Genomic DNA, 113,147 nt, shown 5'->3' with positions numbered 1-113,147 from the left:
TTCAGCTCGCTGTCCTCGCGGACCGCGAAGCCCTGCCCGTCGTTGATGTACGTCACGAAGTCGATCGTCTTGCGGCGTACGTCGGTGACGCCGAAGTTCCCCGTGCCCAGGTCGTATTTGCCGCTGCCGAGCGCCGGCAGGATCGCCTCGAAGGACGCCACCTCGCGCTTCAGCTTCAGCCCGAGCACCCGGGCCGCCGCGTCCGCGAAGTCGATGTCCGCGCCGGCCAGCGTGGAGCCGTCCTCCTCGTAGAAGGCCCCGGGCGGGGCGCCGACGGAAGAGGCGATCCGCAGTGTCCCCGCCTCACGGACCCCGGCCGGCAGCAGCTTCGCCGCGGCCTCGTCCTTCTGCACCTTCGAGACCACGTCCGTCGTCGGGGTCTTTCCCTTGGCGGCGCCCTTGTCGGATCCGCCGCCCGCCGCGTCGGTCGGCTCGGCGCAGGCGGTGAGCGTCAGTGCGGCCACGGTGATCAGAGCGAACAGGGCGGTATGTCGGGATCGGGACATGGCTGTGCTTCTCCGGGTTCGTCAGGGTAGGCCGACCGCCTCCGGGTCACGGCGGCGCGGGGCCACGGCGGCACGGAGGGGCGGCGGGAAAGTTCAGCGGTGCGAGGGGAGGGCGAAGCGGTGTGGTGAAGGTGAAGTCACGCGAGGAACGGGGCTCGAACGCCGAGAGGAGCGGCGTGAGCAGGAAGAACCGGACAGCAGAGGGTCAGCTCAACAGGAAGAGGACCACACGCGACCGAAGTCGATGTGGGAGCGGGTGACCAGCCACTGCTGCGGATGCATGGGCCAAGTGGAACAGGCATCCGAGTGCACGTCAACCAAGGTGAGATGTACGGCTCACAGTGTGGACAGGCTTGACAACGCCCGGTGTACGCCGCTTATCTCGAAGGCGGACCGGCGCTGAGGGGCCCGGTCCGTGTGGTTTTCGGTGTGAAGGTACGCCCCGTGTTCGATCTGAGCATCCACGGAGCCTCCGCATGCCCCCGCAGACCGTCTCGCTGCCCCCTTCTTCTCCATCCTCTTCCCCCACCTCTTCGTCGACGCTCGCCAAGGACGCTGCCGACGTCGTGCCGCGCATCGTCCCCGTACGCCGAACAGGCCGCTGGGCAGCGGCAGTTGTCGTCCTCGTGCTGCTTGCGCTGGCGCTGAACTCCGTCATCCGCAACGACGCCTTCCAGTGGGACGTCGTGCTCTCCTACTTCGCCACCGTCCCCGTCCTGCGCGGACTCTGGCTCACGCTCTGGCTCACCGCGGTGGTCATGGTGCTCGGCTTCGCGCTGGGCGCACTCCTCGCCGTCCTGCGGCTCTCCGGCAACCCCGTGCTCCAGGCGGTCAGTTGGGGTTACGTCTGGCTCTTCCGGTCCACGCCGATCCTGGTCCAGCTGCTGTTCTGGTTCAACATCGGCGCCCTGTATCCGCAGATCCTCGGCGTCTCCACGGTCAGCCTCCTCGGCCCGGTCACCATCGCCGTCATCGGGCTGACGCTGCACGAGGCCGCGTACGCCGCCGAAGTCGTGCGCGGCGGGATCCTCTCCGTCGAGCGTGGACAGGTGGAGGCCGCCCAGTCCCTGGGCCTCGGACCCTGGCGGCGGTTCCGGCGCATCGTGCTGCCGCAGGCGATGCGCTCCATCGTGCCGCCGGCCGGGAACATGCTGATCGGCACGCTCAAGGGCACCTCCATCGTCAGCATCATCGCCGTGCAGGACCTGCTGTACTCCGTCCAGCTCGTCTACCACCGCACCTACCAGGTCATCCCGCTGCTGCTCGTCGCCACCGTCTGGTACGCGCTCGTCACCACCCTGCTGAGCATCGGCCAGCGCTATGTGGAGCGGTACTACGCCCGTGGCTCGGCGGGTGCGCGATGAGCTCCGCCCCCAGCGTCGTAGTGATCGGCGGCGGCCCCCGCGGCACCGGCGTCATCGAGCGCATCGCCGCCAACGCCGGTGAGCTGTACGGGGATCAGCGCCTGGACATCCATCTGGTCGACCCCCACCCGGCGGGCGGCGGACGGATCTGGCGCCCCGACCAGTCGCCGCTGCTGTGGATGAACTCCATGGCCGAGGACGTCACCATGTTCACCGACGAGACGGTGGAACTGGCCGGACCCGTCGTGACCGGCCCGGCCCTGGACGCCTGGGCCGAGGACGTCCGCGCGGGCCGCGTCGTGCCGGACGCGGACCCCGCCGTGCTGGCCGAGATACAGGGCCTCGCCGGAGCGGACTTCCCCACCCGCCGCCTCCAGAGCGCCTATCTGCGCTGGACCTACGACCGCGCCCTGGCCGCCCTGCCGCCCGGCATCACCGTGCACGAGCACCGCACCACCGCCCTCGCCGTCACCGGCGCGCGCGGCGGCCGCCAGCGCGTCCGGCTCCAGGACCGCGCCGAACCTCTGCTCGCCGATCTCGTCGTGCTGACCGTGGGCCATCTGGACGCCGAGAAGGAGCCCGAGCAGGAGGAGCTCGGGGCCTTCGCCCGGCGGCACGATCTGGTGCACCTGCCGCCCGACTTCACCGCTGACAGCGACCTGGCGGCCCTGCGCCCCGGGGAGCCGGTCATCGTCCGGGGCTTCGGGCTCGCCTTCATCGATCTGATGGTGCTGCTCACCGAAGGGCGTGGCGGACGCCACGAGGACGGGGTCTACCTGCCGTCGGGCCGCGAACCCGTGCTGTACGTCGGATCGCGGCGCGGCGTCCCGTACCACGCGAAGATCGGCTACGGCTGGACCGGCGAACGCCCGCCGCTGCCGAAGTACGTGGACCAGGCGTGGACCGAGGAGCTGCTGGGCCGGCCCGGGCCGCTCGACTTCCGGCGCGATGTCTGGCCGGCGGTCGCGAAGGAGCTGGGCCACGCCCACTACCACCGGCTGTTCACCGCCCACCCCGAGCGCACCGCCCTGGCCCACGAGGTCTTCGCCGAGAAGTACGCCGCCGCCGACCCGGGCAGCGCCGAGCTGGCCGGGATCGTCGCCGAGGCCGTGCCCGACCCCGCCGACCGGCTCGACCTCGACGCCCTCGACCGGCCCCTCGACGGGGTCCGCCTCGACTCGCCCGAGGCCCTCCAGGAAGCCTTGCGCGACTACATCACCGCCGACCTGACCCGCCGTCATGACCCGGCGCACAGCGAGGATCTCGCGGTCTTCCTCGGGCTGCTCTCCGCCTACGCCCAGCTCGTCCGGCTCGGCGACATCGGCGGCTGGTGGCACGGGTTCTTCAGCTATCTGGCCTCCGGCCCGCCCGGACCCCGCCTCCAGCAGCTCCTGGCCCTCTCCCGGGTCGGCGTCGTCCGCTTCCTCGGCGCGGACCTCACCGTGGAGACCGACGAGGAGCACGGCGTCTTCCGGGCCACCAGCGCCACCGTCCCCGGCGCGTACACCGAGGCCCGCGCCTTGGTCGAGGCCCGCCTCCCCGACCCCTCGCTCCGGCACACCGCGAGCCCGCTGCTGCGCGCCCTGCGCGACGACGGGGCCGCCGTCACCGACACCGGCCTGCTCTCCGTGGACCCGGCCGACAGCCGGGTGCTGGACCGCGAGGGCCGCCCGCACCCGCGCCGCTTCGCGCTGGGCCCGTTCACCACCGCCCGCAGCAGCGGCGCTTTTACCCGGCCCCGGACCGGCGGGCCCGCCTTCCGGCAGAACGACGCGGTCGCGCGCGCCGCGCTCACCTTCCTGCGCGACCTCTCCTGTCGGGGCCGGCTCGCCTCCTGACCTGCCGCCCGCCTCTTTCCCGTACCACCGCCGCCTGAGCGCCCAAGGACTCCACTCATGTCGCTGACCAGCGATCCACCCATCGACCCATCCACCGAACCCGATCCGCCCGCCGATCCGCCCGCCGAACCGACCGCGGTGAAGGCGGCCGGGCCCGGCGCGGACCCCGAAGCGCTGACCGTCGTGCCCGTACGCCACCCCTGGCGGTGGGTCGCCATCGTCGCGACGGCCGTCCTGCTGGCGCAGTTCCTCAACGGGCTGATCACCAACCCCGGTTGGGAATGGGACGTCTTCGCGCAGTTCTTCACCGCGCCGACCATCCTCAAGGCCGTCTGGATCACGCTCCAACTGACCGTCTACGGAACGGCGATCGGCTTCGCGCTCGGTGTCGTCCTGGCCTTCATGCGGCTGTCGGCGAGCGTGTTCCTGAGGACGGTCGCGTACGGCTACATCTGGGCGTTCCGCTCGATCCCGCTCATCGTGCAGCTGCTGTTCTGGTTCAACCTCGCCTACCTCTACAAGGAGTTGCAGTTCGGCATCCCGTTCGGGCCGGGCTTCTTCTCCTTCGACACGATGAACCTCGTCGGGGCGACGAGCGCGGCCGTCCTCGGCCTCGCCCTGCACCAGGCGGCGTACGCGGCGGAGATCGTGCGCGGTGGCGTACTGGCCGTCGGCAGCGGCCAGTTGGAGGCGGCGGCCGCCCTCGGCATCCCCAAGTTCCGGCAGCTGCGGCGGATCGTCCTGCCGCAGGCGATGCGCTCCATCCTGCCCAACGCCGCCAACGAGATCATCTCGCTGTTCAAGGGCACCTCGATCGTCTCCGTCATGGCGATCGGCGAACTCTTCTACCAGGTGCAGGTGATCTACGGCCGCAACGGCCGGGTGGTGCCCCTGCTGATGGTCGCCACCGTCTGGTACATCCTGCTGACCACCGCGCTCTCCGTCCTCCAGTACTACGTCGAACGTCACTACGCCAAGGGGGCCGTGCGATGAGCGCACCCAGCGATGCCATGGTCGAGATCCGCTCCGTGCACAAGAAGTTCGGCTCCCTGGAGGTGCTGCGCGGCATCGACCTGTCGGTCCGGCCCGGCGAGGTGACCGTCATCCTCGGCCCCTCCGGCTCGGGCAAGTCCACCCTGCTGCGCACCATCAACCACCTGGAGAAGGTCGACCAGGGCTGGATCAGCGTGGACGGCACCCTGGTCGGCTACCGCCGGGACGGCGACAAGCTCTACGAGCTGCGCGAACGCGAGGTGCTGCGCCAGCGCACCAAGATCGGCTTCGTCTTCCAGAACTTCAACCTCTTCCCGCACCTCACCGTCGTGGAGAACATCATCGAGGCGCCGGTCTCGGCGCTGCGCCGCCCCCGCAAGGAGGCCGTCGCGGCGGCCGAGAAGCTGCTCGAACGGGTCGGCCTCTCCGACAAAGCGGCCGCCTACCCCGGACAGCTCTCCGGCGGCCAGCAGCAGCGCGTCGCCATCGCCCGCGCCCTGGCCCTCGAACCGCGCCTGCTGCTCTTCGACGAGCCGACCTCCGCGCTCGACCCCGAACTCGTCGGCGAGGTCCTCGACGTCATCAAGGACCTGGCCCACGGCGGCACCACGATGATCGTCGTCACCCACGAGATCGGCTTCGCCCGCGAGGTCGCCGACACCGTCGTCTTCATGGACGAGGGCCGCATCGTCGAGCAGGGCCCGCCCGCCGACGTACTCGACAACCCCACCCAGGAACGCACCCGCGCGTTCCTCTCCAAGGTCCTCTGACCCGCCCGCATCTTCCCGACCCTCGCAAGGAGTACGTACGTGTCCGTCCGCCGCAGCATCACCCTCGCCCTCGCCACGCTCACCGCCACCGGTCTGCTCACCGCCTGCGGCTCCGACCCCTCCAGCGACCTGGCCGCCCCCAAGGGCCACAAGGACACCGGGGTCAACATCGGACCCGACCAGGACCGCATCAGAGGCAAGAAAGTCGCGGCCGCCGCCGACCTCGTACCGGAGGCGATCCGCAAGCGCGGCACGCTGAAGATCGGGGCCAGCGCGGACGCCTCGCCGCCGCTCGGCTTCTACGCCACCGACGACAAGACCCGGATCGGCTCCGAGATCGACATCGCCACGCTCGTCGCCGACACCCTGGGCCTGAAGCCGCAGTTCGAGGAGGTCTCCTGGGAGAACCTCTTCGTCGGCCTGGACAGCGCCAAGTTCGACGCCGTCCTGTCCAACGTCACCGTGACCGAGGAGCGCAAGGAGAAGTACGACTTCGCCACCTACCGGCTCGACAACATCGCCTTCGAGGCCAAGAAGGGCTCCGGCTGGAAGGTGAAGGAGCCGGCCGACGTGGCGGGCAAGACGATCTCGGTCTCCTCCGGCACCAACCAGGAGAAGATCCTCGTCGAGTGGAGCGAGGAGAACGTCAAGGCCGGGCGCGAGCCGGTGGAGATCAAGTACTTCCAGAAGGACACCGACTACTACCTGGCCCTCCAGTCCGGCCGCATCGACGCCCACCTCGGCCCGAGCCCCACCGCCGCCTACCACGTCGCCACGGCGGGCCAGTCCGAAATCGTCGGCCAGCTCTCCGGCGCCGGCGGCGACCTCCAGGGCAAGATCGCCGCCACCACGAAGAAGGACAGCGGCCTGGTCGAGGCGTACGCCGCCGCGATCAACCACATCGTGCAGGACGGCTCGTACGGCAAGGTCCTGGAGCGCTGGGGGCTCAGCGGCGAGGCCGTGGAGAAGTCGGAGATCAACCCGCCCGGCCTGCCCAAGACCAAGAGCTGACCCCGGGGCCGCCGGGCCCGCCTCCCGGCCGCGCGTCCCGTCCGGCGCGCGGCCGGGAAGCGGACCGGAGGCCCCCGACCGACCGTCGACCCGAGAGGTCCCCGTTATGTCCGCCCGTACATCCCTCCACCTGGCCGCCGAGATCGGCGGCCCGCCGCACTACGACGCCGGGCACTACCTCCGGCTGGCCAAGCTCGCCGAGGACGGCGCGCTCGACTACGTCACCCTCGGCGACTCGTTCGCCCGCCCCGGGCTCGACGCGCTCGCCGTCCTCGCCCGCGTCGCGCCCGCCACCGACCGCATCGGCCTCGTCCCGACCGTCACCACCACCCACACCGAGCCCTTCCACGTCTCCTCGGCCGTCGCCACCCTGGACTGGGTGAGCCGGGGCCGCGCCGGCTGGAGCGCGGACGTCTCCACCACCGAGGCGGAGGCCCGGCTCTTCGGCAGACGCTCCGCCGCGCCGCCCGCCGCGCTGTGGCAGGAGGCCGGGGAAGTGGCCGACGTCTCCGGGCGGCTCTGGGACAGCTGGGAGGACGACGCCGAGATCCGCGACACCGCCACGGGCCGCTTCATCGACCGGGACAAGCTGCACTACGTCGACTTCGAGGGCTCCACCTTCACGGTCAAGGGCCCGGCCATCGTGCCGCGCCCGCCGCAGGGCCGCCCGGTCACCGTCATCGACGCCACCACAGGACCGGCCCGCGAAGCGGCCGCCCGGCACGCCGACGTCGTCCACATCCGGGCCACCACCCCCGAGCAGGCGGCCGCCGTCCGCGACGAGGTGCGCGCCAAGGCCGCCGCCCACGGGCGCGACCCCGAGGCGCTGCGGGTCCTGGTCGCGCTCACCGTCGACCTGGGCGACGTGGAGACCGCGCCGGAGCCCGGACTGGAGAGCGGACCGCAGCTGGCCGGGCGCGGCACCTACTTCCGGGGCGGCCCGGTCGATCTCGCCGACCTCATCGCCCAGTGGCACCGCTCCGGCGCGGCCGACGGCTTCCACCTCACGCCCATCACCCCCGAGCGCGACCTCGAAAGGATCGTCAACGGCACCGTGGCCCTCCTCCAGCACCGCAGCCTCTTCCGTACCTTCCACCCCGGCGGCACCCTGCGCGAACACCTGGGGCTCGTGCGCCCCGTCAGCCGGTACGCCGCCGCCAGGACCGCCGCGAAGGAGGCCTGACCGTGCCCCGTCCGATGCACCTCGCCGCCCATTTCCCCGGCGTCAACAACACCACCGTGTGGGCCGACCCGCGCTCCCGCAGCCAGATCGACTTCTCCTCCTTCGAGCACCTGGCCAGGACGGCGGAGCGCGGGAAGTTCGACTTCTTCTTCCTCGCCGAGGGGCTGCGGTTGCGCGAGCACAACGGCCGCGTCCACGACCTCGACGTGGTCGGCCGGCCCGAATCGCTGACCGTGCTGAACGCGCTGGCCGCCGTCACCGAACGGCTCGGCCTGGCCGCCACGGTCAACGCCACCTTCAACGAGCCCTACGAACTGGCCCGCCGGCTCGCCACCCTCGACCACCTCAGCGCCGGGCGCGCCGCCTGGAACGTGGTGACCTCTTCCGACGCCTTCACCGGGGAGAACTTCCGCCGGGGCGGCTATCTGGACCGGGGCGACCGCTACACCCGGGCCGCCGAGTTCGTCGCCACCGCCCGGGAGCTGTGGGACTCCTGGACGCCCGACGGCACATCGAGGCCCTTCACGCACGAGGGGCCGCAGTTCACGATCTCCGGTGAGTTCACCGTGCCGCGCTCGCCGCAGGGCCACCCGGTGGTCATCCAGGCCGGGGACTCCGACGAGGGCCGGGAGTTCGCCGCCTCGGCCGCCGACATCATCTTCACCCGGCACGGCACCCTGGACGCGGGCCGCACCTTCTACGCCGACGTCAAGGCGCGGCTCGCGGCGTACGGCAGGCAGCCCGAGGACCTCAAGATCATGCCCGGCGTCACCGTGGTGACCGGCGACACCGACGCCGAGGCCCAGGAGAACGCCGCCGAGATCCGCCGGCAGCAGGTCTCGCCGCAGAACGCGATCCTCACCGCCGAACAGATCTGGGGCACCGACCTCTCCGCGTACGACCCCGACGGGCCGCTCCCCGACATCGACCCCGTCCCCGACTCCGAGATCACCCAGGGCCGGGTCCGGCACGGCGACCCATTCGCCGTCGTCGCCCGCTGGCGCGCGCTCGCCGAGGCCAAGGGGCTGTCGCTGCGGCAGACCGTCATCGAGACGACCACCCGGCAGTCGTTCATCGGCTCGCCCGCCACGGTCGCCGCGGAGCTGACCGCGTTCGTCGACGAACGGGCCGCCGACGGCTTCATCCTCGTACCCCATCTCACTCCGGGCGGCCTGGACGACTTCGTCGACCGGGTCGTGCCGCTCCTCCAGGAGAGCGGAGCTTTTCGCTCCGAATACACCGGCTCCACGCTGCGGTCGCACCTCGGCCTGCCGGAGCCGGTATGGAAAGGTTGACCGCATGAGCACGGACGCGACGCAGCAGGAGCAGGGCGGCGGGCCGGACGCCGCGCAGGACTGGCAGCGGTGGCACGAAGGGCGCGTCGTCGCCGTCGCCGCCCCGTACGGCCCTCTCGCCCTGACCGGAACCCACTGGCTCTCCGACTACCCGGAAGGGCGAATTCCGGCCGTCCCGGGGCACTGGCGCGAGGACGGCGACGAGGTGGTCCTCACGGCTGCCGCCGAGGACGGCATCGCCGTCGACGGCAAGCCGCTGACCGGCGAGGTCCGGCTCGGCGCGGACCGCGGGCCGATCGACGACTCGCGGGTGGCGCAGGGCGGGCGGCGGCTGGTGGTGCTCCGCCGCGAAGGGCTCTGGGCGGTACGGGACTTCGACCCGGGATCGGCCGCCCGGCACGCCTTCTCGACCATCGAGGCCACTCCGTACGACCCCCGCTGGGCGCTGCCCGGGACCTTCCGTCCGTACGGCGCGGACCGGACCGTACGGGTGGCCAACGCGGACGGGGTCGAGCGCGGCCTCGGGCTCGGCGGCGAGATCGCCTTCACGGTGGACGGCGAGGAGCGCACGCTCCAGGTCGCGGTCGAACCGGACGGGTCGCTGTGGGCCGTCTTCGCCGACGCGACCAGCGGGAACAGTAGCTACCGCTTCCGCTTCCTGCGGCCCGGGGCGCCCGCCGCGGACGGCAGCGTGAACGTCGACTTCAACCGCGCGCTGCTGCCGCCGTGCGCCTTCGCCGATCACTTCATCTGCCCCTTCCCGCCCCCGGGCAACACGCTCGCCGTGGCGGTCCCGGCGGGGGAGCGGAACCGGATCGACGCCTGACCCGCGAGAAGCCCCTCCGGCCCCGGCAGCCCCACGGCTCCCGGGGCCGGATGCGTATGGGGTCCAGGTGGCCGAAAGGCATTCTTGCGCCTCCTGTCCGGCCCCCTCGATACTCCGGTCAGCGATTGTCAGGGGCACGGCAACTCCGGAATCCGGACAGGCCCCCGACTGCGCCTCACGGGCCCGCCACCCCACAGGAGGGCCCCCGATTCCCCTCGGAGGAACCCGAAGTGAGGATCAAGCGCACCAACAACCGCTCCAACGCGGCGAGACGCGTCCGTACCACGGCCGTACTCGCGGGGCTCGCCGCCGTCGCGGCGATGGCCATCCCCACCGCGAACGCCGAAACCCCCCGTACGTTCAGCGCCAACCAGCTGACCGCGGCGAGCGACGCCGTGCTCGGCGCCGATATCGCGGGCACCGCCTGGAACATCGACCCGCAGTCCAAGCGCCTCGTCGTCACCGTCGACAGCACGGTCTCGCAGGCGGAGATCAACCAGATCAAGAAGTCGGCGGGCGCCAACGCCGACGCCCTGCGCATCGAGCGCACCCCGGGCAAGTTCACCAAGCTCATCTCCGGTGGCGACGCGATCTACTCCAGCACCGGACGCTGCTCCCTCGGCTTCAACGTCCGCAGCGGCAGCACCTACTACTTCCTCACCGCCGGTCACTGCACCCAGGGCGCCACCACCTGGTGGGCCAACTCGGCCCGCACCACCGTGCTCGGCACGACCGCCGGATCGAGCTTCCCGAACAACGACTACGGCATCGTGCGCTACACCAACACCACCATCCCCAAGGACGGTACGGTCGGCGGCCAGGACATCACCAGCGCCGCCAACGCCACCGTCGGCATGGCCGTCACCCGCCGCGGCTCCACCACCGGCACCCACAGCGGATCGGTCACCGCGCTGAACGCCACCGTCAACTACGGGGGCGGCGACGTCGTCTACGGCATGATCCGCACCAACGTGTGCGCCGAGCCCGGCGACTCCGGCGGCCCGCTCTACTCCGGCACCCGGGCGATCGGTCTCACCTCCGGCGGCAGCGGCAACTGCTCCTCCGGCGGAACGACCTTCTTCCAGCCGGTCACCGAGGCGCTGAGCGCGTACGGCGTCAGCGTGTACTGACCGGCCCCGCCCCGGCAGCGTACGGAGCTGTCCGTACATACGTGCCCCCGTCCGGAATTCCGGACGGGGGCTCCCGCTCGCCGGGGGGCTCTTGAGAGGATGTCGCCACGACGGGTCGTCGTGACGGGGCGACGGGGGCGGACCCGCCCCCGAGGGTGCGCTCCGCTGGCATCAGGGGGTAGCAGGTCCGTGAACCGCATCGGAGTCACCGGTCACCGCTCCATCCCCGCCGAGGCCGAGGCGCATGTGCTCGCGGGGCTGCGGGCCGCGCTGTGCGGCCTCGACGGCGCGACGCAGGCGCTCTCCAGCCTGGCGGTCGGCGCCGACCAGCTCTTCGCCGACCTCGCCCTCACCTGCGGCGCCGAACTGACCGCCGTGATCCCCAGCGGCGACTACGAGGCCTGTTTCGAGAACGCCGCCGACCTCGCCCGCTACCGGATGCTCAAGGCCCGCGCGGTGCGGGAGGTCCGGCTCGACTTCCCGCACTCCACCGACGAGGCCTACTACGCCGCGGGCGCCTACATCGCCGACCACTGCGACCGGCTGCTCGCCGTCTGGGACGGCCTCCCGTCCCGCGGCCTCGGCGGCACGGGCGACATCGTGACGTACGCCCGCACCCTGGGCCGCCCGGTCACCGTGATCTGGCGCGACGGAGTCCTGCGCGGCTGACCCCGGCCGGACCGAAACGGCGGCCCCGGCTCACACGCGGTGCCGGACCAGCCAGTCCGTGTGCTCGGGCGACACGATCCGCTCGGTCTCGAACACCGCCGCCGGCCAGTGCCGTTCGGTGAGAGTGGTCTCCATCGCGGCCTGCATCGACTCCAGGTCCTTCTCCACCAGCGAGTGCGCCGAGATCAACGGATGGTGCCGGCGCATCTCGTTCCAGGCCAGACAGGCCGCCGCCGCCGCGGACAGCGCCCCCGTCAGCCCGAACGACCGGCCCACCCCGAAGGTCTGCAACACGCTCAGCGCCAACGCCGGCAGCGTCAACGCGACGATGGCGCCCGACCACAGCAACGCCCCGCGCCGGGAGGCCTGCTGACGCCGGCGGTACCAGCGCCGCTGTTCGATGAGCCGGTCCCGTACGTAGGTCTCCTTGCGGACCGTGTAGGCCTTGTTCCGTAACGCGCGCATGGACTCCGTGATGAGACCGCCGGAATCCGGCAGTTCCTCGCGCGGATCGGCCCAGCCCACCTTCCGCAGCTCCTGGAGGCCGTCCTCCAGCCGATTGGCGAACAGCGCCTCCGGGTGCCCGGACGCACTGTCGAACGGCGCGCCGTGGACCGCGTAACGCCAGCAGTTGGACTTGATGAACTCCGCTGCGGAGCGGTTCAGTTGCCAATGTGACTTTGCTTTGCGCTGGGAGGCGAGGAAGGTCGCGAAGAGCACGCCCAGATACGCCAGCACCGCGGCCCCGTACAGGGCCTGGGACGCCGGACCGTCCTCGGCGTGCCAGGGCAGCGCGGCGGGCACCGTGCCGGCCACGAGCAGCGCCAGCTGCACCCGGGTGGTGTTCACGGCCTCGCGCTGGCGGGCCACGGCGACCGCGTCCGTGTGGTGGAACAGGGCCGGCAGGTCCTCGTTCCTGAAGACCATGGATCTCAGCGGCTCGGGCAACGCCGTCATGGTCGCCTCCGTCTGCAGTTGTCGTATGACCCGGCCGGTCGGTCGCGCCTGCCCCGCCCGGGGCCACGAGAGTAGGGGGGAGGGCCGGACGCGGCAAGACCGTCCGGGCTCCTCGGACGGCTGGTGCGGCAGGGTTCGGCCACTTCCGCGCAGGTGTTCTTCCGCGCCCGGCTGCACTGTGGCAAGGTTGCCCAACTGGACTGAAAAGCAGGTGAGTTGCCGCCATCTTCACGAGGCGCGATCACCTCCGGGCGGGGGAGGGGCCATCGAGGGGGACGGGGACGGAGGGGTGGATGACGCCATACCGCTCCGGGACAGCCAGCGCCGGGTGCGCCGCAGCCCGCTGCTCTTCACCGCTCCGCTGGTGCTGCTCGCGGTCCTGATCCTGGTCCTGCTGTGGGAGGCCGTCCGGGCCAACGTCTCGCCCGGTGCCCGGGACGACTGGCCCTGGCGGCTGCAACTGGTGGACATGGAGGCGCTCGGGAGCCTGCTGGCCGTGGCGGCCGGCGCCGTACTGGCCAGGGCGCAGTACGCCCGCACGGTCCGGCCCTACCTCGGCTGGCGCGGCTCCTGGCGCAAGGGTCTGCTCGCCGAGGGGAAACCCGCGTGGCGCGTCGGGATACTGAACGGCGGTCAGCACATCGCCGTGATCGAGGGCTGGGAGTGCCGCGTGGTGCTCCGCGACGGGTCCGACGCGGCGACGGCGCCCTGGGTCGCCGTCCCGGACGTCGTGGCCACCCTGACGGCGGACGGTCTTTCGGTGGGGCAGGACTACCAGCTCATCGCCTTCGGGAAGGGCTTTCCGCTGGTCGGCACCGGGAACTACGAGACCGTGCCGGTGGGGGTGTTCTCGCAGCGGTTCGTCGAGCGGGTCGACGCGCTCCAGATCCGGGTGCGGGTCACGGACGTCGTGGGCGACAGCCATGAACGCGTCCTGGACTGCATGCGCGGCTCCCGGGCGGAGCACAACGTGCCCGGCGCGGAACCGGTGAACGAGTGAACTGCCGTCCCCACCGAGGCGTCCCGGCGCATCCGGCCGGGGTCGGGCCGGGCCCGCCGGGATGCGCCCGTCCGGCAACTGTGCGGGCCGCTTCCCCGGCCGTGGAAAGCCCCTCACCTGCAAGGGCCGGCAAAAGAGCGGCCGGCTCTACGGCCAGCCGAATCCGCCGCCCGTCCTCCGCTCACCCGGGCGGTCGTGCGGAAGAGATGTTTCGACGCGAAAAACCCGATGTGAAGGCTGGTCCGCCGGCATGTGCAGGGGCCTCAGCGGTAGTAAAGTGCGCGTGCCGGGCCGTGTGATGACGCGGAATCCGTGCAGCGTTTCAATGTCCGGAAACAGACCCCTTCAGGATCCCCCTAGGACGGCCGTGAAGACCTACGGAACCACCCCCGCCTTCGCCTCTGCGAAGACCCGCGCAACCCTCGCGGCGACCGACGTCCGCAGCGCCGAGGCCGCCAGGAAGCTCGACCGTGCAATCGGTGCGACAACGGCCCGGTCCACCCGGATTTCCACTTTCAGTTCGGCTCTCTGAGCCGGCGTCAGAAGTGGATAGAATGGCGGAATGACAGGACCCCTGGTCCCCTTCCGTGAATTCGTGCTCAAAGTGCACAGCAGGTGTGATCTTGCGTGCGACCATTGTTATGTCTACGAACATGCAGATCAGAGCTGGCAGACCCGCCCCAAGACCATCTCTGACGAGGCAATTTCCTGGACTGCCCGGCGCCTGGCCGAGCATGCGACGACTCATGCGCTTCCCTCCGTCACAGTGATCCTGCACGGCGGGGAACCGCTTCTGGCAGGGCCCGCGCGATTGCGACGGGTCTGCGAGGAGCTCGGCTCGGCCCTGAACGGCATCGCTGAGCTGGACCTCAGGATCCACACCAACGGCGTCCAGCTCAGCCCCCGTTACCTCGACCTCTTCGACGAATTCCACGTCCGGGTCGGGATCTCGCTCGACGGCGACCGCGCGGCCAACGACCGCCACCGCCGGTTCGCCAACGGACGCAGCAGCCACCCGCTGGTGATGCGAGCGGTCGAACTGCTCCGCGAGGAGCGCTACCGCCACCTGGACCTCGGCCTGCTGTGCACGGTCGACATCCACAACGACCCGGTGGCCGTGCACGACGCCCTCGCCGAGCTCGAACCCCCGCTCGTCGACTTCCTCCTGCCGCACGCCACCTGGGACGACCCGCCGCCACGGCCGGACGGCTCGCCCACCGCGTACGCCGCATGGCTCCTGGCGGTCTTCGACCGCTGGACGGAGCAGGGCCGCCCCATGCCCGTCCGGATGTTCGCCTCGGTGCTCTCGAGCCTGAACGGCGGCCCCAGTCTCACCGAGTCGCTCGGCCTCGCCCCCACCGACCTCGTCGTCATCGAGACCGACGGGAAGCTGGAACAGGTCGACTCGCTCAAGAGCGCCTACGAGGGCGCCGCCGCCACCGGGTTCGACGTCTTCAGTAATACGTTCGACGAGGTCGCGGCCCACCCCGGCGTCCGGGCGCGCCAGCTAGGCCTGGCCGGAATCAGCGAGACCTGCCGCCGCTGCCCGGTCGTACGGTCGTGCGGCGGCGGGCTCTACACCCACCGCTACCGCTCCGAGCAGGGCTCCGACGGCGGCTTCGACAACCCCTCGGTCTACTGCCAAGACCTGGCCGCCCTGATCCGCGGCATCGAGGACCGGACCGCCGCCGCCACCGAGTCGCCCGTCGTCCGGGCGCCGGACGCGCTGCTCGCCGCCCACCTGGACCTGACCCGTACCCTGCTCGCGGCGCTCCACGACACCCTCGACGGACAGGGCGGCGAGCTCTGGGACGAGGCGTGGCGGCTCGCGGCGAGCCTGGAGGCCGACGCCCCGGGCGCCGAGGCGCTCGACACGGTGCTCGCCCACCCCTACACCCGCACCTGGCTGGTCGGCGCGCTGGAGGACGTCCACGCCGGCCGCGGCCTGACGGAGCCCGCCGCCGAACGGCTCGGCGCCTGTGTGGCCGCCGCCGCCGTCCGTGCCGGGCTCGACCTGCCCGTGCCGGTGGCGTACCGGGACGGAAGCCTGCATCTGCCCACCCTCGGCACCGCGGTCGTCGGCGGGCCTGGGGAGCGGGGCGTGGTGGTGGTGCGCGCCACGGGCGACGGATTCCTCGTCCGCGGGCCGGACATCGCGCCCGGCACTCCCTGCGCTCCCGCCGCTCCCGGCCCGGAGCTGCGTATCGCGCGCGAGGAACCGGAGGGCCCGCACTGGCGCCCCGTCCGCGTCCTGCGGCAGGCGCCGGCTCCGGCCCTCCTGCTCGACGACCTCGACCCCTTCCGCGACGGCTTCGCCATCGCCCCGGCCGACCGGCTCACCGCGGAGCGGGCCGACGCCTGGGCGCACCGGATCGCCGACGCCTGGGCGCTGCTGGCCGACGCCGTTCCGGAGCAGGCGGCCGAGGCGGCCCGGACGCTCACCACGGTGACCCCGCTGGTCGCCGGTGCGGCCGAGCCGGGGCGGCACGGGCACGGCGCGCTCGGCGTCGGGGCGACGGCCGACGGTAAGGAGCTGGCACTCGGCCTGCTGAGCGGATTCCGCCGGGCGAAACTGCGGGCGCTCGGTGAAGTGACGGATCTTTACGCCTTGGACGGTACCTGGGAACATCGGACGCCTTGGGGGAGCGAACACGTGACGTTCTCCCGACTGCTGGCGGAGACATTCGAACGGGCGGGGCTCGGGTTGTACGATCCGCGCTTCCTCACGGGTGTTCCGGAAGCCCTCGACATGATCGAGAACGCGGCGGAGGTGACGGTCGACGGAAAACAGCTGATCGCCGCTGTCCGCAAGGAGATCAGCGGAACACGGAGTGCGGCCGGGAAGAATCGCGGCAGGATCGTCCCGCCGTCCGGTCATCCCGTCGAACGTCCTGTCGTCTGACCGGAAAGTGACGTTCGAATGACCGAACGGCAGGGGGGTGGAAAGCGGTCCGCTCCGGAATGATGAGTTCGCTTGCACTTCCTTCCTCCTTCTGGGATGCGAGTGCTCACACAGGACGGGGGTCGTGTGCACGCATCGACGCAACAGCGAGCGGTGGGCCATCGGCCGTATTTCTTTCTGAGTTACGCCCACACACCGGGGTACGGCGGCGGCACGGACCCCGATATGTGGGTCGAACGGCTATTCCAGGATCTCTGCGGCCATGTGATGGCCATGACCGACTTACCCGCGGGCGCGCCCGCGGGATTCATGGACCGGGAGATACGTTCCGGCGAGGGCTGGTCGGAACGGCTCGGTGACGTCCTCGCCACCTGCCGGGTCTTCGTCCCGCTCTTCTCGCCGCGCTACTTCGCCAGCGAGATGTGCGGCAAGGAGTGGTACGCCTTCGAACAGCGGGCCATCCACCACCGGGCCCGCTCCAACCAGCCGGCCGAGGCCATCGTCCCGGCCCTCTGGGTGCCGGTGCCGCCGAGCCAACTGCCGGGCTCAGCCGAGCGGTTGCAGTTCAACCACCGCGACTTCGGGGAACGGTACGTCAGCGACGGCCTCTACGGTCTGATCAAGCTCAGACTCTTCGCCGAGGAGTACGAACGGGCCGTCTACGAACTGGCCAAACGCATCGTCAGCGTCGCCGACTCGGTCCGTATCGACACCGGCAGACCGGTCGACTACCGCCTCGCGCCCAGCGCCTTCGGCTCGCCCAGCAGCGGGGTCGGCGCACCCCGGCCGATGCAGATCACCATCGCGGCGCCCACCCGCCACGATCTGCCCGAGGGCCGCAACAGCGACCACTACGGCGACCACCCCCAGGACTGGAACCCCTACTACCCGGCCGCCGCTCGCCCGCTGGCCTATGTGGCCGAGGAACTGGTCCGCTCGCTCAACTACCAGGCGGTCATCACCTCGTTCGACGAGGACCGGCACGACGGCAAGGCTCCGCCCAGCACCCCCGAGATCCTGCTCGTCGACCGCTGGGCCCTTCGGGACGAGGACCACCGCCGCAGGCTCGCCGCCTTCGACGCCGAGAACCGGCCCTGGGTGACCATGGTCGTGCCGTGGAGCCGTGACGACCACCAGAGCAGAGCGGCGGAGACCGAGCTCGTCGAGAAGCTCGAAGCGACCATGCCGATCAAGATGGGCCAGGGCCGGGCCCTGTGCCGCGCGGCGGCGAAAGGAGTGCCCACGATGGAGGCGTTCGGCCAACTCCTGCCCCAGGTCGTCGAGGTGGCCGCCCAGCAGTATCTGAAGCACGCGAAGGCCTACCCGCCCGGATCCGGCGGCGGATCCGGCGAGCGGACCCGGCTCACCGGCCCCATGGGCAGTACGAGCTACATACCCGACCCGCACGACCCTGCGACGGAAGCGGAGGACCTATGAGTGCCGGTCGTGACGGGCGCATCGTCACCTTCTACTCGTACAAGGGCGGTACCGGGCGCACCATGGCGCTCGCCAACACCGCCTGGATCCTCGCGGCCAACGGCAAGCGGGTGCTGGCCGTCGACTGGGACCTGGAGGCCCCCGGGCTGCACCGGTTCTTCCACCCCTTCCTCGACCCGGCCACGCTCGGCGCCACCACCGGCGTGATCGACCTGATCACCGAGTACGCCTGGGCCGCGACCAGCCCCGCCCAGCGCGCCGAGGACTGGCACCGCGACTACGCCCGCATCCAGCCGCACGCCGTGTCGCTGACCCCGGAGTCGCTGGGCTGGGAGTTCCCGCAGGGCGGCACGCTCGACTTCGTCTCCGCCGGACGGCAGAACCGCGAGTACTCCGCGACGGTCTCCACCTTCGACTGGGACAACTTCTACGACCGGTTCGGCGGCGGCCACTTCTTCGACGCGCTGCGCGACGACATGAAGGCCAACTACGACTACGTCCTCATCGACAGCCGCACCGGCCTCAGCGACATCGCCGACATCTGCACCGTCCACCTCCCGGACGTGCTCGTCGACTGCTTCACCCTCAGCGACCAGTCCATCGACGGCGCCGCCTCCGTCGCCCGCCAGATCGCCGAGCGCAACACCGGCCGCCCCATCGCCCTCTACCCCGTCCCGATGCGCATCGACGAGGGCGAGAAGGAGAAGGCGGACGCCGGACGGGCGCTGGCCCGGCTCAAGTTCGACCGGCTGCCCCGCGATCTCTCCGGCGACGAACTCACCGCCTACTGGGGCGCGGTGGAGATCCCCTACCGGCCCTACTACGCCTACGAGGAGACGCTCGCCACCTTCGGCGACGAGGCCGGGCTCACCAACTCGCTGCTCTCCGCCTTCGAACGGCTCACCGCGGTCATCACCGACCGGGAGATCACCTCGATGCCCCCGATCGGCGAGGAGATCCGGCTGCGGATCCGCGACGCCTTCACCCGGCGCAGGCCCGCCCTGCCCGCCGACCTCTACCTCAGCTATGTGGCGGAGAACCGGATGTGGGCCGACTGGCTCGAATCGATCCTCACCCGGGCCGGATTCCGGGTCGTGCCGCGCGACGTCTCCGCCGAACGCCCCCCGGAGGAGGCGGCCGACGCCACCGCGGAGAGCGCCGCCCGCACCGTGGTGCTGCTCTCCAGCGCCTACCTGAAGTCCCAGCGCGCGGTCGAGCTGTGGGAACGTACCGCCGCCGAGGCCGTCGGCAGCGGCCGCCGCCGACTGGTCCCCCTGCGGGTCGGGGACGTACGCCTGACCTCTCCGTACATCGACCGCAACCCGGTCGACCTCTTCCGGCTGGACGAGGTGCACGCCACCACCGCCGTGATGCGGGCCCTGGACCGCCCGGTGCAGGTGGCCGACGGGGTCTCGCCCGGGCCCCGCTTCCCCGGCACCGTGCCGAGGATCTGGAACGCGCCGCCCCGCAACCCCGGCTTCACCGGCCGCTCGCTGGTCCTGGAGCGGATGCGCGACCAGCTCGGCGGCGGCCTGGCCGTCGTCCTGCCGCAGCCGCAGACCCTGTACGGACTCGGCGGCGTCGGCAAGACCCAGGTGGCCCTGGAGTACGTGCACCGCTTCATGGCCGACTACGACCTGGTCTGGTGGATATCGTCCGAGCAGCCCGACGACGTGGTCGCCTCGCTCGCCGAACTCGCCGTCCGGCTCGGCGCCCAGGGCGGCGACGACATGGCGGCCGCCTCCCAGGAGGCCGTCGACCTGCTGCGGCGCGGTGTGCCGTCGGACCGCTGGCTGCTGGTCTTCGACAACGCGGACGACCCCGAGCAGCTGCGCCGCTACTTCCCGCAGGGCGGCTCCGGCCACATCCTGGTGACCTCCCGCAACCAGAGCTGGTCCCAGCACGGGGACGCGCTGCCCGTGGACGTCTTCCTGCGCGAGGAGTCGATCGAGCACCTCCAGCGCCGGGCCCCCGGGCTGAGCGACGAGGACGCCGACCAGGTGGCGACCGCGGTGGGCGATCTGCCGCTCGCCGTGGAGCAGGCCGCCGCCTGGATCGCGGAGACCGCCACCCCCATCGACACCTACCTCGAACAGCTCTCCCAGCAGGCGCCCCAGGTCCTCGCGCTCAACCAGCCGGCCGGCTACCCGGAACCGGTCGCCGCGACCTGGAACATCTCCATCGCCCGGCTCAAGGAGCGCTCGCCCGCCGCCGTACGGCTGCTCCAGCTCTGCGCCTTCTTCGCCCCGGAGCCGATCTCCGCGAACCTCCTCTACAGCAAGGAGATGATCGACGCGCTGAAGCCGTACGACTCCTCGCTCCAGGAGAAGCTGGTGCTGGGCCGGGTCATCCGGGAGATCGGCCGGTTCGCCCTCGCCAAGGTCGACCAGGTCTCCAACTCCATCCAGGTGCACCGCCTCGTCCAGGCCGTGATCAAGGCGCAGCTCAGCGAGGAGGAGCAGCGCGAGGCCCGGCACGTCGTCCACCGCATCCTCGCCGGCGCCCGGCCCGACGACGACGAGCCGATAGACAACCCGGAGACCTGGCCGCGCTTCGCCACGATCTGGCCGCACCTCGGCCCCTCCGACGCCCGCAACTGCAAGGAGCCGGAGACCCGCAGGCTCCTGATCGACCGGGTCCGCTACCTCTGGAAGCGCGGCGACGTCAGGACCGCCGGGGCGCTGGGCAACGAGCTGCGGGAGATCTGGCGGGAGAAGCTGGGCGAGCGCGATCTGCAGTACCTCTACCTCTGCTTCCACCTCTCCAACATCCTGCGCACGCGCGGGCGTTACGTGGAGGCGAAGGAGCTGGACGAGTTCACCCTGGAACGGCAGCGGGCGGTGCTGGGGCCCGAGCACCCGCACACGTACATGACCACCAGCAGCCTGGCCATCGACCTCGGTCTGCTCGGGGACTACGCGCGGGCGATCGAGATGGCGACCGAGGCCCACGAGGGGTTCGGGCAGATCTTCCACGACTCCCACCCGCGGACCCTGGCCGCCGCCAACAACCTGGCCCTGAACCTGCGCAGCGTCGGCCAGTACGCCCGCGCCCGGGAGATCGACCAGGACGTCTACGACCTGCGCTCCCAGGTGCTCGGAGCGGAACACCCCTACAGTCTGTCCTCCGCCATGAACCTCGCCCGCGACCTGCGGGAAGTCGGCCGGTACGAGGACTCGGTGGGGCTGCTCAACACGACGTACAACAGCTTCAAGGAGACGATGGGCCGCAGCTTCCCCGCCACGCTGAGCGCCGCGAAGAGCCTCGCGGTGTCGTTGCGCAGGGCGGGCCGGCTGGAGGACGCGCGCCGTCTCACGGTGGCGACCCGCGCCCGCTACCGGGCGAAGTACACCAGCGCCAACCCCGATTCGCTGGCCTGCGACCTCAACCTCGCCGCGGATCTGTTCGCGGCGGGTGAGAACGCCGAGGCGAGGGACACGGCGCAGGAGGTCGTCGACCAGTACATGAAGGTGCCGGGGGAGAAGCACCCGTACACGCTGGCGGCGCAGAACAACCTCGGCGTCTATCTGACGGGGGCCGGGGAGCCGGAAGCGGCGGAGCGGGTGCTGAAGCTCGTCGTCGCCGCCATGCGGGAGACCTTCGGCCGCGAGCACCCCAATACCCTGTTCTGTGTGATGAACCTGGCCAGCGCGACGGCGGACCGGGGCGAGCTGGACATCGTGCTGGAGACCGAGCAGCGGCTGTCCGGGCAGCTGCGCGAGGCGCTCGGGGCGCACCATCCGGAGACCCTGGCCATGACCTCGAACATGGCGGTCACGCTCGACGCCATGGGTCGGGAGGACCAGGCGGTGCAGTTGCGGGCGGACATCGTCCCCGAGCTGTCGCGGCAGCTCGGCGACGACCATCCGCTGGTCCGTATCGCCCGGACCGAGGAGCGGTTCCGGCGGGAACTGGAGCCGATGTCGGTGTGACCGGCGGTGCCGGGAGGGCTCACCCTCCCGGCACCGCCGTCGGCGGCGTCCGGTCCGGGCGCTCCCGCTCGTCCAGCAGCCAGTCCAGGACCCGGGGCAGCATGGGGAACGCGTCGAAGTGGGCCGCCGCCGGTTCGAGTACGGCGGTGGCGCCCGGGATCTGGCCGGCCAGCCAGCGGGAGTGGCCGACCGGGGCGAAGACGTCCTGCACCCCGTGCCAGAGCAGCACCTCGCCGGTGATCCGGGAGGGCTCGAACCCCCAGGGGCTGCAGAACGCGATGGCGTCGTCGATCCAGCCGTACGCCGAATGGCGCAGCCCCTCGCTGTAGTTGCGCAGCAGCATGGACCGGATCCCCGCGTCGTTGACCACCATCCGGTCGGAGTCGGTCAGTTCCCGGCGCAGATCGTCCAGGAGCCGGACCGGGTTCCGCCGGATCTGCGCGGAGCGGACGATGAAGGACTCCGCCAGGCTGTCCGGGTCGTCCGCCGCCGTGGAGTACGCGAGCACATTGGACGCGGTCATCCCGTCGAACCAGTCGAGACCGGCCGCGTCCGGGGGCGCCAGACTGACCAGCGCCGCGGTCCGGGTGATCCGCTCCGGCATCAGCGCCGCGCAGGCCAGCGCGTGCGGAGCGCCGCCGGAGCGGCCCACCACGGCGAACCGCTCCAGGCCCAAGGAGTCGGCGATGGCCCGGACGTCCTCGACGACGTCCTTGATCCGGCGGCCCTCGTGCCGGTCGCTGTCGCCGTATCCGGGGCGGTCGTAGGTGATCAGCTGCGTATGGCGTTGGTACAGCACCATGCCCCGGGGCGCGGGCCCGAGCCTGCTGCCCGGGGTGCCGTGCAGGAGGAAGACCGGTCTTCCCCGCGGGTCCCCCATCCGCTCCACCATCAGATGCCGCCCGTCCGCCGCGAGCACCCGATTGCGCACCCGTGCCTCCTCCGCTCGGCCGTCCGGCGGGCACGTGCCGCCTTTTCGATGATGACCCATCAGAGGCGTTACGGGGACCGTTCGACGGCAGGAACTGTGAAGGTACGGGGAGGCTCCCGGCGGACGATTTCCGTCGGCATCCGGACGGGTGGGCACAACATCCGGACCGGCGGGGGCGAAAACCGGACAGGCCTAGTCCTCACCCAGGGGCGGCCGGCGGTTGCACCGGGTGTTCGCGAATGGAACCGACGTGGCATGACCCGGGGTAGGTGAACGCCCCGCGTGCGAAGCGTCTGTGTCGTGTGCACGTCCGGAAGTCGGCCTTGTGTGCGTATCGAGGCCTCGGAATAGTGGGCGCCCCATCCTCCGTGTACGAGCACCCCACTTGCTCCGTGCACGGCCCCACAGGAGGTCGAAGTTGAAGCATCGACGCATATCCAGGAAGCGCGCGACGCTGGCCGGCTCGGCCGTCGTCGCTCTGGTCGCAGCGGGATTCACGTTCCAGACTGCGAACGCCAGTGACGATGTGCCGGAGTTCACGGCGAAGACCCTCAGCGTGGACGCGGCCGGAAAGCTGGCCGGCGCCCTGGACCGTGACCTGGGCGCGGCAGCGGCAGGTTCGTACTACGACAGCACGGCGAAGGCTCTCGTCGTGAACGTCGTCGACGAGGCCGGCGCCGAGCAGGTCCGCCAGGCGGGCGGCAAGGCCAGAATCGTGGAGAACTCCCTCGCCGAGCTGAAGTCGGCCCGGCAGACCCTCACCGACAAGGCGACCATCCCGGGCACCTCCTGGGCGGTCGACCCGGTGAGCAACAAGGTGGTCGTCACCGCCGACCGCACGGTCGACGGCGCTGCCTGGAAGAAGCTCTCGGCCGTGGTCGAGGGTCTCGGCGGCAAGGCCGAACTGAACAAGGCGGCGGGCGAGTTCAAGCCGCTGATCGCGGGCGGCGACGCGATCTGGGGCTCCGGCTCCCGCTGCTCGCTCGGCTTCAACGTGGTCAAGGACGGCGAGCCGTACTTCCTGACCGCGGGCCACTGCACCGAGTCGGTCACCAGCTGGTCGGACACCCAGGGCGGCTCGGAGATCGGGGCGAACGAGGGCTCCAGCTTCCCGGAGAACGACTACGGCCTGGTCAAGTACACCTCGGACATCGCGCACCCGAGCGAGGTCAACCTCTACGACGGCTCCACCCAGGCGATCACCCAGGCGGGCGACGCGACGGTCGGCCAGCAGGTCACCCGTAGCGGCTCCACCACCCAGGTGCACGACGGTGAGGTCACCGCGCTGGACGCCACGGTCAACTACGGCAACGGCGACATCGTCAACGGCCTCATCCAGACGACGGTCTGCGCCGAGCCGGGCGACAGCGGCGGCGCCCTCTTCGCGGGCGACACCGCGCTCGGTCTGACCTCGGGCGGCAGCGGCGACTGCTCCTCGGGCGGCACGACCTTCTTCCAGCCGGTTCCGGAGGCGCTGGCCGCCTACGGCGCCGAGATCGGCTGACGCACCACCCGCTCCACCGCACGACGGCGCAAGGAAGGGCCCCCGGTTCGCCGGGGGCCCTTCCCGTGTCTCAGGCGGCCCGGGGCAGATTGCGGGAGTCCGCCTCGGCCGGGGCGACGCCGAAGATGCTCACGGCCTGGTAGTAGGTCCAGGCCGTGCTGTTGCACGACGTCTTCGTCGCGCCCGAGTAGCCGGCGCACACCCGCTTGAGGTCCTCGTAGAAGGCGGAGTCGATACGGGCCTTGTTGGCGGGGAAGATGCCGGCGGCCTTGTGGTTCCGGTAGCCGAAGTCGTGGCGGGCGCAGGAGTTCTGGAACGGGAAGCCGAAGGGGTTGTCGGGGGAGCTGCTGCAGTAGTCCGTCGACCAGTCGAAGCCGTACGCGGACCAGGCGCCCTGGTTGTTGCGGGCGGCGTTCCACGCGTTGTAGCTGGAGGCGCTCGTCTGGGTCCAGGAGCTGAGCACCTGGGGCTTGTCGGCGGGGGCGGCCGAGGCGGAACCGGCGGTGATCAGGGTGAGCGGGAGCGACAGCGCGACCGCGGCGAGCGGGACCGTGAATCGACGACGCATGAGCAACCTCCGTGGGGGTGAAAGGAAGGGGTCCTGACCGTGCTCCTCGTCGGGTGGTACGAGGCCGCTCCAGCATGTCGTCATGTACCTGTCATGCCTAGTCATCGCACGGACCGGACATCAAGAATTGGGCGGTACGTCAGATGGGGCCGCCGTCACGGCGGCCCCACAGGCGGATCTTCACGGAGGAAAGGGGCGAAGGCGAAGGGGTGGCGGAGAGGGCCCGCCCGACGTCAGACCGGGGTCGACCCGCCGGTGCCCGGCGCCGGGGCGGCGGGCGCGACCGTGGCGTCCACCGGATCCGCGTCCGTCCGCTTCCGCAGCGACAGGAACAGGGTCAGCGCCGTACCGACGACCGCCCAGGCCGAGAGCACCAGCAGCGGACCGGTGATCGCGTTGCCCCGGAAGTAGGCGATCGAACGGGCCGCCCAGGTGCCCGCCCCCGGAGGAAGGGCCGGGCCGATCGCCCGCCAGAAGTCCGGGAGCATCGGGAGAGGGAAGGCGCCGCCCGCGCTCGGGTTGCCCGCGATGACGATGATCAGGACGGCCAGACCGATGCCGACGATCCCGGTCAGGGCCTGCAGGGCGAGCGTGGTCATGCCGACCGCGAAGACGACCAGGGCGCCCAGACCGGCCAGCCCCCAGAAACTGCCGGGCAGCGCGCCGAGGACTGGCCCGACGACGAGCGCGCCGCCGATGCCGCCGACGACGGAGTACAGCGCCATCGTTCCGGTCCGGATCACCGCGCGCTGCCGGTTGGCGGGTTTGGCGCCGGCGCTGATCGCCAGGATCGAGGCGCAGAGATAGCCGCCGACGCACCAGCCGACGACCAGGTAGAAGGACGACAGCCCGTTGAAGTCCTCGCCGGACGCCGGGGCGACGTCCACGGTCCGCACCGCCCGCCCCTGGGAGTCCTCGACCCCGGTGAGGATCCGCTCCAGGGCGGTGACCAGGGCGGTCCCGCCGCCGGAGGCGACCAGCAGGGTGTCGGTGCGGCCCTCCGCCGCGACGATCAGGGCGCCGTCGATGTCACGGTTCATGATCTGCCGGCGCGCCTCGGCCGCGCTGCTCACCGCACGGGGGTCCAGCGGTCCGCCGGGCAGCCCGTCCAGCTGGTCGACGAGCTGCCGGGACATCTGCTGCGGGGCCACCACCCCGAAGGCGACATCCGTCGCCTTCGGCTTGTGCAGCGCTCCGACGTAGGAGGCGATGAACAGCAGTTGCAGCGCGACCACACCAATGACGAGCAGGGCGGCCCGTGGGGTGACGGCGTTCTTCACCTCGTCGACGAAAGTCATGCCCCCACCGTCCGGGCGGGGCGGGGTTCGCGCAGGCGGGGCGGGGCCGAACGGCGTAGGGAGTAGGCGTTCACTTTCATTTCGTAAGGGCATACCCAGCAGTAAGCTATGGGGGTGAATGCGAACGTGAAACCCGAGGTCGAGGACGGCAGGGCGGTCGCGATGAGCGACGCCTTCACGGCGGACTGTCCGGCGCGCACGGTGCTGAACCACGTCAGCAGCCGCTGGGGGGTGCTGATTCTGGCCGCGTTGCAGGAGGGGCCGATGCGCTTCTACGTGCTGCGGAACAGGATCGGCGGCATCAGCGAGAAGATGCTGTCCCAGAACCTGCGGGTCTTCGTGCGGGACGGCCTGATCGCCCGTGAGGTCGAAGCCACGGTGCCGCCCCAGGTGACCTACTCGCTCACCCCCATCGGGCGGGAACTGGCGGCGACGCTGGGCGGCCTGGTCGAGTGGATCACGCATCGGATCGGAGACATCGTCGCTGCGCGTGAGCGTCACGACGAGGAGAACTGAACCCACCTGGGGACTGTCGAACGGGTCCGGCGCTAACCATTGGGTAAGCCCTTACCTTTCGAAAGCTCACAACCTACGGTAAGCCTTTCGGGCCGTGCGGCCCGGAAGGGAGATACCGGTGGAAACGGAGAACACCCCACGCGCCGGGGTACGCGAGTGGATCGGGCTGGCGGCGCTGGCGCTGCCCGCGATGCTCGTGATCATGGACATGAGCGTGCTCCATCTGGCGCTGCCGACCCTGAGCCGGGACCTGGAGCCTTCCGGGGCGGAACTGCTCTGGATCACCGATGTCTACGGTTTCGTCATCGCCGGGGCGATGATCACCATGGGGACGCTCGGCGACCGCATCGGCCGTCGCCGCATGCTGATGATCGGGGCCGTGGCCTTCGGCCTCGCCTCGGTGCTCGCCGCCTACGCGCCCACCGCGGAGGCGCTGATCGTGGCCCGTGCCCTCCTCGGCCTTGCCGGTGCGGTACTGGGCCCCTCGACGCTGTCGCTGATCAGCGCCATGTTCCACGACGCCAAGCAGCGCTCGTTCGCGATCACGGTGTGGATGACGAGCTTCATGCTGGGCGGCGCGGTCGGCCCCTTGGTCGGCGGTGTGCTGCTGGAGGCGTTCTGGTGGGGCTCGGTCTTCCTCGTGGCTGTGCCGGTCATGGTGTTCCTGCTGGTGGCGGGCCCGCTGGTGCTTCCGGAGGTCCGTAACCCGGACGCCGGCCGACTCGACCTGACCAGTGCCGCGATGTCGTTGGTCGCCATCCTGCTGGTCGTGTTCGGAGTGAAGGAGTTCGCCAAGGAGGGCGTCGCCTGGCTGCCGCCGCTGTCCCTGATGCTCGGTCTTGTGATCGGCGCCCTCTTCGTCGCGCGGCAGCGCCGGCTCACCGACCCGCTGCTCGACATGAAGCTCTTCGCGAACCGCGGCTTCAGCGTCTCCCTCGGAACGCTGACCTTGACCGTGGTGTTCATGCTGGGCAGTCAGTTCCTCATCGCCCAGTACATCCAGATGGTGGTGGGCATGGAGCCGCTGGAGTCGGCGGTGTGGAGCCTGCCGATGGTCATCAGCGGAACCCTCGCGATGTTCATCGCCCAGGGCGTGGCGGCCCAGGTGGGCAAAGCGTACGTTTTCGGAGCCGGTCTCACGATCGCCGCCATCGGCTTCGCCGTGCTCTCCCAGGTGGACAGCGGCTCCGGGATCGGAACCGTCGTCACGGCCGCGTCACTGCTGTTCGCCGGCCTGATGCCGGTCTCGTCCCTCGGGATCGGGATGATCGTCGACGCCGCGCCGCTCGAACAGGCGGGCTCGGCGGCCGCGGTGGGGGAGACGACCCAGGAACTGGGCGGCGCCCTCGGCATCGCGGTCCTCGGCAGTGTGCTGAACGTCGCCTACCACAGCGGGATGACGGGGTCGGTGCCGGACGGCGTACCCGCCTCCGTCCGGGAGACGGTCACCGACAACCTGCCCGCTGCCCTTGATGCCGCCGGCCGACTTCCGGCGGAGACAGGGGCCCAACTCGTCTCCGTGGCAAGGGACTCCTTCGCCCAGGGCCTCGCCTGGATCGCGATGGGAGCCGTCCCGGTCATGCTCGCACTGGCCGTCACGGCAACGGTGCTGCTCCGGAACGTGGGGCGCGCCGGCGAAGTCGCGGATCAGGAAGGGGCGGCGGGCGGAACGGGAGAGGTCGGCAAGTCGACGTCCACGGCGGGGTCGGCGGCTTCCTGACCCGACTGCCCATCACCGGCCGGCCGCGCGTCACCCGTCGAGAGGGGGAGACGGGTGGCCGGCCGTGTCGGTGGCCGGGAACGAGTGCTCCCCGCCCCGCCATTTTTTACCGACGCGTAACTTCCCTCTCCACCTTACTCGTGCGTAATTTGGCATGAGCACATAAAGCTTGTGGTCCGGGCCACAGGGCGCACCGCCATCGCACCTCCCTTGAGCCGCAAGGAGATCCCACGATGCTGCCCTGGATCCGTGCTGCGCGCGTTCCCCGCGCGCGCAGCCTGCTCGCCGCCCTGCTCCTCGCCCTCACCGTTCTCGTCGCCCCCACGGCGACCGCGAGCGCGGCCCCCGCCGCCGAAGCGGCCACCTCGCGTGGCTGGAACGACTACTCCTGCAAGCCCTCCGCCGCCCATCCCCGCCCGGTCGTCCTGGTCCACGGAACCTTCGGGAACTCGATCGACAACTGGCTGGTCCTCGCCCCCTACCTGGTCAACCGGGGCTACTGCGTCTTCTCCCTCGACTACGGCCAGCTGCCCGGTGTGCCGTTCTTCCACGGCCTCGGCCCCATCGACAAGTCAGCCGAACAGCTCGACGTGTTCGTCGACAAGGTGCTCGACGCCACCGGGGCCCCGAAGGCCGACCTCGTCGGCCACTCCCAGGGCGGCATGATGCCGAACTACTACCTGAAGTTCCTCGGCGGCGCCGACAAGGTCAACGCCCTCGTCGGCATCGCCCCGGACAACCACGGCACCACGCTGCTCGGCCTCACCAAACTGCTGCCGTTCTTCCCGGGCGTCGAGAAGTTCATCAACGACAAGACCCCCGGACTGGCCGACCAGGTCGCCGGATCGCCCTTCATCACCAAGCTCACGGCGGGCGGCGACACCGTTCCCGGCGTCCGCTACACCGTCATCGCGACCAAGTTCGACCAGGTCGTGACGCCGTACCGGACGCAGTACCTGGACGGGCCGAACGTACGCAATGTCCTCCTCCAGGACCTGTGCCCGCTCGACCTGTCCGAGCACGTGGCGATCGGGACCATCGACCGCATCGCCTTCCACGAAGTGGCCAACGCCCTCGACCCGGCCCGCGCCACGCCGACCACCTGCGCCTCGGTCATCGGCTGACCCACCGCGCGCCAATGGGCCGGGGCCCGTCATGACCTGCCGCGCCCGACGTCCCGGAAGGACGCGGCAGGGGTACGAAGAGGGGTGCTGCGGCGGTCAGCGGCTGTGGCGCCCCGTCGAGGCGGCGGCCCGCCGGCGCTGCGAGGCGAACAGCACGGCCGCACCGGCGGCGAGCACTCCGGCGCCCCCGATCGCCAGGTAGGTGCTGCTGCCGGAGCCGCCCGTCTCGGCCAGCACCTCGTCCTTGCTCGCGGTGTTCACCTCGGGTGCGTTGCCCTCGGCCTGGTCCGCGCCCTTGTCCTGCGGGGCGGCCGGAGCGGCGGCGTTGACCTTCGCCCCGGTGTTCGCGTCGTCGTCGCCGTGGCCGTTGTGCTCGACCGACGACTTCTCGGAACCCTCGGCGATCGCGTCCTCGGACGGGGCGGAGGGGGCCGGAGCCGGAGCCTCGGCACCGGCGTCACCACCGGAACCCTGCTCACCCTCTTCCTTCTCCGCCGAACCCCCGCCCGCCGAACCGCCGCCGAACGTCACGTCGGAGCAGGCGTAGAAGGCCTCGGGGGAGTCGGAGCGCTGCCAGATCGTGTAGACCAGCTGCCGCCCGGAGCGCTCGGGGATCGTGCCGTCGAAGACGTACGAACCGTTCTCCAGCACCGGGTCGGTGACCTCGGCGAAGGGCTTCGCCTCCAGGTCCGACCAGGCCAGCGGCTTCGTGGCGTCATAGCCGGGCTTCGTCATGTACAGCTCGAACGACCCCTTGTGCGGGGCCGTGGCGCGGAACCGGAAGGTGTGCTTGCCCGCCGACAGCGCGGTGGCCGGCCAGTCGGCGCGCGGGAGGTCGAGCCCCTTGAACTTGTCGTTGGCCGCGCTGCACAGCTTGCCGTCCGGGATCAGCTCACGGTGCTTGCCCGCAGCGTTGGCGATGTTCACCCCGTTCCAGTCGTACAGCGCCTGCGTTCCGCCCGCCGCGACCGCCGCCTGGCACGCCGCCGACTTCGGACTCTCCGGCCCCTCCGCGAAGCACGCGGACACCCGGCTCACCGGATCGGTCAGCGAACCGTGCGCGACGGCCGGAGTGGCGGTCAGCCCGGCCAGCGCGAGCGGTGCGAAACCGAGGGCGAGGATCCCGGCGGCCTTGCGACGAGCGGTCATGGATGGACTCCTTCTGAACGGCACTGCTGCGGCACAGCTGTTGGGGGGTGGCGATCAGCAAGCTAGCCGCTCGGAAGCCCGAAAAGGCCTGCTGGGACGGGGTGATGGCGATCCTTATGGTCGCTTTAAGGAAGGGCTAAGAGGGCGCTCAGGAAGGAGGGGCGCGATACTCGACGGCGAAGGGCGCGGAAGCCCGACGGGGGAAGGCGGACGGCGATGGTCAACCGGTGGGGCGAGGACGAGGCGGTGCGGGACGAGAGTCTGCCGCTGGAGTACGCCGTGCTTCCCGCGCAGCGGCGGCTGTGGCGGTGGATCGCCGGGGGGTGGCTGGCGACCTATGTGCTCGCCGCCCTGTACATGGGGGCGGGCAGCGAGGCCGCTCTGCCGCTGTGGGGGGCGGCGCTCGTCTGTCTGCCGGTCGTGGCGGGGGCGGTGCAGTCGTGGCGCAGATCCGCCGGAGGGACCCGGATCGACGAGGACGGGGTCACCACCGGGGTCTGGCCCACCCGGCAGCTGTGCCGCTGGGAGGAGATACGGGCCGTCACCAGCGTGCGCACCGGCAGCGGCCCCAGCGCCCGTACCTTCATCCAGCTCATCCGCCGGGACAGCCGGGCCGTGACGCTCCAGGCCCCCGTCGACCTGGTGGAGGACCCCGATCACCGTTTCCGGCGGGCCCACGCGATCGTGCGCGACACCTGGGAGGAGCGGTGCGGCGGCGGTGCCGCCTGAGGGTGTGTGGTCCGGGGTCGGCGTGCGTGCGGGTGTGGGCGCCGTCCGAGGTCGGCTCGCCCGTATCCGCAGGCACCCCGTGAGGGCTCAGCCCGTCCAGCGGTAGCGGCGTTCCGGGCGGCCCGTGCCTCCGTAGCGCAGGGTCACCGCCGCCCGGCCCGTACCGGCGAAGTACTCCAGGTAGCGGCGCGCGCTCACCCGGGACAGGGCGCCCGCCTCGGCGCACTCCGAGGCCGACAGGCCCTCCGGGTGGTCGCGCAGGGTGCGTTCCACCAGCTCGGCCGTGGGGGCGGCCAGGCCCTTCGGCAGCTCGCGCGAGCCGGGCGGGCGGGTGCCGAAGATCTGGTCGACGTCCTCCTGGCGGGCCTCTCCCAGCTCGTCCAGGCGGGTGCGCAGCGAGGCGACGTGGCGCATCTGCTCCTGGAGGGCGGACCGGCTGAACGGTTTGATCAGGTAGTGCAGGGCGCCAGCTCGCAGCGCGGCCCGGATGACCCCGGCGTCCCTCGCCGCCGTGATGAACAGGGCGTCCGTGCTGGGGCGTGAGGCGTCCCGCTCCTCCGCCGTGCGCAGGGCCCGTAGGACGTCGATCCCGTCCATGTCCGGCAGGTAGATGTCGAGCAGCACCAGATCGGGGCGCAGCCGCTCGGCCGCGCGCAGGGCGTCCGCGCCGTTGTGCGCCACCCCGGCGACCGTGAATCCGTCCATTGCGGACACATAGCGGCTGTGCAGTTTCGCGACCATGAAGTCGTCGTCCACCACCAGCACAGTTGTCACGCCGCCACGCTAGGCCGCGACCTCAATGACCACAACGTCCGTTGATACCGGAAGAGAGACAGCTTCTTAACGCGCAGGCAACATGTGGGCCACTTCACAGCGAAAGGCGGAACCTGTGCGACTGCGCACTCTCCTCGCCCTGTTCGGGGCCGCGTTGCTGGTGGTGGTGGGGCCGCCCCTGCTCTCCACCGGTGACGGTTCGGACACCGGTACCCAGATTCCCGGGCTCCGCTTCATGGTCCCCAACACCCCCGGCGGCGGCTACGACATCACCGCGCGCACCATGGCCAAGAACGCCGAGGACGCCGGACTCACCCACAACATCGAGGTGTTCAACCTGCCGGGCGCCGGCGGCACGGTCGGCCTGACCCGGCTCGTCGGCGAACACGGCAACGGCAAGCTCGCGCTCTCCATGGGCCTCGGCGTCGTCGGGGCCGTCCACACCAACAAGTCCCCGAGCACCCTCGCCGACACCACCCCGATAGCCCGGCTCACCGAGGAGCCCGACATCGTGGTGGTTGCCAAGAACTCTCCGTACCGCACCATCGCCGACCTGCTCGCCGCCTGGAAGAAGGACCCGGCCCGCGTCCCGGTCGGCGGCGGATCCTCGCCCGGCGGCCCGGACCACCTCGCCCCGATGCTCATGGCGCAGGCCGCCGGCATCGCCCCGAGGACGGTCAACTACGTGCCGTTCGACGGCGGCGGCGAACTCCTCGCCTCCATCCTCGGCAACAAGGTCGGCTTCGGGGTCTCCGGCCTCGGCGAGTACCGCGACCAGATCGAGGCGGGCGAGCTGCGGCTGCTCGCCGTGACCGGCCCGAAGCGGGTGCCGGGCCTCGACGCCCCCACCCTGCGCGAAGCCGGACTCGACACAGAGTTCACCAACTGGCGCGGCATCGTCGCCCCGCCCGGTCTCTCGGACGCCGAACGCGACAAGCTCACCGGTCTTGTCCGCAAGCTCCACGCCTCGAAGGAGTGGAAGGAGTCGATGAAGAAGAACGGCTGGGACGACGCCTTCCTTGCCGGTGACCCCTTCGGCGACTTCCTCGACGAGCAGGACCGGCGCGTCGCCACCGTCCTCAAGGAGCTGGGACTGTGACCAACGAATCGACCGAACCCGCCGGGTCCGCCGGACCGGCCGAGCCCGCAGCAGCGAGCGGCGGCGGCGGTGCCCGCGCCTGGCTGCGCGAGCATTCCGAACTCGGCGTCTGCGTGCTGCTGTTCGCGCTCGGAGCGCTCGTGCTCACCGACGCCCTCACCATGAACGTCGATATCGCCCAGCGCGGTCCCATCGGCCCCCGCACCGTCCCCTTCGTCGTCGGCGCCGGGCTCCTGCTGGTCGGGGCCCTGCTCGCCGTCGACGTGCTGCGCGGCGGACGCGGCGAGGCCGAGGGCGGCGAGGACGTCGACCTCGACGAACCGGCCGACTGGCGCACCGTCCTCCTGCTCGCCGGCGTCTTCCTCGCCACCGCCGTCCTCATCGGCCCGCTCGGCTTCCCGATCGCCGGGGCGCTGCTCTTCTGGGGCTCCGCCTACGCCCTCGGCAGCCGGCACCACGACCGTGACCCGCTCATCGCGGCCGGGCTCTCCCTCTTCACCTACTTCGTCTTCGACAACCTGCTCGGTGTCCCCCTTCCGGGCGGCCCGCTGATGGGGGTGCTCTGACCGATGGATTCCCTCAACTCCCTCATCGACGGCTTCGGTACCGCGCTCACCCCGATGAACCTGCTGTGGGCCGCGATCGGCGTCCTGCTCGGCACGGCCATCGGCGTGCTGCCCGGCATCGGACCCGCGATGGCCGTGGCGCTGCTGCTCCCGGTGACGTACGGACTCGACCCGACCGGCGCGTTCATCATGTTCGCGGGCATCTACTACGGCGCGATGTTCGGCGGCTCCACCACCTCGATCCTCCTCAACACCCCCGGTGAGAGCGCCGCCGTGGTCGCCGCGATCGAGGGCAACCCGATGGCGAAGGGCGGACGCGGCGCCCAAGCGCTCGCCGCCGCCGCGATCGGCCACTTCGCCGGCGGCATGATCGGCACCATCCTGCTGGTCGTCCTTGCCCCGACCGTCGCGTCGCTCGCCATCGGCATCGGCGCCCCCGACTACTTCGCCATCATGGTGCTGGCCTTCATCGCCGTCACCTCCGTCCTCGGCGCCTCCCGCATCCGCGGCATCGCCTCGCTCCTCATCGGCCTCACCATCGGACTGGTCGGCCTCGACCAGATGACCGGCCAGCAGCGCCTGACCTTCGGCTCGCTCCAACTGGCCGACGGCGTCGACGTGGTGATCGTCGCGGTCGGGCTCTTCGCGATCGGCGAGGCCCTCTGGGTCGCCGCCCATCTGCGCCGCTCCACCGGCAAGCCCATCCCGGTCGGCCGGCCCTGGCTCGGCCGCGCCGACCTGAAGCGCACCTGGAAGCCCTGGCTGCGCGGCCCCGTCATCGGCTTCCCCTTCGGGGCGATCCCGGCGGGCGGCGCGGAGATCCCCACCTTCCTCAGTTACGTCACCGAGAAGCGGCTCTCCAAGCACCGCGACCAGTTCGGCAAGGGGGCCATCGAAGGCGTCGCCGGACCCGAGGCCGCCGCCTCCGCCTCCGCCGCCGGGACGCTCGTCTCGATGCTCACCCTCGGGCTGCCCACCACCGCCGTCGCCGCCGTGATGCTGGCCGCCTTCCAGCAGTACGGAATCCAGCCAGGGCCCCTGCTGTTCGAACGCGAACCCGAGCTGGTCTGGGGCCTCATCGCCTCGCTCTTCGTCGGCATGGTGCTGCTGCTCGCCCTCAACCTGCCGCTCGCCCCCGTCTGGGCGAAGCTCCTGCGGATCCCGCGCCCCTATCTGTACGCGGGCATCCTCTTCTTCGCCGCCGTCGGCGCGTACGCGGTCGGCGGCGAGTCCCTCGACCTGGTGATCCTCCTGGTCATCGGACTGATCGGGTTCGGCATGCGGCGTTACGGGCTGCCTGTGCTGCCCGCCGTCATCGGCGTCATCCTCGGCCCGGCCGCCGAACAGCAGCTGCGCCGCGCGCTCCAGATCAGCGACGGCAGCGTGACCGGCCTCGTCAACACCCCGTTCTCGATCACGGTCTACGCGATCGTGGTGCTGATCGTGGCCTGGCCGCTGATCGGGCGGCTGGTCCCGCGGCTGCGCGGTGGCCGGAAAACGGCAGAGGAGTCCCGCACTGTCAGTGGCGGCTGAGAGCATCGAAGCCATGACCACGATCGACTGGGACGCGGCGGCCGGATCCTTCGACGAGGAGCCCGACCACGGGCTCCTCGACCCCGCGGTGCGCGACGCCTGGGCCGGGCGGCTGGAGAGCTGGCTGCCCGCCACCCGCGGCGATGTGCTCGACCTGGGGTGCGGCACCGGCAGCCTCTCCCTGCTCGCCGCGGGCCAGGGCCACCGCGTCACCGCGGTCGACCGCTCGCCCCGCATGGCCGAGCGGGCCCGGGCCAAGCTCGCCGGGACCGGCGCGGAGGTCCTCGTCGGGGACGCCGCCCGGCCCCCGGTCGGCGAGCGGGCGTTCGACGTCATCGTGGCCCGGCACGTCGTCTGGCTGCTGCCCGATCCGGCCGCGGCCCTGGAGCACTGGTTCGGCCTGCTGAAGCCGGGCGGGCGGCTCGTGCTGATCGAAGGCGTGTGGGGCGGCGCCGGTCTCTCCGCCACCGCGCTCACCGCCCTGCTCTCGACCCACACCGAGCGCATCCACCACGAGGACCTGGCCCCCGACAGCCGGCTGTGGGGCAAGAAGGTCGACGACGAACGCTATGCGCTGGTCGCCCGCGCGATGCCGGCGTACCGGCACACCGAGGTCGTCGACGTCCACCTGATCCTGCGGCGCGGTCCGGACGTCCTGCTGGCCCGCCGCTCCAACACCGGGTATGCGGACGGGCTGCTCCACATGCCCTCCGGCCACGCGGAGGACGGCGAAGACGTCCGCGAGGCGATGATCAGGGAGGCCGCCGAGGAGGTCGGCCTCGATCTGGACCCCGACGAGCTGCGGGTGGCCCTCGTGATGCAGCACCGGGGCCCCGGCGGCGGGGCGCGCATGGGCTGGTTCTTCGTCGCGGAGTACGACCCGGAGCGCCCGCCGCGCAACGCGGAGCCGGAGAAGTGCTCCGAGCTGGACTGGTTCCCGCTGACCGCGCTGCCGGACGACATGGTCGCGTACTGCCGCGCTGGCCTGGACGGTTACCGCTCGGGCGAGCACTTCGTGATCCACTGGCATCGGGACGGCGAGCCGATCGCGTATGTCCCGGGCGGCGTCGGACGGGCCGTCCCGCTGCCCGCCGCCGAGGAGACCACCGGCCGGGTCCACCACATCGAGCTGTGGGTCGCGGACCTCGCGGCGGCGGAGCGCAGTTGGGGCTGGCTGCTGGGCCGGCTCGGCCATGTCCCGTACCAGCACTGGGCCCACGGCCGCAGCTGGCGGCGCGGCGATGCGTATGTCGTGCTCGAACAGTCGCCGGACCTGGTCGCGGGCGGCCACGACCGCCGCCGCCCCGGGCTCAACCACCTGGCGTTCCACATCGCGGACCGGGCCACCCTCGACGCGCTGACGGCCGAGGCCCCGGCGTACGGCTGGCGGCTGCTGTTCCCCGACCGCCATCCGTACGCGGGCGGCGACGGCCACCACGCCGCCTATCTGGAGGACCCGGCGGGGTACGAGGTGGAGCTGGTCGCCGGCTCCGTGCCCCGGCCCTGATCCGCCCGGCCGTTCGCACGGGGCCGCTGTGCATCCGGTGTGCCGTGCGTGATGGACTGGCGTACGTTCACCGAGGTCACGGGGGAGAGATGACAGCCGAGGAGACCGGGCCGCCGACGCCCGCCGCAACAGAGCCCGCAACGGACGCCGCACCGGAGCAGGGCCGGCGGGACGCCCGTCGGATGGACTCCTGGTCGATCGCGTGGATGTTCCTGGCCCTGGTGGTCTGGGGATGGTTCGCGTTCCTGATGCTCGCCGACTACGGCCCCGATTTCGGGTCCGGAGCGAAGTGCCGGGGCCCGTTGGTCGGCCCGTTGTCCGAAGACAACCTCTGCCGCAGCGAGCTGCGGCAGTGGCCCGCGCTGCTGGGCATCCTCGCGCTGGCGGTCATCACCACCGTCATCGCGGCGGCCACCATGGTGTACGCCAAGCTTCTCTCCCGGCTGGCCCGCCGTGACGGGCCCGGCGCGCGGCCGCAGGGCTGAGAGCCGCTCCCCGGGCGCTCGGGCGTCGCCGGACCGGCATCACACGCAACCACCGCTCGCCGGCGCGTTCTCCGGCGCCATCGCCACGGCGAGGACCACTACGAAGCGGACCGGCCGGCGCGTGCCGCCGCGCCGGTCAGGCGAGAAGAGCCGCCAGTCCCTCGGCCCGGGCCAGGGCCTCCAGTTCGTCCAGGGCCGAGGCCGCCGCCCCGGCCGCCGCCGGATCGCGCTCGGCCAGACCGCTCTCCTCGAACTCGTCCTCGTCCAGCCGCAGCACCGACGAGCCGTCCGCCGACACCCACAGGTCCAGGTCGAGGTCCTCGACCGCCAGCACTCCGTCCGCGAGCACGGAGGGGCGGGTGATGTCGCAGTACCAGCCCTTGAGCACGCCGTCGCCGGTGCGGACCTCCTTCACCGCGAACCACCGGTCCCGCCAGTAGTGCTCGGTGAACACGTCGCCCGGCTCGAACCGGACGAAGCCGAAGTCCCGCGCCCCGGGCGCGGCCCACGGCGCGCGGACGGTGACGCGGACGCCGTCGTCGCGGACCAGCTCCGCCGGATACCTGATCTTGGTGCGGCCCGCCTTGGACAGGGCGACGACCAGGCCCTTCGTACGGTCCGCGCGGGGCTCGGGGGCTCCGGGCTCAGGGGAGGGTGCGGACATGGCGGACCTCCGTCGCGCAGATCTCGTAGCCGAACCATGCGTTGACGGCCAGCATCGGGCCGTTGCCGGTGTCGTTGGAGGTGTAGGCGTCCGTGTAGCCGGCCGCCCGCGCCCGGTGCAGCGAGTCGTTCTTCGCCAGCTTGGCCAGGCCCCGCCCCCGGAAGTCCCGCAGGGTCCCGGTCATGGCGCTCAGATACGTACGCTCGCCGTCGGTGGTGGCCGCGCTGAACGCCGCCACCTTCCCGTCCACCAGCGCCACCGAGGTGAGTCCCTGGTCGAACGCCGGGTGCCGCCAGGTGTTCGCCAGCCAGTCCTCGTAGTCGTCCAGCTCGGAGGCGATGTCGCTCGGCTCGTCGGCCGTCACCTCGGCGTCCGCCTCGAACAGCGGCCGGGGATCGTCCGCGAAGTCGGACCCGGGCCGCAGCTCGACGCCTGCCGGAAGCTCCTGACGCGGCGGCAGGGATCCGCCCGCGAGGTCGAGACGCTGGAAGTGCGCGGAGCGGCTGGGCCGGTAGCCCCGTCCACGGGCGAACTCCAGGCTCTCCGGATTGTCCAGGACCCACGCGTACAGGACCGTGGCCCCGACGTCGGCCAGGTGCTCCTCCGCCGTGCGCAGCAGCAGCGAGCCCGCCCCGCGGTTGGTGCGGCCGGGGACCGTGTGCGGGGTGAAGTAGCCCTGCCCCGGTTCAGCACTCTCGTGGGCGATGCCCGCCTGTGCCGTGGCGATGATCTCGCCGTCCTCCTCGGCGACCAGCAGCCGGTAGTGCCGGTCGGGGTGGGCGTGGGCGAGGTCGTGGACGACCTGTTCGGGGGTGGCCACCATCCAGGGGACCGAGGCCCGGCGGGCATGGGTCCAGGCCTCCGCGTCGGACGGCCGGAAATCGCGCACGATCACAGTCATGCGGTGGACCGTATGCGCAGCCGCGCCCCGAACGCCTCCCCTTTTTCCGCCGGTGGGGGAGAATCGACCCGTGACTGACAAGATCGTCCTCGACCCGGACTCCGGCATCGCCCCGTACGAGCAGCTGCGAACCCAGCTCTCCGAACTGGCCCGTTCCGGCGCGCTGCCCGTCGGCCACCGGCTCCCGACCGTACGCGGCTTCGCCGAGGAGCTGGGCCTCGCCGCCAACACCGTGGCCAAGGCTTACCGGGCCCTGGAGGCGGACGGGGTGATCGAGACCCGGGGGCGCAACGGAACCTTCGTCGCGGCCGCCGGGGGAGCGGCCGAACAGCGGGCCGCGACCGCCGCACAGCTGTACGCGGAGACCGCCGAACGGCTCGGTCTCACCCGGCAGCAGGCTCTGTCGCTGGCCAAGGACGCGGTGCGCGCCGCGTACGGGGACTGACCCCTCGCCCGTAACGCCTGGGGTCAGAGGTACAGCCCCGCGTCGGCCCCCGCGTCCTGCTTCGGCACCGACGCGGGGCCGATGCCCCGGCGCAGCGCGTACAGCTCGGCCAGGGAGTTGCCCTCCCGGCCGACCCCTTCGTCCGTGCCCAGCCAGGCCACCGACTCCTGACGGGTCAACGGGCCGACCTCGATCCTGGCCAGGCAGCGGCCGGGCCGTACGACCGCCGGGTGCAGCCGCTCCAGGTCCTCGTTGGTGGTGACGCCCACCAGGACGTTGCGGCCCTGGCCCAGCAGACCGTCGGTCAGGTTCAGCAGCCTGGACAGCGCCTGGCCCGCCGTGTGCTTGGCCTCGCCGCGGATCAGCTCGTCGCAGTCCTCCAGGAGCAGCAGCCGCCACCGCCCCTTCGCCGTGCCGTCGTCCTCACCGATCGCGATGTCCATCAGATAGCCGACGTCGTTGAAGAGCCGCTCGGGGTCCAGCACACAGTCGACCTGGCACCAGTCGCGCCAGGAACGGGCCAGGGTGCGCAGCGCGGACGTCTTGCCGGTGCCGGGCGGGCCGTGCAGCAGGAGCAGCCGGCCCGCGATGTCGTCCGGCGTCACCTTCATCAGCCGGCCCATGGCATCGGCCACCGGCGCGGTGTAGTTGGGCCGGACCTCGTCCCAGCTGCCGGCGGTGATCCGGCGGGTGGTGCGGTACGGGCCGCGGCGCGGCGAGACGTACCAGAAGCCCATGGTCACGTTGTCGGGCTGGGGCTCCGGCTCGTCCTGCGCCCCGTCCGTGGCCCGGCCGAGGACCTGCTCCGCCAGCTCCGCGCTGGTCGCGGTGACGGTGACGTCCGCGCCCCGGTTCCACCGGGAGGCCAGCAGCGTCCAGCCCTCGCCCTCCGCGAGCGTCGCGCTGCGGTCGTCGTCCCGGGCGGCCCGCAGCACCGTGGCGTCCGGCGGCAGCAGCGTCGCACCGGCCTTGACCCGGTCGAGGGACGAACTGTGCGAGTACGGCTGCTCGCCCGTCGCGAAACGGCCGAGGAAGAGCGCGTCGACGACGTCGGACGGTGAATCGCTGTCGTCGACGGTGAGCCGGATCGGCAGAGCGGATTCGGGGGAGTCAGGCATGGCGCCCATGATCCGGCACGGCGTCACCCCGTGCACCCGGGTTTCGCAGGCTCGTGCGGTACGGGCGAGGCCGGGGAGCCGACGGGGCGACAAGGAGGTTTCGAGGAGCGTCCGTTGAACTTCCGGGGGCGGACGGAAGCACACCGCTCCCATTTTTGGCATGGACACTTCCGGTGTGCCGAGGGGGCTGCTACTACGGAGTAGGCAGATACCCCCTGCTCAAGGAGGTCCCATGAAAATGTCCAGACTCGTGGCGTTCTCGTCCTCTCTCCTGCTCGGCGCCGCCCTCGCCCTCACCGGTGCGGGGATCGCGAACGCCGACTCGTCCGCCGCGGCCGTCGACTACGTCGCCCTCGGCGACTCGTACTCCTCCGGCGTCGGAGCCGGCAGCTACGACGGCTCCAGCTGCAAGCGCAGCAGCCGCGCCTACCCCGCCCTCTGGGCGGCCGCCAACTCCCCCACCACCTTCGACTTCGCCGCCTGCTCCGGAGCCAGGACCGGAGACGTCACGGGCGGTCAGCTCGGCAGGCTGAACGCCTCGACCGACCTCGTCTCGATCTCCATCGGCGGCAACGACGCCGGCTTCGCCGACGTCATGACGACCTGTGTGCTCCAGTCCGAGGCCACCTGCCTCAGCCGGATCGCCACCGCCCGGGCCTACGTCGACTCCACCCTGCCCGGCAGGCTCGACTCCGTGTACACGGCCATCCGCTCCAAGGCCCCCTCCGCGCAGGTCGTCGTCCTCGGCTACCCCCGCTTCTACCAACTCGGCGGCGGCTGCATCGCCGGACTGAGCGAGAAGGAGCGCGCCGCCATCAACGGGGCGTCCGACCACCTCAACACGGCCACCGCGAAGCGGGCGGCGGACCACGGTTTCACCTTCGGCGACGTCAGGACGACCTTCACCGGACACGAGATCTGCTCCAGCAACTCCTGGCTGCACAGCGTGAACTGGCTCAACATCGGCGAGTCCTACCACCCGACCGCCGCAGGGCAGTCGGGCGGCTATCTCCCCGTGCTCAACTCCGCTCTCTGAGACTCGGCGCTCCGAAAATCCCCCGCCCGCCGCCCCCTCGCACGGTCCGTGCCGGAGGGCGGTCGGGCAAACCCTCCGAACCGTGCGAACCACCCGAACTGTCCGAAGTCGCCCTGGAGTCGCGCGAATTCGGTAACGGGGCGTCAACCTCCGTATGTGTGTGCGCAATCCTGTGGCCGGGATACACGGGTGTCACCGAGGGACGATAGGGTTAACCTGCCCGGACCGGGTGCCCTCGTACGGGTGGGGAGTGACATGGAACAGATAACGGTGCGAAGCAGGCCGCGTGTGCCTGCCATCACATGCGGGAGCGGTGCGACCAGTACGCGCCTCGACCGCCATCTCGCGGTGCTCGGCGGCCCTGTCGTCCCGCAGCGCGAGTCGGCGGAAGCGACGCTGCTGATGCGTGAGCTGACCTCGCGTGATGCCGCGCACACCCGCCGGAGCAGGAGCGCACGCGTGTCGCTCTTCGCGCCGCTGCGGCGACTGCGGCGCTCGCTCTTCGGCAGCCGCCGCTGACCCACGGCACGGCATCGCCCGTCTGGACCGGCCCGCCGCTCGGGGCGGCTCAGGCGATCACTCCGTCCCGGCGCAGCACCGATGCCTGCTCGTCCGTCATCCCCAGGGCTCGCAGCAGCGCATCGGTGTGCTCACCCAGCGCCGGCACGGCGCCCATCCGCGCTTCCGCGCTCCCCGGCAGCGTGATCGGCGGCAGCAGCGCCCGCAACGGCCCGACCGGTGACTCCACTTCCCGCCACCGGTCCCGCGCCGCGAGCTGCGGATGCGTCGCCACATCGGCCACCGTGTTCAGCCGCGCACAGGCGATGCCCGCCGCCTCAAGACCGGCCAGCGCCTCCCGCCCCGTCAGACCCGCCAGCGCCCGGCCCACCGCCGCATCGGTCCGCGCCCGGTTCGCGGTGCGTGCCGCGTTCGTCGCGAAGTCCGGATCATCGGCCAACTCGGGCCGCCCGAGCACCTGTTCCGCAAGCCGCCGCCACTCCCGGTCGTTCTGCACGGAGAGCAGCACCTGCTCGCCGTCGGCCGTGGGGTAGGCGTCGTACGGGGCGATCACCGAGTGCGCGAGACCGGTACGCGCCGGGGGAGTGGAACCGTGCATCCCCTGGTGCAACGGGTGGCCCATCCACTCGGCCAGCGCGTCCAGCATGGAGACCTCCACCGGGCCGCCCCGCCCGGTGGTCGCCCGTCGCAGCAGCGCCGCGAGCACTCCGGAGAACGCGTACATCGCCGCCGCGATGTCCGCCGCCGGAATGCCCGCCTTCACCGGCCGCTCCGCCGTCCCGGTCACCGAGACCAGCCCCGCCTCGCACTGCACGAGCATGTCGTAGGCCCGCTTGTGCGCGTACGGTCCCTCCGCCCCGTAACCGGAGATGTCGACCGCCACCAGCCGCGGGTGCGCCGCACAGAGCGAGGCGGCGTCGAGCCCGAGCCTGGCCGCCGCCCCCTGGGCCAGGTTCTGCACGAACACATCGGCTCCGGCGACGAGTTCACGGACCACCGCCAGACCGCGCGGGTCCTTCAGATCGACGGCGAGGGACTCCTTGCCCCGGTTGCACCAGACGAAGTGCGAGGCGAGGCCGCGCGCCGCCGTGTCGTAACCGCGCGCGAAGTCGCCGCCGTCCGGGCGCTCCACCTTGATGACCCTGGCTCCGAGGTCGGCGAGCTGACGGGTGGCGAAGGGCGCGGCGACCGCCTGCTCGACGGCCACCACCGTGATGCCGTCGAGGGGGAGTGGCAAGGAGTTCATGACCCCGTGCATACCCGCTGACCGGCGCTTTCGCCACTCCCTGTGGTCCGGACCGCCGCTACAGCAGCGCGAACTGCCCCTCCGGGCCCTCCTCCTGGTGCCCGAGGACCGAGGCGGGACGCCGTGCCGAGGGCGGGACCGGCAGCACCCCGGCCGCCCGCAGCTCGGCGGGACCGATCAGCGGCCCCGCCTCCAGTCTGGCCCGCAGCTCCTTGCGGGGCCCCGCCGTGCCGTCCAGCAGGGCGAGTACGGTGATGAGTTCGAGCAGCTCCGAGGTCCACTCCCGGGGCCAGCCGCGCGCACCGACCGCGTCGAGACCGTCCGGGGCCGCCCCATCCGGCCCCCGGCCCGCCGCCGCGGCGGCCCGGCGATCGAACCAGAGCTCCAGCACCCGCACCCCGCCCACCGTGAAGTCCCAGGCCTCCGAAGGCACCGGCGAGATCCGGCCGTCGCCGACCACCAGCGCCTCGTCCCCGGCGTCGTACGACAGCTCCGCGGGACGGGCCGGCAGCGCCGCCCGCACATAGGGCCTGCGCCCGCCCGGCAGCCGGGGCCGCTCCCCGCCCCGGGCCCCGCGCGACTGGAGGCGCAGCAGCTCCCGGCCGAGCGCCACCCCCGACGACCACACCTCCGCGTCGGCCGGCAACGGGACATGGAGACCGGTGGCGGAGGGCCGGGCGGCGGCCACGATCCAGGCCAGCACCGCTTCCGGGGTGAACGCGTCCGGTTCCGCCCCGCCGCCGAGCCGCTCGCGCAGCAGCTCCGGGAGCCCCGGCGCGAGGTTGGGCTCCGCGCCGCCTGGCCTGCGGTAGAGCGGCCTGATCCGGCCGGGCCGCCCGGCGGGGGAGTGCCCGTCGGGCAGCAGCGCGGTCACGGACAGGGCGGGCCCGGAATCCTCGGGGGCGGAACTGTGTTCGACCGCGAAGAGCTGCTGCCCGTCGGCGACCCGCCACAGCTCCGGACGGGCCGCGTCGATCAGCCGGTGGTCGGGCAGCAGCCACTGTTCGTCGTAGGGGCCGTGCAGGATCCGTACGGGGTCGGGGCAGGGGCCCGGGGTCCGGGCGAAGCGGCCCGTTCCGGCGGACCGGCCGGGCAGGGCGGCGACCGAGGTGTGCGGCGTACGGGAACGGGTGGGCGCGAACAGCCGCTCCTGCTCGGCGGCGTCGGCTGCGGCCAGCCGTTCCCAGCGGGCCCGGAGCGCCACGGGGTCGGGGCCGCTCACCCAGGCGCGGCCGGTCCGGAGCGGCCGTACGGACCACGGCATCAGCTCGTCCAGCGGCACGAGCCCGTCCAGCGCCGAGGGCGTGCCCGGTGCGCGCGGCGTACCCGGTGTGCTCGCCGTGTCCGGCGTCCCGGGCGCGTCCGGGACGCCGGGTGTCCCCAGTGTCCCCGGTGCGTCCGGTGCGTCCGGTGCGTCCGGTGTCTCCGGAGGCGTGGGCTCCGTGGTCCCGCCGTCTCCGGCCGTCGCCGCCGCCGTTCCGCGCGCTGCCACCGAGCCGTCCCCCTGTCCCATGTCCCCTGTCCGCCGTGACCCTTTCGCATCGTAACGGCGGGCGGCGGCCCCGTGGGGCGGGGTCAGTGGGCCTCCACCGTCACGGAGAAGGAGAACCGGTCGCCCCGGTAGCGGATCCGGGCCACGTCCACCACCTGCCCCTCCTCGTCGTACGTCACGCCCGTGTAGTGCAGGATCGGGCTGAGCAGCGGGACCTGGAGCAGCTCGGCGGTGACGGGGTCGGCGAGCCGGGCCTCCACCGTGTCGGTGATCCGGGAGATCCTCACCCCGACGACATCGCGCAGGACCTTGGTCATCGGCCAGCGTTCGAGGTCGGCCACGTCGATCCGGGCGGCGATGTCGGGGCGTACCGCGTTCTCCGCCCAGTTGGTGGGCTCGTCGCTCTCCCCGTCGCGGCGCAGCCGTCGGTAGCAGGTCACCTCGGAGCAGCCCGGGAAGAACTCGGCGAGATCACCGGGCACCGCCGTCGGCCCGTGGCCCAGAACGGTCGTCGCCTCCCCGGACTGCTGGGCCACGATCGCGTCGACCGAGCCCAGCAGTCGCACCGGGGAGACCCGCCGGGCGCGCGGCTCGATGAACGTGCCGCGCCGCCGGTGCCGGCTGATCAGCCCCTCCGTCTCCAGCTCCTTGAGCGCCTGGCGCATCGTGAGCACGCTGACGCCGTAGTGCGCGGCGAGCTGCTCCTCGGTGGGCAGCCGGGCGGAGGCGTCCTGCGGGCGGCCCAGTATGGAGGCCCGCAGGGACTGGGAGACCTGGTACCAGAGCGGAAGCTTCCGGTTCAGGACGAGCGAGTCGGGGGCGAAGGCGGGCGGCCGGAACGGCGGCTCCCCACCGTGGTCCGCCCCGGCCTGTCCGTGGCTCTCTGTCACGTCGTCCCCGTCCCGTACCCTCCGGCCTTCCGCCGTCTATGGCCGGAAGTTGCGGCTCAGACCCTGCCATACGTCGTCGTAGCCGCGCTGCAGATGGCCGGCGCCGGCCGCCTGCGCGGTCGCCGTGACCGGCCAGCGGGTCTCGAACATGAAGGCCAGACCGTCGTCGATCTTCTGCGGCTTCAGCTCCGCCGCGCTCGCCCGGTCGAAGGTCTCCCGGTCCGGTCCGTGCGCCGACATCATGTTGTGCAGCGAGCCGCCGCCGGGCACGAAACCGTCCGCCTTCGCGTCGTACGCCCCGTCGATCAGCCCCATGTACTCGCTCATCACATTGCGGTGGAAGTACGGCGGGCGGAAGGTGTCCTCGCCGACCAGCCAGCGCGGTGCGAAGACGACGAAGTCCACCCCGGCCAGCCCCGGGGTGTCGGACGGCGAGGTCAGCACCGTGAAGATCGACGGGTCGGGGTGGTCGTAGCTGATCGTGCCGATCACATTGAACCGGCGCAGGTCGTAGACGTACGGGGTGTGGTTGCCGTGCCAGGCCACCACATCGAGCGGCGAGTGGTCGTACGTCGCCGACCAGAGGTTCCCGCAGAACTTGTTGACCACCTCCACCGGGCCCTCGTGGTCCTCGTACGCGGCGACGGGGGCGAGGAAGTCCCGGGCGTTCGCCAGGCCGTTGGCGCCGATCGGGCCGAGGTCGGGCAGCGCGAACGGGCGGCCGTAGTTCTCGCAGACGTAACCGCGCGCGGTCTCCTCCAGCAGCTCCACCCGGAAGCGGACGCCGCGCGGGATCAGCGCGACATGGCCGGGTTCGGCGCGCAGCAGGCCCAGTTCGGTGCGCAGCAGCAGTCCGCCGCGCTCGGGGACGATCAGCAGCTCGCCGTCGGAGTCGCTGAACACGCGGTCCGTCATCGAGGCGTTGGCGCTGTAGAGGTGGATCGCCATCCCGGCGCGCTGGGTGGTGTCGCCGTTGCCGCCGAGCGTCCACAGGCCGCTCAGGAAGTCCGTGCCGGGCGCGGGGTCGGGCAGCGGGTTCCAGCGCAGCCGGTTCGGGTCCGGCACGGTCTCGGTGAAGGGCGCCGAGCGCAGGCCCCCGTTGTCGGTCCGGGTGAACGCCGGGTGGGCGGCCGAGGGGCGGATCCGGTAGAGCCAGGAGCGGCGGTTGTCCGCGCGCGGCTCGGTGAAGGCGGAGCCGCTCAGCTGCTCCGCGTACAGCCCGAGCGGTGCGCGCTGGGGGGAGTTGCGGCCGTGCGGCAGCGCCCCGGGCACCGCCTCCGAGCTGTGCTCGTTGCCGAAGCCGGAGGAATACGTCAGCCCCTCGGCCGTCTTCCTCGCCTGGTCGATCGCGCTCATCCCGCACTCCCGGTGCCCAAGAAAGCCCTCGGATCCGCCGGACGACGAATCCTATGCACCACCGTAGGAATAGGAGCGGGGCACGTCAACGGCATACATCGCGCCATTCGTGGCGTGTGCGGCGTGATGCGCGGCCCGGGGAGCGCCGTCCGCGGGGAGCCTCTGCTTTTCGCCGGGCGAGAGGGGGCGCGGCATCATCGAGAGGGGGCACGGCATCATGGGGCCCGTGCCCCAGCCCCATGTCACCCCGAACCTCCGCCGCGCCCCCGTGCAGCAGCGCAGCGCCGACCGCCTGGCCCGGATACTCGACTCGTGCGCCGGCCTCCTCGACGAGACCGGCTACGAGCAGCTCACCACCCGGGCCGTCGCCGAGCGCGCCGAGGTGCCCATCGGCTCCGTCTACCGGTTCTTCTCCAACAAGCGCGCGCTCGTCGACGCCCTCGCGCTGCGCAACCTGGACACCTACGCGGACCGCATCACCGCCCGGCTCGCGGATCTTCCCGCCGCCGACTGGCGCGCCGCCATCGACGCGGTGCTCGACGAGTACCTGGCGATGAAGCGGAGCGTCCCCGGGTTCGCGCTCGTCGACTTCGGGCCGCCGTTTCCCGCCGAGGGCGCTGCGGACGACGCCAACCGGCGTCTAGCGGACCGGCTCGCGGTACTGCTCGCCGGACACCTCGGCCGCCGGGCCGACGAGGGGCTGTCCCGGGCGATCCTGGTGAGCGTGGAGGCCGCCGACGCGCTGCTGCAACTCGCCTTCCGTACGGAACCGTCGGGCGACGCGGCCATCGTCGCCGAGACCCGGACCCTGGTCAGGTCCTACCTCGCCCACACGCTCGACTGAGCGCCGGTCCCTGCCCTGCCCTGCCCTGCCCTCCTCTCCCCTTCTCCTTCGCTCTCTTCAGCCCTTCTTTGCTCTCCTCCGCACGACGCCTCCCCACCGTGCGTACCGGTCGGTATGCTCGGCCGGGCCGGGGCTTCCATGCCCGCCCGGCCCATGTCCGTGTGCCGTCGCCGCTGCCGCCCCGGGGAGGGCCCATGTCCCACGACTCCCGCACCGCACCGCGTATCTGCCCCCTCTGCGAGGCCACCTGCGGCCTCACCCTCACCATCGAGGGGACCACCGTCACCGGTGCGCGCGGCGATCGCGACGACATCTTCAGCAAGGGCTTCATCTGCCCCAAGGGTGCCTCCTTCGGCGGGCTCGACGCCGACCCCGACCGGCTGCGCGTCCCCCTTGTGCGCGGCGACGACGGGGAGCTGCGCGAGGCCGGCTGGGACGAGGCGTTCGACCTGATCGCCGCACGGATACCGGCCCTGACGGAGGCGTACGGGCCCCAGGCCGTCGGCGTGGTCCTCGGCAACCCCAACGTGCACACGATGGCGGGCTCCCTCTACCCGCCCCTGCTGCTCGCCGCCCTGCGCACCCGTAACGTCTTCACCGCCAGCACCCTGGACCAGATGCCCAAGCACGTCTCCAGCGGCCTGCTCTTCGGCGACGCGCACGCCATCCCCGTACCGGATCTCGACCGCACCGACCATCTCCTGCTGATCGGCGCCAACCCGCTGGAGTCCAACGGCAGCCTCTGCACCGCCCCCGACTTCCCCGGCCGGCTCAAGGCCCTGCGCCGGCGCGGCGGCACCCTCACCGTCATCGACCCGCGCCGCACCCGCACCGCCCGCCTCGCCGACCGGCACGTCGCGATCCGGCCCGGCGCGGACGCCCTGCTGCTGGCCGCCCTCGCGCACACCCTGATCGACGAGAAGCTCGCCGACCCCGGGCCGCTCGCCGAGCACCTGGAAGGCATCGACGAACTCGCCGCCGCCCTCGCGGACTTCACCCCGGACGCGGTCGCCGCCGCCTGCGACGTGGACGCCGACACCATCACCGCCATCGCCCGCGAACTCGCCGCCGCCCCCACCGCCGCCGTCTACGGGCGCATCGGCAGCTGCACCGTCGAGCACGGCACCCTCGCCAGCTGGCTGGTGGACGTCCTGAACATCCTCACCGGCAACCTCGACCGGCCCGGCGGCGCGCTCTTCCCGCTCTCCGCCACGGCCCGCGCGCCCCGACCCACCGCCCCGGGGGCGCGTAACGCCGCCCCCGGCAAGGGCTTCGCGCTCGGCCGCTGGGCGAGCCGGGTCTCCGGGCACCCCGAGGCCAAGGGCGAACTGCCCATCGCCGCCCTCGCCGAGGAGATCGACACCCCGGGCGAGGGCCGTATCCGCGCCCTGGTGGTCATCGCCGCCAACCCCGTACTCTCCGCGCCCGACGGCGACCGGCTGGACGCGGCCCTCGCCGACGGGCTCGACTTCATGGTCAGCGTCGACCCGTATCTCAACGAGACCTCCCGGCACGCCGACGTCGTCCTGCCCCCGCCGCCGCCCTCGCAGAGCGCCCACTTCGACTTCGCGTTCAATAACTTCGCCGTGCACAACCAGGTCCGCTACACCCGCGCCGCCGTGCCCCTGGAGGAGGGGCGGATGGACGAGAGCGAGATCCACGCCCGGCTGATCCTCGCGGCGAGCGGTACGCACGGCGCGCCGCCCTCCGCCGTCGACGACCTGGCCGTCGACACCGCCCTCACCCGGGCCGGAGCCCCGAAGGAACGGGCCGCCGAACTCACCGGCGAGAACGGCCCCGAACGTCGACTGGACCTGATGCTGCGCCTCGGCCCGTACGGGCTGACGCTTCAGCGGCTCCTGGCCCACCCGCACGGCATCGACCTCGGCCCGCTGAAACCCCGCGTCCCCGAAGTCCTGCGCACCCGCTCCGGCCGGATCGAACTGCTCCCGGAGCCGATCGCCGCCGATCTGCCGCGCCTGCGCCGGGCGCTGGGCGACCGGCCGGCCCCGCTCGTCCTCGTCGGCCGCCGCCATCTGCGCTCCAACAACAGCTGGATGCACAACGTCGGCTCGCTCACCGGCGGGTCCAACGTCTGCACCCTCCAGATCCACCCCGACGACGCGGCCCGCCTCGGGCTCGTGGACGGGGCCACCGCCCGGATCGAGTCGTCGGGCGGCGGCATCGAGGCCCCGGCCGAGATCACCGACACCGTGCGCAGCGGGGTGGTGAGCCTGCCGCACGGGTGGGGCCACAGCCGCCCCGGCACCCGTATGTCGGTCGCCGCCGCCGACCCCGGGGCGAACGTGAACCAGCTGCTCGACGGCACGCTCCTGGATCCGCTGTCCGGCACGGCGGTCCTGAACGCCATCCCGGTCTCCGTCACCCCAGCTCACTAGCACTACCGCGTTGACCTGGGGTTTTGCTCGTATTGCTCACGCGTCAACGTCTTGTTAACTCTTCGAGGAGGCCCCTAACGTCATCCGGACCGACCGCCGAGACCGGTGGGAGTTCAAGGATGAACGTTAGGTATCCCCCATGCTGACAATCCTCGGCTTCGCCATGATCGCGACCTTCCTGGTCCTGATCATGACGAAGAAGATGTCGCCGATCGCGGCGCTGGTACTGATCCCCGCACTGTTCTGTGTCGCCGTAGGACAGGGAGCGCAGCTCGGCGACTACGTCATCGAAGGCGTCGGCAACCTCGCGCCCACCGCCGCCATGCTGATGTTCGCCATCGTGTACTTCGGCGTGATGATCGACGTCGGCCTGTTCGACCCGATCGTCCGGGGCATCCTGCGGTTCTGCAAGGCCGACCCGATGCGCATCGTCGTCGGTACGGCGGTGCTCGCCGCGATCGTCTCGCTGGACGGCGACGGCTCCACCACCTTCATGATCACCGTCTCGGCGATGTATCCGCTCTACAAACGCCTGAAGATGAGCCTGGTCGTCATGACCGGTGTCGCGGCCACCGCCAACGGCGTCATGAACACCCTGCCCTGGGGCGGCCCCACCGCCCGCGCCGCCACCGCCCTCAAGCTGGACGCCTCCGAGATCTTCGTGCCGATGATCCCGGCGCTGGCCATGGGGCTGCTCGCCGTGTTCGTGCTGGCGTACGTGCTGGGCCGCCGGGAGCGCAAGCGTCTGGGCATGCTCACCCTCGACGAGGCGCTGGCCCGGGAGCCGGAGCCGGAGCCGGAGACCGTGACCACCGGAGTCGGCGGCACCGGCGGCATCGGCGGAGAGGACCGTCTCCGCAAGGGAACCGCCGCATCCGCCTCGGCGGGCGGTACGGGGACGGGGGCCGGCGCCGATGCCTCGGACGGCGACGGGGACGGCGACGGCGACGGGGACGACGCGTTCCAGGGCCTCGACCCGAACCGGTCCACGCTCCGCCCGAAGCTCTACTGGTTCAACGCCGGTCTCACCGCCGCCCTCCTGACGGCGATGATCATGGAACTGATGCCGATCCCGGTGCTCTTCCTGCTCGGCGCGGCCCTCGCGCTCACCGTCAACTTCCCCCACATGCCCGACCAGCGGGCCCGGATCGCCGCCCACGCCGACAACGTCCTCAACGTCTCCGGCATGGTCTTCGCCGCCGCCGTCTTCACCGGAGTCCTCACCGGCACCGGCATGGTCGAGCACATGGCCGACTGGGTCGTCGGCGCGGTCCCCGAGGCGATGGGCCCGCACATGGCCATCGTCACCGGCGTGCTCAGCCTGCCGCTCACCTACTTCATGTCCAACGACGGCTTCTACTTCGGCGTCCTCCCCGTCCTCGCCGAGGCGGGCGCGGCCCACGGCGTCTCGCCGCTGGAGATCGCCCGCGCCTCGCTGGCCGGTCAGGCCCTGCACATGTCCTCGCCCCTGGTGCCCGCCGTGTACGTCCTCGTCGGCATGGCGAAGGTCGAGTTCGGCGACCACACCCGCTTCACCGTCAAGTGGGCCGTCCTCACCTCGCTCGTGGTGCTCGCGGCGGGCATCCTCTTCGGCATCATGTGATGACACCGCGACCACGGACCGGGCCCGGCCGGGGCTGGCTGCTGCGCCTCGTCATCGCCTTCGCCTTCGCGCAGGGGGCGGTGTCGATGGCGCGGCCCGCCGTCTCCTACCGGGCCCTCGCGCTCGGCGAGTGGGGCCTCCCCTGGTCGAACGGAGCTGAGATCCTTGGGGAAGAGGCGGCCGTCGGCGTCATCGCCGGGGTCTACGCCCTGCTTCCGCTGTTCGTCGCCGTGCCGCTCGGCCGCCGCACCGACCACGGCCGCTGCGCGCCCCTGCTGCCGCTCGGCGTGCTCCTGATCTCCGGCGGCTGCGCGCTCAGCGGCATCGTCTCCTCGCTGCCCGCGATGGCCGCCTGGAGCGGAGTGATGGGCCTCGGCCACCTGTGCTTCGTGATCGGCGCGCAGTCGATCGTGGCCCGGCAGTCCGCGCCCGACGAACAGGACCGCAACTTCGGGCACTTCACCATCGGCGCCTCGCTCGGCCAGCTCGTCGGCCCGATCGCGGCCGGTGCGCTGATCTCCGCCGACAGCGGTGCGCTGGGTCGTACGAGCGCCCTCGCGCTCCTCGTCTCGGCGGGGGTCTGCGCGGTCGCCCTCACCTCGCTCTGGCGCATCGAGCACCGCCGGGCCACCGGCTCCGGGCCGGCCCCCGGCCACAAGGTCCCGGTCCGGGCGATCCTGGGCGCGCGCGGCGTTCCGGCCGGCATCCTCATCAGCATGGCGGTGCTGTCCGCCACCGACATCCTCACCGCCTATCTGCCGGTCGTCGGCGAGCACCGCTCCATCGCACCGGCCACCGTCGGACTGCTGCTCAGCCTGCGGGCCGCCGCCACGATCGCCTGCCGGCTGGTGATGACGCCGCTGCTGCGGCTGCTGGGCCGCAGGGCCCTGCTGACCACCAGCTGCCTGCTCGCCGGGCTCCTCTGCGCGGGCGTCGCGCTGCCCGTGTCCGTCCCGGTCCTCGCGGTCATGCTGGCCGTGCTCGGCTTCTGCCTCGGCGTCGGCCAGCCGCTGTCCATGACCACCGTCGTCCGGGCCGCCCCCGCCCAGGCCCGGTCCACCGCGCTCGCCCTGCGACTGACCGGCAACCGGCTCGGCCAGGTCGCCGCCCCCGCCGCGGCGGGCCTGATCGCGGGCGCGGTGGGGGTGGCGGCCCCGTTCGCGCTGCTCGGCGTGGGGCTGCTCGGCGCTGCGGGACTGGGACTGCGCGGCGACGGCCGTATGAAGTCGGCCCCGGCCGCCCAGGACACGGAGCCCACTCCCGTACCGCCGGGCACGACGCCCACCCCCGTACCGCCGGACGCAGCGCATGCCCCGGTACCGCCGACCGTCCGGAACGGCTCCGAACCCTCCGGGTGACCGGCCCCGGCTCTCACGGGTGGGCCCTGCCCCGGGCCTCACGGGTGGGCCCTGCCCCGGGCCTCACCGGCCCCGTACGCCTCAACCTTCGCGCGAGTCATTCCCACACCCCGCCCGGTGGGCCGGCTTCCACACAGCCGCTCCCCACCGCGATGCCACAACTTCCCTCCGGGCGGACATTCATGACGCGCGCGATCTCCCTGCACCAAGTCAGCAAGAGTTACGGCCGGGACCGGCGGGCCGTCGACCGGTTCACGCTCTCCATCGATCCCGGCGAGTTCGTCGTGCTGCTCGGCCCCTCCGGCTGCGGCAAGTCCACCGTGCTGCGCATGATCGCGGGGCTGGAGGAGATCACCGAGGGCGAACTGCTCCTCGACGGCGAGTACGCCAACCACACCCCGCCGCGCGAACGCGGTATGGCGATGGTGTTCCAGTCCGCCCGGCCCCGGGCGATGCCCCGCCGCCGTCGGGCGGCGGTCGGCGGCGGAGGCGGGGTCGGCGTCCTGGAACGGCTCGGGGGGCGGGCGGGCGGCCGCATCAGCGGCCCGGTCGTCACCCTCGACGAACCCGTCCAGGACCCCGCCGAGATCCAGGGCCTGGACCACCCGCCCACTCCTTCCGGCGGCCTGGTGGTGCGCACCGGACCCGATATGCGGCTGCGGACCGGGGCACAGGTGCCGCTGCTGGTGGACCTGGCCCATCTGTACGTCTTCGACCACTACGGCCGCCGCATCTGCCCGCTGCCCCGCGACGTTCCCGGGCTGGACGACGCGCCTCGGCCCTGAGGATCCCCGCCGGTCAGCGGCCGGTCGAGCCGTCGATCAGCTCGCGGAGGACATCCGCGTGACCGGCGTGGCGGCCGGTCTCCTCGATCATGTGCGTGAGCGCCCAACGGGCGCTGGGCCCAGGGCCGTTCGGCAGTGGGCGGGGCACGGGCGCGCCGAGGTCGGTGCAGGTGTCGAGTACGTCGTTCGCCTCCGCGACCGCCTTCCGGTAGCGGGCGACGACCTCGGCCACACCGTCCTCGGGAGCGGCGCGGAAGGTCGCCGGCCAGTCGGTGACCCGCTCCCCGAGGAAGGTGGACCGCTCGACGAAGGTCAGATGGTGGAGCAGTCCGAGCAGATTCGTGCCCGAGGGCACCCCGGCGGTGCGGACCTCCGGTTCCGAGGCGCCCTCGACCTTCGCGGCGACCGAGGTGCGTACGTAGTCGAGGAAGCCGCGCAGCACCTCGATCTCGCTCCCCCCGGTCCGTGGCGGCGGGGTGTCCCGGCGGCGGGGGCGGTGGCGGGGGCGGGGCGCGGCGGTCATGGTGCCTCCTCGGTGTGCGGACGGCGGACGGCGGACGGCGGTCCGGGTTCGCGGGCTCGCGGACTCGCCCCAGTCTTGGCCCGGCGGTGGCCGTCAGGGCAAGGGATCATGCCGTTCCGGCAACTCGGCCGGGCAGGGGCACATGCGCCGGGGGCGTGCGCGCCCGGCGTGACCGGCGTCTCGGAAGGCTCCCTGGCGCCGGAAAACTAACGGCGCTAGTTTGGGCGGGTGCGACGTGTGCCCGCGCCGCACGGCTTCGGCGCTCCGCACAGCACGTCCGGGAGGAAACAGCCATGCAGGCCCATGACGAGATGTACATCGACGGTGCCTGGCGGCCCGCCGTCGGCCAGGACACGATCGCGGTCGTGAACCCGGCCGACGAGCGGGTCATCGCCCGGGTGCCGGCGGGAACGGCCGAGGACGTCGACGCGGCGGTACGGGCCGCGCGCGCCGCCTTCCCCGCCTGGGCCACGACCCCGCCCGCCGAGCGCGCCGCCCGGCTCACCGCGCTCGCCGACGCGCTGGCCGCCCGCAAGGACGAGCTGGCCGAGACGATCACGGCCGAGCTGGGCTCACCGCTGCCGCTGTCGCAGATGGTCCACGCGGGCGTGCCCGTGCTGGTGGCCGCCTCGTACGCCGAACTGGCCGCCCGCCACACCTTCGAGGAGCGCATCGGCAACTCCACCGTGCTGCTGGAACCGGTCGGCGTGGTCGGCGCGATCACCCCCTGGAACTACCCGCTCCACCAGATCGTCGCCAAGGTGGCCCCCGCGCTCGCCGCGGGCTGCACCGTCGTCCTCAAGCCCGCCGAGGACACCCCGCTGACCGCCCAGCTCTTCGCGGAGGCCACCGAGGCGGCCGGTCTGCCGCCCGGGGTCTTCAACCTGGTCACCGGCCTCGGAACGGTCGCCGGACAGGCGCTCGCCGCCCACGAGGACGTCGACCTGGTCTCCTTCACCGGCTCCACCGCCGTCGGCAGGCAGATCGGCGCCACCGCCGGGGCCGCGATCAAGCGCGTCGCCCTCGAACTGGGCGGCAAGTCCGCCAATGTGATCCTGCCCGGCGCGGATCTCGCCAAGGCGGTCAACGTCGGCATCGCCAACGTGATGACCAACTCCGGCCAGACGTGCAGCGCCTGGACCCGGATGCTGGTGGACGCGGAGCGGTACGACGAGGCTGTGGAGCTCGCCGCGAACGCCGTCACCAAGTACGTGCCCGGCGAACGGGTCGGTCCGCTCGTCAACGCCAAGCAGCAGGCCCGGGTGCGCGGTTACATCGCCAAGGGCGTCGAGGAGGGCGCCCGGCTGATCGCGGGCGGCCCGGACGCGCCGCTGGAGACCGGCTACTACGTCAGCCCGACCGTCTTCGCCGACGTCACCCCGGACATGACGATCGCCCAGGAGGAGATCTTCGGCCCGGTGGTCTCGATCCTGCGGTACGAGGACGTGGACGACGCCCTGCGGATCGCCAACGACACCGTGTACGGGCTGGCCGGGGCCGTGTGGGCCGCGGACGACGAGGAGGCGGTGGCCTTCGCCCGCCGGATGGACACCGGGCAGGTCGACATCAACGGCGGACGGTTCAACCCGCTGGCCCCGTTCGGCGGTTACAAGCAGTCGGGGGTGGGGCGCGAACTGGGGCCGCACGGTCTGGCGGAGTACCTCCAGACGAAGTCGCTCCAGTTCTGACCCCGCAACCCTTTCCTCGTAGCTCGTAGCTCGTAGCTCGCAACTCGTAAGGAGCCTGTTCGTGGTCCGCGCCGCCGTACTGCCCGCCGTCGGAGCTCCGCTGGAGATCACCGACATCGTCCTGCCGGAGCCCGGCCCCGGCCAGGTGCGGATCGCGCTCGCCGCCGCCGGGGTCTGCCACTCCGACCTGTCCCTGTCCAACGGCACCATGCGCGTCCCGGTGCCCGCCGTCCTCGGCCACGAGGGAGCGGGTACGGTCCTGGCGGTCGGCGAGGGCGTCACCCATGTCGCGCCCGGCGACGGCGTGGTCCTCAACTGGGCGCCCTCCTGCGGGTCCTGCTTCCACTGCGGCATCGGCGAGGTCTGGCTCTGCGCCGACGCCCTGAAGGGCACCGCCAACCTCCACGCCCGTACGGCGGACGGCACCGACCTCCACCCCGGCCTCAACGTCGCGGCCTTCGCGGAGGAGACCGTCGTCGCCGCCAACTGCGTGCTGCCCGCGCCCGACGGCATCCCGCTCACCGACGCCGCCCTCCTCGGCTGCGCGGTCCTCACCGGCTACGGGGCGATCCACCACAGCGCGCGGGTCCGCGAGGGCGAGAGCGTCGTCGTCTTCGGGATCGGCGGCGTCGGCCTCGCCGTGCTCCAGGCCGCCCGGATCGCCGGAGCGTCCCGGATCATCGCGGTCGACGTCTCCCCGGCCAAGGAGGAGCTGGCCCGGCAGGCGGGCGCCACCGACTACGTCATCGCCTCCGCCACCACCCCGCGCGAGATCCGCAAGCTCACCGGCGGCCAGGGCACGGACGTCGCGGTCGAGTGCGTCGGCCGGCCCGCGACCATCCGGGCCGCCTGGGAATCCACCCGGCGCGGCGGGCGCACCACGGTGGTCGGCATCGGCGGCAAGGACCAGGAAGTCACCTTCAACGCCCTGGAGATCTTCCACTGGGGCCGGTCGCTCACGGGCTGCGTCTACGGCAACAGCGACCCGGCCCGCGATCTGCCCGCCCTCGCCGACCACATCCGCGCGGGCCGCTTCGACCTCTCGATGATGGTCACCGAGCGCATCGCCCTGGACGGCATCCCCGCCGCCTTCGACAACATGATCGCGGGCAAGGGTGGCCGGGCGCTGGTGGTGTTCTAGTAGTCCGTCGTCCGGGACGTCGACGTCACCGGGCCCAGCAGCCGGGCGTCCATCTCGCCCTCCTCGAACAGCCGGGAGGCCGGGCCCACGATCAACGGGTCCGGCACCCCGACCACCTCCGGGTCCTTGCCCGGGTAGTCGAAGCGGTCCAGCACATGCCGCATCGCCTCCAGTCGGGCCCGCTTCTTGTCGTTGCTCTTCACCACCGTCCACGGCGCGTCCGCCGTGTCGGTGTGGAAGAGCATCAGCTCCTTGGCCTCCGTGTACTCGTCCCACTTGTCCAGCGAGGCCAGGTCGACCGGGCTCAGCTTCCACCGTCGTACGGGGTCGATCTGCCGGATCATGAACCGGTTGCGCTGCTCGTTGCGGGAGACGGAGAACCAGAACTTCACCAGGTGGATGCCGTCCCGGGCCAGCATCCGCTCGAATCCCGGCGTCTGGTGCATGAACTCCAGGTACTCGCGGGTCGTGCAGAACCCCATCACCCGTTCCACGCCCGCCCGGTTGTACCAGGAGCGGTCGAACAGCACGATCTCCCCGGCGCTCGGCAGATGCGCCGTGTAGCGCTGGAAGTACCACTGGGTGCGCTCGCGCTCGGTCGGCTTCTCCAGCGCCACCACGCGTGCGCCACGCGGATTGAGATGCTCGGTGAACCGCTTGATCGTGCCGCCCTTGCCCGCCGCGTCCCGGCCCTCGAAGAGGATCACCAGCCGCTCGTCGCGCTCCTTCACCCAGTGCTGGAGCTTCAGCAGCTCTATCTGGAGCGCCCGCTTGGCCTTGTCGTAGTCGCGGCGGCGCAGCTTGCGGTCGTACGGGTAGTCCTCGCGCCAGGCGTCGCGGGCGTGGCCCTCGGGCGTCACGAGGACCGGATCGTCGTCGCCGCTGTCGACCACGCCGAACCCGTCCAGATACGGCCCGCCGTAACGGGCCGCCCGCCCCGCCTCCTCGCGGTCGGCCTTCTCGGCCTTCTCGGCCTTCTTACGGTCGCCCTGCGCTCCGGTCCTCCGTGTCATGACGGCTTCCCTCCACCGGCCCAGCGGGATTTCCGCGTGTGGGCCCAGTCTGCTGACGGCTCCGGGAGACCGCCACCCCGACCAGGCAGAGCAGCCCGCCGAGGACCCCGAGCAGGGTCGGCACCTCGTCCAGCAGCAGCCACGCCATGAGCACCACCAGCGCCGGAACGGCGTACGTGGTGGCGCCCATCCGGCCCGCGGTGGTCCGGGCCAGGGCGTAGCCCCAGGTGGTGAAGGCCAGCGCGGTCGGGAAGACGCCGAGATAGATCATGTTCAGCGTGGCGGACATGGGGGCGTCGGCCGCCTCGGAGACCAGCACTCCGGTGAACGGCAGGCAGGCGACGGCGCCGATCATGCAGCCGAAGGTGTTGATCTGCAGCGAGGAGCCGTACGCGAGCGCCGGCTTCTGGCTGACCACGCCCAGCGCGTACGCCACGGCGGCCAGCAGGCACAGTGCCACGCCCAGCACGGAGGAGCTGCCGTGCCCGGACATCGCGAGGCCGACGACGACCGCGCCCGAGAACGAGATGCCCATGCCCAGCAGCAGGCGGCGCGGTAGTCCCTCGCCGAGCATGCGGGCGCCCATCAGGGCCATCAGGATCGGCCCGATGTTCACCAGCATCGCCGCCGTCCCGGCGTCGACCTCCTGCTCGCCCCAGTTGAGCGCCACCATGTAGAGCCCGAACCAGAGCACGCCGGAGGTGATGATTCCGCGCCAGGCGCCGCGGCCGGGCAGTCCCTCTCGCCGTACGAGGAGGATCGCCCCGAGCACGAGCGTGCCCGCCAGGAGCCGGCCCAGGGCGAGCGCGCCGGGGGAGTAGGACTCGCCGGCGCTGCGGATGGAGACGAAGGCGGAGGCCCACAGCACGACGGTGGTGCAGGCTGCGGCGGTGGCTCGCCAGGGGTGGGCCGGTGGGGAGGCCGGAGGCGGTGTCGGGGTCGTCGTCATGGCCACGACCGTAGGCCCGGAACGCTTCGGCCCCCACCGAATTGTCAATGCCCGTCAATCGACGGCGGCCCGACACTCACGGACGGAGCCCCGCCCATGTCAGCCCGTCCGACACTCATGGACGGAGCCCCGCCCTTTCAGCCCGTCCGGCACTCATGGACGGAGCCCTGCCCTTTCAGCCCGCCCGACACTCACGGACGGAGCCCTGCCCTTTCAGCCCGTCCGGCACTCATGGACGGAGCCCTGCCCTTTCAAGCCCGTCCGGCGATTGAGGACGGAACCCTGGTGGTGGCACGGGACGACCCCTCCGTGGCCGGGAAGCAAGGGTGCCGCCCCTACCCAGCGCCGGTTCCGTCCTCAAACGCCGGACGGGCTGGAAATGCGTCGGCTCGGCCTCAGGCGTCGGCCGGGCTGGGGGTGCGTCGGCTCGGCCTCAAACGCCGGACGGGCTGGGGGTGCGCCGGACGGGCTGGGGACGCACCGGCCGGGCTGGGCGTGTGTCAGCCGTCGGTGGTGGTGAGCGACGCCGGGTCCAGCCCCAGCCGCTCCGACAGCGCCCCCACCCCCACCGGAGTCACCCGCACCGCCCGCCCCGACCCGTACCGCTCGCACCACCCCGCCGCCAGCACATGCGCGCACAGCGCCGCCCCCGCCGCCCCCGCGAGATGGGGCCGTCGCTCCGTCCAGTCCAGGCAGCCCCGGGCCAGAGGGCGTCGTCCGGTCCGGTCCAGGGGGATGCCCAGGGCGCCGAACCAGTCCAGGCCCGCCTCGGTCAGCGCGAACCCGGTGTCCTGCCGCAGCAGCCCCCGTACCGTCATCGCCTCGGTGATCCGGATGCCGAGCCGTCCGGCGAGATGGTCGTAACACGTACGCCCCCGGGCCAGCGCGCTGCTGACGCTCGCCGCCCGCAGCGATCGCGGCCGCTCCGGGGCGTCGGGCGCCGCGTGCGAGGCCAGTTCCTCCACCAGGTGCGCGGCCCGCTCGTCGGCCAGCCGGACGTAGCGGTGACGGCCCTGCCGATCCTCCGCGAGCAGTCCGCCCGCGACCAGCCGCCCCAGGTGCTCGCTGGCGGTGGACGGGGCGACGGCGGCGTACCGGGCCAGCTCACCGGCGGTCCAGGCCCGCCCGTCGAGCAGGGCCAGGCAGAAGGAGGCGCGGGTCTCGTCCGCGAGGAGGGCGGCCAGTGCGGCGAGTCGCGGGGCCGCCGCGTCGTGCGGCCGGGGGCGCTGTCGCGGGGAACGGTCCATGCGTCCAGGGTGCGTCAGGGACGGTTCGGCGCCGGCCGAACCGTCGCCGCGCCCTCGCCCACCGGCCGCGCGTACTGCTCGTACTGGAGCGCCAGCCCGTCCAGCAACGCCCGCAGCCCGGTCTCGAAGGCCCCTTCGTCGACCTGGCTGCGGTGGTCGGCCAGCAGATGGGCCTGGCCGAGGTGCGGGTAGTCGGCGGGGTCGTAGGCGGTCTCGTCGTCCACGAACCCGCCGGCGAACGAGCCCAGCGCCGAACCGGTGATGAAGTAGCGCATCAGCGCCCCGATCCGGGTCGCCTGGGCGGGCGGCCAGCCCGCCCCGGTCATCGCCCCGAACACCGCGTCGGCGACCCGCAGCCCCGCCGGCCGGCGGCCCGGCCCCCGGGCCAGCACCGGAACGATGTGCGGGTGCGCGGCGAGCGCGGCACGGTAGGACAGCGCCCAGTCGTGCAGGGCCTCGCGCCAGTCGCGCGGGTCCGACTCCTCGAACATCGACAGATCGACCTGTACGGAGACCGCGTCGGCGACGGCGTCGAGGATCTCCTCCTTGTTGCGGAAGTGGTTGTAGAGCGAGGGCCCGCTGACCCCCAGCACGGCCGCCAGACGGCGCGTGGAGACGGCGTCGAGCCCCTCGGAGTCCACGAGTGCGCTCGCCGCCTCGACGATGCGGTCTCTGCTGAGGAGGGGCTTGCGTGGTCGGGCCATGCGGCTCATAGTAGGGCCTGCGAACCAGAAACTAGCAGTGCTAATTAAAGCGCGCCCGAGCGGCGCTCAGGAGAGGCAGTGGGTGGCGCACGATGGACCTGACGCTCAGCGAGGAGCAGGAAGCCGTCCGGAAGCTGGCCGAGGACTTCGTCGCCCGCGAGGTCGCCCCCCATGTCGTCGCATGGGACCGGGCCGAGAATGTCGACAGGTCGATCGTCGGCAAGCTCGGCGCCCTCGGCTTCCTCGGTCTGACCGTCCCCGAGGAGTACGGCGGCTCCGGCGGCGACCACCTGTCCTACTGCCTGGTCACCGAGGAGCTGGGGCGCGGCGACTCCTCCGTGCGCGGCATCGTCTCCGTATCGCTCGGCCTGGTGGCCAAGACCATCGCGTCCTGGGGCGACGAGGAGCAGAAGCGGTCCTGGCTGCCCCGGCTCACCTCCGGCGAGGCGATCGGTTGCTTCGGTCTCACCGAGCCCGGCACCGGCTCGGACGCCGGGAACCTCGCCACCCGGGCCGTCCGCGACGGCGGTGACTACGTCGTCGACGGCACCAAGATGTTCATCACCAACGGCACCTGGGCCGACGTCGTCCTGCTCTTCGCGCGCACGAACGACAGCCCCGGCCACCGGGGCGTCTCCGCCTTCCTCGTCCCCACCGACACCCCCGGCCTCACCCGCCGCACCATCCACGGCAAGCTCGGCCTGCGCGGTCAGGCCACCGCCGAACTGGTCCTCCAGGACGTCCGCATACCGGCGTCCGCCATGCTCGGCCCCGAGGGCAAGGGCTTCTCCATCGCCATGTCCGCCCTCGCCAAGGGGCGCATGTCGGTCGCGGCGGGCTGCGTCGGCATCGCCCAGGCCGCCCTGGACGCGGCCGTGCGCTACGCCGGAGAGCGCGAGCAGTTCGGAAAGCCCATCGCCCGCCATCAGCTCGTCCAGGAACTGCTCAGCGACATCGCCGTGGACGTGGACGCCGCCCGGCTGCTCACCTGGCGGGTCGCCGATCTGATCGACCGGGGCCGGGAATTCGCCACCGCCGCCTCCACGGCCAAGCTGTACGCCTCCGAGGCCGCCGTCCGCTGCGCCAACAACGCCCTCCAGGTCTTCGGCGGCTACGGCTACATCGACGAGTACCCGGTCGGCAAACTGCTGCGGGACGCCCGGGTGATGACGCTCTACGAGGGCACCAGCCAGATCCAGAAGCTGATCATCGGCCGCGCGCTGACGGGCGTCTCCGCGTTCTGACCCGGACCCTGGACCGTTCCGGCCGGGGTTCGGGCCCGTACCGCCCGGTACTCGGCTTCGTACGCGTGTCCGATGTCTGAGTACGGGCCTGAGTACGGGCGCGGATGTGGCGTACGCCACCTCGGGCGGATGCTGACCCCATGAGTGACACGACATCGGTCAAGCAGCAGAGCACCGCGGCCTTCTACATGCAGGCCGTCGCCTCCTTCATGGTGGCGATCGCCGCGGTCGCCTTCGGTATCTTCTTCCTCGACGCCGACGCCTGGGTGCGCGGCTTCCTCGCCATCGGCGTGCTCTACCTCGTCACGTCCTGCTTCACGCTCGCCAAGGTGATCCGGGACCGTCAGGAGGCCGGGCAGATCCACAGCCGGGTCGACCAGGCCCGGCTGGAGAAGATCCTCGCCGAGCACGACCCCTTCCAGAAGCTCTGACCCGGCGCGATCGGCGGGCCGACCCCTAAGCGCTTGCTCAGGTTCGGGGTATGGTGTGCGTCCTGCTGACGGAGAGGGGCCTTGGGCGATGAGTGCGGTGGAGGAGACGAGCGGCGAGGACGCGCCGTGGGGCGAGGTCACTCCCGAGGCGGCCAGGCGGCTCCTCGTCGCCGCCGTGGACGCCTTCGCCGAGCGCGGGTACCACGCGACCACCACCCGTGACATCGCCGGCCGGGCCGGGATGAGCCCGGCCGCGCTCTACATCCACTACAAGACCAAGGAAGAGCTGCTCCACCGGATCAGCAAGATCGGCCACGAGCGGGCGCTGCACGTCCTGGACGCCGAGGCCGATCGGGACGGCACGGCCGCCGAACGGCTCGCCGGAGCCGTCCGCTCCTTCGTCCGCTGGCACGCGGAGCGGCACACCACCGCCCGGGTCGTGCAGTACGAGCTCGACGCCCTCGGCGAGGAGCACCGCACCGAGATCGTCGCCCTGCGGCGCAGGAGCGACGCGGTAGTGCGCCGGATCATCAGCGAAGGGGTGCGGGACGGCGAGTTCGACGTCCCCGACATCCCCGGCACCACGCTCGCGGTGCTGTCGCTCTGCATCGACGTGGCCCGCTGGTTCAACGCCCAGGGCAGCCGCACGCCCGACGAGGTCGGCGAGCTGTACGCCGACCTCGTGCTGCGGATGGTCAAGGCCGGGCAGGTCCGGAAGTAGCCCCGGCGGGTTCGGAGTCGGCCCGGCGGGTCCAGGCGCGGTGGGGCGGGTTCAGAAGTAGTAGCGGGACACCGACTCGGCGACACAGGCCGGCTTCTCGCTGCCCTCGCGCTCGACCGTGACGACCGCCGTGACCTGCACGCCGCCGCCCACCTCCTCGACATCGCGGAGCACCGCCGTGGCCCGCAGCCGCGAGCCGACCGGGACGGTCGAGGGGAAGCGGACCTTGTTGGTCCCGTAGTTGATGCCCATCTTCATGCCCTCGACCCGCATCACCTGCGGCACCAGCGCGGGCAGCAGCGAGAGCGTCAGATAACCGTGCGCGATGGTCGTGCCGAACGGCCCGTCCTTCGCCCGCTCCGGGTCCACATGGATCCACTGGTGGTCGCCGGTCGCCTCGGCGAAACCGTCGATCCTCTTCTGTTCGATCTCCAGCCAGTCGCTGTGTCCCAGCTGCTCGCCCACTCCGTCCCGCAGCTCCTGCGCGGACGTGAAGATCCTCGGCTCTGCCATGTTCCCGGTCCCTGCCTTCCGGCTCGACGCGCTGTCCGCGCGATGTCTAAGCGCTTGCTCAGCATTGTCGTGCGGCGCGTTCCTGTCAACGACATGGCAGTAGGTTTGAGGGGTGCCACAGATCCCACAGACACTCCACGAACTCTCGGTCGGCCAGCTCTCGGCGCGCAGCGGCGCCGCCGTCTCGGCCCTGCACTTCTACGAGTCCAAGGGCCTGATCACCAGCACCCGCACCAGCGGCAACCAGCGCCGCTACTCGCGGGACGCGCTGCGCCGGGTCGCCTTCGTCCGGGCGGCCCAGCGCGTCGGCATCCCGCTGGCCACGATCCGGGAAGCACTCGCCGAACTGCCCGAGGAGCGCACGCCCACCCACGAGGACTGGGCCCGTCTCTCCGAGGCCTGGCGCAAGGAACTGGACGAGCGCATCACGCAGTTGCACCGCTTGCGCGACCATTTGAGCGACTGCATCGGATGCGGCTGTCTGTCGCTGGAGACCTGTGTGCTCTCCAATCCCGACGACATCAACGGCGAGCGGATCACCGGCTCCCGTCTGATGCCCGAGCGCAAGCAGCCCTCCTGACCGGGTGATCGGCTGCGCACGCCCGGGTGAACGTGCGCGCCGCGATGCCCGGACCTCACGCCGCCTGCACGGCCGGCCTCCGGTGTCGTGGCAGCCGGGCCCTGGCCAGCGTGCGGTCGGTCAGCGCGGGCCGCGGCACCACGATCCCGCAGCCCGTGCACACCGGACCCGCCCACGGCTCGTCGCCCCGCTCCTGCCGCCACTCGATGCCGGTGCCCGCGCAGACCGGGCAGGCGGAGCCGGGGCCGGCGCCGAGAGCCGCGATCAGCCGGCGCAGGACCTCGGCGAGCGGCTCGGTCGGATGGATGCCCGGGTCGGTGCAGCGGGCCACCCCGTGACCGCCCCAGGTGCGGCGGTGCCAGTCGTCGAACGCGCCGGGCCGCCGCAGCCCGGCGTGCTTCTCGCGCCGCCGCCGCTCGGCGAACCCCGCCTCGTACGCGAGCCAGACGGCCCGCGCCTCCTCCAGTTCGTCCAGCGCGCGCAGCAGGCGCGCCGGATCGGGCTCCCGGTCCTCGGGATCGATCCCGTGCCGGGCGCACAGATGGTCCCAGGTCGCCCGGTGCCCGTACGGGGCGAACCTCTCCAAACACTTGCGCAGGGAATACCGCCGCAGGGCCAGATCACCCAGCGGATCGCGTACCTGTCTCGCAAGACTCCGGAAACCGGCCATGACACCGCCACCTCCGTCGCTCGTCCTTGGACGTCAAGGAATGGACGTACGCCTGCCCGTTTCGGCTCCATCGAAAGATGAAATCCGTCCATTGGCCGAGACGCCCCATGTGGGACCGGGTGCCACGGGTGGAAGCGGAGCGGCGCACGGGCGGGTGGTGCGAGGGCGTACGGGCCTCGCGCGGGTGGCGGAAACCGATGGCGGCGGCACGGTCCCGTGCGCTCGGGCCCCCATGACGACGGCTCGCCTGCGCCTGGAAGAGATCGCCGCCGACGCTGTGCTCGACGTCTGTCGGCCGGAAGTCGCACCCGAGCAGCGCGGGTTCGCCGCCCCGGCCGCACCGTCCCCGGCCGAGGCCCCCGCGCATCCCGACCGCGCCCGGACCCGGCTGATCTGTGACGGTGAGCGCGCCGTCGGCTTCGTGACGGCGTGCTCCGACCGGGTCCGGTCCGTCGGCACTACCCCTCGTACCGCAGATACCTGCGCCGCTTCGCCCGGAACGCCGACAGGTCCCGCTGCCACGCCCGTACGACCTCGTCGGTGTTCGCGCCCGCGTCGATCATCGTGCGGACCCGGGTGTTCCCGGTGAGCTTGTCGATCCAGTTGTCCGGCCGCCAGGCGAAACCGCTCCAGGTCTGCTTCGCCGTCACCAGCAGGGCGATCCCGGTGCGGACCGGGTCGAAGACCTCCCGGTCCTGGACGTGCACCTGCACCCCGCCCACGGTCTTCCCCTCGAACTTGGAGAACACCGGCGCGAAGTACGCCTCGCGGAAGGCCACCCCCGGCAGCTCCAGCGCGTTCGCGGCGGCCGCCCAGCCGCGGTCGACGCCCTCCGCGCCGAGGAGTTCGAAGGGGCGGGTGGTGCCCCGGCCCTCGGAGAGGTTGGTGCCCTCGAAGAGACAGGTGCCGGAGTAGACGAGAGCCGTCTCGGGCGTCGGCATGTTCGGGCTCGGCGGCACCCACGGCAGCCCGGTGGCGTCGAAGAAGTCCGAGCGCCGCCACCCCGACATCGTCACCACGTCCAGCCGCACCGGATTCTCGTGCAGGAACTCCGCGTTGAAGAACAGCGCCAGCTCCGCCACCGTCATCCCGTGCGCCTGGGCGATCTCCCGGCGGCCGACGAACGTGGCGAACGCCGGGTCCAGCACCGGCCCGAGCGCGGCCCGCCCGGTCACCGGGTTCGGCCGGTCCAGCACCACCAGGCGTTTGCCCGCGAGCGCGGCCGCCTCCATGCAGTCGTACAGCGTCCAGATGTACGTGTAGAAGCGGGCGCCCGCGTCCTGGATGTCGAAGACGACGGTGTCCACGCCCGAGGCGGTGAAGACGTCCGCGAGGTCCTGGCCGCTCTTGAGGTACGTGTCGTAGACCGGCAGCCCGGTCGCCGGGTCGTCGTAGCGACCCTCGGAGCCGCCCGCCTGCGCGGTGCCCCGGAAGCCGTGCTCGGGGCCGAAGACGGCGGTCAGGTTCACCCGTGAGTCCGGGTGCATCACGTCGACGATGTGCCGCACGTCGGCGGTGACGCCGGTCGGGTTGGTGACGATGCCGACCTTCTGGCCCCGCAGCAGCCGGTAGCCGTCGGCCGCCAGCCGGTCGAAGCCGGTACGCACCCGGCCCCGCCCGGGCCCGGAGCCGCGCCCGGCGCCGGTCGAGGCGGCGGCGGGACCGGTGCCGGCCGCCGTCGCCGCGAGCGCTCCCACGGCGCCTCCCGCGGCCAGCAAACCACGTCGGGACAGGCTCATTCCGCTACCTCCATGATCGCGCCGACTGTCATGGCCACGCACGCTAGCGCGGGCCGGGGCCGCACGGAACGACCTGGGCCGCGCCGATTCCCCGAGCCGGTCCCCGACCTCCTCCCCGACCTCCTCCCGGTCCACTCCCGGCCCCCGTCCGGTCCGTTCCCGGCCCTTCCCCGATCACATACCGACCGGTTAGTCTGCCGGTGCAGCCGGATGGGAAAGGCGGGATGACGATGGGTACGGTGCAGGGCGCCGGCGTAGTGGTCACAGGGGCCGGAGGCGGTATCGGAGCCGCTCTGGCCCGCAGGTTCGCCGCCGGGGGAGCGCGGGTCGTCGTCAACGACCTGGACCTCGCCCGGATCGAGCCGCTCGCGAAGGAGATCGGCGGCTTCGCCGTCGCCGGGGACGCCTCGGGCATCGTGGATGCGGCCCGCCAGGCGCTGGACGGCACGGTGGACGTCTACTGCGCCAACGCGGGCCTGGCCTCGCCCGGCGACGCGTTCGCCGACGAGGAGGTCTGGGCCGCCGCCTGGGACGTCAATGTGATGGCCCACGTCCGCGCGGCCAGGGCGCTGCTGCCGGAGTGGCTGGAGCGCGGCAGCGGCCGGTTCGTCACCACCGCCTCCGCCGCCGGGCTGCTGACGATGATCGGCGCGGCCCCGTACAGCGTCACCAAGCACGGGGCGGTCGCCTTCGCCGAGTGGCTCTCGCTCACCTACCGCCACCGCGGCGTCAAGGTCCACGCGATCTGCCCGCAGGGCGTCCGCACCGACATGCTCACCGCCGCCGGTTCGGCCGGCGAGCTGGTCCTCGCCCCCGGCGCCATCGAGCCGGACGCCGTCGCCGACGCCCTGTTCGAGGCGATGGACGCCGACCGCTTCCTGGTCCTGCCGCACCCGGAGGTGGCCGGCTACTACCAGGCCCGCGCCGCCGATCCGGACCGGTGGCTGGGCAATATGAACCGCCTCCAGCAGAAGTGGGAGGCGAGCGGCGCATGAGCGACCCGAACCCCGGGCCCGCGGCCTCCGGGCCCGTGGACTCCGCCGCCTCGACCTCCGCCGCCCCGGCCGCCACCGGTTCCATCTATGCGGCCCAGCCGTGGCTCGCCCTGCTCAGCGACGCCCAGCGCGCCCCCGTCACCCCGCCCGCGACCGTGCTGCACGCCTGGCGGGCAGCCGTGGAACGGGCCCCGGACCGCCCGGCCCTGGCCTACTTCGACGGCCGGCTGAGCTACCGCGAGACCGACGAGCTGTCCGACTCGGTGGCCGGGCACCTCGCCGCCCGGGGACTGCGCCGGGGCGACCGGGTCGCGATCATGCTCCAGAACAGCCCGCACTTCGTCCTCGCCCTGCTCGGCGCGTGGAAGGCGGGGGCCACCGTCGTTCCGCTCAACCCGATGTACAAGTCCGGCGAGGTCGGCCACGTACTCAAGGACGCCCAGGTCACCGCGCTGATCTGTGCGGACCGGGCGTGGGAGGCGTATCTCCGGGACACCGCGGCGGCCGCCCCGGACCTCACCATCGCCCTCACCGCCTGCGAGCTGGACCTCCAGAGCGTGAACGACCCCCGCGTCCTCGGCTTCGCACGGCTCCCCGCCCCCGGCCCCGACGACCTCGCGGACGACCTGCTGACCGCCGCCCGCGCCGGGCACCAGGCCCCGGCGGACCGGGAGCTCACCGCCGCCGACACGGCGCTGATCAGCTACACCTCCGGCACCAGCGGCACCCCCAAGGGCGCGATGAACGCCCACGGCAACATCATGGTCAACGCCGAACGCCAGCGCACCGGCCATCCGATCGCCGAGGGCTCCGCCTACTTCGCGCTCGCCCCGCTCTTCCACATCACCGGCATGGTCTGCCAGCTCGCCGCCTGCGTCGCCAACGCGGGCACCCTCGTCCTGGCCTACCGCTTCGAGGCGGGCGTCGTCCTGGAGGCCTTCGCCGCCCACCGCCCCGCCTACACCGTCGGCCCGTCCACCGCCTTCATGGCCCTGGCCGCCCACCCGGACGCCACCCCGGACCACTTCGCCTCGTTCCGGGTGATCTCCTCCGGCGGCGCGCCCCTGCCGCCCGCGCTCGTGGAGAAGTTCCGCGCGGGCTTCGGCCCGTACATCCGCAACGGCTACGGGCTCACCGAGTGCACCGCCCCCTGCGCCTCGGTCCCGCCCGAGCGGGAGGCCCCCGTCGACCCGGTCTCTGGCACCCTCTCCGTCGGCGTGCCCGGACCCGACACCGTCGTACGGATCCTCGACGAGGAGGGACGGGAGGTGCCCTTCGGGGAACAGGGCGAGATCGCGGTGCGCGGCCCCCAGGTCGTCTCCGGCTACTGGAACCTCCCCGAGGCCACCGCCGCCGCCTTCCCCGACGGCGAGCTGCGCACCGGCGACATCGGGTTCATGGACGCGGCGGGCTGGCTGTACGTCGTCGACCGCAAGAAGGACATGATCAACGCCTCCGGGTTCAAGGTCTGGCCCCGCGAGGTGGAGGATGTCCTCTACACCCACCCGGCGGTGCGCGAGGCGGCCGTCGTGGGCGTGCCCGACGCGTACCGGGGGGAGACGGTCCGGGCCTATGTGAGCCTGCGTCCGGGGGCCTCCGTGGAGCCCGGCGAGCTGGGCGCCTACTGCAAGGAACGGCTCGCCGCGTACAAGTATCCGCGCGAGGTGGAGATCCTGACCGAGCTGCCGAAGACGGCGAGTGGGAAGATCCTCAGGCGGGAACTGCGTTCCCACCGTTAGAACGGCGTCGAAACAGCACACGCACAGTACGAAAGGAAGGTGGCGGCTCATGGCCAAGGCGACGGATCAGAACGGCACTCCCGTCCCTCAGAGGCTGCTGGCCGCCGCCACCCGGCTCTTCGCCGAGCGCGGGTACGACCGCACCTCGGTCCAGGAGATCGTCGAGGCGGCGGGCGTCACCAAGGGGGCGCTCTACCACTACTTCGGCTCCAAGGAGGACCTGCTCCAGGAGGTCTACGCCCGGGTGCTGCGGCTCCAGCAGGAGCGCCTGGACGCCTTCGCGGACGCCGAGGCGCCCGTCGAGCAGCGGCTGCGCGACGCGGCGGCCGACGTGGTCGTCACGACCATCGACAACCTGGACGACGCGGCGATCTTCTTCCGCTCCATGCACCACCTGAGCCCCGAGAAGAACAAGCAGGTGCGCGTCGAGCGCCGCCGCTACCACGAGCGCTTCCGGGCCCTGATCGAGGAGGGCCAGCGCGGCGGCGTCTTCTCCTCGGCCACCCCCGCCGACCTGGTCGTCGACTACCACTTCGGCTCGGTCCACCACCTCTCCACCTGGTACCGCCCGGACGGCCCGCTCAGCCGCCAGGAGGTCGCCGACCACCTCGCGGACCTGCTGCTGCGGGCCCTGCGCCCGTAGGCGCGGAGGTACGGGCGGGGCGGAGCCGGAGCGATCCACTGGCCCGCTCCGCCGGTCGGGGTGAGTCTGGATGTATGACGTATGTCCTGCCTCCCGATGAGGCGCCAGGGTTCACGGGCACGGAGCTGTTCGTTAATAGAACGGTTCTGTCCGGTTTCCGCTCTTGACGGAGCACGGTCACTTCCTTGAGCATCGGTCACGCATTGCGCACCTCTGGGCCCCTTGTCCGGGCCCATGCTCCAGGACCCGGCCGGATCACCATGCGGCCGGGGACCCCCCGCACGTTCCGTCAGTCCCCAACGGAATCCGGAGCCCGTGAATGAGACCGAACCGTTTCACCCTGCGCAGATCCCCGGCGGCCGTCGCGGCCGTCGCCCTCGCCGTCGCCCTCGGAGCCGCGGCACCGGCCGCCCAGGCCGCCGGGGCGCCGACCCCGGAGGCGGCCGCCGCCGCGGCGCCCGACATCCCTCTGGCCAACGTCAAGGCCCACCTCACCCAGCTCTCGACGATCGCCGCGAACAACGGCGGCAACCGCGCCCACGGCCGCCCCGGCTACAAGGCGTCCGTCGACTATGTGAAGGCCAAGCTCGACGCGGCCGGATTCACCACCACGCTCCAGCAGTTCACCTCCAGCGGCGCCACCGGCTACAACCTGATAGCCGACTGGCCCGGCGGCGACCCGAACAAGGTCCTGATGGCCGGGGCCCACCTCGACTCGGTCTCCTCCGGCGCCGGCATCAACGACAACGGCTCCGGCTCGGCCGCCGTGCTGGAGACCGCCCTCGCCGTCTCCCGCGCCCAGTACCAGCCCGACAAGCACCTGCGGTTCGCCTGGTGGGGCGCGGAGGAGCTGGGGCTGATCGGCTCGAAGTACTACGTCAACAACCTGCCGTCCGCCGAGCGTTCCAAGCTCTCCGGCTACCTCAACTTCGACATGATCGGCTCGCCCAACGCCGGCTACTTCGTCTACGACGACGACCCGGTCATCGAGAAGACCTTCAAGGACTACTTCGCGGGCCTGAACATCCCCACCGAGATCGAGACCGAGGGCGACGGCCGCTCCGACCACGCGCCGTTCAAGAACGTCGGCGTCCCCGTCGGCGGACTCTTCACCGGCGCGGGCTACACCAAGTCCGCCGCCCAGGCGCAGAAGTGGGGCGGGACCGCGGGGCAGGCCTTCGACCGCTGCTACCACTCGTCCTGCGACAGCCTGAGCAACATCAACGACACCGCCCTGGACCGCAACAGCGACGCCGCCGCCCACGCGATCTGGACCCTGTCATCCGGCAGCGGCGAACCGCCCACCGGCGAGGGCGTGTTCAGCAACACCGACGATGTCGCCATCCCGGACGCGGGAGCCGCGGTGACCTCGTCGATCGCGGTCACCGGACGGACGGGCAACGCCCCGGCCGCCCTTCAGGTGGGCGTCGACATCAAGCACACCTGGCGCGGCGACCTGGTCGTCGATCTGCTGGCGCCCGACGGCAGCGCGTACCGGCTGAAGAACTCCAGCAGCGGCGACTCGGCCGACAACGTCATCACGACGTACACGGTCAACGCCGCCGGCGAGGTGGCCAACGGCTCCTGGAAGCTCCGCGTCCAGGACGTGGCCCGACAGGACACCGGCTACATCGACAGCTGGAAGCTCACCTTCTGAGCATGCTGTACGTGTAAGGACGCGGCCCCCTCCCGACGAGCACCTCGGGAGGGGGCCGTACCACGTCCGTCAGACGTACCGCTTGATCTCCCGCCGGGCCAGCGACCGCTGGTGCACCTCGTCCGGCCCGTCCGCCAGCCGCAGCGTCCGCGCCGAGGCCCACAGCTCCGCCAGCGGGAAGTCCTGGCTCACCCCGCCCGCGCCGTACAGCTGCACCGCGGAGTCCAGGATGTCCACCACCGCGCGCGGGGTGGCGATCTTGATGGCCTGGATCTCGGTGTGCGCGCCCTTGTTGCCCACGGTGTCCATCAGCCAGGCCGTCTTCAGCACCAGCAGCCGCAGCTGCTCCACCGTGACCCGGGCGTCGGCGATCCAGTTCTGCACCACGCCCTGCTGGGCGAGCGGCTTGCCGAACGCCGTACGCGCCACCGCGCGCCGGCACATCAGCTCGATGGCCCGCTCCGCCATCCCGATCAGCCGCATGCAGTGGTGGATCCGGCCCGGACCCAGCCGCGCCTGCGCGATGGCGAAACCGCCGCCCTCCTCGCCGATCAGATTCGCCGCGGGCACCCGTACGTCGTGGAAGACCACCTCGGCGTGACCGCCGTGCGAGTGGTCCTCGTACCCGTACACCTGCATGGCGCGTCGCACTTCGAGGCCCGGGGTGTCGCGCGGCACCAGGATCATCGACTGCTGGCGGCGGATGTCCTCGCCGTCCGGGTCGGTCTTGCCCATCACGATGAAGACCGCGCAGTCCGGGTTCATCGCCCCGGAGATGTACCACTTACGCCCGTTAATGACGTAGTCATCACCATCGCGGATCATCCGCGTCTCGATGTTCGTCGCGTCCGAGGAGGCCACGTCCGGCTCCGTCATCGCGAACGCCGAGCGGATCTCCCCGGCGAGCAACGGCTCCAGCCACTGCTTCTTCTGCTCGTCGGTGGCGAACTGGAACAGCACCTCCATGTTCCCGGTGTCCGGGGCCGCGCAGTTCAGCGCGGTCGGCGCGAGATGCGGGGAGCGTCCGGTGATCTCCGCGAGCGGGGCGTACTGGAGGTTCGTCAGCCCGGCCCCGTACTCCGCGTCCGGCAGGAAGAGGTTCCACAGCCCCTGCCGCCGGGCCTCGGCCTTCAGCTCGCCTACCACCGCAGGCGTGTCCCACGGCGAGGCGAGCCGGGCCCGCTGTTCCTCGGCGACCTGCTCGGCCGGATACACATGCTCGTCCATGAACGCGAGCAGCCTGCTCCGCAGCTCCTCGGTACGGGCGTCGAATGCGAAGTCCATGGGGGTTCAGCCTTCCTGGAGGGTGGTGAGGCCGTGCTCGATGAAGACGGGGACCAGATCGCCGATCCGGTCGAAGCCCGCGCCGACCGTCTGGCCGAGGGTGTAGCGGTAGTGGATGCCCTCCAGGATCACGGCGAGCTTGAACCAGGCGAACGCGGTGTACCAGGAGATGGCGGAGGTGTCCCGGCCCGAGCGGGCCGCGTAACGCTCGATCAGCTCGGCGGGGGACGGGTGCCCGGGCGCTCCGCTGGTGGTGGAGACGGGCGACTTCGGCAGTCCGAGGTCGGAGCTGTACATCACGAGGAGCCCGAGGTCGGTCAGCGGATCGCCGAGCGTGGACATCTCCCAGTCCAGGACGGCTTTGATCCGGTCGTCGGAGCCGAGCAGCACGTTGTCCAGGCGGTAGTCGCCGTGGACGACGGTCGGCGCGGGGGAGGAGGGCAGTTCGCGGCCGAGGGAGGCGTGCAGCTCGTCGATGCCGGCCAGGTCGCGGTTGCGGGAGGCGTCCAGCTGCTTGCCCCAGCGCCGCAGCTGCCGGTCCAGGAAGCCCTCGGGACGACCGAAGTCGCCGAGCCCGACCGCGGCCGGATCCACGGCGTGCAGGTCGACCAGGGTGTCGACGAGCCCGAGGACCGCCGCCCTGGTGCGCTCGGGGCCCAGCGGGGCGAGCTGCTCGGAGGTGCGGTACGGGGTGCCCTCGACGTACTCCATCACGTAGAACGGGGCGCCGATCACCGAGTCGTCCTCGCAGAGCAGCAGGGGCTCCGGCACCGGGACGGCGGTGGGGTGCAGGCCGCTGATCACGCGGTGCTCGCGCGTCATGTCGTGCGCGGTGGCCAGCACATGGCCGAGCGGAGGTCTGCGCACCACCCACTGTCCCGTCCCGTCGCCGACGACGTACGTCAGGTTCGAGCGGCCGCCCTCGATCAGCCGCGCTTCGAGGGGTCCGCTCACCAGCCCCGGCCGCTCGCGGTCGAGATGGGCACGCAGCAGCTCCGGGTCGAGACCTGGTGGGGGGACTGAGCTCATGGTGCCTACCTCCGGGGCGACGGAACGATCGGAAACCATGATGCCGACCAGTCGGTATGTCGTCCAGTGCCTCCCCGGAACCGGTGGACGGGAAGTCCGTCGCGACTCTGGCGGTGATATTCATCCTTGAATACAGTTCACGTATGCATACAGCTCTGGTGATCGAAGACGTCCGGCTCACCCCGATCCTCGTGGCCGACCCGCCCCTGCTGAACACCCAGGGCGTCCACCAGCCCTACACCCCGCGCCTGATCGTGGAGGTCGTCACCCGGGGCGGAGCGACCGGTGTGGGGGAGACGTACGGCGACGGCGCCTATCTGGAACCCGCACGTTCCCTGGCCGAGGCGCTGCCCGGCCGGGCGGTCACCGATCTGAACGGGCTGTTCGCCCTGGCCGATGAGGTGTGCCCGGACGCGCGCGCGGCCGACGGCCGGGTCGACGCCGGCGGACTGCGCGGGGTCAGGAACGCCGAGAAGATCCGGCTCTCGGTCGTCTCCGCCTTCGAGGTCGCCTGCCTGGACGCCCTCGGCACGGCGCAGGGCCTGCCGGTGCACGCCCTGCTCGGCGGCAAGGTCCGCGACACCGTCGAGTACAGCGCGTATCTCTTCTACCGCTGGGCCGCCCACCCCGGCGCGGGCGAGGCCGACGACTGGGGCGCGGCGCTCGACCCGGCCGGAGTCGTCGCCCAGGCCCGGCGCTTCGCCGACGCCCACGGCTTCGGTTCCTTCAAGCTCAAGGGCGGCGTCTTCGAGCCCGACCGGGAGATCGCCGCGATCCGCGCCCTGGCCGAGGCGTTCCCTGGCCGCCCGCTGCGTCTGGACCCGAACGGCGCCTGGTCCGTACCCACCTCGCTGTACGTCGCCGACCAATTGAAGGACGTCCTCGAATACCTGGAGGACCCCACCAGCGGCACGGACGGCATGGCCATCGTCGCCGCGTCCACCGACGTCCCGCTCGCCACCAACATGTGCGTCACCACCCTCGCCGAGGTCCCGGACGCCTTCGCCCGCGACGCCGTCCAGATCGTCCTGAGCGACCACCACTACTGGGGCGGTCTCAACCGCACCCGGGAACTGGCGGGCATCTGCCGCGCGTTCGGCGTCGGACTGTCCATGCACTCCAACACCCACCTCGGCATCAGCCTCGCCGCGATGACCCACGTCGCCGCCACCGTGCCGGACCTCGCGTACGCCTGCGACAGCCACTACCCCTGGCAGACCGAGGACGTCATCACCGAGCGCCACACCTTCACCGACGGCCGGCTGCCCGTCTCCGACGCCCCCGGCCTCGGCGTCGAACTGGACCGCGACCGCCTCGCCGCCCTGCACCGCCGCTGGCTGGAGGACGACGGGACCCACCGCGAGCGGGACGACGCGGCGGCGATGCGCATCGCCGACCCGGAGTGGGTGACACCGACGGTCCCGCGCTGGTGAGACACGGGCGCGGGTGCCGGTACGACCCTCCGGGCAGGCTCCCTCAGGAGGACAGCGAGTCGACGACCACGGAGGCCGCTTCGGCGATCAGCCTGTCGTCCGGCTCGGCGTCCTTCGTGCCACGGTGCGAGAGGATCGCGATCACGATGGGTGCGGAATCCGGCGGCCACACCACGGCGATGTCGTTGCGGGCGCCGTAGTAGCTGCCGGTTCCGGTCTTGTCGCCGACGACCCAGTTCTCGGGCACGCCCGCCTTGATCACCTTGGCCCCGGTGGTGTTGGTCCGCAGCCATGTCGTCAGCTGCGCCCGCTCGGGTTTCTCGAGGGCCTTGCCCAGCACGAACGCCCGCAGGTCCTCGGCCAGCGCCCGGGGCGTGGATGTGTCCCTCTTCTCTCCCGGCACCCAGCGGCTCAGGTCCGGCTCCTCGCGATCCATCCGCGTGACGCGGTCGCCAATCGTCTCCAGGGCGGAGTCCAGGCCCTTCGGCCCGCCGACGTGGTCGAAGAGGAGGTTCGCGGCGGTGTTGTCGCTGTAGCGCACGGACGCGTCGCACAGCTCGCCCACCGTCATTCCGGTGTCCACGTGCCGTTCGGTCACCGGGGAGTTGGCGACCAGGTCCTCGCGCGTGTACGTCACCCGCCGGTCGAGGCCCGCCACGGAATAGGTACGAAGGACGACCGCGGCCTGGAGCGCCTTGAACGTCGAGTTGTAGGCGAACCGCCCCCTGTCGTTGTGGGCCACCTCGCGTCCGGTGCCGGTATCGATCGCGTACACGCCCAGCCGGGCGTCGAACTTGCGCTCCAGCTCCTTGAAGTCGCCGGTGTACGGTTCCGCGGTTCGTGCGGTCGTCGGGGTCGCGACGGGCTTCGCGGAGGAGGGCGGCAGGGCGGCGGGGTCCTGCCCACAGGCCACCATCGGCACGAGGGACAGCGCGGCGAGCACGCCGGCGACGCCGGGCCTGACACGGGTGTGACGCATGGGCAAACCTCCGGGCGCTCCGCGTCGGAGCGCGTAGGGGACGAGGCCGAACAGCTCCGTCCCGGTGCGTGATCGTGAGTGGCGGAGCCCACCCTCGTCTCTCTTCGGTATGCGGTCCAATACGCTCATGCGCGTTTCCATGCGGGAACCGCATAGGCTTGGGTCGTGGATCTGGTCGGAGCGTGTCGGGCGTTCGTCGGTGTCAGCGACTACGGCGGCTTCACCGACGGGGCGGCTGCCTCAGGGATGTCCCAGTCCGTGGCCAGCCGTCGTGTCGCGGCACTGGAGGAGCGCTTCGGCGAGCGGCTGTTCGAGCGAACGTCACGCAGGGCGGTGCTCACCCCTTTCGGGCGCGACATGCTGCCCGCGGCCAGGCAGCTCGTCCACTCCGCCGACGTGCTGCTGGACGAGGCCGAAGCCCTCAAGCGCAAGCCGTGGCGGCTGGCCGTTCCCGACATCTGTTCCGCGTCCGCTCTCGCGCGCCTGGTCGCCGAGGCCCGGGGGCACGGGGTCAGGCTCGACCTCCGGGCCGCGGGTCCGGCGCGGCGCAGGGAAATCATGCGGGCGCAGCAGGTGCGCGCCGCGCTGCTCGCCGTACCGGCGGACGAGGCGTCCTGGTCCGTGCCGCTCGGGCTGGCCGGGGCGCAGGACAGCGGTGTACGGCGCATCTACGTCGAGACGCTGCGGCTCGGGCGCGCTTCGTCGGGCCCGGCCCGCCGCATCTGGATCCAGCCGGAGGACGATGTGCCGCACATCCGCGACCCGCTGACGCGGCTGCGGGACGCGGTGGGCCTGCGGCCCGCACAGGTGGCCGCTTCACCCGATCTGACGGCCGCGGCGGCCGAAGTCCTCTGCACGAAGGACCTGCTGCTGTGCTCCCGGGCGCAGGCCGAGGAACTCGCCCTGAGCTGGCACCCCATCGGCGAGACCACCCTCCGCCGCGGCTTCGCGCTCAGGGTCGCGGCGGACGGCGACCCCCTGCCCATGGAAACGCGCCTGGGCGACGCCATCGCCCGCTGCCTGGGCGCGGACGCCCAGGCCGGTACCGGGGGAGGCGCGGCAGCATGAACACCGAGGCCCTGCTGCGCGATGTACGCGCCCTGCTCCACGACGGCGGCCTGCACGGCTGCCTGCTGGTGCGCGACCTGCACACGGGGGAGGAGCTCGGCATCGAGGCCGACCTCCACCTGCCGTCGGCCTCCCTGGTCAAGGTGCCCCTCGCGCTCGCCACGCTGGAGCGCATCCGACGGGGCGAGCTGGACGGCGCGACGACGCTGGAGGTGCGGCCCGGTCGCGTCACCACGCCCGGCCCGACCGGCCTGAGCCGTTTCCGTCACCCCGCCCGGATCGCGATCGACGACCTGCTCTACCTGAGCACCTGCCTGAGCGACGGAACGGCCGCCGACGCGCTGTTCGACCTCACTCCGCCGGACCGGGTCGCCGCCGTCCTCAAGGAAGCCGACCTGCGCGGAATCACTGTCCGCCACCGGACGGAGGAGCTGTTCGACACGCCGGTGGAGCGCTTCGACGCCGACCAGACACACCTCGCCCACGCGCTGGCCATCGACGCGGGCACCAGCGGCCGCGGCCATCGGGTGCCCCAGCTCGACGCGTCCCGTGCCAACACCGGCAGCGCACGCGCCTTCGTCGACCTCCTCCAAGCCGTGTGGAATCCGTCGAAGATCCATACGGAGGTGGCCGAGCGACTGCGTGACCTCCTGTCCCACAACGTACTGCGACACAGGCTGGCCCCCGATTTCAGCTCCGACGCGAGCAGATGGTCCTCCAAGACCGGGACTCTTCTGAACCTGCGACACGAGATCGGCGTCGTCGAGCACGCCGACGGCCAGGCCTTCGCCATCGCCGTCCTGACCGAGTCGCTGGTCCCGGCAGGGGTTCAGCCGGGAGTCGACGCCCTCATGGCGGAGGCCGCTCGCAGACTGCGGGACCATCTCCGACAGCTCTAGGCCGCTGACACCTCCATTGGTCCATACCTTGACTCGATCATGTCAAGGCGCTTGAGTGTGCTCACACCCCCACCACGGTCGTGACCGGACGCTACCCACCGCTGTCCGGGTGACCGTTCCGCGTAGAGGAGTGATCGCGTGCTCAGACATCGCTTCATGAGAACGCTCCTGACCCTGCTGCTGGCGACGGGCCTTGCCGCGGTCTTCGCCCCCGCGGCCTCCGCGGCCCCGGTGAAGGCGGCCGCCGGAGTGTGCGACACGGCCCCCAACTGGCAGGCCGGGGCCTGGTACACGGCAGGCACCGTCGTCCGCTTCAACGGCGGCCACTACATCGCCGAGCACGACAACCCGGGCTACGACCCGACGATCAGCACGTGGTACTGGGACCCGTACAACTGCGGTGGCGGCGGTAACCCGCCCACGACCGGCTTCCCTGTCAGCGAGTCGCAGTTCAACCAGATGTTCCCGAACCGGAACTCCTTCTACACCTACAGCGGCCTCGTCTCCGCACTGAGCGCGTACCCGGCGTTCGCCAACACCGGCAGCACCGAGATCAAGCGCCGTGAGGCGGCGGCCTTCCTGGCCAACGTCAGCCACGAGACCGGCGGCCTCGTCCACATCGTGGAGCAGAACACCGCCAACTACCCGCACTACTGCGACTGGGGCCGCCCGTACGGCTGCCCGGCCGGCCAGGCCGCCTACTACGGCAAGGGCCCGATCCAGCTCAGCTGGAACTTCAACTACAAGGCCGCCGGCGACGCGCTCGGCATCGACCTGCTGAACAACCCCTGGCTCGTCCAGAACAACGCGTCCGTCTCCTGGAAGACCGCCCTCTGGTACTGGAACACCCAGAACGGTCCGGGGTGGATGACCGCCCACAACGCGATCGTCGACAACCAGGGCTTCGGTCACACGATCCGGGCCATCAACGGCAGCATCGAGTGCAACGGCGGCAACCCTGCCCAGGTACAGAGCCGCATCGCCAAGTTCCAGCAGTTCACCCAGATTCTGGGCACCACGCCCGGTTCCAACCTGGGCTGCTGACACCTCCTGGGCGCACCGCGGGCCGGGAAACCAAGGATCCCCGGCCCGCGATCTCCACCCGTCCCGCCGACCGCCGCTCCGGTCCGTGCGCCCGGTCTCGCGGCCGCCGCGGCGACCCGCGCACCCCGCTGCCGCCGCTCACGGTCGCACGGCCCTGAGTTGCGGCGACCCTGACCTGCACGGAAGGTCGAGGGATGAAGGCGATCAGCTACAGCGCGTACGGCTCCGCCGACGTCATGGAGTACGGCGAGCGGCCCGACCCCAAGGTCGGCCCCGACTCCGTCCTGGTGAAGGTACGGGCCGCCGCCGTCAACCCGGTCGACTGGAAGGCCCGCGAAGGCTACCTCCAGGGCGGCCTCGAAGCCGTCTTCCCGGTGATCCCCGGCTGGGACGTCTCCGGGGTCGTCGTGCAACCCGGCGTCGCCGTCGACGAGTTCGCGGTGGGCGACGAGGTCATCGGCTACGTACGCGAGGACTTCCTCTCGCGCGGTACGTTCGCCGAGTACGTCGCCGCCCCCGTCCGCACCCTCGCCCGCAAGCCCCTGAGCCTGAGCTTCGAGGAGGCCGCGGGCCTGCCGCTGGCCGGGCTGACCGCGTACCAGGTGCTGCACCGCACGTTGAAGGTCCGCGACGGAGACACCGTCCTGGTCCACGCGGCGGCCGGCGGCGTCGGATCGCTCGCCGTCCAGATCGCCCGGCACGCCGGCTGCCGGGTCGTCGGCACCGCGAGCGCCCGCAACCACGAGCACCTGCGGAGCCTCGGCGCGGAGCCGGTGGAGTACGGCGAAGGCCTCGTCGAGCGGCTGCGCGAACTGGTCCCGGACGGCTTCGACGCCTCCTTCGACACGGTGGGCGGCGACGCCCTGCGCGCCTCCGCCGACACCCTCGCCCCGGGCGGCCGGCTCGCCTCCATCGCGGACAGCGAGGTCTTCTCCTACGGCGGCCGCTACGCCTTCGTGCGCCCCGACGCCGACGACCTGGCCCAGGTCGCCGAACTGGCCGAGCAGGGCATCGTCACCGTCCATGTGGACCGGGTGTTCCCGCTGGAACAGGCCGCCGACGCGTACCGGCTCAACCAGGAGGGGCGGACCCGCGGCAAGATCGTGGTGACGGTGGACTGGGACGCCTGAGGAGTCCTGTCGGCTCGGGTGGGCTCAGAGGCGAGCCCCGGGGTCAGGACCGGCCCCAGGCCGAGGACCGGCCCCGGGGGCAGAAGCCGGCCCCAAGCCCAGGACCGGCCCCGGGCTCAGAACAGCATCGCCGCCGCGAACACCGCCAGCGCCACCGTGCACAGCGTCGCCGTCAGCGCACCGCGCGGCGCGAGCGGCGCGGGCCGTGCCACCGCCATCCCCAGCATCCGGCGGTGGGCCACCAGCAGGAACCCCAGCCAGGCCAGCGCGCTCAGCGCCACCGCGACCAGCGCGGCCGGGGTCGCCCCGCTGTGCAGCGCCTGCCGCCCCGCCAGTACCGCGACGACCGTGGCGGACAGCGTCGTACGCCGCCAGGCCAGCCGGGTCCGCTCGGGCTGCAGCCCGGGATCCCGGTCCGCCGCCGTCACACGCCCTCCCAGCCGAAGAGGACCACCACCACCATCGCCACCGCGACGACGGCGACCACGAGACTCAGCAGCGTCGGGAACCGGGACACCGGCAGGTCCTCGCCCCGCCGCATCGCCCGCTCGCACCGCACCCAGTGGTTGACCGCACGCAGCGCGCAGAGCACCCCGGCGGCCAGCAGCCCGAGCGCGAGCCCGGCCCGGACGCCCCACACCAGCTCCGGCAGGAACTGGTCGACGGCGAAACCCCCGCCGATCAGGGCCAGAGCCGTACGGATCCAGGCGAGGAACGTCCGCTCGTTGGCCAGCGAGAACCGGTAGTCGGGGGTGTCGCCCTCCTCCCGGACCCGCTGCGGCGCGAACCACAGCCGTACGCTCTGCGCGATCTTGTTCACACCTGGCACCTTACGAGGTCAGAGCGCCCGGAACCGCTGCAGCCGCCGGTACGCCTCCACTCCGTCGGGCACCCACGGCCACTCGCCGAGCCGCTCCTCCAGCTCCGCGTCGTCCAGGAACGTGTGCCAGGCGACCTCCTCGACCTGCGGGGCCACCGGCAGCTCGCACCGCACCTGGTAGACGGCGGACCACCAGGTGTGCTCGCCGTCGGCGTAGAGGAACCGGAACAGCGGTTCGGGCTTCGGCAGCCCCGAGACTCCCAGCTCCTCCTCCGCCTCGCGCAGCGCCGCCTCGTCGTAGGACTCGCCCGCGCCCACGACCCCGCCGACGAACATGTCGTAGTGCGAGGGGAAGACCAGCTTCGTGGCCGTACGCCGGTGGACGAAGACCCGCCCCTCCGCGTCGCGCGCCTCGATGAACACGCAGCGGTGGCGCAGCCCCCGTGCCGTCGCCTCGCCGCGCGGGGCCTGGCCGATGACCTCGTCGTTCTCGTCGACGATGTCCAGAATCTCGTCAGAGGGCGTCATACGTTTCATCCAACAGCACCCGGACGGTTGACGTGGCAGCGGCCGGTACCCAAGATCTGACGCACGGGTAACTTGAACGTTTCTCCCGCCCCTGAGCCGCCCCGAACAGGATGGAACCCATGGCGTACGACGCTGATGTGATCGTGATCGGGGCAGGACTCGCCGGGCTGGTGGCCACCGCCGAACTGGTCGACGCCGGCCGTTCCGTGATCGTCCTCGACCAGGAGCCCGAGCAGTCCATCGGCGGCCAGGCGCACTGGTCCTTCGGCGGGCTCTTCCTCGTCGACTCGCCCGAACAGCGCAGGCTGCGGATCAAGGACAGCCGGGAGCTGGCGCTTCAGGACTGGTACGGCACGGCCGGGTTCGACCGCGAGAAGGAGGACCACTGGCCGCGGAAGTGGGCCGAGGCGTACGTCGATTTCGCCGCCGGTGAGAAGCGCTCCTGGCTGCATCAGCAGGGGCTGCGCATCTTCCCGGTCGTCGGCTGGGCGGAGCGCGGCGGCTACGACGCGACGGGCCACGGCAACTCCGTACCCCGCTTCCACATCACCTGGGGCACCGGACCCGGTGTCGTCGCCCCCTTCGAACGACGGGTCCGCGAGGGCGTCGCCAAGGGGCTCGTCCAGCTGAGGTTCCGCCACCGCGTCACCGGCCTCGCCCGTACGGCCGGGGCGCTGGACACGGTCACCGGCGAGATCCTGGAGCCCAGCGCGGCCGAGCGCGGCACCGCGAGCAGCCGGGAGGCCACCGACGCCTTCGAGCTGAAGGCCCAGGCGGTGATCGTCACCTCCGGCGGCATCGGCGGCAACCACGAACTGGTCCGCGCCCAGTGGCCCGAGCGCCTCGGCACCCCGCCCGAGAAGATGCTGTCCGGGGTGCCCGCGCACGTCGACGGGCTGATGCTCGGCATCGCCGAGAAGGCGGGCGCGCACCACATCAACCGCGACCGGATGTGGCACTACACCGAGGGCATCGAGAACTGGAACCCGATCTGGGCCAAGCACGGCATCCGGATCCTGCCCGGACCCTCATCCCTCTGGCTGGACGCGCGCGGCAAGCGGCTGCCGGTCCCGCTCTTCCCCGGTTTCGATACGCTCGGCACCCTCGAACACATCATGGGCTCCGGCCACGGCTACACCTGGTTCGTGCTCAACCAGCGGATCATCGGCAAGGAGTTCGCGCTCTCCGGCTCCGAGCAGAACCCGGACCTGACCGGCAAATCGGTCCGCGACGTGATCGGCCGGGCCCGCGCGGACGTGCCCGCACCGGTCAAGGCGTTCATGGACCACGGCGTGGACTTCGTCGTCGAGAAGGACCTCGGCGCGCTGGTCCGGGGCATGAACGCGGTCACGGGGGAGGACCTCATCGACGAGGAGAGCCTGCGCCGCGAGATCACCGCCCGCGACCGGGAGATCGCCAACCCGTTCACCAAGGACCTCCAGGTCACCGCGATCCACGGGGCCCGCGCCTACCTGGGCGACCGCCTGATCCGCACCGCGAAGCCGCACCGCGTCCTGGACCCGGCGGCGGGCCCGCTGATCGCCGTCCGCCTCAACATCCTCACCCGCAAGTCCCTGGGCGGCCTGGAGACCGACCTGTCCTCCCGCGTCCTGACCGCCGAGGGCGCCCCGCTCCCCGGCCTGTACGCGGCGGGCGAGGCGGCGGGCTTCGGCGGCGGCGGAGTCCACGGCTACCGCTCGCTTGAGGGCACGTTCCTGGGAGGCTGCATCTTCTCGGGCCGAGCGGCGGGCCGGGCGGCGGCGAAAGCCCTTTGAGCTTCCTCGGGCGCAATTCAAGCCCCTCCGGCGATTGAGGAGCGGGGTCCGGGGCGGAGCCCCGGCAGTCACCCCAACCGCTCGACCACCCGAAACCGCTCCGCCACGATCATCGTCCCGTCGTGCACCGTGAACGACGGATCCCCCAACGCCTCCCGCATCTCCTCGCTGTGCCAGAACCGCTCATGCCCCGCCCGCCACTCCGCCACCGAGGCGTACCCCTCGCCCTCGTCCAGCGCGTGCCGCAGATCGACGGCCCCCAGCGGCAGCACCCGTACCTCGGTCACCTCGACCACCGCGACCTCCCGCCCGTCCGAGTCGATCAGCGCGGAGCGCTCGCCCACCGGCGGCAGCTCCTCCTGCTCCAGCTCGTATTCGCTGAGCAACCCGGTGGTGGACACCTTCTCGCCGGAGAGAACCGCCGCCACCAGCCGGTCGCGCAACGGCCCGGGAAAGGCGAGAAGGAAGGGCTTCAGAGGTTCGCGTCGCTCCATGCGACCAGTGTGGCACCAGTGTGTCAGGCGTCACCCCGACCCGCCCTCCCCGCCCGCACGCTGCGCCGATACCTTCGACGGTTCGACCAGATCAAGCCAACTGGCTGGTATGTCTGAGCAGTTGCCGGACAACGCCCCTTGACGTGGAGCATTGCCTACCGCTTTGCTGTGCGCGATCATCTGCTCGCACACCGCATCGAAAGAAGCCTGCGGCATGCCCCCGCCTCCGCCGCCCCTGGGCCGCTCCCGCCGTCGAGGCAGCCGCTCGGACCACGTCTTCGACCCAGCGCTCGACGACGACGAACTCATCGCCGCACGGGGCCGGTTCACCCAGGGCAGATGGTCCGAGGCGCGCACGCTGCTGGTGGACACCGGGCGGGACTGGGACCGGCGCGGACATCGATTTCTGGCCCTCGCCGAGACCTCGTCCGCCGTGGACTGGGCCGGTGACTGGCTGCTCGTCGAACCCGAGAGCGCCGACGCCGCCATCCTGCTCGGCTGCGCCCGGGTCGCCCGCGCGCTGCGGCCCAAGGCCAAGGCGAACGAAGCCGCCCGCGCCCGCGAAGCCTGCCTGGCCGCCGCCCGCCTCACCCCCGACGACCCCACCCCCTGGCTCGCGCTGCTCCTCCTGGACCGGGCCCGCGACGACGGCGCGCACGAGACCGGCAGGCTCTTCGAGGAGGTGCGCTCCCGCCACCCGGACCACCACCACGCCCACCATGTGATGACCGCCCTGCTGGCCGAGAGCAACCCCGAAAGCGGCCACGATCCGCTCCACGAGGTGTACGACTTCGCCGCCTGGGCCGCCGAACTGGCCCCCGCCGACTCCCCGCTGGCCGTGCTCCCGGTCGTCGCCCACGCCGAGCGCTACCGCGTCCTGGTCGCCGCCGGCATCGAACCCGACGACCCGGCGGCCTCCGAGCACTGGTCCGGACGCCGGGCCCGCCAGGTGATGAAGGCCGCCTTCGACTGGTGGCTGGAATGGGAGCGCGAGGACCACCCGCGCCACCGCCTCGACCTGAACTTCCTGGCGCACGCCAAGGTCTGCGAGGGCCGGCCCGCCGAGGCCGCCGCCCTCTTCCACCGCATCGGGCCGTACGCCACCGCCGCGCCCTGGTCGTACTCCGGCCAGGAGCCCCACGCCGCGTTCACCGCCGCGCGCGCCTACGCGCTCGGCACCCCGTGAAGCACGTAAGGAAACCACCCCACCAGGCTCATCACGCCCACCACGCCCACCATGAAGAAGGGACCAACCCCGCCATGTCGACCGGCAGTTCATTTTCCAGTGAGACCGGCACCACGAGGGGAACGGCCGATACCGGCGGGATCAACACCTACAAGGGCGAGGAACGCGCCCTGCGCGCGAACCGGCTCGGCACCCCCGGCCTCCTGCTGTCGGTGGTCGCGGCCAGCGCCCCCCTGATGGTGGTCGCCGGGGTGATGCCCACGGTCTTCGGCGTGATGGGCATCGTCGGCCAGCCGCTGCTCTACATCATCCTGGGCGTCGTCCTGATGCTGTTCAGCGTCGGTTACGCGGAGATGAGCCGGCACGTCCACAACGCCGGCGCGTTCTACGCGTACATCGCCCGCGGGCTCGGCCCGACGGCCGGCGCCGGAGCCTCGCTCGTGGCGCTGGTGGCGTACAGCGCGATGCAGGTCGGCATCTACGGGATCCTCGGCTTCGAGGTCTCCGGCATCTTCGCCACGTACCTCGACATCGAGCTGGCCTGGTGGATACCGGCCCTGGTCGCGGCGGCCGTCGTCGGCGTCCTCGGCTGGCTGAAGATCGACCTCAACGCCAAGGTGCTCGGCGTCCTGCTGGTCATCGAGTGCGCCCTCGTCGTGATCTTCGACGTCGCCGCCGTGAGCAAGCCGGGCCCCGAGGGCCTGTCGCTGCACGCCTTCAACCCCGAGACCCTCACCGGCGCCGGGCTCGGCACCGCGCTCTGCTTCTGCATCGCCGCGTTCGTCGGCTTCGAGCAGGCCCCGGTGTACGCGGAGGAGACCAGCCGCCCGCAGATCGTGGTGTCCCGGGTGATGTTCCTCGCGGTGGGCTACGCCGCACTGTTCCTGGCGATCAGCTCCTGGGCGCTGACCGTCGCCGCCGGACCCGGCTCCATCGCCGACACCTCCCTCAAGGAGGGCCCCGGCATGCTGTTCGGCCTCACCGAGGAGCGGCTCGGCTCCACCTTCACCGACATCCTGCACATCCTCTTCGTCACCGGAATGTTCGCGGCGCTCCTCAGCTTCCACAACGTGGTGGCCCGCTACGCGTTCGCGATGGGCCGCGAGGGCCTGCTGCCCGCCCGCTTCGGCCGCACCAACCGGGCCAGCGGAGCCCCCGGCACCGGCTCGCTGCTCCAGAGCGCGGTCTCCGTCGTCATCGTGCTGGCCTTCGCCTTCACCGACGACAACCCGGTCGGCGACCCGACCGCCCCGGTCCTGCGGCTGTTCACCTGGATGGGCAACGTCGGGGCGCTCGGCGTCATCCTGCTGATGGCCGCCGCCTCCTTCGCCGTCATCGCCTTCTTCGTCAAGCGCGGCGCGGGCCGCGCACAGGCCCCGCGCCTGGTCGCCTCCGGCCTCGCCGGACTCGCGCTGCTGTCGATCGCCGTCTTCACCGTCCGCGACTTCGACGTGCTCGTCGGCTCCGGCCCCGACTCGTCCCTGAGCTGGCTGCTGCCCGGTGTGATCGTCCTCGCCCTCGTCGGAGGCCTGGTGTACGGCGCGGTCCTGCGCTCGGTCAAGCCCGAGGTGCACGCCCGGATCGGCCTCGGCAACGAGGCGTTCCAGCTGGAGAAGGCGGCCGAGAGCGAGTCGGCCCGCCGCTGACACCCCCGTACGCGAAAGGTACATACGCGAAACGCCCGCCCCGGTGCCGTACCGGGGCGGGCGTCGTCATCGCCGTACGGGAGTGGCTACAGCAACAGCGACAGCAGCAGGATGAAGGCCATGGCGACCACGGAGATGATCGTCTCCATCACCGACCAGGTCTTCACCGTCTGGCCGACGTCCATGCCGAAGTACTCCTTCACCAGCCAGAACCCGGCGTCGTTCACATGGCTGAAGAAGAGCGAACCGGCGCCGACGGCCAGCACCAGCAGGGCCGCGTGCGAGGTCGACATGTCGGCGGCCAGCGGGGCGACCAGACCGGCGGCCGAGATGGTGGCGACGGTGGCCGAACCGGTGGCGAGGCGGATCGCGACGGCGATCAGCCAGCCCAGCAGCAGGGCCGGGATCGACCAGTTCTCGGAGAACTCCAGGATCATCTGGCCCACCCCGGCGTCGATCAGCGTCTGCTTGAAGCCACCGCCCGCGCCGACGATCAGCAGGATCCCGGCGATCGGGGCGAGGGACTTCTCCACGGTGCCGGCCAGCCGGTCCTTGGTGAACCCGGCGGCCCGGCCGAGCGTGAACATCCCGACCAGGACGGCCGCGAGCAGCGCGATCAGCGGCGAACCGATGACCATGGTGACCTTCTGGAGGCCGTTCTCCGGGTTGTCGACGACGATCTCGACGAGCGCGTTCAGCAGCATCAGGACGACCGGCAGCAGGATGGTCGCCAGGGTCGCGCCGAAGCTCGGACGGCGCTCCAGGTCCTCGGAGGGACGCTGCGGAATCATGTTCTCCGGCGGCTTGATGTCCACCCAGCGCGCGGCGTAACGGGAGAAGACCGGACCGGCGATGATCACCGTCGGGATGGCGACCAGCACGCCGAGCGCCAGCGTCACACCGAGGTTGGCGTCCAGGGCGTCGATCGCGACCAGCGGGCCGGGGTGCGGCGGGATCAGCCCGTGCATCACGGAGAGACCGGCCAGCGCGGGGATGCCGATCCGCATCAGCGAGTAGTTGCCGCGCTTGGCGACGAGCAGCACGACCGGGATCATCAGCACGATCCCGACCTCGAAGAACAGCGGCAGCCCGATGATCGAGGCGATCAGGACCATCGCCCAGGGCATCACCTTGCCGCTGGCCTTCGCCAGGATGGTGTCGACGACCTGGTCGGCCCCGCCCGAGTCGGCGAGCAGCTTGCCGAGGATCGCGCCGAGCGCGATCAGGACGCCCACGCCCGCGACGGTCGAGCCGAGGCCGGTGGTGAAGCTGGCGATCGTGTCGGCCGGGGCGGCTCCGGCGAAGGAGCCGAGCGCCAGCGAACCGATGGTCAGCGCCAGGAACGCGTGCATCCTGAGCTTGGTGATGAGGAGAACGATGACGGCGATGCCCGCCAGGACGGCGATGCCCAACTGAGCGTTGCCTGCCGAGGTGATCGGTTCGGCGGCGTCCGCTGCCAGCATCTCGACGCTGAGACTGGTCACGGTGATGGTCCTTAGTCTTCGAGCCGGCGCAGCGCGGCGACGGCTCGCTGGGTGATTTCCGTAGGGGTGCCGGACACGTCGACGCTCACGCCGGCCTCGTCGGCCTGGAGCGGCTGGAGCGTCGCGAACTGGGAGTCGAGCAGCGCGGTGGGCATGAAGTGGCCCTTGCGGTCCGCCATCCGCTCCTCGATCAGCGACCGGTCACCGGTCAGATGCAGGAAGACGGCGTCCGGCGCCCCGTCCCGCAGCCGGTCCCGGTAGACCCGCTTGAGCGCGGAGCTGGAGACGACCCCGCCGAGCCCCGCCCGCCCGTGCGCCCACTCGCCGATGGCGTCCAGCCAGGGCCAGCGGTCGTCGTCCTCCAGGGGGGTGCCGGCCGACATCTTGGCGATGTTCGCCGCGGGATGGAAGTCGTCGCCCTCGGCGTACGGAACGCCGAGTTCGGCGGCGAGCAGGGGACCGATCGTGGTCTTGCCGGTTCCTGCCACGCCCATCACCACGACGACGTGGGGGGTGCTCATGCGGGGTGCGGTGTTCATGGGGCTGTCTCGCTGTCTTCTTCGACATCGGTCCGTCGCGCTACTGAAACCTATTAGGTACGACTTATTCAAGAGCCTGTGACATAAACGTCGTACTTATTATTCCCGTGGCTCGCCCCGTAGGCTTGACCCATGACCACACAGAGCCAGGGGCTGCATACACATGTGCTGGACACCCTGGGTCTGGAGATCTCCTCCGGCCAGTGCCCGCCCGGCAGTGTGCTGCGCACCGACGAGCTCGCCCAGCGCTTCGACGTCTCCCGTACGGTCGTACGCGAAGTGGTCCGGGTCCTGGAATCGATGCACCTGGTCGAATCCCGCCGCCGCGTCGGCGTGACCGTCCGCCCCACCGAGACCTGGAACGTCTACGACCCCCAGGTCATCCGCTGGCGCCTGGCCGGCGCCGACCGCCCGCGCCAGCTGCGCTCCCTCACCGTGCTGCGCTCCGCGATCGAACCCGTCGCCGCGGGACTCGCCGCGCGCCACGCCACCGCCGCGCAGTGCGCCGAGCTCACCGAACGAGCCCTCGGCATGGTCGCCACCTCGCGCGGCCAGCAGCTGGAGGGCTACCTCGAACACGACATCGCCTTCCACCGGATCGTCCTCAACGCCTCCGGCAACGAGATGTTCGCCCGCCTCGGGGACGTCGTCGCCGAGGTCCTCGCGGGCCGCACCCACCACCAGGTGATGTTCGAGGACCCCGACCCGGCCGCCGTCACCCTGCACGTCCGGCTCGCCGAGGCGGTCCGCGAGGGTGACCCGGAGGCCGCCGAGCGCATCACCAAGGAGATCGCGGTCGGCGCCCTGCACGAACTGGACGTCCTCGCTCCGTAGTACGTCCCCCAAGGCGTACGGTGGTCCGCGATCGATCTTCGCGCAGCGCGGGAGCAGGGAGAGCAGGGCTATGGCACAGCAGGTGCAAGCGGTCATCGCACCGGGCAGGAACGAGCCGGTCAGGGTCGAGACGATCGTGATCCCGGACCCCGGTCCCGGCGAGGCCGTCGTGAAGATCCAGGCGTGCGGCGTCTGCCACACCGACCTGCACTACAAGCAGGGCGGCATCAACGACGAGTTCCCCTTCCTCCTCGGCCATGAGGCCGCGGGCGTCGTGGAGTCGGTCGGCGAGGGCGTCACGGACGTCGCCCCCGGCGACTTCGTCATCCTCAACTGGCGTGCCGTGTGCGGCCAGTGTCGCGCCTGTCTGCGCGGCCGCCCCTGGTACTGCTTCGACACCCACAACGCCAAGCAGAAGATGACGCTGCTCGACGGCACGGAGCTGTCGCCCGCCCTCGGTATCGGCGCCTTCGCCGAGAAGACCCTCGTCGCCTCCGGCCAGTGCACCAAGGTCGACCCCGAGGTCGCCCCGGCCGTCGCCGGACTGCTCGGCTGCGGTGTCATGGCGGGCATCGGCGCCGCCATCAACACGGGTCAGGTCGGCCGCGGCGACTCGGTCGCCGTCATCGGCTGCGGCGGCGTCGGCGACGCGGCCATCGCCGGAGCCCGGCTGGCCGGAGCGGCGAAGATCATCGCGGTCGACATCGACGACCGCAAGCTGGAGACGGCGAAGAAGATGGGCGCCACCCACACCGTCAACTCCCGCTCCAGCGACGCCGTCGAGGCGATCCGCGCCCTCACCGACGGCAACGGCGCCGACGTCGTCATCGAGGCCGTCGGCCGCCCGGAGACCTACGAACAGGCCTTCTACGCCCGCGACCTGGCCGGAACGGTCGTCCTCGTCGGCGTCCCCACCCCGGACATGAAGCTCGAACTGCCGCTCCTGGACGTCTTCGGCCGCGGCGGCTCGCTCAAGTCCTCCTGGTACGGCGACTGCCTGCCCTCCCGCGACTTCCCGATGCTCGTCGACCTCCACCAGCAGGGCCGCCTCGACCTCGCCGCCTTCGTCACCGAGACCATCGGACTCGGCGACATCGAGCAGGCCTTCGCCCGGATGCACGACGGCGACGTCCTCCGCTCGGTGGTGGTCTTCTGATGGCCGCCCGCATCGACCACCTGGTCACCTCCGGCACCTTCGCCCTCGACGGCGGCGAGTGGGACGTCGACAACAACGTCTGGATCGTCGGCGACGACACCGAGGCGATCGTCATCGACGCCGCCCACGACGCCGCCGCGATCGAGGCCGCGCTCGGCGGCCGGACGCTGCGCGCCATCGTCTGCACCCACGCGCACAACGACCACATCGACGCCGCCCCCGCCCTCGCGGAGGCCACCGGCGCCCCGATCCTCCTCCACCCGGACGACCTGCCGCTCTGGCAGCAGACCCACCCGGAGCGGACCCCCGACGGCGCCCTGACCGACGGCCAGGAGCTGACGGTCGCCGGCGCCACCCTCACGGTCCTGCACACCCCGGGCCACGCCCCCGGCGCGGTCTGCCTGTACGCCCCCGAGCTGGGAACGGTCTTCACCGGCGACACGCTCTTCCAGGGCGGCCCCGGCGCCACCGGCCGCTCCTTCTCGTCGTTCCCCACGATCATCGACTCGATCCGCGACCGGCTGCTGACGCTCCCGGGCGACACGGCGGTCCGCACCGGCCACGGCGACCCCACCACCATCGGCGCGGAGGCCCCGCAGCTCGACGACTGGATCAAGCGCGGCCACTGAGCGCCGCGCGCCTCACCCCTCCGGCCAGGCGGAGAGCCGCAGCCCGCTCTCGAAGCGGCGCGGCTCCCCGCTGACCGGATCGGCGAACTCCAGCACCCGCGCCAGCAGTTGAAGGGGCCGCGAGAAGTCATCGGCGGCCCCTTCCTCCGCCACCTCCGGATACAGCGGATCGTGGACGATCGGCAGCCCCAGCGCGTTCATATGGACCCGCAGCTGATGCGTCCGCCCGGTGGCGGGCAGCAGCCGATAGCGCCCGAGCGACCCCCGGCGCTCCACCAGCTCCACCCGGCTCTCACTGTTCGCCTCGCCCGCCTCCTCCCGGGCGGCGAGCACCCCGCGCTCCTTGACGATCCGGCTCCGTACGGTCCGCGGGAGGGCCAGCTCCGGATCGTACGGAGCCACCGCCTCGTACTCCTTCCGCACCAGCCGGTCCCGGAAGAGCGTCTGGTACGCGCCCCGCTCCTCGGGCCGCACCACGAAGAGCACGAGCCCCGCAGTCAGCCGGTCCAGCCGGTGCGCGGGCTGCAGCTCGGGCAGCGCCAACTCCCGCCGCAGCCGGGCCACCGCGGTCTCGGTGATGTGCCGCCCCCGGGGCGTGGTCGCCAGGAAGTGCGGCTTGTCCGCGACCACGATCCGCTCGTCCCGGTACACGACCCCGACCGGGAACGGCACCGGCTCCTCCGCCGCGAAGTCCCGGTGGAACCAGAGATACCGCCCGGCGGCGTACGGATCGTCGCCCCGCACCGCGACCCCGTCGGCCCCCACGAACCGCCCGGCCGCCAGCATCCGGCCCACCCGGTCCACCCCGATCGCCCCGCCGAACCGGTCGGCCAGATGTGCCCCGACGGACGCCCACCGCCCCTCCGGATCCTCCGGCAACCGCACCCGCACCGCGTCGATCCCGTCCCGCTGGGGGAGCGGAGCGGCGGGCGGCTTCCTGCGACCCCGCATGGTCGTAACCTCTCCGTCGCGGGCCGGTGACGCAAAAGAGCCCCACCGAAGTGGGGCGGAACAAGATCAGCTCCCAGGGTATCTGCTGTCCATCACCGACAGATGGCGTCGATCTGGGTTCCGCCCGTTAGGAGCCGTAGGTACGGCGTCCTGTGGTGTCCGGGCGGCCACCAGGGCCGCGCCCAGCGGCACCACATCGGCGGCCATGCGACCTGCGTCTGCGGACAGCCGCAGGAGAGCACGAGTCCGAGCAGGACCGGGACGAGAACACCCGACAGGTGGGCAGGCGCCCCGCTACGGGTAGCCTTCTCCTCGCCAGAGCCGCCTCTCTCACCGTGACGTTCGGGAATCCGCCCATGGGACCGTTGCTGTTGCCCCGTACCGCTTCGCCGGCATCCGGCGTGCTGCGCGGTGTGCGTGCTGCGGTTCTCGCCGTGTTGTGCGTCCTGCTGCCGATGGTCGGGCACGTGCTGAGCCTGGGGCACGCCCCGCAATGGGTCGTCGTGGCGGTGGTGGGTCTCGTGGCCGTACCGGGAGCGGTGTTCCTGACCCGGCGGAGACTCACCGACGGACAGCTTCTCGGGGTGCTGGTCGCGGCACAGGTCGCCCACCACGCCACGTACGCGTTGCCCGGGATGTGCCGGGCAGCGGCTGGAGCGGACACCACCTCGATCCTGCCGTCGCTGGTGGAGCACGGCGCCACCCTCCAACTGCCTGCGGGAGCGCTGCTCTCCGGCCATGTGATCACTCTGATCGTGGCCGCCCGGGTGCTCGGTGTGACCGAGCAGATGCTGTGGCAGAGCAAGCCTCTGCTGGCCGTGGTCCTGCGCCTGCTGGCTTTCGTCTGGCCGCTCCTGGTCGTGCGCGGCCACGGACCGCAGGGCAGACTCCGGCCGACCGAGATGCTGTTGAAGCCCGCCGTTCCGGTACGGCTGCGCTCCGGCCGGGCTCCTCCGGGCGCCGGTGGTCTCCTCGTCCGTTCCCGGCTGACGCCGGTCGGCTGTCCTGCCTTGTCCTGACAGACATACCCGTGCAGGGGACGACCGGCGTGCGCCGGTCCGCGCGTATTCCTGCGGCTGAGGCCGCAGGCCGCACAGAGAGTCCCCTCATTCCATGCACCACACCCACCTGCGTGCGCGCTTCGCGACACGCGCCCTCGTCGTACCCGCCGCCCTGGGCGTCCTCGCCGCGGGCGCTCCCCTGGCTGCGGCGCACACGGATCTCGACAGCAGCACCCCGCGGCCAAGGCGTCGCTGGCGGAGGTACCTGAGAGCGTCACGCTGACCTTCAGCGATCCGATGGACCAGAAGTACGCCAAGGTCGCCGTCACCGGTCCCGACAAGCAGCCTGCCGCCCAGGGCCTCCCCCGGGTCGACGGCAAGCGCGTCACGATCGCTCTCGACCCGCAGGCCCCGGCAGGCGCCTACAGCGTCGGCTACCGCGTCGTGTCCGCCGACGGCCACCCGGTCTCCGGCTCCTACAGCTTCATCGTGCAGGCCCCCAAGGCGTCCGCCGGCGCGCGGGTGTCCTCGCCCGAGCCACCGGCCGGGCGGACGGCGTCGCCCACTCCGGCCTCGGCCGGTCCCGTGGCCGCGGACGGCGGAGACGCCACCGGTACGAGCACAGCGGCTGTCACCGCGGCCGGGGTGCTGATGGCCGCCGGGGCGGGCGGCTACCTCCTGTTCCGGCGCAGGCGGGTCAGCCGTGGCGACTGACGGCGCGGTGACCGGGCCGAAGGCGTTCTCCCGCCTGCCGCTGCTCCTGGCGGTCGCCACGGCGGGTTCGGTGATCGCTGCCGTCGTCGCTGTCCGGGCGGGCGGCGGCGAGGCGACGGTGCCGGGGATCGAAGGCCCGGGAGCGGTGACCACCTGGGGGCTGCCGGTGGTGCGCACGCTCGCGGACGTGTCCGCGGTGGCCACGATCGGGGCTCTGCTGATGGTGGTGGTGCTGCTGCCGGGCGGCCGGCGGCTGGGGGCGGACCAGCTGCGCTTTCTGAACTGGGCAGCCGTATCCGCCGCGGTGTGGACGATGGCGTCCTGCACCACCCTGGTCTTCACCCTCTCCGACCTCTTCGCCCAGCCGCTGGGAACGGTCCTCGCTCCCGACATGGTGGCGGACTTCGTCCTCACCGACCCCCAGGGGCGTTCCTTCGCACTGGCCGCCGCGGCAGCCGGAACCGTCGCCACGGTGTGTCTGGGGCTCGGCACCGCCCGCTGGGCCCGTGCCGCTCTCCTGCTCGCGGTCGCCGGGCTGCTTCCGCCCGCGTTCACCGGCCACTCCTCGGCCGCGAGCAACCACGATGCCGCTGTGATCAGCCTGGCCCTGCATCTGGTCGGCGTCGCCGTCTGGGTCGGCGGCCTGCTCTTCGTCCTCGTGGCGGCCTTCCGGCGGGAAAAGCAGACGAAGGACGCGGTGCGGCGGTTCAGCCCGCTGGCCGGATGGTCACTGCTAGCCGTCGCGGCCAGCGGACTGGTCAACGCCGCCGTACGGCTGCCCTCGCCCGGCGAGGCGTTCACCAGCCGGTACGGGCTGCTCCTCCTGACCAAGACCATGGCCCTCCTGCTCCTGGGAGTCGCCGGATGGTGGCACCGCAAACACACCATGGTGTCCCTGGAAGCAGGTAGCCGGCGGGGCTTCGTCCGCCTCGCCGCCGGTGAACTGCTGATCATGGCAGCGGCGATGGGGCTCGCGGTCGGCCTGTCCCGCACTCCCGCTCCCGGGGCGCCGGACGCGGCACTCTCCCCGGCGGAGGAACTGCTGGGCTTCGCCATGCCTCCGGCACTGGGCGACTTCCCCTGGACGCCGCTGTTCACCCAGTGGCACTTCGACCCGCTGTTCGCCTTCGGTACGGCGACCGCCGCATTGCTGTACGTGGCGGGTGTCCGCAAGCTGCACGCGCGGGGGGACCGCTGGCCGGTCGGGCGGACCATCGCGTGGTTCATGGGCCTGGCGGTGACCGTGCTCGCGACGATGAGCGGCCTGGCGGTGTACGGGAAGGTGCTGTTCAGCGTCCATATGGGCCAGCACACGATCCTCGCGATGAGCGTGCCGATCCTGCTCGTGCTGGGCGCTCCCGCCACCCTCGCGCTCCGCGCGCTGCCCGCCGCGCCCAAGGGCTCTGCAGCCGGGCCGCGCGAGATGCTGATCGCCCTGCTCCACAGCCGCTACGTACGCGTCATCTCCCACCCGGTCGTGGCGAGCGTGCTGTTCATCGGCAGCGCCTTCGCTGTCTACTACACCTCACTGTTCGAGACGCTGATGAGCACCCACCTCGGCCACATGGTCATGCTGGTGCACTTCCTCGTGGTGGGGCTGCTGTTCTTCTGGGTGATCATCGGCATCGATCCCGGACCGCGCCGCCCACCGCACCTGGGCCGCCTGTTCACTCTCATCCTGACCATGCCGTTCCACTCCTGGTTCAGCATCTCCCTGATGAGCTCCACGACCCTCATCGGCGCCGGCTGGTGGTCCCGGCTCGACCGCCCCTGGGTCACCGACGCGCTGGAGGACCAGTACGACGCCGGAGCCATCGCCTGGGCCACCGGAGACATCCCTGTCCTGATCACCACGATCATCCTGGCGATCCAGTGGGTCCGCTCCGACCGGCGAGAAGCCCGGCGCATCGACCGGCAGATCGACCGCGGCGACGCCGGTGACCCCCTGGCCGCCTACAACGCCTACCTCGCCGGCCTCCACGCCCGCGACCGGCGCCCCGTCCCCCGCGAAACCACCAAGAGGCCATCATGAAGAAAATCACCAAGCACCTGATCATCGCCGCCGTCCTGGTCGCCTGTTTCGCGGCAGCCCTCGGCTCCTACCTCCTGCTGCGCCCCGACACCCCCTCCGACAGCGCGGCGAACATCCAGCCCGCCGCGCAGGCCCTGCCCGTACGGGCCACCAGCCACCGCCTCAGCCAGCCCGAACGCAGCGAGCTGACCGTCGTCGAGTTCCTGGACTTCGAATGCGAAGCCTGCGGCGCGTACTACCCGGCAGTCGAGAAGCTCCGCGAGGAGTACGGCGACCGGGTCACCTTCGTCGCCCGGTACTTCCCCATGCCCGGCCACCGCAACGGCGAACTCGCCGCCCGTACCGCCGAAGCCGCAGCCCGGCAGGGCAAGTTCGAGGAGATGTACAGCAAGCTCTTCACCACTCAGAAGGAATGGGGCGAGTCGCAGGAGAGCAAGGAGAGCGTCTTCCGCGGCTACGCGAAGGAACTCGGCCTCGACATGAAGAAGTTCGACACGGACCTCGCCGACCCGGCCACCGCCGAGCGCGTCAAGGTCGACCAGCGCGACGGGCTGGGCCTCGGTGTGCAGGGCACCCCGACCTTCGTCGTCGACGGCACCAAGATCCAGAACCCGGCCTCGTACGACGAGTTCAAGAAGCTCATCGACGACCGTCTCGCAGACTGACCCGGAGGCCGGCATGCAACCCCTGATAGACGAAGCCCGTACCTTCCCCGCCCGCGCCGCCGCACACGGCGTGAACCTCGGCCCGCACACCACCAGCGCCACACCACAGGCCATGTTCATCGCCTGCTCCGACGCCCATGTGGTGCCCGCCCTGATCACCGGGAGCCGCCCGGGCGACCTGTACGAACTGCGCACCTATGGCGGGAGAATCTCGCCCTACACCGAGTACGAGCCGACCAGCGAGGCCCAGACCATCGAGCACGCGGTCGACGTCCTGTGCGTCACCGACATCATCGTGTGCGGCCACTCCCGCTGCGGGGTCATCGACGCCCTCCACCCCGACTCCGAAGCAGCACCCTTCCACCTGGCCGCAGGGCACTGGCACACCCTCATGCAGTTCGACGCCCTCAGCGCGTACCCGTGTGTCCAAGCCCGGCTGATCGACCGGACCCTGCGTCTGCACGCCTGGTTCTACGACATCGACGCGGGCACCACCGCCCGCTACGACCCGCACGCCAGCACGTTCCTGCCGCTGTGAACGCCCCCCGTACCCCCGCCGTGTACGACAAGGTGAACCCCGTGGCCGCGGACAACGCACTCGCTTACGACGAACGCCTCACCGTCCCCCGCACCTGGTGGCTCATCGTCTTCGCCTTCGGGCTGGCCATGGCCCTGGTCTTCTTTCCGTACGGGCTGATCGCCGCCCTCATCGCCTTCGTGGCCGGCGGCGGCCTGGCCACGAGCTTCGCCATGTCCCAGGGATCGACGCGCATCCGGGTCACCCCGAAGCTTCTCGTCGTCGGTGACGCACGCCTGCCGCTGAACGCCCTGGGCGAACCCCACGCCCTGGTGGGGGAGGAGGCCCGCGCCTGGCGCACCTACAAGGCCGACACCCGGGCCTTCCTCGTCATGCGCAGCTACATCGGAGGCGCGGTCCGGGTGGAGGTCCTCGACCCGGACGACCCCACCCCCTACCTGTACATCTCCACCCGCGCACCCGAGCAGCTCGCTGCGGCGATCCGGGGTACCGCCCGCAGCGGGCAGGCGGGAGACGAAGGGTAGAAGCGCGTGCGAAGCCGCCGACTCCCGCACCCCGGACCGCTCACCGTCCGAGCTGCCGGCCCACCTCCTGACACGGAGAGGCCCTCCAGGAGGTCCGGACTCCCGCCCGGGCGCCCCTGAAGAACACCGTTCACCGTCGCCTTCTGCCTTCCCTCACCAAGGAGCCCATCATGGTCGCCCTTCCATCCGCCGCCCGTAGGATCAGCTCCGCGGGCGCTCTCGCGCTGACTGCGGTGCTTGTTTCGGCGGCGCCCGCTTTCGCACATGTAGAGGTCCAGTCCGAGACCCCGCAGGCGCTTGCCCAGAACGTGAGCATCACCTTCGAGGCCGAGGCCGAGTCGGACAGCGCGGGCATCACCGAAATGCGCGTCGTCCTCCCCGAGGGCATCAGCCCTGCCGACGTCACCCTGCGAGGGCAGCCCGCGGGGTGGAAGTTGAAGGCCGGCTCCGACGACTTCACCATCGGCGGACCGCCGGTCCCCGTCGGTACCAACGCCGTCTTCACCGTGAAGGTGCGCCAACTTCCCGACGCCGAAGAACTGGCCTTCAAGACGATCGAAACCTACAGCGACGGCAAGATTTCCCGGTGGATCGAGATCCCCACGGGGGACAGCAGGCCGGAACAGCCCGCCCCGATACTGAAGTTGAAGGCCGCAGCCCCGGGAGCCTCCCCCATCGCCCCCAGCCCCACGGCGAGCGACACCCCTCCCCCTGCCCCGTCGCCGTCCACCGCCTCTCCGGCCCCGGCCGAGCCGACCCCCGAAACCGCTGATGAGGAAGAGGACGGCGGAGGCCGGGTGGGGCTGGTCATCGCCGGAGCGGTGGTCGTCCTGGCCGCGGCGGGTGGCGTGTGGTGGCTGCTCAAGCGCCGCTCGGCGAGTTCTCGGAGCTGACTTTCCCGGCCGCGGCTTGGTCCACTCGATCGAGTGAATGGGCTGTGGCGGCTTTCACGCCACTCGGCGCAGAACGAGGGGCAAGAGGCAGCCTCGATGGCTGGATCCGCAGGATCGCCCCCATCCCTGACGCGCACCTTATGTGCTCGGTCGACTACATTCTGTGCCTATGAGGATGGGGGCTGGACACCGTGTCAGCCACCTCGGTATGTGGTCCGAGGCGGCCCTGATGGTGCTGCTCGCCGTTCTCGTCCACCTGCTGGCCTGTGCTCACGGCCCCGCCCTCTCCGGTGAGGGGCGGGCCGACAGCATTGCCGCAGTTTTCGGGTCCTCATGCGGTCAGCCCCCGCCTCCGCAGACGTATCCCCCCGGGCAGGCGCCGCAGCCCGCGGGGGACGGCGATCTGCAGTGCCGGAGCGGGGACGAGCCGAGCGTCCAGACGCCGCGCGGAATGCCGCAGGCCGACGCCGGTGTCTGCGACGAACTGCCCGGCGCACCGTCCGGTGTGAGCGTCGACTGCGGATGGCAGCGACCACCACCCTCCGCCTGCTCCGCAGGGCTGCCCACCCAACAGAAGCGTGCCTGTCTGGGTGTATGGCGGACGTGACCGGCCGGTGAGCCGTCGTTACGCGGGTCACCACCCGCCACGGCGTCACTGCCACGGTCACCCGTCCTGATCTTCCTGCACAGCGGCCGACCGCCTACCGGCGCCGGCCGTAGGAGAAGCACGCCATGAACCAGAGCACCCGCACCTCCCTTCCCGCCGCGCCGGCTGGACTCCTCGCCCACAGCAAGCGCCCGATGCACACCCCGGCCGGACTGGTCGGGGACACCCCCGTCCTGTGGATCGGCGACCCGTTCACCGCGCCCGGCCGCGGATTCTGGGCCAAGCTGGAGGGCCACAACCCCGGCGGCATCAAGGACCGCACCGCCCTGCACATGGTGCTGGCCGCCCGGCAGCGCGAGCAGCTGCTGCCCGGGGCACGGATCATCGAGTCCACCTCCGGCACCCTGGGCCTGGGGCTGGCTCTCGCCGGAGCCGTGTACGGGCACCCGGTCACCGTCGTCACGGACCTCGGGATGGAGCCGTTCATGACGGGGCTGCTCACCACCTTCGGCGCCGAGGTGGAACTCGTCCGGACCCCGCACCCGGTCGGCGGCTGGCAGGAGGCCCGCCGCCGACGCGTCGAAGAACTCCTCGCCGTGCAGCCCGACGCCTGGTGCCCCGACCAGTACAACAACCCCGACAACGTCGCCGCCTACGCCGCGCTCGCCCATGAGCTCGTCGCCCAGCTCGGCCGGATCGACACCCTGGTCGTCTCGGTGGGCACCGGCGGGCACTCCGCCGGAGTCGCCTCCGTGCTGCGCGGCTACTTTCCGCACCTGCGCGTGGTGGGCGTGGACACCACCGGGTCGACGATCTTCGGGCAGCCGGCGGCGACGCGCCTGATGCGCGGCCTGGGCAGCAGCATCCATCCCCGCAACGTCGCGTACGACCTGTTCGACGAGGTCCACTGGGTGGCGGCCCCCGAAGCGGTCTGGGCGGCGCGGCGGCTGGCCCGCGATCACTACGCCACCGGCGGCTGGAGCGTCGGCGCGGTCGCTCTCGTCTCCCGCTGGTTGTCCCGGACGCTGCCGGCGGAGAACCGGATCCTGACGGTGTTCCCCGATGGCCCGCAGCGGTACATCGGCACCGTCTTCGACGACACCTACTGTCGCGAGCACGGTCTGCTGGACCATCTGCCCGCCGACGACCCCGACGAGATCGACCGGCCCGAAGACCGGGTCGTCTCGCGCTGGACCCGATGCACCCACGTCACCGACCCCCTCGCGCTCGACGCGCGGCTGCTCGCCGAGGCCGCCCGATGAGGGCTGTGTGGGAGCAGACCCGCTCCTTCTCCGCCCCCACTCGGCTTCTGATGGCCAACCAGTTCGCCATCAATCTCGCCTTCTACATGCTCATGCCCTACCTCGCCGCCCACCTCGCCGGACCGCTCGGGCTGGCCGCCTGGGCCGTCGGACTGGTCCTGGGGGTGCGCAACTTCTCCCAGCAGGGGATGTTCCTCATCGGCGGAACCATCGCCGACCGGTTCGGCTACAAGGCGCCCATCATGGCCGGCTGCCTGCTGCGCACCGCCGGGTTCGGGCTGCTCGGCTGGGTCGACGATCTGCCCGCGCTGATCGCCGCATCCGCGGCCACCGGCTTCGCCGGCGCGCTGTTCAACCCTGCCGTACGCGCCTACCTGGCCGCCGAAGCGGGGGACCGCAGGGTCGACGCCTTCGCCACCTTCAACGTCTACTACCAGGCAGGCATGTTCCTGGGCCCCCTGGTGGGCCTGGCCCTGCTCGCCGCCGACTTCCAGGCCGTGTGCACGGTCGCCGCCGCCATCTTCGCCGTGCTCACGGTGTTGCAGTGGCGCGCTCTGCCCGACCGGCGAGGCGCGAGCGCGGGCGGTGCCTCCGAACCTGTCGACAGTGTCCTCGGGCAGTGGCGATCGGTGCTGGCGAACAGCCCGTTCCTGCTGTTCTCCGGTGCCATGATCGGCTCCTACGTGCTGACCTTCCAGGTCTATCTCGCGCTCCCCCTGGCGGCGGCGGACTCCCTGGGGGCGAACGCCACCAAGGCGACCAGCGGTCTGTTCGTCATCTCCGCCGCGGTGGCGGTCGCCGGCCAACTGCGCCTGACGTCGTGGGCGAAGAGCCGCTGGAGCCCGCACCAAGCCCTTGCCGTCGGCCTGTCCTGCATGGGCCTGGCCTTCGTCCCGCTCGCGCTCACCCCACGCGATCTCCCCGCCATGGTGCTGATCGCGCTCGTGTGCGCGGTGGTGCTCCTCGCCGTCGGCGGCGCGATCGTCTATCCGTTCGAGATGGACACCGTGGTCGCCCTGTGCGAAAACCGGCTGGTCGCCACCCATTACGGCCTGTACAACACCATCTCCGGCCTGGGCATCACACTGGGGAATCTGGCGATCGGGGCCCTCTGGGGCTTCGCGCAGAACCACGGGGCTGCCTGGCTGGCGTGGGCGGTTCTCGTCGCAACAGGCTTCGCGTGCGCGGTGTCGGTCACCGTGCTGGCCCGCAGTGGACGGCTCGCCCCGCGTGTTGTCCAGGCTGTCGGCTGAAGAGCACTCCCGCACTGGGTGGAACGGCCGCTGCACATGATTCAGTCTGTGCTTGATTAAGCATTGGCTGTAACGTCGCCACCATGGAGATGCGACACGACAGGAGCCTGGCCGTGGCTGTGGACGCCGGCGCGCTGGCCCGGGTGGGCACGGCGCTGGCGGACGAGTCGCGGCGCAGGCTGTTGCTGGCTCTGCTCGAAGCCCCCGCCTACCCCTCGGACCTCGCCGCACGCCTGGGCCTGACCCGCGGCAACGTCTCGAACCATCTGTCCTGCCTGCGCGGCTGCGGGCTGGTCAAAACCGTCCCCGACGGTCGGCGGGTGCGCTACGAGCTGGCCGACCCCAAGCTGGCGCACGCCCTTGCCGAGCTGGCCGCCCTCGTCCTGCTCGTCGACCACCAGGGTCGGCCCGACCAGGAATGTGATCCGGACGGCGTCTGCTGCTCGGGCGGCACCACACCCGGACACATGGGCGACGTGGAGGCTCGTCATGGCTGACGAATGCTGCGGCACCGGCCCCTCCGTCGCCACGCCCCGGGCTTCGGCGGCGCCCGAGCCGCCCTCGCGCGTCCGGCAGATCCGCGAACTGCAGGCCGCCACCGCCTCCGGTGTGCTGCTGGGCATCTCGTTCCTGATCCCCGATGCCGTCTCGGCGCCCCTGATGCTCGCCGCGCTCGCCGTCGGTGCGGCCACCTTCGCTCCTGGCGCCCTGCGGGCTCTGCTGCGCGGTCGGCTCGGCGTCGGGTTGCTGATGACCATCGCCGCAGGCGGGGCCGTCGCCCTCGGCGAGTACGGCGAGGCGGCGACGTTGGCGTTCCTGTTCTCCATCGCCGAGGGCCTCGAAGGGTACGCACTGGCCCGGACCCGGCACGGGCTGCGGGCCCTGCTGGACCTCGTGCCGCCCAACGCCGTGGTCCTGCGCGACAACACCGAGCACCAGGTGCACCCCGCCGACCTCGTCGTCGGCGACGCCCTGATCGTGCGGCCCGGCGAGAAGATCGCCACCGACGGCACCGTCCGCGCCGGACGCAGTGCCCTGGACACCTCCGTGGTGACCGGAGAGTCCGTCCCCAGCGAGGTCGGCCCCGGCAGCGACGTCTTCGCCGGGACCATCAACGGCGCGGGCGCCCTGGAGGTGACCGTCACCGCGACCGCCGAGGACAACTCCCTGGCCCGCCTGGTCCACATCGTCCAGAACGCCCAGGAACGCAAGGGCGACAGCCAGCGCCTCGCCGCCCGCTTCGCCCGCCCCCTGGTCCCCGGCGTTCTGGTCCTCGCCGCCCTGATCGCCGCCCTGGGCAGCCTCTTCGGTGACCCCGGCGTCTGGATCGAACGCGCCCTGGTCGTCCTGGTCGCCGCCGCGCCGTGCGCCTTCGCCCTGTCCGTCCCCATCGCCGTGGTCGCGGCCGTCGGCGCCGCCTCCAAGGCCGGCGTCCTCATCAAGGGCGGCGCCGCCGTCGAGGCACTCGGCGCCGTACGCGTCGTCGCCATCGACAAGACCGGCACCCTCACCCGCAACCGCCCCGCCGTCGTCGACGTGGTCACCGCCCCCGGCGTCGACCGCGACCGGGTCCTGAGCGTCGCCGCCGCATTGGAGGCGCGCAGCGAGCACCCCCTGGCGGCAGCGATCCTCACCGCCGCCGACACCCTCGTCCCCCTGCCGGCCGCGGATGTCGAGGCGGTCCCCGGCAACGGCCTGACCGGCACCGTCGAAGGAACCCCGGCCCGCCTGGGCAAGCCCGGTTTCCTCGATCCGGGTACCCTCGGCACAGAGGTCGCCCGCCTCCAGAACGCCGGGGCCACCGTCGTCCTCGTCGAACACGAGGGCGCCGTCCTCGGCGCCGTCGCCGTACGCGACGAGATGCGACCGGAAGCCCCCGAGGTCATAGCCCGCCTCGGGCGGCAGGGCGTCCAGGTCGTCATGCTCACCGGCGACAACACCCGTACCGCCGAGGCCATCGCCACCGACGCGGGCATCACCGACGTTCGCGCTGAACTCCTTCCCGAGGACAAGGCCCGCATCGTCACCGAACTCTCCGCACGCGGCCCGGTCGCCATGGTCGGCGACGGCATCAACGACGCCCCCGCCCTCGCCACGGCCCACGCCGGCATAGCCATGGGCGCCATGGGCAGCGACGTCGCGATCGAAGCCGCCGACATCGCCCTCATGGGCGAAGACCTGCGCCGCCTGCCCGACGCCATCGCCCACACCCGCGCCGCCCGCGCCGTCTTCACCCAGAACCTCATCCTCTCCGGCGCCATCCTCCTCACCCTCGTTCCCCTCGCCGGCATCGGCGTCCTTGGCCTGGCCGCCGTGGTCGCCACCCACGAACTCGCCGAAGTCCTCGTGATCGCCAACGGCATCCGGGCCGGACGCAGGACCCGCCTGCCCCGCCACCAGCCTGTCCGTGACCCCTCCCCGGCCCGACCCCGGACGGCCGCCACCCCGCAGGAGACGGTGGGAACGGGCCACGCCGCACCCACGGACCGGCTCTCGCGGAGCCTGCTGTCGACGGCCACGGGCGCCCCCTTCGCGATTGAGGTCCCCAACCGGGAGGCCCGTCCTTCGCAGGCAGCCCTAGGCCTCGAACCCGTCGCCGCCCCCGCACCGGCGCGCACCTGCGACTGCTGCACGAAGTGAGGGGCGAGCACGAGTTCGGGGCGGGTGGCTTCTGCCCCAGGAGCAGGCCGGGGGCCGATTCACCGTTCCCGGCGCTCGCAGTCGGCCGAGGCTTGGCCCTAAGTCACTAAGTTGATTAGTATGAGTTTCCCGTCTCCGCACGGTCGATCACCCGCCCGGGGTGTCGGTGGAGGCGTCGCTGAACCCGCCGCACTCCTGCGGAACTTGACGGTCGACCTTGCCGTCGGGCAGCGGCCGAGGAAGAAGGAGCTCGCCTCAGTGGCGTCCCACCGTCGTCCTAAGCAGCCGAATCACGCGTACACCTCCGTCCTGACCGCGACCGCCGCGGTCACGGTCGCGATGTCCGCGCAGTCAGCCTCGGCGGACCCGCTGCCGGACCCGAACAAGAAGGGTGTGCAGGCCCAGATCGACCGCCTGTACGAGGAAGCCACCCAGGCCACGGAGAAGTACAACGGAGCGAAGGAATCGGCCGACAATCTCCAGGAAGAGGCCGACAACCTGCAAGAAGCGGTCGCCCGCAAACAGGGAGCCCTCAACGAACTCCGCCAGCAGCTCGGCTCCGTGGCCACCGCCCAGTACCGCAGCGGCGGCCTCGACCCCTCCCTCCAACTGCTCCTCTCGGCCGACCCCGACTCCTACCTCGAAAAGGCGTCCGGCCTCGACCGTCTCAGCGCACGTCAGTCCGACACCCTCCAGCGATTCCTCTCGCAGCAGCGAGCCCTGCAGCAGCAGCGCACCCAGGCCGCCGAGAAGCTCAACAGCCTCCAGGACACCCGGAAGGAACTGGGAAGCAAGAAGAAGGAGATCCAGGGCAAGCTGGCAGAGGCGCAAAGGCTCCTCAACACGCTGACCGCCAAAGAACGGGCCACGATCGCCGAGAAGGAGGAGCGAGCCAACCGCTCCAGCGAACGGGTCGACCTCGGCAACGAAACCAGCGCGTCCGGAATCACGGCCGCAGCCTTCAACGCCGCCAAGAGCCGGGTCGGCATGCCGTACGTCTGGGGAGCGACCGGCCCCGGCTCCTTCGACTGCTCCGGTCTGACCTCCTGGGCGTTCCGTCAAGCCGGCGTGTCCTTGCCGCGCACCTCGCAGGCCCAGGCAAACGCGGGCACCCGGATCAACTCCCTCGGCGCGCTCAAGCCCGGCGACCTCATCATCATGCGCACCGACCTGAGCCACGTCGGCTTCTACGCCGGAAACGGACAGATCCTCCACTCGCCCAAGCCCGGGGCCCAGGTTCGCTACGAATCGATCGCCCGCAGCGGTATGCCCTTCATGTGGGGCGTACGGATCTGAGAGCCCCGCATGTGACTCTCAACGTTCCCGTGCACGGCAGGCACGGACCCATGGCGGAGGCCGGCCGAGGCGTCGGCGAATCCGGCCACGAGCAAATCCGGCGGCCGGGCCCACCGGAATGCCGCGGCTGAGGAAGCGGCTGGCCCCGGTCGGACTACTCCAGACCGGCACCGCACGCCAGCAGCACGGGCAGGAGCGGTGCCATGACGGCGCCCGCACCGACACAGCAGCGCAGGACGGGATGCACACCGCGTGCCGGCCTCAGCACTCTCTTCAGGCGGACCAGCACGGTCTGCCCACCGACGGCCAGAGCTCCGGGCGGCGCTTCGCCCGATGCCATGCTGAACATCGCCGCAGCCAGCGTGCTGCGCGGAAAGCGCTGGAGCGCGCGGTCGTCGGCGACCATCTCGAGCAGCAGCGGAACCTGCTCCCGCATGTGCCGAGCCAAGGGCACGCCCGGAAACGCCCAGCTCAAGGCGTGGGCCCCGGAGAGAATCAGGTGATGGCGGCCCAGCACGTGGGCCCGTTCGTGCTCGACGACAGCACCGAGCTCGGCGCCGGACAAGAGATCAACGGCGCCCGTGCTCACGACGATCCGCGGCCGACGGCCCGGCAGGCAATAGGCGGCGGGCACGGCATGCTCCACCACGGTGGCACCGAGACCGGCCGAGCGGCGGCCGACTTTGTCGAGGATCTCACGGCGCCCGCCCCGAGCGGCATGAGCCCGTGCGGCGTGGAAGGCGAATCCGACAAGATGAGCAACGACCAGGATCACGGAGCATGCGACTCCTGCACGGGCGAAAGCGGCGTCGCCGGACGGCCCGAGACCCAGTGCCGCCCGACACGAGTAGAGAAGCCCGTGTAGGTGCGCGTCGGGGTCGGCGAGGTTCAGCGCGGCCAGCGACAGGCTGAGCGAGAAGGTCACCGCGAGGGTGAACCAGACCGCTATCGCCAGCGAGGGCGAACGCTGCGGCCAACGACTGCGCAGCATGACGCCCGGCGCCAGCGTGCTCACCACGGCCGCGTAGCCGATCAGGGCGGGGGCGGCGTTCACAGCTCGTCACGACCGGTGGACCGCAGCGCCTCGCGCAACGCGGCGACTTCCTCGTCCGTCATCCGCTCGACGAAGTGGAGAAGCGCAGCAGAGCGGTCCTGGCTTGTACCCAGCGCGTCCTCCATCAGGGCCGCGGAGTACGCCTCGCGGCTGCGCACCGGGGTGTAGAGCCACGCCTGCCCCCGCTTCTGCCGGGTCAGCCACCCCTTGTTGTAGAGAATCGTGGCCACCGTCATCACGGTCGTGTAGGCCACCGGGCGACGGAGGTTGATGTCGTCGACCACCTCACGGACCGTCGCAGGCCTGCCCCACTTCCACAGGCAGTCCATGATCTCGGCTTCAAGCTCCCCGAGCCGTCGCATCCCCGGCCTCTTCCCGGGTGGTCGCACCCCGACACGCCCTACCTGAACAGAACGAACACATCCACCACGACAACAGAGCCGGTCAAAGCGACAAAACGTCGCTTTGACCGGCTCTGTTCGGTCGGTAGACCCTGGTGTCCGAGGGGGGACTTGAACCCCCACGCCCGATAAAGGGCACTAGCACCTCAAGCTAGCGCGTCTGCCATTCCGCCACCCGGACAAGGTGTCTGTCTTCGCGGGCCGTGCCCGTTCCGACGTGGAAAACCATAGCAAACATTCAGGGGTGCTCGATCACGCCCCGATGGCTGTGAACGGTGCGTGACGGGGGGTGCGCGGCCTTGGGTGTACGCCGTGGGCGCGGGAGGATGAGGAGGAGCACCACAGCGACAGTGGAAGGAACCAGCGTGAGCGAGAGCAGCACGGGCAAGGCCGTCACCGGCGGCAACGCCGAGAGGGAGGTCGTCGACCTCTGTCGTGACCTGATCCGGATCGACACCAGCAACTACGGCGACCACTCGGGCCCCGGTGAGCGGCTCGCGGCCGAGTACGTCGCGGAGAAGCTCGCGGAGGTCGGCCTGGAGCCGCAGATCTTCGAGTCGCACAAGGGGCGGGCCTCCACCGTCGCCCGGATCGAGGGCGAGGACCCCTCCCGCCCGGCGCTCCTCATCCACGGGCACACCGACGTCGTGCCGGCCAACGCGGCGGACTGGACGCACGACCCGTTCTCCGGCGAGATCGCGGACGGCTGCGTCTGGGGCCGGGGCGCGGTCGACATGAAGGACATGGACGCGATGACCCTCGCGGTCGTCCGCGAGCGGATGCGCACCGGCCGCAAGCCCCCGCGCGACATCGTGCTCGCCTTCCTCGCGGACGAGGAGGCCGGCGGGACGTACGGGGCGCGCTACCTCGTCGACAACCACCCCGGGCTCTTCGAGGGCGTCACCGAGGCGATCAGCGAGGTCGGCGGCTTCTCCTTCACCGTCAACGAGAACCTGCGGCTGTATCTGGTGGAGACGGCCCAGAAGGGCATGCACTGGATGAAGCTGACCGTGGACGGCACCGCCGGGCACGGCTCGATGATCCACAAGGACAACGCCATCACCGAGCTGTCCGAGGCGGTCGGGCGGCTGGGCCGGCACAAGTTCCCGGTGCGGGTCACCAAGACGCTGCGGCACTTCCTGGACGAGCTCTCGGACGCGCTCGGCACCGAGCTGGACCCGGAGAACATGGACGAGACGCTCGCCAAGCTCGGCGGCATCGCCAAGCTCATCGGCGCCTCCCTCCAGAACACCGCCAACCCCACCCAGCTCGGCGCGGGCTACAAGGTCAACGTCATCCCGGGCCAGGCGACCGCCCACGTCGACGGCCGGTACCTGCCGGGGTACGAGGAGGAGTTCCTCGCCGACCTCGACCGGATCCTCGGCCCCAACGTGCGCCGCGAGGACGTGCACGCGGACAAGGCCCTGGAGACCACGTTCGACGGCGCCCTGGTCGACGCCATGCAGACCGCGCTGGTCGCCGAGGACCCGATCGCCCGTGCCGTGCCGTACATGCTCTCGGCCGGCACCGACGCCAAGTCCTTCGACGACCTGGGCATCCGGGGCTTCGGCTTCGCCCCGCTGAAGCTGCCGCCGGAGCTGGACTTCGCCGGGATGTTCCACGGCGTCGACGAGCGGGTGCCGGTCGACGGTCTGCAGTTCGGCGTGCGGGTGCTCGACCGGTTCATCGACCACTCCTGACCGCTCCATGTCCGATTCGCCGTCGATTCGTCCACCTGTACGGACATGTCCGAACGAGTGAAACGAGCCGTTCACACGTAGCCCCGCCCCAGCCTCCTCGTTACAAGGTTTGCGGTCCGCGGCTGGGACCGCATTTCCAACTAGGAGGAATAATGATCAAGAAGGTCGTCGCAGTTGCGGCTGCTACGGGTGGCCTCGTTCTCGCGGGTGCGGGCATGGCTTCCGCCGACGCGGGCGCCCAGGGTGCTGCCATCGGCAGCCCCGGCGTGCTCTCCGGCAACGTCGTCCAGGTTCCGGTCCACGTGCCGGTCAACGTGTGCGGCAACACGGTCTCCGTGATCGGTCTGCTGAACCCCGCCTTCGGCAACACCTGCGTCAACGCGTGACGTTGAACGTCAACCCGTAAGGGTTTGAGCTCGGTCGGTCCCGGAGTGCACTCCATGCACTCCGGGACCGTTCGGCATTCGGCTCCCGCACGGTCATGTCCGGGGGTTTTTCGGAAGGCAGAAGGCAGGAAACGAACCTATGCGACAGGTCACTCGTAAAGGCCTGATCACCATGGCGGCGGCGGGCGGAGTGCTCGCGCTCAGTGGCGGATACGCCCACGCCGACTCCGGGGCGGCCGGCACGGCGTCCGGCTCGCCGGGCGTGCTGTCCGGCAACTCGGTCCAGGTCCCGATCGACATCCCGGTCAACGTCTGCGGCAACTCCGTCAGCGTCGGCGGACTGCTCAACCCCACCAGCGGCAACGACTGCGGAAACGGATCAGCAGGATCCGACCGTTCGGCCGACCGCTCCGGGGACCGCTCGGCCGCTCCGGAGACCCGCTCGGTCCCCGGCGGCTCCGGCAACGGCGCCCAGGCCGGCGACACCACCGCCTCGGACCGGACCTCCGAGCCCGGCACCGGCCGTCACCGGGCCCCGGGCGGCGGCGCCACCGCCGAAGGGATCGCCAAGGGCTCGCCCGGCATCCTCTCCGGCAACTCGATCCAGGCGCCGATCGACATCCCCGTGAACCTCTGCGGGAACAGCGTCACCATCGGCGGGCTGCTGAACCCCGCCTTCGGCAACAGCTGCTCCAACGACGCCGAGGTTCCGCCCCCGCCGCCCGAGGAGCCCGAGGTTCCCCCGGTCACGCCGGAGACGCCGGTCACCCCGCCGGCCAACCAGCCGCCCGAGCCGAATGCTCCCGAGACCCGGAACATTCCGCAGGAGCAGCTCGCGCAGACCGGTGGGGGCGGGCTCGAACTGCTCATCCCGGCCAGTGCGGGACTGCTGCTCGCCGGCGCGGGATCGGTTCTCTACCGACGCTCGCGCAGCGCCGCCTGATCCGGGCGCGCACCGCACGGCACACCACGAAGGAGGAGCGGGCCCCGCGATCGCGGGGCCCGCTCCATGTCACCAGGTGGCCCGTAGCTGACGGATGATCCGCCTGCGCAGCCGCACCCTGCGGCTGCCGTCCCTGCGGAGCGTCAGGCGGTCCAGTTCCCAGTGTCCGTACTCGGCGTGGTCGGTCAGGAGTCGGGCCGCTTCCTTGCGGGAAACCCCGCGCGGCACGTACACGTCGACGAATTCGTATTCCGGCATCGCATCTATTGTGCGGGCAGAGCCCCGGTACGGATAGCGTCTGCACTATGTCTGATGCTGCGCAGCCCACCGCTGCCGAGGTACGTGCCGCCGCCGAAGCGGTCAAAACCGCGATCGACCGTCACCTCGACGCGGTCGAACGCCGTACCGGGGACGACGACCCCGCCGTCTACGACGCGTTCAACGCCCTTGCCGCTGCCGCCGAGGTCTACGACGAGCTCCTCTACGACCGCTACGACGAAGTCACCCCCTTCGAGATCCCCGGCGCGGACGACTCCCTGCCGCCCTACGCCGGTCCCGCGGAGCCCAGCGCGCTCAGCGTCCTGATCCGGCGCGACTACGTGGTCGCGGAACCTCCGCGGCTGCTCGCACAGGCTCAGCGCCTCGCCGACCTCGACGCGGGTCCGGGGGACGGACCGGACGCGGCCCCGGTCGTCGGCACCAGCGTCCACGCCGCGCTCGGCGTGCTCTTCGGTGAGTACGAACCGGACGAGATCGCCTCCCGCCACAAGGAGTTCGGTCTGGAGGAGGGCGACTCCACCCTGTGGGTCTCGGCCGGCGAAGCGCCGCCGGAGCCGGGGGAGTGGCTCGGCGCCCCGTTCGAGGACGCCGACCCCGAGCTGGTGGTCTGCCGCTTCGACGTCAGCGCGGTCTTCGACGAGGAGGACGAGACGGACGAGGACTTCGCCGGGCCCGCGGTGGGCGGCCTCTGACCCCACTCCTTCGACTCCTCTCCCGCACCGGACGTGACGGTGGGGCCCCGGCGCACCGCGCACCGGGGCCCCACCGCTGTCCTCATCCGTTCACGAAGCCGCGTCGGGCGTCGGGAGCGCCTCCAGCAGCGGGCGCAGCCGGGTCGTCCGCTCCTGGGCCGGCACCTGCGCCACCGCGTGCGGAAGCGCCTGGTCCACCCCGTGGACCACGGACAGATGCCGCTCGCCCCGGCCGAACGCGGTGTACACCCACGGCCTGCTCAGCCCCTGCGCGGCATCGCCCGGCAGCACCACGACCGCGGCGGGCCAGCGCATCCCGGCCGCCTGATGGGCGCTGAGGGCCCAGCCGTGCCGCACCGACGACTCCACCCGCTCCTGCGGTACGACGACGGGCACGCCCCCGCAGTCCAGCCGCAGCCCCTCGGCGTCGGCCGAGCGCACCACCCCGGGCACCGCACGACCGGGCGCGGGCACATGGACCACCCGGTCGCCCGGGTCGAAACCGCCGAACCGGCCGGGGCCAGGGTTGAGCCGCTGCTTCAGCGCCTCGTTCAGCGCCCTGGTCCCGGCGGCCCCGCCATGGCCCACAGTGATCACCTGGGTCTCCTCGGCGGGGATGGAGAACGCCCGGGGCACCGAGTCGGCGACCAGCTGCACGGTGCGGTGGACCGCCTCGCCCGCGTCGCGGACCGGGACGATCACCACCTCCTTGCCCGGGGCGTCGACCTGGTTCAGCTCGCCGATGCCGATGCCGGAGACCAGCTCGCCGATCGGCCCCGGGTCCGGGGTGCGGGAGACGACCTGCGGACAGGCGCGGGCGGCCAGCACATCGGCGAACACCCGCCCGGCGCCCGCCGAGCCCAGCACGCCCGGGTCGCCGCTCAGCACCAGCCGGGTGCCGTCGGCCAGCGCCTCGACCAGGACCGCCGCGTTCTCCACGTCCAGCTGCGGGGCGTCCAGCACGACCAGCAGGTCCAGGGCGAGCGCCCCGTCCTCGTCCCGGCCGGGACCCTGCGCGCCGGACAGCAGGCCGGCCAGGGTGACCGCCGTGTCCGGATCGCCGATGGCGGCCGCGAGCCTCCGGCGGCCGTCCTCGCTGTGGGTCGCGCCCAGGGCCCGCAGACCCAGGCCGCGCGCCGCCGCGATCAGCGCGGCGGGCTCGGCCCGCGCCGCCTCGCCGCCGCTGTGCG

The 113,147-nt window shown here is 71.7% G+C and carries 105 protein-coding genes and 1 tRNA gene (1 of these 106 running past the window's edge); 69 read left to right on the top strand and 37 right to left on the bottom strand.

The genetic code is table 11. The annotated features are described in order from the left end of the window. Positions 1–506, bottom strand: partial view of an ABC transporter substrate-binding protein gene (locus tag G3I54_RS24670; protein ID WP_164617139.1) — the 5' portion only. It extends 433 nt beyond the left edge of the window; the window shows 506 of its 939 coding nt (coding positions 1–506); the start codon lies at positions 504–506; the stop codon falls past the left edge of the window. 476 nt (positions 507–982) lie between these two features. Between G3I54_RS24670 and G3I54_RS24665 the strand changes: the two genes are divergently transcribed. From G3I54_RS24665 to G3I54_RS24620, 10 genes are all read left to right on the top strand, one after another. Beyond that, on the top strand, positions 983–1,870 hold the full coding sequence (locus G3I54_RS24665; protein ID WP_164617138.1) for an amino acid ABC transporter permease: 888 nt from the start codon (positions 983–985) through the stop codon (positions 1,868–1,870). Further along, a complete protein-coding gene (locus tag G3I54_RS24660; RefSeq protein WP_164617136.1) occupies positions 1,867–3,708 on the top strand; it encodes an FAD/NAD(P)-binding protein in 1,842 nt (613 codons plus the stop codon). The genes G3I54_RS24665 and G3I54_RS24660 overlap by 4 nt, the downstream gene beginning before the upstream one ends. Positions 3,709–3,765: 57 nt before the next feature. After that, positions 3,766–4,701 (top strand): amino acid ABC transporter permease, encoded by a 936-nt coding sequence (locus G3I54_RS24655; RefSeq protein WP_164617134.1) that lies wholly within the window; start codon positions 3,766–3,768, stop codon positions 4,699–4,701. A 17-nt stretch (positions 4,702–4,718) separates the two neighbouring features. Continuing rightward, complete coding sequence (locus G3I54_RS24650) at positions 4,719–5,471, top strand: amino acid ABC transporter ATP-binding protein (protein WP_164617205.1); 753 nt, start codon at positions 4,719–4,721, stop codon at positions 5,469–5,471. A gap of 39 nt (positions 5,472–5,510) precedes the next feature. Next, positions 5,511–6,482, top strand: coding sequence for an ABC transporter substrate-binding protein (locus G3I54_RS24645; RefSeq protein WP_164617132.1), 972 nt, complete (start codon positions 5,511–5,513; stop codon positions 6,480–6,482). A 106-nt stretch (positions 6,483–6,588) separates the two neighbouring features. Beyond that, complete coding sequence (locus G3I54_RS24640) at positions 6,589–7,665, top strand: LLM class flavin-dependent oxidoreductase (protein ID WP_164617130.1); 1,077 nt, start codon at positions 6,589–6,591, stop codon at positions 7,663–7,665. 14 nt (positions 7,666–7,679) lie between these two features. Continuing rightward, positions 7,680–8,960, top strand: coding sequence for an NtaA/DmoA family FMN-dependent monooxygenase (locus G3I54_RS24635; RefSeq protein WP_164617203.1), 1,281 nt, complete (start codon positions 7,680–7,682; stop codon positions 8,958–8,960). 4 nt (positions 8,961–8,964) lie between these two features. Beyond that, positions 8,965–9,786, top strand: coding sequence for a DUF1684 domain-containing protein (locus tag G3I54_RS24630; protein ID WP_164617128.1), 822 nt, complete (start codon positions 8,965–8,967; stop codon positions 9,784–9,786). Between the two features lie 230 nt (positions 9,787–10,016). Then, entirely contained in the window at positions 10,017–10,916 is a 900-nt protein-coding gene (locus G3I54_RS24625) for a S1 family peptidase (RefSeq protein ID WP_164617126.1), read from the top strand. Between the two features lie 189 nt (positions 10,917–11,105). Then, a complete protein-coding gene (locus tag G3I54_RS24620; protein ID WP_164617123.1) occupies positions 11,106–11,585 on the top strand; it encodes a hypothetical protein in 480 nt (159 codons plus the stop codon). Positions 11,586–11,615: 30 nt separating this feature from the next. On the opposite strand, the gene G3I54_RS24615 is transcribed toward G3I54_RS24620, so the two are convergent. Beyond that, positions 11,616–12,542: a DUF4231 domain-containing protein gene (locus G3I54_RS24615; RefSeq protein WP_164617121.1), complete on the bottom strand. Its 927-nt coding sequence runs from the start codon at positions 12,540–12,542 to the stop codon at positions 11,616–11,618. A 289-nt stretch (positions 12,543–12,831) separates the two neighbouring features. Between G3I54_RS24615 and G3I54_RS24610 the strand changes: the two genes are divergently transcribed. The 4 genes from G3I54_RS24610 (at position 12,832) to fxsT (ending at position 21,813) form a co-directional block, all read left to right on the top strand. Then, positions 12,832–13,542, top strand: a complete 711-nt coding sequence (locus G3I54_RS24610) for a hypothetical protein (RefSeq protein WP_164617119.1) — start codon at positions 12,832–12,834, stop codon at positions 13,540–13,542. A gap of 562 nt (positions 13,543–14,104) precedes the next feature. After that, positions 14,105–16,444: a radical SAM/SPASM protein FxsB, inactivated metallohydrolase extension form gene (gene fxsB, locus G3I54_RS24605; protein WP_239144546.1), complete on the top strand. Its 2,340-nt coding sequence runs from the start codon at positions 14,105–14,107 to the stop codon at positions 16,442–16,444. A gap of 96 nt (positions 16,445–16,540) precedes the next feature. Further along, entirely contained in the window at positions 16,541–17,881 is a 1,341-nt protein-coding gene (fsxC, locus tag G3I54_RS24600) for an FxsC protein (RefSeq protein ID WP_164617117.1), read from the top strand. Further along, entirely contained in the window at positions 17,878–21,813 is a 3,936-nt protein-coding gene (gene fxsT / locus G3I54_RS24595; RefSeq protein WP_164617114.1) for an FxSxx-COOH system tetratricopeptide repeat protein, read from the top strand. The genes fsxC and fxsT overlap by 4 nt, the downstream gene beginning before the upstream one ends. Positions 21,814–21,832: 19 nt before the next feature. Here fxsT and G3I54_RS24590 read toward each other — a convergent pair whose 3' ends face one another. After that, the gene (locus G3I54_RS24590) at positions 21,833–22,744 is read right to left on the bottom strand and encodes an alpha/beta fold hydrolase (protein ID WP_164617112.1); all 912 of its coding nucleotides are present in this window, start codon (positions 22,742–22,744) and stop codon (positions 21,833–21,835) included. Positions 22,745–23,069: 325 nt separating this feature from the next. Between G3I54_RS24590 and G3I54_RS24585 the strand changes: the two genes are divergently transcribed. Continuing rightward, on the top strand, positions 23,070–24,248 hold the full coding sequence (locus tag G3I54_RS24585) for a S1 family peptidase (protein ID WP_343240408.1): 1,179 nt from the start codon (positions 23,070–23,072) through the stop codon (positions 24,246–24,248). A gap of 70 nt (positions 24,249–24,318) precedes the next feature. Here the strand turns inward: G3I54_RS24585 and G3I54_RS24580 are convergent, their stop codons facing one another. Next, positions 24,319–24,816 (bottom strand): phospholipase, encoded by a 498-nt coding sequence (locus G3I54_RS24580; protein ID WP_164617109.1) that lies wholly within the window; start codon positions 24,814–24,816, stop codon positions 24,319–24,321. A gap of 233 nt (positions 24,817–25,049) precedes the next feature. After that, entirely contained in the window at positions 25,050–26,114 is a 1,065-nt protein-coding gene (locus G3I54_RS24575; protein ID WP_164617107.1) for a DUF3533 domain-containing protein, read from the bottom strand. A 162-nt stretch (positions 26,115–26,276) separates the two neighbouring features. Between G3I54_RS24575 and G3I54_RS24570 the strand changes: the two genes are divergently transcribed. From G3I54_RS24570 to G3I54_RS24560, 3 genes are all read left to right on the top strand, one after another. Then, complete coding sequence (locus G3I54_RS24570; RefSeq protein ID WP_203687121.1) at positions 26,277–26,630, top strand: helix-turn-helix domain-containing protein; 354 nt, start codon at positions 26,277–26,279, stop codon at positions 26,628–26,630. A 118-nt stretch (positions 26,631–26,748) separates the two neighbouring features. Continuing rightward, positions 26,749–28,350, top strand: coding sequence for an MFS transporter (locus G3I54_RS24565; RefSeq protein ID WP_164617103.1), 1,602 nt, complete (start codon positions 26,749–26,751; stop codon positions 28,348–28,350). Positions 28,351–28,583: 233 nt separating this feature from the next. Next, positions 28,584–29,474: an alpha/beta fold hydrolase gene (locus tag G3I54_RS24560; protein ID WP_164617101.1), complete on the top strand. Its 891-nt coding sequence runs from the start codon at positions 28,584–28,586 to the stop codon at positions 29,472–29,474. Positions 29,475–29,570: 96 nt separating this feature from the next. On the opposite strand, the gene G3I54_RS24555 is transcribed toward G3I54_RS24560, so the two are convergent. Next, positions 29,571–30,623 carry a lytic polysaccharide monooxygenase gene (locus G3I54_RS24555; protein WP_164617099.1) on the bottom strand — a complete coding sequence of 351 codons (1,053 nt, stop codon included), beginning with the start codon at positions 30,621–30,623 and terminating at the stop codon, positions 29,571–29,573. Between the two features lie 216 nt (positions 30,624–30,839). On the opposite strand from G3I54_RS24555, the gene G3I54_RS24550 reads away from it, so the two are divergent. Continuing rightward, positions 30,840–31,352 (top strand): hypothetical protein, encoded by a 513-nt coding sequence (locus G3I54_RS24550; protein WP_164617097.1) that lies wholly within the window; start codon positions 30,840–30,842, stop codon positions 31,350–31,352. Between the two features lie 87 nt (positions 31,353–31,439). Here the strand turns inward: G3I54_RS24550 and G3I54_RS24545 are convergent, their stop codons facing one another. Further along, complete coding sequence (locus tag G3I54_RS24545) at positions 31,440–32,093, bottom strand: response regulator (protein ID WP_203687119.1); 654 nt, start codon at positions 32,091–32,093, stop codon at positions 31,440–31,442. A gap of 148 nt (positions 32,094–32,241) precedes the next feature. On the opposite strand from G3I54_RS24545, the gene G3I54_RS24540 reads away from it, so the two are divergent. From G3I54_RS24540 to G3I54_RS24520, 5 genes are all read left to right on the top strand, one after another. Then, positions 32,242–33,225, top strand: a complete 984-nt coding sequence (locus G3I54_RS24540; RefSeq protein WP_164617096.1) for a tripartite tricarboxylate transporter substrate-binding protein — start codon at positions 32,242–32,244, stop codon at positions 33,223–33,225. Beyond that, entirely contained in the window at positions 33,222–33,791 is a 570-nt protein-coding gene (locus tag G3I54_RS24535; RefSeq protein WP_164617094.1) for a tripartite tricarboxylate transporter TctB family protein, read from the top strand. The genes G3I54_RS24540 and G3I54_RS24535 overlap by 4 nt, the downstream gene beginning before the upstream one ends. A 3-nt stretch (positions 33,792–33,794) precedes the next feature. Continuing rightward, positions 33,795–35,324: a tripartite tricarboxylate transporter permease gene (locus G3I54_RS24530; protein ID WP_164617092.1), complete on the top strand. Its 1,530-nt coding sequence runs from the start codon at positions 33,795–33,797 to the stop codon at positions 35,322–35,324. A gap of 13 nt (positions 35,325–35,337) precedes the next feature. Beyond that, a complete protein-coding gene (locus G3I54_RS24525) occupies positions 35,338–36,831 on the top strand; it encodes a trifunctional class I SAM-dependent methyltransferase/NUDIX hydrolase/VOC family protein (RefSeq protein WP_164617090.1) in 1,494 nt (497 codons plus the stop codon). An 89-nt stretch (positions 36,832–36,920) separates the two neighbouring features. Further along, positions 36,921–37,316: a hypothetical protein gene (locus G3I54_RS24520; protein WP_164617088.1), complete on the top strand. Its 396-nt coding sequence runs from the start codon at positions 36,921–36,923 to the stop codon at positions 37,314–37,316. Between the two features lie 136 nt (positions 37,317–37,452). Here G3I54_RS24520 and G3I54_RS24515 read toward each other — a convergent pair whose 3' ends face one another. Then, positions 37,453–37,980 (bottom strand): DUF402 domain-containing protein, encoded by a 528-nt coding sequence (locus G3I54_RS24515; RefSeq protein WP_164617086.1) that lies wholly within the window; start codon positions 37,978–37,980, stop codon positions 37,453–37,455. Next, positions 37,961–38,881 carry a GNAT family N-acetyltransferase gene (locus G3I54_RS24510; protein WP_164617084.1) on the bottom strand — a complete coding sequence of 307 codons (921 nt, stop codon included), beginning with the start codon at positions 38,879–38,881 and terminating at the stop codon, positions 37,961–37,963. Before G3I54_RS24510 ends, G3I54_RS24515 begins: the two co-directional genes overlap by 20 nt. 70 nt (positions 38,882–38,951) lie before the next feature. On the opposite strand from G3I54_RS24510, the gene G3I54_RS24505 reads away from it, so the two are divergent. Then, complete coding sequence (locus G3I54_RS24505; RefSeq protein ID WP_098024561.1) at positions 38,952–39,326, top strand: GntR family transcriptional regulator; 375 nt, start codon at positions 38,952–38,954, stop codon at positions 39,324–39,326. A gap of 23 nt (positions 39,327–39,349) precedes the next feature. Here G3I54_RS24505 and G3I54_RS24500 read toward each other — a convergent pair whose 3' ends face one another. After that, the gene (locus tag G3I54_RS24500) at positions 39,350–40,444 is read right to left on the bottom strand and encodes a DUF5925 domain-containing protein (RefSeq protein WP_164617082.1); all 1,095 of its coding nucleotides are present in this window, start codon (positions 40,442–40,444) and stop codon (positions 39,350–39,352) included. A 232-nt stretch (positions 40,445–40,676) separates the two neighbouring features. On the opposite strand from G3I54_RS24500, the gene G3I54_RS24495 reads away from it, so the two are divergent. Continuing rightward, positions 40,677–41,480, top strand: a complete 804-nt coding sequence (locus tag G3I54_RS24495) for an SGNH/GDSL hydrolase family protein (protein ID WP_164617080.1) — start codon at positions 40,677–40,679, stop codon at positions 41,478–41,480. 255 nt (positions 41,481–41,735) lie between these two features. After that, the gene (locus G3I54_RS24490) at positions 41,736–41,999 is read left to right on the top strand and encodes a hypothetical protein (protein WP_003970092.1); all 264 of its coding nucleotides are present in this window, start codon (positions 41,736–41,738) and stop codon (positions 41,997–41,999) included. A gap of 49 nt (positions 42,000–42,048) precedes the next feature. Here the strand turns inward: G3I54_RS24490 and G3I54_RS24485 are convergent, their stop codons facing one another. The 4 genes from G3I54_RS24485 to hmgA all read right to left on the bottom strand — a co-directional run bounded on the left by G3I54_RS24485 (position 42,049) and on the right by hmgA (position 46,983). After that, positions 42,049–43,245 (bottom strand): CaiB/BaiF CoA-transferase family protein, encoded by a 1,197-nt coding sequence (locus G3I54_RS24485; protein ID WP_164617078.1) that lies wholly within the window; start codon positions 43,243–43,245, stop codon positions 42,049–42,051. Between the two features lie 58 nt (positions 43,246–43,303). Next, positions 43,304–44,758, bottom strand: coding sequence for a type ISP restriction/modification enzyme (locus G3I54_RS24480; RefSeq protein ID WP_239144545.1), 1,455 nt, complete (start codon positions 44,756–44,758; stop codon positions 43,304–43,306). 62 nt (positions 44,759–44,820) lie between these two features. Continuing rightward, positions 44,821–45,627 (bottom strand): GntR family transcriptional regulator, encoded by an 807-nt coding sequence (locus tag G3I54_RS24475; protein WP_164617076.1) that lies wholly within the window; start codon positions 45,625–45,627, stop codon positions 44,821–44,823. Positions 45,628–45,663: 36 nt separating this feature from the next. After that, positions 45,664–46,983, bottom strand: coding sequence for a homogentisate 1,2-dioxygenase (gene hmgA / locus G3I54_RS24470; protein ID WP_030631085.1), 1,320 nt, complete (start codon positions 46,981–46,983; stop codon positions 45,664–45,666). A gap of 217 nt (positions 46,984–47,200) precedes the next feature. Between hmgA and G3I54_RS24465 the strand changes: the two genes are divergently transcribed. The 5 genes from G3I54_RS24465 (at position 47,201) to G3I54_RS24445 (ending at position 53,972) form a co-directional block, all read left to right on the top strand. Continuing rightward, positions 47,201–47,827, top strand: a complete 627-nt coding sequence (locus G3I54_RS24465; protein ID WP_164617074.1) for a TetR/AcrR family transcriptional regulator — start codon at positions 47,201–47,203, stop codon at positions 47,825–47,827. A 194-nt stretch (positions 47,828–48,021) separates the two neighbouring features. Next, positions 48,022–50,226, top strand: coding sequence for a molybdopterin-dependent oxidoreductase (locus G3I54_RS24460; protein WP_164617072.1), 2,205 nt, complete (start codon positions 48,022–48,024; stop codon positions 50,224–50,226). A 139-nt stretch (positions 50,227–50,365) separates the two neighbouring features. Further along, entirely contained in the window at positions 50,366–51,829 is a 1,464-nt protein-coding gene (locus G3I54_RS24455; RefSeq protein ID WP_164617070.1) for a citrate:proton symporter, read from the top strand. Further along, entirely contained in the window at positions 51,829–53,187 is a 1,359-nt protein-coding gene (locus G3I54_RS24450; protein ID WP_164617068.1) for an MFS transporter, read from the top strand. Before G3I54_RS24455 ends, G3I54_RS24450 begins: the two co-directional genes overlap by 1 nt. A 182-nt stretch (positions 53,188–53,369) precedes the next feature. Further along, positions 53,370–53,972 (top strand): ATP-binding cassette domain-containing protein, encoded by a 603-nt coding sequence (locus G3I54_RS24445; protein WP_164617066.1) that lies wholly within the window; start codon positions 53,370–53,372, stop codon positions 53,970–53,972. A gap of 13 nt (positions 53,973–53,985) precedes the next feature. On the opposite strand, the gene G3I54_RS24440 is transcribed toward G3I54_RS24445, so the two are convergent. After that, on the bottom strand, positions 53,986–54,495 hold the full coding sequence (locus tag G3I54_RS24440; protein WP_164617064.1) for a DinB family protein: 510 nt from the start codon (positions 54,493–54,495) through the stop codon (positions 53,986–53,988). Positions 54,496–54,788: 293 nt separating this feature from the next. Here G3I54_RS24440 and G3I54_RS24435 point away from each other — a divergent pair, with 293 nt between their 5' ends. Both G3I54_RS24435 and G3I54_RS24430 read left to right on the top strand, forming a co-directional pair. After that, the gene (locus G3I54_RS24435) at positions 54,789–56,183 is read left to right on the top strand and encodes an aldehyde dehydrogenase family protein (RefSeq protein ID WP_164617063.1); all 1,395 of its coding nucleotides are present in this window, start codon (positions 54,789–54,791) and stop codon (positions 56,181–56,183) included. A 61-nt stretch (positions 56,184–56,244) separates the two neighbouring features. Next, positions 56,245–57,324 carry a Zn-dependent alcohol dehydrogenase gene (locus tag G3I54_RS24430; RefSeq protein ID WP_164617060.1) on the top strand — a complete coding sequence of 360 codons (1,080 nt, stop codon included), beginning with the start codon at positions 56,245–56,247 and terminating at the stop codon, positions 57,322–57,324. Here the strand turns inward: G3I54_RS24430 and ppk2 are convergent. The 4 genes from ppk2 to G3I54_RS24410 all read right to left on the bottom strand — a co-directional run bounded on the left by ppk2 (position 57,321) and on the right by G3I54_RS24410 (position 61,237). After that, complete coding sequence (gene ppk2, locus G3I54_RS24425; RefSeq protein WP_164617058.1) at positions 57,321–58,337, bottom strand: polyphosphate kinase 2; 1,017 nt, start codon at positions 58,335–58,337, stop codon at positions 57,321–57,323. The two genes, G3I54_RS24430 and ppk2, sit on opposite strands and share 4 nt — an antisense overlap. Further along, entirely contained in the window at positions 58,303–59,286 is a 984-nt protein-coding gene (locus G3I54_RS24420; RefSeq protein WP_164617056.1) for a DMT family transporter, read from the bottom strand. The genes ppk2 and G3I54_RS24420 overlap by 35 nt, the downstream gene beginning before the upstream one ends. A 500-nt stretch (positions 59,287–59,786) precedes the next feature. Next, positions 59,787–60,533: a winged helix-turn-helix domain-containing protein gene (locus tag G3I54_RS24415; protein WP_164617054.1), complete on the bottom strand. Its 747-nt coding sequence runs from the start codon at positions 60,531–60,533 to the stop codon at positions 59,787–59,789. Positions 60,534–60,547: 14 nt separating this feature from the next. Continuing rightward, positions 60,548–61,237 carry a TetR/AcrR family transcriptional regulator C-terminal domain-containing protein gene (locus G3I54_RS24410; RefSeq protein ID WP_164617052.1) on the bottom strand — a complete coding sequence of 230 codons (690 nt, stop codon included), beginning with the start codon at positions 61,235–61,237 and terminating at the stop codon, positions 60,548–60,550. A 92-nt stretch (positions 61,238–61,329) separates the two neighbouring features. On the opposite strand from G3I54_RS24410, the gene G3I54_RS24405 reads away from it, so the two are divergent. The 3 genes from G3I54_RS24405 to G3I54_RS24395 all read left to right on the top strand — a co-directional run bounded on the left by G3I54_RS24405 (position 61,330) and on the right by G3I54_RS24395 (position 63,633). Continuing rightward, positions 61,330–62,481: an acyl-CoA dehydrogenase family protein gene (locus tag G3I54_RS24405; protein ID WP_164617050.1), complete on the top strand. Its 1,152-nt coding sequence runs from the start codon at positions 61,330–61,332 to the stop codon at positions 62,479–62,481. Between the two features lie 140 nt (positions 62,482–62,621). Next, positions 62,622–62,912 carry a YiaA/YiaB family inner membrane protein gene (locus tag G3I54_RS24400; RefSeq protein WP_007448725.1) on the top strand — a complete coding sequence of 97 codons (291 nt, stop codon included), beginning with the start codon at positions 62,622–62,624 and terminating at the stop codon, positions 62,910–62,912. 88 nt (positions 62,913–63,000) lie between these two features. Beyond that, positions 63,001–63,633 (top strand): TetR/AcrR family transcriptional regulator, encoded by a 633-nt coding sequence (locus G3I54_RS24395; RefSeq protein ID WP_164617048.1) that lies wholly within the window; start codon positions 63,001–63,003, stop codon positions 63,631–63,633. A gap of 51 nt (positions 63,634–63,684) precedes the next feature. Here the strand turns inward: G3I54_RS24395 and G3I54_RS24390 are convergent, their stop codons facing one another. Next, positions 63,685–64,146, bottom strand: coding sequence for a MaoC family dehydratase (locus tag G3I54_RS24390; protein ID WP_164617046.1), 462 nt, complete (start codon positions 64,144–64,146; stop codon positions 63,685–63,687). A gap of 112 nt (positions 64,147–64,258) precedes the next feature. Between G3I54_RS24390 and soxR the strand changes: the two genes are divergently transcribed. Continuing rightward, positions 64,259–64,726 carry a redox-sensitive transcriptional activator SoxR gene (soxR, locus tag G3I54_RS24385; RefSeq protein WP_164617043.1) on the top strand — a complete coding sequence of 156 codons (468 nt, stop codon included), beginning with the start codon at positions 64,259–64,261 and terminating at the stop codon, positions 64,724–64,726. Positions 64,727–64,781: 55 nt separating this feature from the next. On the opposite strand, the gene G3I54_RS24380 is transcribed toward soxR, so the two are convergent. Together G3I54_RS24380 and G3I54_RS24375 are read right to left on the bottom strand one after the other, a co-directional pair. Continuing rightward, positions 64,782–65,396: a hypothetical protein gene (locus tag G3I54_RS24380; RefSeq protein WP_164617041.1), complete on the bottom strand. Its 615-nt coding sequence runs from the start codon at positions 65,394–65,396 to the stop codon at positions 64,782–64,784. 458 nt (positions 65,397–65,854) lie between these two features. Beyond that, entirely contained in the window at positions 65,855–67,135 is a 1,281-nt protein-coding gene (locus G3I54_RS24375) for a DUF1343 domain-containing protein (protein WP_164617040.1), read from the bottom strand. A 224-nt stretch (positions 67,136–67,359) separates the two neighbouring features. On the opposite strand from G3I54_RS24375, the gene G3I54_RS24370 reads away from it, so the two are divergent. The 4 genes from G3I54_RS24370 to G3I54_RS24355 all read left to right on the top strand — a co-directional run bounded on the left by G3I54_RS24370 (position 67,360) and on the right by G3I54_RS24355 (position 72,169). Next, entirely contained in the window at positions 67,360–68,130 is a 771-nt protein-coding gene (locus G3I54_RS24370; RefSeq protein WP_164617038.1) for an SDR family NAD(P)-dependent oxidoreductase, read from the top strand. Beyond that, positions 68,127–69,869, top strand: coding sequence for an AMP-binding protein (locus G3I54_RS24365; RefSeq protein ID WP_203687106.1), 1,743 nt, complete (start codon positions 68,127–68,129; stop codon positions 69,867–69,869). Before G3I54_RS24370 ends, G3I54_RS24365 begins: the two co-directional genes overlap by 4 nt. Positions 69,870–69,918: 49 nt before the next feature. Further along, positions 69,919–70,512, top strand: a complete 594-nt coding sequence (locus G3I54_RS24360; RefSeq protein WP_103511748.1) for a TetR/AcrR family transcriptional regulator — start codon at positions 69,919–69,921, stop codon at positions 70,510–70,512. A 319-nt stretch (positions 70,513–70,831) separates the two neighbouring features. Then, positions 70,832–72,169: a M28 family metallopeptidase gene (locus G3I54_RS24355; protein WP_164617036.1), complete on the top strand. Its 1,338-nt coding sequence runs from the start codon at positions 70,832–70,834 to the stop codon at positions 72,167–72,169. Between the two features lie 69 nt (positions 72,170–72,238). Here G3I54_RS24355 and G3I54_RS24350 read toward each other — a convergent pair whose 3' ends face one another. Together G3I54_RS24350 and G3I54_RS24345 are read right to left on the bottom strand one after the other, a co-directional pair. Then, a complete protein-coding gene (locus tag G3I54_RS24350) occupies positions 72,239–73,453 on the bottom strand; it encodes an acyl-CoA dehydrogenase family protein (protein ID WP_164617034.1) in 1,215 nt (404 codons plus the stop codon). A gap of 6 nt (positions 73,454–73,459) precedes the next feature. Then, positions 73,460–74,482, bottom strand: coding sequence for a phosphotransferase family protein (locus G3I54_RS24345; RefSeq protein ID WP_164617032.1), 1,023 nt, complete (start codon positions 74,480–74,482; stop codon positions 73,460–73,462). 143 nt (positions 74,483–74,625) lie between these two features. Between G3I54_RS24345 and G3I54_RS24340 the strand changes: the two genes are divergently transcribed. Then, positions 74,626–75,915, top strand: coding sequence for an enolase C-terminal domain-like protein (locus G3I54_RS24340; RefSeq protein ID WP_164617030.1), 1,290 nt, complete (start codon positions 74,626–74,628; stop codon positions 75,913–75,915). A 43-nt stretch (positions 75,916–75,958) separates the two neighbouring features. Here G3I54_RS24340 and bla read toward each other — a convergent pair whose 3' ends face one another. After that, the gene (gene bla / locus G3I54_RS24335) at positions 75,959–76,894 is read right to left on the bottom strand and encodes a class A beta-lactamase (RefSeq protein WP_164617028.1); all 936 of its coding nucleotides are present in this window, start codon (positions 76,892–76,894) and stop codon (positions 75,959–75,961) included. A 165-nt stretch (positions 76,895–77,059) separates the two neighbouring features. Between bla and G3I54_RS24330 the strand changes: the two genes are divergently transcribed. From G3I54_RS24330 to G3I54_RS24315, 4 genes are all read left to right on the top strand, one after another. Then, positions 77,060–77,962, top strand: coding sequence for a LysR family transcriptional regulator (locus tag G3I54_RS24330; RefSeq protein ID WP_164617026.1), 903 nt, complete (start codon positions 77,060–77,062; stop codon positions 77,960–77,962). Beyond that, positions 77,959–78,861, top strand: a complete 903-nt coding sequence (locus G3I54_RS24325; protein WP_164617024.1) for a serine hydrolase — start codon at positions 77,959–77,961, stop codon at positions 78,859–78,861. The genes G3I54_RS24330 and G3I54_RS24325 overlap by 4 nt, the downstream gene beginning before the upstream one ends. A gap of 156 nt (positions 78,862–79,017) precedes the next feature. After that, positions 79,018–79,905, top strand: a complete 888-nt coding sequence (locus G3I54_RS24320) for a glycoside hydrolase family 19 protein (protein ID WP_239144544.1) — start codon at positions 79,018–79,020, stop codon at positions 79,903–79,905. A gap of 194 nt (positions 79,906–80,099) precedes the next feature. Then, positions 80,100–81,035 carry an NADP-dependent oxidoreductase gene (locus G3I54_RS24315; RefSeq protein ID WP_164617022.1) on the top strand — a complete coding sequence of 312 codons (936 nt, stop codon included), beginning with the start codon at positions 80,100–80,102 and terminating at the stop codon, positions 81,033–81,035. A gap of 116 nt (positions 81,036–81,151) precedes the next feature. On the opposite strand, the gene G3I54_RS24310 is transcribed toward G3I54_RS24315, so the two are convergent. From G3I54_RS24310 to G3I54_RS24300, 3 genes are read right to left on the bottom strand one after another with little or no spacing between them, the layout of a single operon-like run. Further along, positions 81,152–81,463: a DUF202 domain-containing protein gene (locus G3I54_RS24310; RefSeq protein WP_164617020.1), complete on the bottom strand. Its 312-nt coding sequence runs from the start codon at positions 81,461–81,463 to the stop codon at positions 81,152–81,154. Beyond that, positions 81,460–81,855: a DUF202 domain-containing protein gene (locus G3I54_RS24305; RefSeq protein WP_137232159.1), complete on the bottom strand. Its 396-nt coding sequence runs from the start codon at positions 81,853–81,855 to the stop codon at positions 81,460–81,462. The genes G3I54_RS24310 and G3I54_RS24305 overlap by 4 nt, the downstream gene beginning before the upstream one ends. Positions 81,856–81,873: 18 nt before the next feature. Continuing rightward, positions 81,874–82,383: an NUDIX domain-containing protein gene (locus G3I54_RS24300; RefSeq protein ID WP_164617018.1), complete on the bottom strand. Its 510-nt coding sequence runs from the start codon at positions 82,381–82,383 to the stop codon at positions 81,874–81,876. A 119-nt stretch (positions 82,384–82,502) separates the two neighbouring features. Between G3I54_RS24300 and G3I54_RS24295 the strand changes: the two genes are divergently transcribed. After that, positions 82,503–84,158: an FAD-binding dehydrogenase gene (locus tag G3I54_RS24295; protein WP_164617016.1), complete on the top strand. Its 1,656-nt coding sequence runs from the start codon at positions 82,503–82,505 to the stop codon at positions 84,156–84,158. Positions 84,159–84,226: 68 nt separating this feature from the next. Here the strand turns inward: G3I54_RS24295 and G3I54_RS24290 are convergent, their stop codons facing one another. Continuing rightward, on the bottom strand, positions 84,227–84,652 hold the full coding sequence (locus tag G3I54_RS24290) for an ASCH domain-containing protein (protein ID WP_164617014.1): 426 nt from the start codon (positions 84,650–84,652) through the stop codon (positions 84,227–84,229). Positions 84,653–84,866: 214 nt separating this feature from the next. Here G3I54_RS24290 and G3I54_RS24285 point away from each other — a divergent pair, with 214 nt between their 5' ends. Further along, positions 84,867–85,838, top strand: a complete 972-nt coding sequence (locus tag G3I54_RS24285) for a hypothetical protein (protein WP_164617012.1) — start codon at positions 84,867–84,869, stop codon at positions 85,836–85,838. Positions 85,839–85,912: 74 nt separating this feature from the next. Beyond that, positions 85,913–87,484, top strand: coding sequence for an APC family permease (locus tag G3I54_RS24280; RefSeq protein ID WP_164617010.1), 1,572 nt, complete (start codon positions 85,913–85,915; stop codon positions 87,482–87,484). A gap of 86 nt (positions 87,485–87,570) precedes the next feature. Here the strand turns inward: G3I54_RS24280 and G3I54_RS24275 are convergent, their stop codons facing one another. Continuing rightward, positions 87,571–88,968, bottom strand: a complete 1,398-nt coding sequence (locus G3I54_RS24275; RefSeq protein WP_164617008.1) for a gluconate:H+ symporter — start codon at positions 88,966–88,968, stop codon at positions 87,571–87,573. Between the two features lie 11 nt (positions 88,969–88,979). Further along, a complete protein-coding gene (locus G3I54_RS24270; protein WP_164617006.1) occupies positions 88,980–89,489 on the bottom strand; it encodes a gluconokinase in 510 nt (169 codons plus the stop codon). A 150-nt stretch (positions 89,490–89,639) separates the two neighbouring features. Between G3I54_RS24270 and G3I54_RS24265 the strand changes: the two genes are divergently transcribed. From G3I54_RS24265 to G3I54_RS24255, 3 genes are all read left to right on the top strand, one after another. Next, a complete protein-coding gene (locus tag G3I54_RS24265; RefSeq protein WP_164617004.1) occupies positions 89,640–90,341 on the top strand; it encodes an FCD domain-containing protein in 702 nt (233 codons plus the stop codon). Between the two features lie 70 nt (positions 90,342–90,411). Beyond that, positions 90,412–91,497 carry an S-(hydroxymethyl)mycothiol dehydrogenase gene (locus G3I54_RS24260; protein WP_164617002.1) on the top strand — a complete coding sequence of 362 codons (1,086 nt, stop codon included), beginning with the start codon at positions 90,412–90,414 and terminating at the stop codon, positions 91,495–91,497. Next, on the top strand, positions 91,497–92,126 hold the full coding sequence (locus G3I54_RS24255) for an MBL fold metallo-hydrolase (RefSeq protein WP_164617000.1): 630 nt from the start codon (positions 91,497–91,499) through the stop codon (positions 92,124–92,126). Before G3I54_RS24260 ends, G3I54_RS24255 begins: the two co-directional genes overlap by 1 nt. A gap of 12 nt (positions 92,127–92,138) precedes the next feature. On the opposite strand, the gene G3I54_RS24250 is transcribed toward G3I54_RS24255, so the two are convergent. Then, a complete protein-coding gene (locus G3I54_RS24250; protein WP_164616998.1) occupies positions 92,139–93,077 on the bottom strand; it encodes an RluA family pseudouridine synthase in 939 nt (312 codons plus the stop codon). Between the two features lie 356 nt (positions 93,078–93,433). Here G3I54_RS24250 and G3I54_RS24245 point away from each other — a divergent pair, with 356 nt between their 5' ends. The 12 genes from G3I54_RS24245 (at position 93,434) to G3I54_RS24190 (ending at position 106,502) form a co-directional block, all read left to right on the top strand. Continuing rightward, positions 93,434–94,096 carry a hypothetical protein gene (locus G3I54_RS24245; protein ID WP_164616996.1) on the top strand — a complete coding sequence of 221 codons (663 nt, stop codon included), beginning with the start codon at positions 93,434–93,436 and terminating at the stop codon, positions 94,094–94,096. A 51-nt stretch (positions 94,097–94,147) separates the two neighbouring features. Next, complete coding sequence (locus tag G3I54_RS39075; RefSeq protein ID WP_164617192.1) at positions 94,148–94,792, top strand: copper resistance protein CopC; 645 nt, start codon at positions 94,148–94,150, stop codon at positions 94,790–94,792. Further along, positions 94,782–96,824, top strand: a complete 2,043-nt coding sequence (locus G3I54_RS24235) for a cytochrome c oxidase assembly protein (protein WP_164616994.1) — start codon at positions 94,782–94,784, stop codon at positions 96,822–96,824. Before G3I54_RS39075 ends, G3I54_RS24235 begins: the two co-directional genes overlap by 11 nt. Then, positions 96,821–97,489: a thioredoxin domain-containing protein gene (locus G3I54_RS24230; RefSeq protein ID WP_164616992.1), complete on the top strand. Its 669-nt coding sequence runs from the start codon at positions 96,821–96,823 to the stop codon at positions 97,487–97,489. The genes G3I54_RS24235 and G3I54_RS24230 overlap by 4 nt, the downstream gene beginning before the upstream one ends. A gap of 13 nt (positions 97,490–97,502) precedes the next feature. Further along, complete coding sequence (locus G3I54_RS24225; protein ID WP_164616990.1) at positions 97,503–98,027, top strand: carbonic anhydrase; 525 nt, start codon at positions 97,503–97,505, stop codon at positions 98,025–98,027. A gap of 41 nt (positions 98,028–98,068) precedes the next feature. Further along, positions 98,069–98,551: a DUF3093 domain-containing protein gene (locus G3I54_RS24220; RefSeq protein ID WP_164617190.1), complete on the top strand. Its 483-nt coding sequence runs from the start codon at positions 98,069–98,071 to the stop codon at positions 98,549–98,551. Positions 98,552–98,721: 170 nt separating this feature from the next. Further along, positions 98,722–99,444 carry a DUF1775 domain-containing protein gene (locus G3I54_RS24215; RefSeq protein ID WP_164616988.1) on the top strand — a complete coding sequence of 241 codons (723 nt, stop codon included), beginning with the start codon at positions 98,722–98,724 and terminating at the stop codon, positions 99,442–99,444. 732 nt (positions 99,445–100,176) lie between these two features. Beyond that, positions 100,177–101,313 (top strand): PLP-dependent cysteine synthase family protein, encoded by a 1,137-nt coding sequence (locus G3I54_RS24210; protein WP_164616986.1) that lies wholly within the window; start codon positions 100,177–100,179, stop codon positions 101,311–101,313. Continuing rightward, the gene (locus G3I54_RS24205) at positions 101,310–102,566 is read left to right on the top strand and encodes an MFS transporter (RefSeq protein WP_164616984.1); all 1,257 of its coding nucleotides are present in this window, start codon (positions 101,310–101,312) and stop codon (positions 102,564–102,566) included. The genes G3I54_RS24210 and G3I54_RS24205 overlap by 4 nt, the downstream gene beginning before the upstream one ends. A gap of 83 nt (positions 102,567–102,649) precedes the next feature. Further along, positions 102,650–103,063, top strand: coding sequence for a metalloregulator ArsR/SmtB family transcription factor (locus G3I54_RS24200; protein ID WP_275408013.1), 414 nt, complete (start codon positions 102,650–102,652; stop codon positions 103,061–103,063). Further along, positions 103,056–105,206 (top strand): cation-translocating P-type ATPase, encoded by a 2,151-nt coding sequence (locus G3I54_RS24195; protein WP_164616982.1) that lies wholly within the window; start codon positions 103,056–103,058, stop codon positions 105,204–105,206. The genes G3I54_RS24200 and G3I54_RS24195 overlap by 8 nt, the downstream gene beginning before the upstream one ends. A gap of 258 nt (positions 105,207–105,464) precedes the next feature. Next, positions 105,465–106,502, top strand: a complete 1,038-nt coding sequence (locus G3I54_RS24190; RefSeq protein WP_164616980.1) for a C40 family peptidase — start codon at positions 105,465–105,467, stop codon at positions 106,500–106,502. A 154-nt stretch (positions 106,503–106,656) separates the two neighbouring features. Here G3I54_RS24190 and G3I54_RS24185 read toward each other — a convergent pair whose 3' ends face one another. From G3I54_RS24185 to G3I54_RS24175, 3 genes are all read right to left on the bottom strand, one after another. Beyond that, positions 106,657–107,556 carry a M56 family metallopeptidase gene (locus G3I54_RS24185; RefSeq protein ID WP_164616979.1) on the bottom strand — a complete coding sequence of 300 codons (900 nt, stop codon included), beginning with the start codon at positions 107,554–107,556 and terminating at the stop codon, positions 106,657–106,659. Then, entirely contained in the window at positions 107,553–107,918 is a 366-nt protein-coding gene (locus G3I54_RS24180) for a BlaI/MecI/CopY family transcriptional regulator (RefSeq protein WP_164616976.1), read from the bottom strand. Before G3I54_RS24180 ends, G3I54_RS24185 begins: the two co-directional genes overlap by 4 nt. A gap of 132 nt (positions 107,919–108,050) precedes the next feature. Next, positions 108,051–108,138 (bottom strand) — tRNA-Leu (locus tag G3I54_RS24175). 184 nt (positions 108,139–108,322) lie between these two features. On the opposite strand from G3I54_RS24175, the gene G3I54_RS24170 reads away from it, so the two are divergent. The 3 genes from G3I54_RS24170 (at position 108,323) to G3I54_RS24160 (ending at position 110,986) form a co-directional block, all read left to right on the top strand. Beyond that, the gene (locus tag G3I54_RS24170; RefSeq protein ID WP_056703072.1) at positions 108,323–109,657 is read left to right on the top strand and encodes a M20/M25/M40 family metallo-hydrolase; all 1,335 of its coding nucleotides are present in this window, start codon (positions 108,323–108,325) and stop codon (positions 109,655–109,657) included. A gap of 152 nt (positions 109,658–109,809) precedes the next feature. Then, positions 109,810–110,043, top strand: a complete 234-nt coding sequence (gene chpH, locus G3I54_RS24165) for a chaplin ChpH (RefSeq protein ID WP_006123411.1) — start codon at positions 109,810–109,812, stop codon at positions 110,041–110,043. 139 nt (positions 110,044–110,182) lie between these two features. Next, positions 110,183–110,986, top strand: a complete 804-nt coding sequence (locus G3I54_RS24160; RefSeq protein ID WP_164616974.1) for a chaplin — start codon at positions 110,183–110,185, stop codon at positions 110,984–110,986. Between the two features lie 69 nt (positions 110,987–111,055). Here the strand turns inward: G3I54_RS24160 and G3I54_RS24155 are convergent, their stop codons facing one another. Then, entirely contained in the window at positions 111,056–111,244 is a 189-nt protein-coding gene (locus tag G3I54_RS24155; RefSeq protein ID WP_003970138.1) for a DUF5703 family protein, read from the bottom strand. 47 nt (positions 111,245–111,291) lie between these two features. On the opposite strand from G3I54_RS24155, the gene G3I54_RS24150 reads away from it, so the two are divergent. Continuing rightward, on the top strand, positions 111,292–111,957 hold the full coding sequence (locus tag G3I54_RS24150) for a hypothetical protein (RefSeq protein ID WP_164616972.1): 666 nt from the start codon (positions 111,292–111,294) through the stop codon (positions 111,955–111,957). A 90-nt stretch (positions 111,958–112,047) separates the two neighbouring features. On the opposite strand, the gene G3I54_RS24145 is transcribed toward G3I54_RS24150, so the two are convergent. Beyond that, the coding region (locus tag G3I54_RS24145) for an AAA family ATPase (RefSeq protein ID WP_239144543.1) at positions 112,048–113,147 on the bottom strand (1,100 nt) is incomplete at its 5' end.

This window comes from Streptomyces sp. SID14515, assembly GCF_010548505.1.
GTDB classification, from domain to species: domain Bacteria; phylum Actinomycetota; class Actinomycetes; order Streptomycetales; family Streptomycetaceae; genus Streptomyces; species Streptomyces caviscabies.
The sequence above is the reverse complement of the archived record's forward strand: the minus strand, read 5'-3'. Positions and strand labels throughout refer to the sequence as shown.

Excerpts from the sequence above, each read along its gene's own strand:
- G3I54_RS24665 (WP_164617138.1), top strand. The coding sequence starts at position 983 with ATGCCCCCGCAGACCGTCTCGCTGCCCCCTTCTTCTCCATCCTCTTCC.
- G3I54_RS24660 (WP_164617136.1), top strand. The coding sequence starts at position 1,867 with ATGAGCTCCGCCCCCAGCGTCGTAGTGATCGGCGGCGGCCCCCGCGGC.
- G3I54_RS24655 (WP_164617134.1), top strand. The coding sequence starts at position 3,766 with ATGTCGCTGACCAGCGATCCACCCATCGACCCATCCACCGAACCCGAT.
- G3I54_RS24650 (WP_164617205.1), top strand. The coding sequence starts at position 4,719 with ATGGTCGAGATCCGCTCCGTGCACAAGAAGTTCGGCTCCCTGGAGGTG.
- G3I54_RS24640 (WP_164617130.1), top strand. The coding sequence starts at position 6,589 with ATGTCCGCCCGTACATCCCTCCACCTGGCCGCCGAGATCGGCGGCCCG.
- G3I54_RS24635 (WP_164617203.1), top strand. The coding sequence starts at position 7,680 with ATGCACCTCGCCGCCCATTTCCCCGGCGTCAACAACACCACCGTGTGG.
- G3I54_RS24630 (WP_164617128.1), top strand. The coding sequence starts at position 8,965 with ATGAGCACGGACGCGACGCAGCAGGAGCAGGGCGGCGGGCCGGACGCC.
- G3I54_RS24615 (WP_164617121.1), bottom strand. The coding sequence starts at position 12,542 with ATGACGGCGTTGCCCGAGCCGCTGAGATCCATGGTCTTCAGGAACGAG.
- fxsB (WP_239144546.1), top strand. The coding sequence starts at position 14,105 with ATGACAGGACCCCTGGTCCCCTTCCGTGAATTCGTGCTCAAAGTGCAC.
- fsxC (WP_164617117.1), top strand. The coding sequence starts at position 16,541 with ATGCGAGTGCTCACACAGGACGGGGGTCGTGTGCACGCATCGACGCAA.
- fxsT (WP_164617114.1), top strand. The coding sequence starts at position 17,878 with ATGAGTGCCGGTCGTGACGGGCGCATCGTCACCTTCTACTCGTACAAG.
- G3I54_RS24580 (WP_164617109.1), bottom strand. The coding sequence starts at position 24,816 with ATGCGTCGTCGATTCACGGTCCCGCTCGCCGCGGTCGCGCTGTCGCTC.
- G3I54_RS24575 (WP_164617107.1), bottom strand. The coding sequence starts at position 26,114 with ATGACTTTCGTCGACGAGGTGAAGAACGCCGTCACCCCACGGGCCGCC.
- G3I54_RS24570 (WP_203687121.1), top strand. The coding sequence starts at position 26,277 with ATGAGCGACGCCTTCACGGCGGACTGTCCGGCGCGCACGGTGCTGAAC.
- G3I54_RS24560 (WP_164617101.1), top strand. The coding sequence starts at position 28,584 with ATGCTGCCCTGGATCCGTGCTGCGCGCGTTCCCCGCGCGCGCAGCCTG.
- G3I54_RS24555 (WP_164617099.1), bottom strand. The coding sequence starts at position 30,623 with ATGACCGCTCGTCGCAAGGCCGCCGGGATCCTCGCCCTCGGTTTCGCA.
- G3I54_RS24550 (WP_164617097.1), top strand. The coding sequence starts at position 30,840 with ATGGTCAACCGGTGGGGCGAGGACGAGGCGGTGCGGGACGAGAGTCTG.
- G3I54_RS24545 (WP_203687119.1), bottom strand. The coding sequence starts at position 32,093 with ATGGTCGCGAAACTGCACAGCCGCTATGTGTCCGCAATGGACGGATTC.
- G3I54_RS24530 (WP_164617092.1), top strand. The coding sequence starts at position 33,795 with ATGGATTCCCTCAACTCCCTCATCGACGGCTTCGGTACCGCGCTCACC.
- G3I54_RS24525 (WP_164617090.1), top strand. The coding sequence starts at position 35,338 with ATGACCACGATCGACTGGGACGCGGCGGCCGGATCCTTCGACGAGGAG.
- G3I54_RS24520 (WP_164617088.1), top strand. The coding sequence starts at position 36,921 with ATGACAGCCGAGGAGACCGGGCCGCCGACGCCCGCCGCAACAGAGCCC.
- G3I54_RS24515 (WP_164617086.1), bottom strand. The coding sequence starts at position 37,980 with ATGTCCGCACCCTCCCCTGAGCCCGGAGCCCCCGAGCCCCGCGCGGAC.
- G3I54_RS24510 (WP_164617084.1), bottom strand. The coding sequence starts at position 38,881 with ATGACTGTGATCGTGCGCGATTTCCGGCCGTCCGACGCGGAGGCCTGG.
- G3I54_RS24500 (WP_164617082.1), bottom strand. The coding sequence starts at position 40,444 with ATGCCTGACTCCCCCGAATCCGCTCTGCCGATCCGGCTCACCGTCGAC.
- G3I54_RS24495 (WP_164617080.1), top strand. The coding sequence starts at position 40,677 with ATGAAAATGTCCAGACTCGTGGCGTTCTCGTCCTCTCTCCTGCTCGGC.
- G3I54_RS24490 (WP_003970092.1), top strand. The coding sequence starts at position 41,736 with ATGGAACAGATAACGGTGCGAAGCAGGCCGCGTGTGCCTGCCATCACA.
- G3I54_RS24485 (WP_164617078.1), bottom strand. The coding sequence starts at position 43,245 with ATGAACTCCTTGCCACTCCCCCTCGACGGCATCACGGTGGTGGCCGTC.
- G3I54_RS24480 (WP_239144545.1), bottom strand. The coding sequence starts at position 44,758 with ATGGGACAGGGGGACGGCTCGGTGGCAGCGCGCGGAACGGCGGCGGCG.
- hmgA (WP_030631085.1), bottom strand. The coding sequence starts at position 46,983 with ATGAGCGCGATCGACCAGGCGAGGAAGACGGCCGAGGGGCTGACGTAT.
- G3I54_RS24465 (WP_164617074.1), top strand. The coding sequence starts at position 47,201 with ATGGGGCCCGTGCCCCAGCCCCATGTCACCCCGAACCTCCGCCGCGCC.
- G3I54_RS24460 (WP_164617072.1), top strand. The coding sequence starts at position 48,022 with ATGTCCCACGACTCCCGCACCGCACCGCGTATCTGCCCCCTCTGCGAG.
- G3I54_RS24455 (WP_164617070.1), top strand. The coding sequence starts at position 50,366 with ATGCTGACAATCCTCGGCTTCGCCATGATCGCGACCTTCCTGGTCCTG.
- G3I54_RS24450 (WP_164617068.1), top strand. The coding sequence starts at position 51,829 with ATGACACCGCGACCACGGACCGGGCCCGGCCGGGGCTGGCTGCTGCGC.
- G3I54_RS24445 (WP_164617066.1), top strand. The coding sequence starts at position 53,370 with ATGACGCGCGCGATCTCCCTGCACCAAGTCAGCAAGAGTTACGGCCGG.
- G3I54_RS24440 (WP_164617064.1), bottom strand. The coding sequence starts at position 54,495 with ATGACCGCCGCGCCCCGCCCCCGCCACCGCCCCCGCCGCCGGGACACC.
- G3I54_RS24435 (WP_164617063.1), top strand. The coding sequence starts at position 54,789 with ATGCAGGCCCATGACGAGATGTACATCGACGGTGCCTGGCGGCCCGCC.
- ppk2 (WP_164617058.1), bottom strand. The coding sequence starts at position 58,337 with ATGACACGGAGGACCGGAGCGCAGGGCGACCGTAAGAAGGCCGAGAAG.
- G3I54_RS24420 (WP_164617056.1), bottom strand. The coding sequence starts at position 59,286 with ATGACGACGACCCCGACACCGCCTCCGGCCTCCCCACCGGCCCACCCC.
- G3I54_RS24415 (WP_164617054.1), bottom strand. The coding sequence starts at position 60,533 with ATGGACCGTTCCCCGCGACAGCGCCCCCGGCCGCACGACGCGGCGGCC.
- G3I54_RS24410 (WP_164617052.1), bottom strand. The coding sequence starts at position 61,237 with ATGGCCCGACCACGCAAGCCCCTCCTCAGCAGAGACCGCATCGTCGAG.
- G3I54_RS24405 (WP_164617050.1), top strand. The coding sequence starts at position 61,330 with ATGGACCTGACGCTCAGCGAGGAGCAGGAAGCCGTCCGGAAGCTGGCC.
- G3I54_RS24400 (WP_007448725.1), top strand. The coding sequence starts at position 62,622 with ATGAGTGACACGACATCGGTCAAGCAGCAGAGCACCGCGGCCTTCTAC.
- G3I54_RS24395 (WP_164617048.1), top strand. The coding sequence starts at position 63,001 with ATGAGTGCGGTGGAGGAGACGAGCGGCGAGGACGCGCCGTGGGGCGAG.
- G3I54_RS24390 (WP_164617046.1), bottom strand. The coding sequence starts at position 64,146 with ATGGCAGAGCCGAGGATCTTCACGTCCGCGCAGGAGCTGCGGGACGGA.
- G3I54_RS24380 (WP_164617041.1), bottom strand. The coding sequence starts at position 65,396 with ATGGCCGGTTTCCGGAGTCTTGCGAGACAGGTACGCGATCCGCTGGGT.
- G3I54_RS24375 (WP_164617040.1), bottom strand. The coding sequence starts at position 67,135 with ATGAGCCTGTCCCGACGTGGTTTGCTGGCCGCGGGAGGCGCCGTGGGA.
- G3I54_RS24370 (WP_164617038.1), top strand. The coding sequence starts at position 67,360 with ATGACGATGGGTACGGTGCAGGGCGCCGGCGTAGTGGTCACAGGGGCC.
- G3I54_RS24365 (WP_203687106.1), top strand. The coding sequence starts at position 68,127 with ATGAGCGACCCGAACCCCGGGCCCGCGGCCTCCGGGCCCGTGGACTCC.
- G3I54_RS24360 (WP_103511748.1), top strand. The coding sequence starts at position 69,919 with ATGGCCAAGGCGACGGATCAGAACGGCACTCCCGTCCCTCAGAGGCTG.
- G3I54_RS24355 (WP_164617036.1), top strand. The coding sequence starts at position 70,832 with ATGAGACCGAACCGTTTCACCCTGCGCAGATCCCCGGCGGCCGTCGCG.
- G3I54_RS24350 (WP_164617034.1), bottom strand. The coding sequence starts at position 73,453 with ATGGACTTCGCATTCGACGCCCGTACCGAGGAGCTGCGGAGCAGGCTG.
- G3I54_RS24345 (WP_164617032.1), bottom strand. The coding sequence starts at position 74,482 with ATGAGCTCAGTCCCCCCACCAGGTCTCGACCCGGAGCTGCTGCGTGCC.
- G3I54_RS24340 (WP_164617030.1), top strand. The coding sequence starts at position 74,626 with ATGCATACAGCTCTGGTGATCGAAGACGTCCGGCTCACCCCGATCCTC.
- bla (WP_164617028.1), bottom strand. The coding sequence starts at position 76,894 with ATGCGTCACACCCGTGTCAGGCCCGGCGTCGCCGGCGTGCTCGCCGCG.
- G3I54_RS24325 (WP_164617024.1), top strand. The coding sequence starts at position 77,959 with ATGAACACCGAGGCCCTGCTGCGCGATGTACGCGCCCTGCTCCACGAC.
- G3I54_RS24320 (WP_239144544.1), top strand. The coding sequence starts at position 79,018 with ATGAGAACGCTCCTGACCCTGCTGCTGGCGACGGGCCTTGCCGCGGTC.
- G3I54_RS24315 (WP_164617022.1), top strand. The coding sequence starts at position 80,100 with ATGAAGGCGATCAGCTACAGCGCGTACGGCTCCGCCGACGTCATGGAG.
- G3I54_RS24300 (WP_164617018.1), bottom strand. The coding sequence starts at position 82,383 with ATGACGCCCTCTGACGAGATTCTGGACATCGTCGACGAGAACGACGAG.
- G3I54_RS24295 (WP_164617016.1), top strand. The coding sequence starts at position 82,503 with ATGGCGTACGACGCTGATGTGATCGTGATCGGGGCAGGACTCGCCGGG.
- G3I54_RS24290 (WP_164617014.1), bottom strand. The coding sequence starts at position 84,652 with ATGGAGCGACGCGAACCTCTGAAGCCCTTCCTTCTCGCCTTTCCCGGG.
- G3I54_RS24285 (WP_164617012.1), top strand. The coding sequence starts at position 84,867 with ATGCCCCCGCCTCCGCCGCCCCTGGGCCGCTCCCGCCGTCGAGGCAGC.
- G3I54_RS24280 (WP_164617010.1), top strand. The coding sequence starts at position 85,913 with ATGTCGACCGGCAGTTCATTTTCCAGTGAGACCGGCACCACGAGGGGA.
- G3I54_RS24270 (WP_164617006.1), bottom strand. The coding sequence starts at position 89,489 with ATGAGCACCCCCCACGTCGTCGTGGTGATGGGCGTGGCAGGAACCGGC.
- G3I54_RS24265 (WP_164617004.1), top strand. The coding sequence starts at position 89,640 with ATGACCACACAGAGCCAGGGGCTGCATACACATGTGCTGGACACCCTG.
- G3I54_RS24260 (WP_164617002.1), top strand. The coding sequence starts at position 90,412 with ATGGCACAGCAGGTGCAAGCGGTCATCGCACCGGGCAGGAACGAGCCG.
- G3I54_RS24255 (WP_164617000.1), top strand. The coding sequence starts at position 91,497 with ATGGCCGCCCGCATCGACCACCTGGTCACCTCCGGCACCTTCGCCCTC.
- G3I54_RS24250 (WP_164616998.1), bottom strand. The coding sequence starts at position 93,077 with ATGCGGGGTCGCAGGAAGCCGCCCGCCGCTCCGCTCCCCCAGCGGGAC.
- G3I54_RS24245 (WP_164616996.1), top strand. The coding sequence starts at position 93,434 with ATGGGACCGTTGCTGTTGCCCCGTACCGCTTCGCCGGCATCCGGCGTG.
- G3I54_RS24230 (WP_164616992.1), top strand. The coding sequence starts at position 96,821 with ATGAAGAAAATCACCAAGCACCTGATCATCGCCGCCGTCCTGGTCGCC.
- G3I54_RS24225 (WP_164616990.1), top strand. The coding sequence starts at position 97,503 with ATGCAACCCCTGATAGACGAAGCCCGTACCTTCCCCGCCCGCGCCGCC.
- G3I54_RS24215 (WP_164616988.1), top strand. The coding sequence starts at position 98,722 with ATGGTCGCCCTTCCATCCGCCGCCCGTAGGATCAGCTCCGCGGGCGCT.
- G3I54_RS24210 (WP_164616986.1), top strand. The coding sequence starts at position 100,177 with ATGAACCAGAGCACCCGCACCTCCCTTCCCGCCGCGCCGGCTGGACTC.
- G3I54_RS24205 (WP_164616984.1), top strand. The coding sequence starts at position 101,310 with ATGAGGGCTGTGTGGGAGCAGACCCGCTCCTTCTCCGCCCCCACTCGG.
- G3I54_RS24200 (WP_275408013.1), top strand. The coding sequence starts at position 102,650 with ATGGAGATGCGACACGACAGGAGCCTGGCCGTGGCTGTGGACGCCGGC.
- G3I54_RS24195 (WP_164616982.1), top strand. The coding sequence starts at position 103,056 with ATGGCTGACGAATGCTGCGGCACCGGCCCCTCCGTCGCCACGCCCCGG.
- G3I54_RS24180 (WP_164616976.1), bottom strand. The coding sequence starts at position 107,918 with ATGCGACGGCTCGGGGAGCTTGAAGCCGAGATCATGGACTGCCTGTGG.
- chpH (WP_006123411.1), top strand. The coding sequence starts at position 109,810 with ATGATCAAGAAGGTCGTCGCAGTTGCGGCTGCTACGGGTGGCCTCGTT.
- G3I54_RS24160 (WP_164616974.1), top strand. The coding sequence starts at position 110,183 with ATGCGACAGGTCACTCGTAAAGGCCTGATCACCATGGCGGCGGCGGGC.
- G3I54_RS24155 (WP_003970138.1), bottom strand. The coding sequence starts at position 111,244 with ATGCCGGAATACGAATTCGTCGACGTGTACGTGCCGCGCGGGGTTTCC.
- G3I54_RS24150 (WP_164616972.1), top strand. The coding sequence starts at position 111,292 with ATGTCTGATGCTGCGCAGCCCACCGCTGCCGAGGTACGTGCCGCCGCC.